The sequence below is a fragment of the [Clostridium] scindens genome, from assembly GCF_019597925.1.
Taxonomy (GTDB): domain Bacteria; phylum Bacillota; class Clostridia; order Lachnospirales; family Lachnospiraceae; genus Clostridium_AP.
Map to the genome: position 1 here is coordinate 684044 of NZ_CP080442.1, position 115343 is coordinate 799386.

At 47.8% G+C, this 115343-nt stretch carries 121 protein-coding genes, 1 tRNA gene and 9 pseudogenes (2 of these 131 running past the window's edge); 100 read left to right on the top strand and 31 right to left on the bottom strand.

Features of this window, described 5'->3' with window-relative positions; translation table 11 throughout:
* The 10 genes and pseudogenes from K0036_RS03085 to K0036_RS03125 form a co-directional block, all read left to right on the top strand.
* Positions 1-2285 carry the 3' portion of a GGDEF domain-containing protein gene (locus tag K0036_RS03085; protein WP_220430729.1) on the top strand. Its footprint begins 415 nt before the window's first position, so the window shows 2285 of its 2700 coding nt (coding positions 416-2700); its start codon lies off the left edge, out of view; its stop codon occupies positions 2283-2285.
* Positions 2286-2491: 206 nt separating this feature from the next.
* Positions 2492-3205: a hypothetical protein gene (locus tag K0036_RS03090; RefSeq protein ID WP_220430730.1), complete on the top strand. Its 714-nt coding sequence runs from the start codon at positions 2492-2494 to the stop codon at positions 3203-3205.
* Between the two features lie 32 nt (positions 3206-3237).
* Positions 3238-3993 carry an AAA family ATPase gene (locus tag K0036_RS03095; protein ID WP_220430731.1) on the top strand — a complete coding sequence of 252 codons (756 nt, stop codon included), beginning with the start codon at positions 3238-3240 and terminating at the stop codon, positions 3991-3993.
* Between the two features lie 17 nt (positions 3994-4010).
* A complete protein-coding gene (locus K0036_RS03100) occupies positions 4011-5198 on the top strand; it encodes a 2-hydroxyacyl-CoA dehydratase family protein (protein ID WP_220430732.1) in 1188 nt (395 codons plus the stop codon).
* The gene (locus tag K0036_RS03105; RefSeq protein ID WP_220430733.1) at positions 5199-6737 is read left to right on the top strand and encodes a 2-hydroxyacyl-CoA dehydratase family protein; all 1539 of its coding nucleotides are present in this window, start codon (positions 5199-5201) and stop codon (positions 6735-6737) included. It abuts the gene before it with no gap.
* A 17-nt stretch (positions 6738-6754) separates the two neighbouring features.
* On the top strand, positions 6755-7564 hold the full coding sequence (locus tag K0036_RS03110; protein ID WP_025645309.1) for an acyl-CoA dehydratase activase: 810 nt from the start codon (positions 6755-6757) through the stop codon (positions 7562-7564).
* 2 nt (positions 7565-7566) lie between these two features.
* Positions 7567-7737, top strand: coding sequence for a hypothetical protein (locus tag K0036_RS03115; RefSeq protein WP_173693600.1), 171 nt, complete (start codon positions 7567-7569; stop codon positions 7735-7737).
* An 854-nt stretch (positions 7738-8591) separates the two neighbouring features.
* A pseudogene (locus K0036_RS19635) lies at positions 8592-9062 on the top strand (4Fe-4S binding protein); the annotation flags it as partial.
* Positions 9051-10487, top strand: coding sequence for an FAD-dependent oxidoreductase (locus K0036_RS19640; protein ID WP_420341580.1), 1437 nt, complete (start codon positions 9051-9053; stop codon positions 10485-10487). The pseudogene K0036_RS19635 and the gene K0036_RS19640, both read left to right, overlap by 12 nt.
* Before the next feature lie 12 nt (positions 10488-10499).
* Positions 10500-10853 carry a hydrogenase maturation nickel metallochaperone HypA gene (locus tag K0036_RS03125; RefSeq protein ID WP_220430735.1) on the top strand — a complete coding sequence of 118 codons (354 nt, stop codon included), beginning with the start codon at positions 10500-10502 and terminating at the stop codon, positions 10851-10853.
* Between the two features lie 53 nt (positions 10854-10906).
* Here the strand turns inward: K0036_RS03125 and K0036_RS03130 are convergent, their stop codons facing one another.
* Entirely contained in the window at positions 10907-11461 is a 555-nt protein-coding gene (locus tag K0036_RS03130; RefSeq protein ID WP_025645303.1) for a TetR/AcrR family transcriptional regulator C-terminal domain-containing protein, read from the bottom strand.
* A gap of 148 nt (positions 11462-11609) precedes the next feature.
* Between K0036_RS03130 and K0036_RS03135 the strand changes: the two genes are divergently transcribed.
* The 13 genes and pseudogenes from K0036_RS03135 to K0036_RS03195 all read left to right on the top strand — a co-directional run bounded on the left by K0036_RS03135 (position 11610) and on the right by K0036_RS03195 (position 24821).
* Positions 11610-12092, top strand: a complete 483-nt coding sequence (locus K0036_RS03135) for an RNA polymerase sigma factor (RefSeq protein ID WP_025645301.1) — start codon at positions 11610-11612, stop codon at positions 12090-12092.
* Positions 12064-12768, top strand: coding sequence for a hypothetical protein (locus K0036_RS03140; RefSeq protein ID WP_025645298.1), 705 nt, complete (start codon positions 12064-12066; stop codon positions 12766-12768). Before K0036_RS03135 ends, K0036_RS03140 begins: the two co-directional genes overlap by 29 nt.
* Complete coding sequence (locus K0036_RS03145) at positions 12759-13466, top strand: ABC transporter ATP-binding protein (protein WP_004605369.1); 708 nt, start codon at positions 12759-12761, stop codon at positions 13464-13466. Before K0036_RS03140 ends, K0036_RS03145 begins: the two co-directional genes overlap by 10 nt.
* Positions 13459-14598 (top strand): ABC transporter permease, encoded by a 1140-nt coding sequence (locus tag K0036_RS03150; RefSeq protein ID WP_220430736.1) that lies wholly within the window; start codon positions 13459-13461, stop codon positions 14596-14598. Before K0036_RS03145 ends, K0036_RS03150 begins: the two co-directional genes overlap by 8 nt.
* A 249-nt stretch (positions 14599-14847) precedes the next feature.
* Complete coding sequence (locus tag K0036_RS03155; RefSeq protein ID WP_220430737.1) at positions 14848-15684, top strand: Rpn family recombination-promoting nuclease/putative transposase; 837 nt, start codon at positions 14848-14850, stop codon at positions 15682-15684.
* 89 nt (positions 15685-15773) lie between these two features.
* Complete coding sequence (locus tag K0036_RS03160; protein WP_009249865.1) at positions 15774-16877, top strand: DUF362 domain-containing protein; 1104 nt, start codon at positions 15774-15776, stop codon at positions 16875-16877.
* A 232-nt stretch (positions 16878-17109) separates the two neighbouring features.
* Positions 17110-17805, top strand: a complete 696-nt coding sequence (locus tag K0036_RS03165; RefSeq protein ID WP_004605373.1) for a response regulator transcription factor — start codon at positions 17110-17112, stop codon at positions 17803-17805.
* A 2-nt stretch (positions 17806-17807) separates the two neighbouring features.
* Complete coding sequence (locus tag K0036_RS03170) at positions 17808-18749, top strand: sensor histidine kinase (RefSeq protein WP_025645288.1); 942 nt, start codon at positions 17808-17810, stop codon at positions 18747-18749.
* 95 nt (positions 18750-18844) lie between these two features.
* Positions 18845-19753 (top strand): ABC transporter ATP-binding protein, encoded by a 909-nt coding sequence (locus K0036_RS03175; protein ID WP_025645286.1) that lies wholly within the window; start codon positions 18845-18847, stop codon positions 19751-19753.
* Positions 19754-19771: 18 nt separating this feature from the next.
* Positions 19772-20482 (top strand): ABC transporter permease, encoded by a 711-nt coding sequence (locus tag K0036_RS03180; RefSeq protein WP_025645284.1) that lies wholly within the window; start codon positions 19772-19774, stop codon positions 20480-20482.
* Positions 20483-20601: 119 nt separating this feature from the next.
* A pseudogene (locus K0036_RS03185) lies at positions 20602-21220 on the top strand (TetR/AcrR family transcriptional regulator).
* A 98-nt stretch (positions 21221-21318) separates the two neighbouring features.
* Entirely contained in the window at positions 21319-23094 is a 1776-nt protein-coding gene (locus K0036_RS03190) for an ABC transporter ATP-binding protein (protein ID WP_025645280.1), read from the top strand.
* Entirely contained in the window at positions 23091-24821 is a 1731-nt protein-coding gene (locus K0036_RS03195) for an ABC transporter ATP-binding protein (RefSeq protein WP_025645278.1), read from the top strand. Before K0036_RS03190 ends, K0036_RS03195 begins: the two co-directional genes overlap by 4 nt.
* On the opposite strand, the gene K0036_RS03200 is transcribed toward K0036_RS03195, so the two are convergent.
* On the bottom strand, positions 24818-25189 hold the full coding sequence (locus K0036_RS03200; RefSeq protein ID WP_025645277.1) for a metal-dependent transcriptional regulator: 372 nt from the start codon (positions 25187-25189) through the stop codon (positions 24818-24820). The genes K0036_RS03195 and K0036_RS03200 overlap by 4 nt on opposite strands.
* Positions 25190-25475: 286 nt before the next feature.
* On the opposite strand from K0036_RS03200, the gene K0036_RS18970 reads away from it, so the two are divergent.
* On the top strand, positions 25476-25691 hold the full coding sequence (locus K0036_RS18970; protein WP_259283378.1) for a hypothetical protein: 216 nt from the start codon (positions 25476-25478) through the stop codon (positions 25689-25691).
* 12 nt (positions 25692-25703) lie between these two features.
* Positions 25704-26018, top strand: a pseudogene (saoC, locus tag K0036_RS18975) (Cys-Cys-COOH (seleno)protein SaoC); the annotation flags it as partial.
* 54 nt (positions 26019-26072) lie between these two features.
* Here saoC and K0036_RS03210 read toward each other — a convergent pair.
* On the bottom strand, positions 26073-26768 hold the full coding sequence (locus K0036_RS03210) for a response regulator transcription factor (protein ID WP_025645273.1): 696 nt from the start codon (positions 26766-26768) through the stop codon (positions 26073-26075).
* A gap of 87 nt (positions 26769-26855) precedes the next feature.
* Between K0036_RS03210 and K0036_RS03215 the strand changes: the two genes are divergently transcribed.
* Complete coding sequence (locus tag K0036_RS03215; protein WP_025645271.1) at positions 26856-28505, top strand: sensor histidine kinase; 1650 nt, start codon at positions 26856-26858, stop codon at positions 28503-28505.
* Between the two features lie 40 nt (positions 28506-28545).
* Here K0036_RS03215 and saoX read toward each other — a convergent pair whose 3' ends face one another.
* Positions 28546-29826, bottom strand: a complete 1281-nt coding sequence (saoX, locus tag K0036_RS03220) for an ABC transporter substrate-binding subunit SaoX (RefSeq protein WP_173693615.1) — start codon at positions 29824-29826, stop codon at positions 28546-28548.
* A gap of 175 nt (positions 29827-30001) precedes the next feature.
* Positions 30002-31156, bottom strand: a complete 1155-nt coding sequence (locus K0036_RS03225) for a double-cubane-cluster-containing anaerobic reductase (RefSeq protein WP_220430738.1) — start codon at positions 31154-31156, stop codon at positions 30002-30004.
* 176 nt (positions 31157-31332) lie between these two features.
* Between K0036_RS03225 and K0036_RS03230 the strand changes: the two genes are divergently transcribed.
* The gene (locus tag K0036_RS03230; protein WP_025645266.1) at positions 31333-32235 is read left to right on the top strand and encodes a selenium metabolism-associated LysR family transcriptional regulator; all 903 of its coding nucleotides are present in this window, start codon (positions 31333-31335) and stop codon (positions 32233-32235) included.
* A gap of 109 nt (positions 32236-32344) precedes the next feature.
* Here the strand turns inward: K0036_RS03230 and saoP are convergent, their stop codons facing one another.
* Positions 32345-33142 (bottom strand): ABC transporter permease subunit SaoP, encoded by a 798-nt coding sequence (gene saoP / locus K0036_RS03240; protein WP_412193025.1) that lies wholly within the window; start codon positions 33140-33142, stop codon positions 32345-32347.
* A 225-nt stretch (positions 33143-33367) separates the two neighbouring features.
* Here saoP and saoT point away from each other — a divergent pair, with 225 nt between their 5' ends.
* The 6 genes from saoT to saoD are packed head-to-tail and all read left to right on the top strand — an operon-like array spanning position 33368 to position 37427.
* Positions 33368-33625 (top strand): thioredoxin-like (seleno)protein SaoT, encoded by a 258-nt coding sequence (gene saoT, locus K0036_RS03245; protein WP_259283379.1) that lies wholly within the window; start codon positions 33368-33370, stop codon positions 33623-33625.
* Positions 33619-34761 carry an efflux transporter SaoE gene (gene saoE / locus K0036_RS03250; protein ID WP_220430739.1) on the top strand — a complete coding sequence of 381 codons (1143 nt, stop codon included), beginning with the start codon at positions 33619-33621 and terminating at the stop codon, positions 34759-34761. The genes saoT and saoE overlap by 7 nt, the downstream gene beginning before the upstream one ends.
* 3 nt (positions 34762-34764) lie before the next feature.
* On the top strand, positions 34765-35556 hold the full coding sequence (saoB, locus tag K0036_RS03255; RefSeq protein ID WP_220430740.1) for an ABC transporter substrate-binding (seleno)protein SaoB: 792 nt from the start codon (positions 34765-34767) through the stop codon (positions 35554-35556).
* A 1-nt stretch (position 35557) separates the two neighbouring features.
* Positions 35558-36415 carry an ABC transporter ATP-binding protein SaoA gene (saoA, locus tag K0036_RS03260; protein WP_220430741.1) on the top strand — a complete coding sequence of 286 codons (858 nt, stop codon included), beginning with the start codon at positions 35558-35560 and terminating at the stop codon, positions 36413-36415.
* A gap of 31 nt (positions 36416-36446) precedes the next feature.
* Positions 36447-37067, top strand: a complete 621-nt coding sequence (saoL, locus tag K0036_RS03265) for a MerB-like organometallic lyase SaoL (RefSeq protein WP_252997715.1) — start codon at positions 36447-36449, stop codon at positions 37065-37067.
* Between the two features lie 27 nt (positions 37068-37094).
* Entirely contained in the window at positions 37095-37427 is a 333-nt protein-coding gene (saoD, locus tag K0036_RS03270; RefSeq protein WP_004608616.1) for a DsrE-related protein SaoD, read from the top strand.
* Here the strand turns inward: saoD and K0036_RS03275 are convergent.
* Complete coding sequence (locus K0036_RS03275) at positions 37417-37686, bottom strand: DUF3343 domain-containing protein (RefSeq protein ID WP_025645256.1); 270 nt, start codon at positions 37684-37686, stop codon at positions 37417-37419. The two genes, saoD and K0036_RS03275, sit on opposite strands and share 11 nt — an antisense overlap.
* Before the next feature lie 178 nt (positions 37687-37864).
* Here K0036_RS03275 and K0036_RS03280 point away from each other — a divergent pair, with 178 nt between their 5' ends.
* The 13 genes from K0036_RS03280 (at position 37865) to K0036_RS03340 (ending at position 45271) form a co-directional block, all read left to right on the top strand.
* Positions 37865-38512, top strand: a complete 648-nt coding sequence (locus tag K0036_RS03280) for an endonuclease III domain-containing protein (protein WP_173693620.1) — start codon at positions 37865-37867, stop codon at positions 38510-38512.
* Between the two features lie 84 nt (positions 38513-38596).
* On the top strand, positions 38597-39178 hold the full coding sequence (locus K0036_RS03285) for an SOS response-associated peptidase (RefSeq protein ID WP_220430742.1): 582 nt from the start codon (positions 38597-38599) through the stop codon (positions 39176-39178).
* Between the two features lie 12 nt (positions 39179-39190).
* Positions 39191-39664 (top strand): YaiI/YqxD family protein, encoded by a 474-nt coding sequence (locus tag K0036_RS03290; RefSeq protein WP_173693622.1) that lies wholly within the window; start codon positions 39191-39193, stop codon positions 39662-39664.
* 59 nt (positions 39665-39723) lie between these two features.
* On the top strand, positions 39724-40203 hold the full coding sequence (locus tag K0036_RS03295) for a helix-turn-helix transcriptional regulator (RefSeq protein ID WP_025645251.1): 480 nt from the start codon (positions 39724-39726) through the stop codon (positions 40201-40203).
* Positions 40204-40530, top strand: coding sequence for a hypothetical protein (locus tag K0036_RS03300; protein WP_220431351.1), 327 nt, complete (start codon positions 40204-40206; stop codon positions 40528-40530).
* A 146-nt stretch (positions 40531-40676) separates the two neighbouring features.
* Positions 40677-40880 carry a hypothetical protein gene (locus K0036_RS03305; protein WP_025645248.1) on the top strand — a complete coding sequence of 68 codons (204 nt, stop codon included), beginning with the start codon at positions 40677-40679 and terminating at the stop codon, positions 40878-40880.
* Positions 40865-41191, top strand: a complete 327-nt coding sequence (locus K0036_RS03310) for a PadR family transcriptional regulator (RefSeq protein WP_025645247.1) — start codon at positions 40865-40867, stop codon at positions 41189-41191. The genes K0036_RS03305 and K0036_RS03310 overlap by 16 nt, the downstream gene beginning before the upstream one ends.
* A gap of 1 nt (position 41192) precedes the next feature.
* Positions 41193-42092: a DUF2812 domain-containing protein gene (locus tag K0036_RS03315; protein ID WP_220430743.1), complete on the top strand. Its 900-nt coding sequence runs from the start codon at positions 41193-41195 to the stop codon at positions 42090-42092.
* Between the two features lie 141 nt (positions 42093-42233).
* Positions 42234-42821: a TlpA family protein disulfide reductase gene (locus tag K0036_RS03320; protein WP_173693625.1), complete on the top strand. Its 588-nt coding sequence runs from the start codon at positions 42234-42236 to the stop codon at positions 42819-42821.
* Positions 42818-42964, top strand: coding sequence for a CD1871A family CXXC motif-containing protein (locus tag K0036_RS03325; protein WP_173693626.1), 147 nt, complete (start codon positions 42818-42820; stop codon positions 42962-42964). Before K0036_RS03320 ends, K0036_RS03325 begins: the two co-directional genes overlap by 4 nt.
* Position 42965: 1 nt before the next feature.
* Complete coding sequence (locus K0036_RS03330) at positions 42966-43841, top strand: 4Fe-4S binding protein (RefSeq protein WP_044955601.1); 876 nt, start codon at positions 42966-42968, stop codon at positions 43839-43841.
* Positions 43842-44045: 204 nt separating this feature from the next.
* A complete protein-coding gene (locus tag K0036_RS03335; RefSeq protein WP_025645241.1) occupies positions 44046-44465 on the top strand; it encodes an RrF2 family transcriptional regulator in 420 nt (139 codons plus the stop codon).
* On the top strand, positions 44453-45271 hold the full coding sequence (locus K0036_RS03340; protein WP_025645239.1) for a DNA-3-methyladenine glycosylase family protein: 819 nt from the start codon (positions 44453-44455) through the stop codon (positions 45269-45271). Before K0036_RS03335 ends, K0036_RS03340 begins: the two co-directional genes overlap by 13 nt.
* Here the strand turns inward: K0036_RS03340 and K0036_RS03345 are convergent, their stop codons facing one another.
* On the bottom strand, positions 45272-45517 hold the full coding sequence (locus K0036_RS03345) for a hypothetical protein (protein WP_044955598.1): 246 nt from the start codon (positions 45515-45517) through the stop codon (positions 45272-45274).
* A gap of 80 nt (positions 45518-45597) precedes the next feature.
* Here K0036_RS03345 and K0036_RS03350 point away from each other — a divergent pair, with 80 nt between their 5' ends.
* The 4 genes from K0036_RS03350 to K0036_RS03365 all read left to right on the top strand — a co-directional run bounded on the left by K0036_RS03350 (position 45598) and on the right by K0036_RS03365 (position 50445).
* Entirely contained in the window at positions 45598-46404 is an 807-nt protein-coding gene (locus K0036_RS03350; RefSeq protein ID WP_220430744.1) for an alpha/beta hydrolase, read from the top strand.
* 377 nt (positions 46405-46781) lie between these two features.
* Positions 46782-47789: a hypothetical protein gene (locus K0036_RS03355; RefSeq protein ID WP_220430745.1), complete on the top strand. Its 1008-nt coding sequence runs from the start codon at positions 46782-46784 to the stop codon at positions 47787-47789.
* Positions 47782-49659 (top strand): DNA helicase RecQ, encoded by a 1878-nt coding sequence (gene recQ / locus K0036_RS03360; RefSeq protein WP_220430746.1) that lies wholly within the window; start codon positions 47782-47784, stop codon positions 49657-49659. The genes K0036_RS03355 and recQ overlap by 8 nt, the downstream gene beginning before the upstream one ends.
* Positions 49660-49662: 3 nt before the next feature.
* Positions 49663-50445, top strand: a complete 783-nt coding sequence (locus K0036_RS03365) for an HD domain-containing protein (RefSeq protein ID WP_025645230.1) — start codon at positions 49663-49665, stop codon at positions 50443-50445.
* 93 nt (positions 50446-50538) lie between these two features.
* Here the strand turns inward: K0036_RS03365 and K0036_RS03370 are convergent, their stop codons facing one another.
* Entirely contained in the window at positions 50539-51633 is a 1095-nt protein-coding gene (locus tag K0036_RS03370; protein WP_220430747.1) for a glycerol dehydrogenase, read from the bottom strand.
* A gap of 190 nt (positions 51634-51823) precedes the next feature.
* Here K0036_RS03370 and K0036_RS03375 point away from each other — a divergent pair, with 190 nt between their 5' ends.
* The 6 genes from K0036_RS03375 to K0036_RS03395 all read left to right on the top strand — a co-directional run bounded on the left by K0036_RS03375 (position 51824) and on the right by K0036_RS03395 (position 57431).
* Positions 51824-52414, top strand: a complete 591-nt coding sequence (locus K0036_RS03375; protein WP_220430748.1) for a helix-turn-helix domain-containing protein — start codon at positions 51824-51826, stop codon at positions 52412-52414.
* Positions 52415-52484: 70 nt separating this feature from the next.
* A complete protein-coding gene (locus tag K0036_RS03380) occupies positions 52485-54926 on the top strand; it encodes a cation-translocating P-type ATPase (protein ID WP_220430749.1) in 2442 nt (813 codons plus the stop codon).
* A gap of 32 nt (positions 54927-54958) precedes the next feature.
* Positions 54959-55780, top strand: coding sequence for an MBL fold metallo-hydrolase (locus K0036_RS03385; RefSeq protein WP_220430750.1), 822 nt, complete (start codon positions 54959-54961; stop codon positions 55778-55780).
* Positions 55777-56325, top strand: a complete 549-nt coding sequence (locus tag K0036_RS19250; protein WP_310593073.1) for a M20/M25/M40 family metallo-hydrolase — start codon at positions 55777-55779, stop codon at positions 56323-56325. Before K0036_RS03385 ends, K0036_RS19250 begins: the two co-directional genes overlap by 4 nt.
* Positions 56326-56931, top strand: a complete 606-nt coding sequence (locus K0036_RS19255; RefSeq protein ID WP_310593074.1) for a M20/M25/M40 family metallo-hydrolase — start codon at positions 56326-56328, stop codon at positions 56929-56931. It abuts the gene before it with no gap.
* A complete protein-coding gene (locus K0036_RS03395) occupies positions 56928-57431 on the top strand; it encodes an O-acetyl-ADP-ribose deacetylase (RefSeq protein ID WP_025645222.1) in 504 nt (167 codons plus the stop codon). Before K0036_RS19255 ends, K0036_RS03395 begins: the two co-directional genes overlap by 4 nt.
* On the opposite strand, the gene yfcE is transcribed toward K0036_RS03395, so the two are convergent.
* Positions 57420-57950 carry a phosphodiesterase gene (yfcE, locus tag K0036_RS03400; RefSeq protein WP_025645219.1) on the bottom strand — a complete coding sequence of 177 codons (531 nt, stop codon included), beginning with the start codon at positions 57948-57950 and terminating at the stop codon, positions 57420-57422. The genes K0036_RS03395 and yfcE overlap by 12 nt on opposite strands.
* 116 nt (positions 57951-58066) lie before the next feature.
* Between yfcE and K0036_RS03405 the strand changes: the two genes are divergently transcribed.
* Together K0036_RS03405 and K0036_RS03410 are read left to right on the top strand one after the other, a co-directional pair.
* Positions 58067-59686, top strand: coding sequence for a potassium/proton antiporter (locus K0036_RS03405; RefSeq protein ID WP_220430751.1), 1620 nt, complete (start codon positions 58067-58069; stop codon positions 59684-59686).
* Positions 59683-60201, top strand: coding sequence for a GNAT family N-acetyltransferase (locus K0036_RS03410; RefSeq protein ID WP_025645210.1), 519 nt, complete (start codon positions 59683-59685; stop codon positions 60199-60201). The genes K0036_RS03405 and K0036_RS03410 overlap by 4 nt, the downstream gene beginning before the upstream one ends.
* A gap of 11 nt (positions 60202-60212) precedes the next feature.
* Here K0036_RS03410 and K0036_RS03415 read toward each other — a convergent pair whose 3' ends face one another.
* Positions 60213-61022 carry a tyrosine-protein phosphatase gene (locus K0036_RS03415; protein ID WP_220430752.1) on the bottom strand — a complete coding sequence of 270 codons (810 nt, stop codon included), beginning with the start codon at positions 61020-61022 and terminating at the stop codon, positions 60213-60215.
* A 113-nt stretch (positions 61023-61135) separates the two neighbouring features.
* Here K0036_RS03415 and K0036_RS03420 point away from each other — a divergent pair, with 113 nt between their 5' ends.
* From K0036_RS03420 to K0036_RS03430, 3 genes are read left to right on the top strand one after another with little or no spacing between them, the layout of a single operon-like run.
* The gene (locus K0036_RS03420; RefSeq protein WP_259283380.1) at positions 61136-62071 is read left to right on the top strand and encodes an alpha/beta hydrolase; all 936 of its coding nucleotides are present in this window, start codon (positions 61136-61138) and stop codon (positions 62069-62071) included.
* Positions 62072-62123: 52 nt separating this feature from the next.
* Positions 62124-62285: a hypothetical protein gene (locus tag K0036_RS03425; RefSeq protein ID WP_004608590.1), complete on the top strand. Its 162-nt coding sequence runs from the start codon at positions 62124-62126 to the stop codon at positions 62283-62285.
* Positions 62286-62302: 17 nt separating this feature from the next.
* Positions 62303-62989 (top strand): HAD family hydrolase, encoded by a 687-nt coding sequence (locus K0036_RS03430; RefSeq protein ID WP_220430754.1) that lies wholly within the window; start codon positions 62303-62305, stop codon positions 62987-62989.
* Between the two features lie 45 nt (positions 62990-63034).
* Here K0036_RS03430 and rd read toward each other — a convergent pair whose 3' ends face one another.
* From rd to K0036_RS03445, 3 genes are all read right to left on the bottom strand, one after another.
* Complete coding sequence (gene rd / locus K0036_RS03435) at positions 63035-63196, bottom strand: rubredoxin (protein WP_025645204.1); 162 nt, start codon at positions 63194-63196, stop codon at positions 63035-63037.
* Between the two features lie 22 nt (positions 63197-63218).
* Positions 63219-63593 carry a desulfoferrodoxin family protein gene (locus K0036_RS03440; protein WP_173693641.1) on the bottom strand — a complete coding sequence of 125 codons (375 nt, stop codon included), beginning with the start codon at positions 63591-63593 and terminating at the stop codon, positions 63219-63221.
* A 114-nt stretch (positions 63594-63707) separates the two neighbouring features.
* On the bottom strand, positions 63708-64568 hold the full coding sequence (locus K0036_RS03445) for a class I SAM-dependent methyltransferase (RefSeq protein ID WP_025645201.1): 861 nt from the start codon (positions 64566-64568) through the stop codon (positions 63708-63710).
* Between the two features lie 197 nt (positions 64569-64765).
* Between K0036_RS03445 and K0036_RS03450 the strand changes: the two genes are divergently transcribed.
* The 7 genes and pseudogenes from K0036_RS03450 to K0036_RS03480 all read left to right on the top strand — a co-directional run bounded on the left by K0036_RS03450 (position 64766) and on the right by K0036_RS03480 (position 70857).
* On the top strand, positions 64766-65677 hold the full coding sequence (locus K0036_RS03450) for a substrate-binding domain-containing protein (protein WP_220430755.1): 912 nt from the start codon (positions 64766-64768) through the stop codon (positions 65675-65677).
* Position 65678: 1 nt separating this feature from the next.
* Complete coding sequence (gene pstC, locus K0036_RS03455; RefSeq protein ID WP_220430756.1) at positions 65679-66554, top strand: phosphate ABC transporter permease subunit PstC; 876 nt, start codon at positions 65679-65681, stop codon at positions 66552-66554.
* The gene (gene pstA, locus K0036_RS03460) at positions 66547-67410 is read left to right on the top strand and encodes a phosphate ABC transporter permease PstA (protein ID WP_220430757.1); all 864 of its coding nucleotides are present in this window, start codon (positions 66547-66549) and stop codon (positions 67408-67410) included. Before pstC ends, pstA begins: the two co-directional genes overlap by 8 nt.
* 12 nt (positions 67411-67422) lie before the next feature.
* A complete protein-coding gene (gene pstB / locus K0036_RS03465; RefSeq protein WP_173693644.1) occupies positions 67423-68172 on the top strand; it encodes a phosphate ABC transporter ATP-binding protein PstB in 750 nt (249 codons plus the stop codon).
* Between the two features lies 1 nt (position 68173).
* A pseudogene (gene phoU / locus K0036_RS03470) lies at positions 68174-68844 on the top strand (phosphate signaling complex protein PhoU).
* A gap of 1 nt (position 68845) precedes the next feature.
* The gene (locus K0036_RS03475; protein WP_220430758.1) at positions 68846-69520 is read left to right on the top strand and encodes a response regulator; all 675 of its coding nucleotides are present in this window, start codon (positions 68846-68848) and stop codon (positions 69518-69520) included.
* A gap of 26 nt (positions 69521-69546) precedes the next feature.
* On the top strand, positions 69547-70857 hold the full coding sequence (locus K0036_RS03480) for a sensor histidine kinase (RefSeq protein ID WP_220430759.1): 1311 nt from the start codon (positions 69547-69549) through the stop codon (positions 70855-70857).
* On the opposite strand, the gene K0036_RS03485 is transcribed toward K0036_RS03480, so the two are convergent.
* Positions 70847-71512: a TetR/AcrR family transcriptional regulator gene (locus K0036_RS03485; protein WP_220430760.1), complete on the bottom strand. Its 666-nt coding sequence runs from the start codon at positions 71510-71512 to the stop codon at positions 70847-70849. The two genes, K0036_RS03480 and K0036_RS03485, sit on opposite strands and share 11 nt — an antisense overlap.
* A 262-nt stretch (positions 71513-71774) precedes the next feature.
* Here K0036_RS03485 and K0036_RS03490 point away from each other — a divergent pair, with 262 nt between their 5' ends.
* The 8 genes from K0036_RS03490 (at position 71775) to K0036_RS03525 (ending at position 82041) form a co-directional block, all read left to right on the top strand.
* Entirely contained in the window at positions 71775-73100 is a 1326-nt protein-coding gene (locus tag K0036_RS03490; RefSeq protein ID WP_025645189.1) for a glycine/sarcosine/betaine reductase component B subunit, read from the top strand.
* Between the two features lie 14 nt (positions 73101-73114).
* On the top strand, positions 73115-74419 hold the full coding sequence (grdH, locus tag K0036_RS03495; protein WP_081702053.1) for a betaine reductase selenoprotein B: 1305 nt from the start codon (positions 73115-73117) through the stop codon (positions 74417-74419).
* 27 nt (positions 74420-74446) lie between these two features.
* Positions 74447-75937, top strand: coding sequence for a glycine betaine uptake BCCT transporter (locus tag K0036_RS03500; RefSeq protein ID WP_220430761.1), 1491 nt, complete (start codon positions 74447-74449; stop codon positions 75935-75937).
* A gap of 92 nt (positions 75938-76029) precedes the next feature.
* Positions 76030-76929: a hypothetical protein gene (locus K0036_RS03505; protein WP_220430762.1), complete on the top strand. Its 900-nt coding sequence runs from the start codon at positions 76030-76032 to the stop codon at positions 76927-76929.
* 94 nt (positions 76930-77023) lie between these two features.
* Positions 77024-77716: a response regulator transcription factor gene (locus K0036_RS03510; RefSeq protein ID WP_025645177.1), complete on the top strand. Its 693-nt coding sequence runs from the start codon at positions 77024-77026 to the stop codon at positions 77714-77716.
* On the top strand, positions 77689-78774 hold the full coding sequence (locus K0036_RS03515; protein WP_259283382.1) for a sensor histidine kinase: 1086 nt from the start codon (positions 77689-77691) through the stop codon (positions 78772-78774). Before K0036_RS03510 ends, K0036_RS03515 begins: the two co-directional genes overlap by 28 nt.
* A 104-nt stretch (positions 78775-78878) precedes the next feature.
* Positions 78879-79547, top strand: coding sequence for an ABC transporter ATP-binding protein (locus tag K0036_RS03520; RefSeq protein ID WP_220430763.1), 669 nt, complete (start codon positions 78879-78881; stop codon positions 79545-79547).
* 1 nt (position 79548) lies between these two features.
* Positions 79549-82041, top strand: a complete 2493-nt coding sequence (locus K0036_RS03525) for an ABC transporter permease (protein ID WP_220430764.1) — start codon at positions 79549-79551, stop codon at positions 82039-82041.
* A gap of 61 nt (positions 82042-82102) precedes the next feature.
* On the opposite strand, the gene K0036_RS03530 is transcribed toward K0036_RS03525, so the two are convergent.
* Positions 82103-82981, bottom strand: coding sequence for a LysR family transcriptional regulator (locus tag K0036_RS03530; protein WP_220430765.1), 879 nt, complete (start codon positions 82979-82981; stop codon positions 82103-82105).
* A 122-nt stretch (positions 82982-83103) separates the two neighbouring features.
* Here K0036_RS03530 and K0036_RS03535 point away from each other — a divergent pair, with 122 nt between their 5' ends.
* Positions 83104-83871 (top strand): SDR family NAD(P)-dependent oxidoreductase, encoded by a 768-nt coding sequence (locus K0036_RS03535; protein ID WP_220430766.1) that lies wholly within the window; start codon positions 83104-83106, stop codon positions 83869-83871.
* A gap of 101 nt (positions 83872-83972) precedes the next feature.
* Here K0036_RS03535 and K0036_RS03540 read toward each other — a convergent pair whose 3' ends face one another.
* Entirely contained in the window at positions 83973-84593 is a 621-nt protein-coding gene (locus K0036_RS03540; RefSeq protein ID WP_220430767.1) for a hypothetical protein, read from the bottom strand.
* A gap of 413 nt (positions 84594-85006) precedes the next feature.
* Between K0036_RS03540 and K0036_RS03545 the strand changes: the two genes are divergently transcribed.
* The 6 genes from K0036_RS03545 to K0036_RS18980 all read left to right on the top strand — a co-directional run bounded on the left by K0036_RS03545 (position 85007) and on the right by K0036_RS18980 (position 87504).
* Positions 85007-85153 carry a hypothetical protein gene (locus tag K0036_RS03545; RefSeq protein ID WP_173693653.1) on the top strand — a complete coding sequence of 49 codons (147 nt, stop codon included), beginning with the start codon at positions 85007-85009 and terminating at the stop codon, positions 85151-85153.
* A 68-nt stretch (positions 85154-85221) separates the two neighbouring features.
* On the top strand, positions 85222-85446 hold the full coding sequence (locus tag K0036_RS03550; RefSeq protein WP_025645166.1) for a hypothetical protein: 225 nt from the start codon (positions 85222-85224) through the stop codon (positions 85444-85446).
* 3 nt (positions 85447-85449) lie between these two features.
* Complete coding sequence (locus K0036_RS03555) at positions 85450-85743, top strand: phage holin family protein (RefSeq protein WP_025645164.1); 294 nt, start codon at positions 85450-85452, stop codon at positions 85741-85743.
* Between the two features lie 86 nt (positions 85744-85829).
* Positions 85830-86624 carry an N-acetylmuramoyl-L-alanine amidase gene (locus K0036_RS03560; protein WP_220430768.1) on the top strand — a complete coding sequence of 265 codons (795 nt, stop codon included), beginning with the start codon at positions 85830-85832 and terminating at the stop codon, positions 86622-86624.
* Positions 86625-87014: 390 nt separating this feature from the next.
* Positions 87015-87239: a helix-turn-helix domain-containing protein gene (locus K0036_RS03565; protein WP_220430769.1), complete on the top strand. Its 225-nt coding sequence runs from the start codon at positions 87015-87017 to the stop codon at positions 87237-87239.
* Between the two features lie 133 nt (positions 87240-87372).
* A complete protein-coding gene (locus K0036_RS18980) occupies positions 87373-87504 on the top strand; it encodes a hypothetical protein (protein ID WP_259283383.1) in 132 nt (43 codons plus the stop codon).
* 63 nt (positions 87505-87567) lie between these two features.
* Here K0036_RS18980 and K0036_RS03570 read toward each other — a convergent pair.
* A tRNA-Ala gene (locus tag K0036_RS03570) sits at positions 87568-87640 on the bottom strand.
* A gap of 715 nt (positions 87641-88355) precedes the next feature.
* Between K0036_RS03570 and K0036_RS03575 the strand changes: the two genes are divergently transcribed.
* From K0036_RS03575 to K0036_RS03585, 3 genes are all read left to right on the top strand, one after another.
* Positions 88356-88817, top strand: a complete 462-nt coding sequence (locus tag K0036_RS03575) for a MarR family winged helix-turn-helix transcriptional regulator (RefSeq protein ID WP_220430770.1) — start codon at positions 88356-88358, stop codon at positions 88815-88817.
* Entirely contained in the window at positions 88801-90150 is a 1350-nt protein-coding gene (locus tag K0036_RS03580; protein WP_220430771.1) for an MATE family efflux transporter, read from the top strand. Before K0036_RS03575 ends, K0036_RS03580 begins: the two co-directional genes overlap by 17 nt.
* A 368-nt stretch (positions 90151-90518) precedes the next feature.
* Positions 90519-92420 (top strand): endonuclease MutS2, encoded by a 1902-nt coding sequence (locus K0036_RS03585; RefSeq protein WP_220430772.1) that lies wholly within the window; start codon positions 90519-90521, stop codon positions 92418-92420.
* A gap of 23 nt (positions 92421-92443) precedes the next feature.
* Here K0036_RS03585 and K0036_RS03590 read toward each other — a convergent pair whose 3' ends face one another.
* Entirely contained in the window at positions 92444-92971 is a 528-nt protein-coding gene (locus K0036_RS03590) for a LysR family transcriptional regulator substrate-binding protein (protein ID WP_259283384.1), read from the bottom strand.
* Between the two features lie 153 nt (positions 92972-93124).
* Positions 93125-93979 carry a DMT family transporter gene (locus K0036_RS03595; protein WP_087224609.1) on the bottom strand — a complete coding sequence of 285 codons (855 nt, stop codon included), beginning with the start codon at positions 93977-93979 and terminating at the stop codon, positions 93125-93127.
* A 114-nt stretch (positions 93980-94093) separates the two neighbouring features.
* On the opposite strand from K0036_RS03595, the gene K0036_RS03600 reads away from it, so the two are divergent.
* The 7 genes from K0036_RS03600 to K0036_RS03630 all read left to right on the top strand — a co-directional run bounded on the left by K0036_RS03600 (position 94094) and on the right by K0036_RS03630 (position 99696).
* Positions 94094-94978: a LysR family transcriptional regulator gene (locus tag K0036_RS03600; protein WP_087224612.1), complete on the top strand. Its 885-nt coding sequence runs from the start codon at positions 94094-94096 to the stop codon at positions 94976-94978.
* Positions 94979-95544: 566 nt separating this feature from the next.
* The gene (locus tag K0036_RS03605) at positions 95545-95943 is read left to right on the top strand and encodes a plasmid mobilization protein (protein WP_220430773.1); all 399 of its coding nucleotides are present in this window, start codon (positions 95545-95547) and stop codon (positions 95941-95943) included.
* Positions 95915-97540 (top strand): relaxase/mobilization nuclease domain-containing protein, encoded by a 1626-nt coding sequence (locus K0036_RS03610; RefSeq protein WP_220431267.1) that lies wholly within the window; start codon positions 95915-95917, stop codon positions 97538-97540. Before K0036_RS03605 ends, K0036_RS03610 begins: the two co-directional genes overlap by 29 nt.
* 183 nt (positions 97541-97723) lie before the next feature.
* Complete coding sequence (locus K0036_RS03615; protein ID WP_220430774.1) at positions 97724-97924, top strand: hypothetical protein; 201 nt, start codon at positions 97724-97726, stop codon at positions 97922-97924.
* A 4-nt stretch (positions 97925-97928) separates the two neighbouring features.
* Positions 97929-98663 carry a replication initiator protein A gene (locus K0036_RS03620; RefSeq protein ID WP_420341581.1) on the top strand — a complete coding sequence of 245 codons (735 nt, stop codon included), beginning with the start codon at positions 97929-97931 and terminating at the stop codon, positions 98661-98663.
* Positions 98660-99457, top strand: a complete 798-nt coding sequence (locus K0036_RS03625) for an ATP-binding protein (protein ID WP_220430775.1) — start codon at positions 98660-98662, stop codon at positions 99455-99457. The genes K0036_RS03620 and K0036_RS03625 overlap by 4 nt, the downstream gene beginning before the upstream one ends.
* A 53-nt stretch (positions 99458-99510) precedes the next feature.
* Positions 99511-99696, top strand: a complete 186-nt coding sequence (locus tag K0036_RS03630; protein ID WP_117493714.1) for a transposon-encoded TnpW family protein — start codon at positions 99511-99513, stop codon at positions 99694-99696.
* 55 nt (positions 99697-99751) lie between these two features.
* Here the strand turns inward: K0036_RS03630 and K0036_RS03635 are convergent, their stop codons facing one another.
* Positions 99752-100711: an NAD-dependent epimerase/dehydratase family protein gene (locus K0036_RS03635; protein ID WP_220430776.1), complete on the bottom strand. Its 960-nt coding sequence runs from the start codon at positions 100709-100711 to the stop codon at positions 99752-99754.
* Positions 100712-100931: 220 nt separating this feature from the next.
* On the opposite strand from K0036_RS03635, the pseudogene K0036_RS03640 reads away from it, so the two are divergent.
* Positions 100932-101117, top strand: a pseudogene (locus tag K0036_RS03640) (recombinase family protein); the annotation flags it as partial.
* A 63-nt stretch (positions 101118-101180) separates the two neighbouring features.
* On the opposite strand, the pseudogene K0036_RS03645 reads toward K0036_RS03640, so the two are convergent.
* The 6 genes and pseudogenes from K0036_RS03645 to K0036_RS03670 form a co-directional block, all read right to left on the bottom strand.
* Positions 101181-102856 (bottom strand): annotated as a pseudogene (locus tag K0036_RS03645) (recombinase family protein).
* A gap of 100 nt (positions 102857-102956) precedes the next feature.
* Positions 102957-103184 (bottom strand): transposon-encoded TnpW family protein, encoded by a 228-nt coding sequence (locus tag K0036_RS03650; protein WP_004607973.1) that lies wholly within the window; start codon positions 103182-103184, stop codon positions 102957-102959.
* Between the two features lie 414 nt (positions 103185-103598).
* The gene (locus K0036_RS03655; protein WP_002590583.1) at positions 103599-103859 is read right to left on the bottom strand and encodes a helix-turn-helix domain-containing protein; all 261 of its coding nucleotides are present in this window, start codon (positions 103857-103859) and stop codon (positions 103599-103601) included.
* The gene (locus tag K0036_RS03660) at positions 103840-104271 is read right to left on the bottom strand and encodes an RNA polymerase sigma factor (RefSeq protein ID WP_009255547.1); all 432 of its coding nucleotides are present in this window, start codon (positions 104269-104271) and stop codon (positions 103840-103842) included. Before K0036_RS03660 ends, K0036_RS03655 begins: the two co-directional genes overlap by 20 nt.
* 536 nt (positions 104272-104807) lie before the next feature.
* Complete coding sequence (gene rlmN, locus K0036_RS03665; protein WP_004607971.1) at positions 104808-105797, bottom strand: 23S rRNA (adenine(2503)-C(2))-methyltransferase RlmN; 990 nt, start codon at positions 105795-105797, stop codon at positions 104808-104810.
* On the bottom strand, positions 105798-105983 hold the full coding sequence (locus K0036_RS03670) for a cysteine-rich KTR domain-containing protein (protein ID WP_004607970.1): 186 nt from the start codon (positions 105981-105983) through the stop codon (positions 105798-105800).
* Between the two features lie 381 nt (positions 105984-106364).
* On the opposite strand from K0036_RS03670, the gene K0036_RS03675 reads away from it, so the two are divergent.
* The 6 genes and pseudogenes from K0036_RS03675 to K0036_RS03700 all read left to right on the top strand — a co-directional run bounded on the left by K0036_RS03675 (position 106365) and on the right by K0036_RS03700 (position 111430).
* Positions 106365-106718, top strand: a complete 354-nt coding sequence (locus tag K0036_RS03675; RefSeq protein WP_004607969.1) for a helix-turn-helix transcriptional regulator — start codon at positions 106365-106367, stop codon at positions 106716-106718.
* Between the two features lie 261 nt (positions 106719-106979).
* A complete protein-coding gene (locus K0036_RS03680; RefSeq protein WP_002585086.1) occupies positions 106980-107309 on the top strand; it encodes a plasmid mobilization protein in 330 nt (109 codons plus the stop codon).
* Positions 107270-107596 (top strand): annotated as a pseudogene (locus tag K0036_RS03685) (relaxase/mobilization nuclease domain-containing protein); the annotation flags it as partial. The gene K0036_RS03680 and the pseudogene K0036_RS03685, both read left to right, overlap by 40 nt.
* A 577-nt stretch (positions 107597-108173) precedes the next feature.
* On the top strand, positions 108174-109976 hold the full coding sequence (locus K0036_RS03690) for a reverse transcriptase domain-containing protein (protein ID WP_002594337.1): 1803 nt from the start codon (positions 108174-108176) through the stop codon (positions 109974-109976).
* A 116-nt stretch (positions 109977-110092) separates the two neighbouring features.
* A pseudogene (locus K0036_RS03695) lies at positions 110093-111115 on the top strand (relaxase/mobilization nuclease domain-containing protein); the annotation flags it as partial.
* A gap of 63 nt (positions 111116-111178) precedes the next feature.
* Positions 111179-111430: a helix-turn-helix domain-containing protein gene (locus K0036_RS03700; protein WP_002585088.1), complete on the top strand. Its 252-nt coding sequence runs from the start codon at positions 111179-111181 to the stop codon at positions 111428-111430.
* A gap of 177 nt (positions 111431-111607) precedes the next feature.
* Here the strand turns inward: K0036_RS03700 and K0036_RS03705 are convergent, their stop codons facing one another.
* From K0036_RS03705 to K0036_RS03720, 4 genes and pseudogenes are all read right to left on the bottom strand, one after another.
* The gene (locus K0036_RS03705) at positions 111608-111973 is read right to left on the bottom strand and encodes a cysteine-rich VLP domain-containing protein (protein WP_002585089.1); all 366 of its coding nucleotides are present in this window, start codon (positions 111971-111973) and stop codon (positions 111608-111610) included.
* Entirely contained in the window at positions 111970-112176 is a 207-nt protein-coding gene (locus tag K0036_RS03710; RefSeq protein WP_002569181.1) for a transposon-transfer assisting family protein, read from the bottom strand. The genes K0036_RS03705 and K0036_RS03710 overlap by 4 nt, the downstream gene beginning before the upstream one ends.
* A 2-nt stretch (positions 112177-112178) precedes the next feature.
* Positions 112179-113132 (bottom strand): annotated as a pseudogene (locus K0036_RS03715) (hypothetical protein).
* Positions 113133-113135: 3 nt separating this feature from the next.
* Positions 113136-115343, bottom strand: partial view of an antirestriction protein ArdA gene (locus K0036_RS03720; RefSeq protein WP_004607962.1) — the 3' portion only. The gene runs 1119 nt beyond the window's last position; 2208 of the gene's 3327 nt are visible here — the last part of the coding sequence; the start codon falls outside the window, past its right edge; it ends in the stop codon at positions 113136-113138.

Here is a 115343-nt window from a genome sequence, read left to right on the forward strand (position 1 = left end):
AGTATTCCGAAAAAAGCGAGTTTATCGCAGAGAAAGGCCTGCTTATTCTAAACTGCGCGTTTGTCCTGATGATCATCTTTCTGTACATTTATAATAGCAAGCAGTTAAAAAGGCAGACTGCCCTTCGGGAAGCAGAGGAGGAAAACCAGAGAAAACAGGAAAAACTGTCCCGGATGCAGGAAGCACTTCGTTACCCTCTCAATGAAATCTCGGAACTTTTATACATTTCTGATCCAAACACCTATGAACTTCTGTTTCTGAATACTGCAGGCATGGAAACCTTCCATGTGGATTCTTTGGAAGGCAGGAAATGCTATGAGGTCCTGCAGGGAAAAGAAGCACCCTGCGAGTTCTGCACCACGCATCTCCTTAGAGAAGGGGAAAACTATACGTGGGAATTCACCAATCCGCTGACGAACCGGCACTACCTTCTGAAGGACCGCCTGATTGAATGGGAGGGACGCAATGCCAGAATGGAGATAGCCTTTGACACCACGGAGTCGGAAAAGGAGAAGATGCAGTTAAAGTATACGATGGAAGCGGATCAGATGGTAACAGACTGCGTACGTACCCTGTATCAGAGGAGCGACATCCGTATAGCGATCCCCCAGGTCCTGGAAAAACTAGTAAGCTTCTTATCCGCGGACCGGGCTTATATCATCCATATCAGGGAAGGGCTGATGTACAATGACTACGAGTGGTGTGCCAAGGGAATTGCTCCCCAAAAGCAGGCTTTGCAGGCAATGCCCGTAGGATTGATAGACCGGTGGATTCCTTTCTTTGAGAAAAAGGAGTGCGTAGTCATCGAGGACCTGGAGAAACTTAAGGATTCCGCGCCTGAAGAGTACCGTATCCTTAACGGACAGAAGATTAAGAGCATTGTGGTGGCGCCATTAGAGCAGGATAGGGAATTGATTGGCTATCTGGGAGTGGATAACCCGCCCCCGGAAAGAATTACAAATATCGGTCCTCTGCTTCAGACGCTAAGTTATTTCCTGATGCTGGCCAGGCAGCATTCAGAGAGCCAGCAGCAACTGACTCATCTCAGTTACTTTGATGTTTTGACCGGGTTCTATAATAGAAACCGGTATATAGAGGATACGCAGGAACTGAATCATATGGAGGCCTCATTGGGAATCGTATATCTGGATGTAAACGGACTCAAGGATATTAACGACAAGTATGGCCATGAATTCGGAGACAAGGTTTTAATCGAGTGTGCCAGACGAATGAAGGTGGTATTTAAGGATGCTAACTTCTATCGGATTGGAGGAGATGAGTTTGTCATTATCTGTCCGGGAATAGACCAAGAGGCCTTTCAGGCGCTTCTGCGGGAATTGAAGGCCCAATTTCGCAAGGATACGAATTATCAGGCTGCGATCGGCGCGCAATGGATGGAATCCATCGATAATATAGGCCATATTATTGCGGCTGCGGATGCCCATATGTATGAAGATAAGAGGGCCTTTTACCACAGGCATCCGGAATCAAACCGATATAGACATTACAATGATCAGATTCTCCGGCTGGCGGACGAGCAGGCGCTGAAAGAAGAGTTAGAAAAGGGCCGTTTCGCCGTTTATCTGCAGCCGAAGATATCGTCTGCAAATTGTAGGGCCGAGGGGGCAGAAGCCCTTATTAGATATTGCCCGGATAAAGATACCCGGGTGATGCCGGATAAGTTTCTGCCGCTTTTGGAGGAATTCGAGATAATCAGCCTGATCGACTTCTTTGTATTCCGGTCTGTCTGCGGCAGGCTAAAGGAATGGATGGAACAAGGAAAAGAAATATTTCCGGTATCCGTTAATTTTTCCGGCGCATCACTGCGGGAACCGTCTTTTGTAGAGCAGCTTACAGAAATCTGCCGCAGCAATGGAGTTTTGGAAAAGTATATGGAGATAGAAGTCACAGAAAGAGTACATGATGTGGATGGTCTGGATATGAAAGCGGTGATAAAGGAACTGCGAAGCGCGGGATTTACGGTTGCAATTGATGATTTTGGGACAGAATACGCCAACCTCTCGCTTCTGTCGGAAGTAGACTTCGATATACTGAAGCTTGATAAGAGCATGATTGACCATATAACTACGAACCCCAAGTCCAGAGCGGTTGTGGAGACCGTCTCCAAAGTCTGCCATAAACTGGGGATCTGCATGGTGGCTGAGGGGATTGAGGAGGAGGAACAGTTTGAGATTCTGCGTGACTTCGGCGTGGAACTAATACAAGGATATCTTTTTGGAAAGCCGGTTAGTATAGAAGAATTTGAGCAACGCTATATGGATTGATTAAAGAGCGAGGCTTTATTGGGCATTTATTATTTTATATTTGGGCTGGTCAGGCTCCCGGGATGGACGGAACGAATCGTTTAATTCGTGTCAATTTGAGACGGTTGAACGCTTTCGTTCCTTTTTTGTGCAATTATTCCGTGATAGCATGAAAATAGAAGATAAATTCGGTGAATATGCTTAAAACAAAGACAAAGGGGGATGGAATGGAACTATTTGACGCAATCATTCGAAGGACCAGAGAGTACTTGTCTGCGTACAGCCCTCGGCGATACCCATATGACGCAAAGAAGTGCTGGAAGGAGACGGCATCCGGAGAAATGATCCTGCTTCGGGACGCTGCTTACGAACTTGGCGGAGGGAACTGCGAATCGGTCAACTATACCTGCGCGACTTCAGACCAGGAATTACTTATGGAGAATGAGATCTTGCTGTTTGGAGAGGACCTTCCGGAGTTAAAGCAGGACACTTCCTTTGCGAGGATCGTATTCTTAAGGACGGACGCCGCGGATAACTTTGAGGGAGAGGATGAACTATATCGCTTTGTAAGGGAACTGGAATATGTCCGCTACCATATTTTCCCCAAGGGGTATATGGTGCGGACATCAGCCAAGAGCAGCCGGGAGCAGGCAAGGGTCAGCAAGGATGCCATAGGGGCAGGAATCAATTTTGAGAGGCTTGGAAGCGCCTATATCAGGAAATATCTGAAGAATCCCAGGGTAAGGAATGTGCAGGTTCTGTTCCTGACGGGGATGAAGGAACTAGAGCCCTTTCTAAAAGAGGCGCAGCAAACGGATGCGGTCACGGGGGCGCTGAACCATATTTTGCAGGGAATGCCGATGAATTGCAAGACCTGCGATCTGAAGACAATCTGCGATGAAGTGGATGGGATGCGCTCGCTGCACCAGAAGAACAGGTAACAGAATGCCAAGAAAAGAAAAAGGAGAGAGCAATGGAAGGAAATGCAAAGGTAATTGCCGTAACAGGAAAAGGAGGCGTAGGGAAGACCTCCCTTGCGGCGGGGATGGTACGCAGGCTTACGCAGAGATATCCAGACGCAAAGATCCTGGCGATTGACGCAGACCCCGCTGTAGGGCTTGCGACTGCGCTGGATGCCAAGGTTAAGGAGACGCTGGATGATATCCGGCTGGAGATTACGCAAGGAGTCTCGGAAAAGTTAAAAGATACGCAGGATATCCTCTCAGAGGCCAGATTCCGCCTGCTGGACATGATGGATGAGGAAAAAGGATTCGCGTTTGTGGCGATCGGGAGGCCGGAATCATCGGGATGCTACTGTGCGATCAACTCCTACTTAAGAGACGTGATCTCCATGCTGGCAGGCCAGTTTGACTATGTGGTGATAGACGGGGAGGCTGGCATCGAGCAGGTGAACCGGCGGGTGATGGAACAAGTCACTCATCTTCTGCTGGTGACGGATCAGAGCAGAAAAGGCCTGCAGGTGATCCAGACGATCAAGGACGTGGCAGACCGCCTGGTAATGTATGAGAGGCTGGGAGTAGCGGTAAACCGGATTACGCAGGATGTGATCCCTTTTGGAAACCCCTTCCCGGATGCGCCATTTGTAGAGATCCGAAATGATGAAGCCCAGATTGTAAATGACATTCAGGGGAAAAGCGTGTTTGAACTTCCGGAGGAATGCGAACTTTTAAAAGGAGCGGACGGAATACTGGATGCATTGGGAATTTGAAAGGAGGCGGTAAGTCCATGAAAGATTTGAAACATCTGTATGCTTTGGAACAGCAGTTGATGGAGTGTAACAATGATATGGTGAAAGAGGCCTGCGAAAACGGGAAGATTGCCGTGGGGGACGTCTGCAGCATGATCCCGGAAGTACTCTTGAACCTGCCCGGATGCTTTTCCGTGCGTCTGCGCGCGCCGCGAACAGGCTCCATAGAGATCGGCACATACTACATGACCAGCCTTCTGTGCGAGTATTGCCGAGCCCTGGTGGAGCGGGCAGTGGAAGGGGACTATAATTTTCTGGACTGCATCATTGCCCCGGATGCCTGCGCGGCTATGAACCGGTGCGTGGAGAATATAGATCTTCTGAAAACTTGCGAAAAAGAGAAGTTCTTCATTACGTATTCGGATGTTCCCATGAAGTCGGATGAGACGGCGCTTAAGCATTATGTGAAACAGATGCGCCTAAGAGTGCTGGAGCCTCTTCATAACGTATATGGGATAGATATCTCGCAGGAAGCGCTTCTTAGCGCGGTCAGGCAGCACAATAGGGTATGCAGCCTGATCAATCAGCTGGGAGAATTCCGGAAGGAAGAGAAGCCCCGCATTACGGGATATGAGTTCTATCTCCTATGCCTGGCAACCTATTGCTGCCCGAAGGATGCGCTGATACCTATCCTGGAAGAGACGCTTGAGGAAGTCAAGGAACGCGAGCCGGACGAGGAGAAGCCATACCGCATCCGCGTGGTACTGGCCGGGTCTGAGATTGACGACCTGGATTTTGTGAAACTGATTGAAGACAATGGGGCGATGGTGGTTGCAGACCGGCACTGCTTTGGCTCTTTCCCGGGAAGGGAAGAGATTAAAGTCCGGGAAGGGGAAGATCTGCTGACCCAGATCTGCCGCCACTATATGGTCACCGGGCAATGTCCGAGATTCATGAATACAGAAAAGATCGAAGAACGCAAGGACTATGTTGACAGGCTGGCAAAGGAATACAAGGCGGACGGGATCATCTACGAGCAGATGAAGTTCTGCGACTATTGGGGCTATGAGAGGATGGTGGCCAGCCATATCATGCACGAAGAATATGGATATCCGGTGCTTTCCATCGACCGTCCTTATGTAGTAGGGAGTTCCGGGCAGCTGCGGACAAGAGTGCAGGCCTTTGTGGAAAGCGTAGAGATTAAAAAGATACAAGGAGGGAGATAGATGGGCAGAAAGATCAACAGTGAGAAGCTGGGCAGGCTCTACTGCGGCAAGAAGACCAAGAAGCGCCGGGAGTGGAGAGGGGTCTCAGATACCTGGTATGACTATACGCGCTGGGTCAGGAACTGGGCGGTGATGGCGAAGTTCATGGCAAAGCCAGCCAATCTGAAGGGATTCTTCCGTTACAGATGGATGGGCAATTATCTGGCAGTGCCGGATTTTGTGGATCGGCACACGGAAGGACTGAGAGGGCCTCAGCTTAGGATTGCCCATCAGGAGTTTGACTTTATCGTGGAACACGTATGCGATACCATAGGAAATCTGTTCCGGGCTGATCCAAAATGTGGAAATGATCAGGAGTTTAACAAGAAGATTGTGGTGTTTGATGAAAATATGATGTCCCAGATCATGAACGGATTCCCAAACCTTCACATGGTATGCCGGGAGATCCCGATTGTCTACACGCCTTCGACTGTAGCCCAGGATGGCGTCCTGCACTACATTGATGTGGCAGAAGAATTCGGGCTGCCTTCGGATGTATGCCCGATGCCAGCGGCCGAGCTGGGCTGCGCCATTGATGACGACTATCCGCTGGTAGGCGTATGTGCTGTCAACTGTAATACTACCTGTGACGGAAGCCTGATGGGAAATGGCGTGGAGGCGAGAAGATTCGGCATTCCTACTTTCCAGCTGGCAGTGCCGATCCGTCACATGCAGCAGAGCGTGCAGGAATACGGAGCGGAGGAGATTGCCAACTGCATCCGATTCATCGAAGAGCAGACCGGCGAGACGTTCGACTGGGATCATTACTTTCAGTGTATGGAGACATTTAATGAAGAGACCAAATTATTCCGGGAGTGGCTGGATCTTTCCAAGACGAACCGTCCGCAGGTCATCGGCAACAACGTAGCGCTTTACCGGGATGCCTACTACCAGGTGGGAGGAGGAAGAGACGCCCGTTTTCTGGAAAATGACAGAAAGATTACGGAACTGGCATATGAAGGATATGAGAAAAAGGTCTCCTGCGTGTCGGAAGTACGTCACCGGGCGGTACTGTGGGGCGTCCAGGCGCAATATTATACGGCATTTCCGATCTGGCTTCAGAACTGCTGGGGCATCCTGCCGCTGATCGACATGCTGAGCCTGACCTCTACGGAATTATATAGCACCACTGATCGGCAGCAGGCGCTGTATGATATGGCAGACTTATATATGAAGATGAACATGAGAAACCGCTCCAACGGAGGCTATGAAGTAGGCGTGGATGACCTGTGGCGCTTCTGTGAGGAATTCCATGCGGACATGGTCATCATGTATGAGCATATCGGGTGCAAGGCAATGGCTGGATATCATGGGATCTTCGAAGAACAGGCAAGAGAGAGAGGCCTTCATCTGATCTGGGTTACCCATGGCCTGATGGATCCAAGGAAAGCAAGCCGCAAGGACATGCGGGACGAGGTGAGCCGGTATATGAGAACCGTGCTGCAGGAAGAGCCGCTGGATCCGTCTCTGGAAGATTTCCCGGATGAGAATAACTGGTAGGAAGGAGTAAGAGGGCTATGAAGAGATATTTTGGCGGATGTGATGTGGGGTCTACCTATACGAAATGCGTGATCCTTGATGAGGAAGGAAAGATGGCAGCCCATACCACGATAAAGAGCAAGATGAATTCAGAGAAAAGCGCCAGGACTGCTATGGAGGAGACGCTCAGACAGATTCCCGGACTTGATACCCCGGAGGATCTGGAGTATCTGATCGGTACCGGCTATGGAAGGAACAAGGTGCCGTTCGCGCAGGAAAATATAAGCGAGATCAGCTGCCATGCCATGGGCGTTCATGTGACGGATCCAAAAGTAAGATCCATCATTGATATTGGCGGGCAGGATATAAAGGGAATCGCGATCGATACAGATGGCACGGTGAAGAACTTTGCCATGAACGATAAGTGCGCAGCAGGAACCGGGCGCTTCTATGAGACCATGGCAGGCGCGTTTGAGATGTCGCTTCCGGAATTTTCCAAACTGTCCCTGACTGCTAAGAATGTCATTCCGATTACAGCGCAGTGCACGGTGTTTGCGGAGAGCGAAGTCATCACGCTGGTGGGCGAGGGCAAGCCCATGGATGAGATCGCGGCGGGAATCCAAAGATCGGTGGCTAAAAGGTGCTTTGTGATGGCGAAAAAAGCCGGCGCTACAGACAGTGTCACGCTGACCGGAGGGTGTGCCAAGAATGAAGGGCTTAAGAAGGCCATCCAGCAGGTGCTGAAGCTGAAGGTGGTGGATCTGGGCACAGACCCGCAGTTGATGGGGGCCTTAGGCGCGGCCGAGTATGCAAGGCAGAAAGGCCTGGCAAAACGAAAGGGGAGGTAAGGATGAAAGAACGTATTTGGAAGATCGCAAAGACGTTAACCATCGTTTCGGCTGTACTGTTCGTACTTAGCCTGATCGTGTATTTTTTTAATCTGGATATGAAGCTGGCGGCCCAGATGCAGAAGGCGATGGACATGGTATATGACAGACGCAAGAGGGACCGCAGGCTGTAGATGGCTGCCAGGATGGCATGCGGACAGGAAGGAGTGAAGATATGAGACCGCTGATAATGAAACTTGCGACGAAGATAAGCGTGGAGGCCAAATCCTATACGGGCATCACGGTCAATGACCCGGAATACCGGATTCTGGAACCGGTGGTGACCGACGAGATGGCAGAGGTGGCGCTTGCCGCGAAAGTCCGCAAGAATATGACTGCCCAGGAAATTGCGAAACGATGCAAAAAGCCGCTGGAGGAGACGAAGAAGCTTCTCTGGGATCTGGCTGTTGCAGGCGTCATGCGCGTACATAGTGAAAATGGCACGGACTACTATATGCTGCCAATCTGGGTGCCGGGCATCATGGAGATGATGGTGGCCAATAAAGAGCAGGCAGAGAAATATCCGGTGATGGCAGAGTGCTTCGAGGAGTATACTCGCAGGAGGACCCGGCTGCTTGGCCCCAATGTCCCTGTAGGAAAGGGGCTGATGCGCGTCATTCCGGTGGAAGAGGCGATTGACGGGGAGAATCATGCCGCCAGCTACGAGGAAGTATCTACCTATATCGAGAATGCGTGGAGGCTGTGCGTGTCCGACTGTACGTGCCGCCGTTCCCGCCGCCTTATGGGAGAGGGATGCGGGCATCTGGAAAAGGATATGTGCATCCAGCTGGATGAAGGCGCCGATTACTTCATCCGTACCGGCGTAGGACGGGAGATCACGAAGGAAGAGGCCTATGAAATCCTGAAGCGTGCGGAAGAAAACGGACTGGTGCATGAGATACAGAACCTGGATGGAGAAGGGAAGACGGTGGCGATCTGCAACTGCTGCAGTTGCTCCTGCTTCTCCCTCAGAGTCGGAAAGTATTACATGTCTCCGGACTTCAACCGTTCCAACTATGTCTCCAGCATAGACGCAGAAAAGTGCGTGGCATGCGGCCAGTGCGTGGAGAACTGTCAGGTAAATGCCTTGCACCTGGGAAGAAAACTGTGCGCAAAAACTCCGGTCCCGGAAAAGGAAAAAGATACGCCTCATGACCACGTATGGATGCTGGATAAGAAGCGGTGGAATCCCCAGTTCCGGTACAATCGGGATGAGATAGACGAGAATGGAACCGCGCCTTGCAAGACCAACTGTCCGGCACACATCGCGGTACAGGGATATATCAAACTTGCGGCCCAGGGAAAATACAGGGATGCCTTGGAATTGATCAAGAAGAACAATCCATTCCCGGCTGTCTGCGGACACATCTGTAACCGCCGGTGCGAGGATGCCTGTTCCCGTGCCGATGTGGATGAGCCGGTTGCCATTGATGAGATTAAGAAGTTCATCGCCGAGCAGGAACTAAGGGAAGAGAACCGCTATGTTCCTAAGATGCAGAATCCCCAAGGGGAAAAGTATGGCAGGAAGATTGCCGTCGTAGGCGGCGGCCCCGGCGGATTAAGCTGCGCGTTCTATCTGCAGCAGCGGGGGTATGACGTCACCGTCTTTGAGAAAAACGACAGGCCCGGAGGCATGCTGGTCTTTGGAATACCGGCATTTCGCCTGGAAAAGGACATAGTAGAAACTGAGATCGAGGTGCTTCGTCAGATGGGAGTAGAGTTCCGGACGAATACGGAAGTGGGGAAGGATATCACCATCCGTGAACTGCGAATGCAGGGATATGAGGCATTCTACCTGGCCATTGGGGCACAGGGAGGTAGAAGGCTTGGCGTGGAAGGCGAGGATGCATCCGGCGTATTATCAGGCGTAGAATTCTTACGGAAGATGAATCTTCATGAGGCTTTGAAACTGGAAGGCAGGACCGTCGTCGTAGGCGGAGGGAATGTAGCCATCGACGTGGCGCGCACCGCCGTCCGTGCTGGAAGCAGCGAGGTGGGGCTCTACTGCCTGGAAAGTGAAAAAGAGATGCCCGCGCAGGAAGAAGAGCAGCAAGAGGCAAAAGAAGAGGGAGTCTCCCTGAATCACGGATGGGGACCGAAGCGGATCCTGGCGGAAGACGGCAAGGTAAAGGGAATCGAATTCAAGAGGTGTACCCGCGTATTCGATGAAGAGCACCGATTTCATCCACAGTATGATGAAGCAGATACGGTCATCGTGGAATGCGACAATATACTGGTGTCTATCGGACAGTCCATCCAGTGGGGAACCATGCTGGACGGCACGCGGGTAAGAGTGAGGCGTAACCAGGCTGCGATGGCGGATGAGAAGACATACCAGACGGGAGAGCCAGACATATTTGTAGGAGGAGATGCCTATACAGGGCCGAAGTTTGCCATAGACGCCATAGCCGCAGGAAAAGAGGCGGCAGAATCTATCCATCGGTATGTACAGCCCGGACAGAGTCTGCTGATCGGCCGTCCGGCGGGCAAGTACCATGAACTGGATAAGGAAAATGTGGACTGGGATAGTTTTGACCATACGCCAAGACAGCAGCCGAAGAAGCCGGATCCGGCCAAGGCGAAGGAAACAATGCGGGATCTGCGGGGGACATTTACGGAAGAACAGGTAAAAAAGGAGACGGAACGATGTCTTGGATGCGGAGCAACCGTGGTGGACCAGAATATATGCGTGGGCTGCGGCATATGCACGACCAAATGCAAGTTTGACGCAGTGCATCTGGAACGCCGTTATGACGCCCATGAAGTTCCATATGAGAAACTGATTGTAAACCACATGGCGCCGACTTTGATGAAGCGGGGAGCAAAGATCGCGGCCAGGAAGGCCAAGGACATCACGCTTAGCAGAAAGAGAAGGCAGAATTGAAGGTAGAGGCATATGCATGAACTTGGAATCGTATTTAGCGTAGCGGATAAGGTGCTGGAAATCGCCAGGGACAATGACCTTACAGAGATTGTGGCCATTACCATGCAGATTGGGGAGATCAGTTCCGTGATTCCGGATTATCTTAAGAAATGCTTTCCGGCGGCTGTGGAGAGAAGCCCGCTTTTTGAGCATACAGAACTGAAGATCGAGATTCTTCCTGCCAGGTATCTGTGCCACAGCTGCGGAGAATCCTTCAGTCTGGCACAGTTCAAAGAAAGCGGCGGCTGTCCGGCCTGTAGGGAGCAGGATTTTCTGGAACTTCTGACCGGGCGGGAGTGTTTTATAAAGAATATAGAAGCATATTGATCAGATTTTAAGAGCGGCACGACATCTTAGGATGCCAGGCCGCTCTTTCTTAGCTAATTTTCTTCAACAATCCAGGTATTCCTCAGATATTCCGGCATGGCCTCGTAGAAAAGTCCGGCCAAATCCTCCGGCGTCATATCCTCCGGGGTATTGAGCCATTCCTGCAGAATGCCTACGCATCCGTGGCAGTATAGGCTTATGGTATAGCGGTCACGCACGCTAAGCGAAGTCTGGCCCGTGGAAGACAGGTAGCATTTCTCGACGATTCCAAAAGAATAGGAATATAGGAATCCGGAATGAGCATTCTGTCCGGATGAGCGGAAGGCACGCCGATAGTACCGGGAATCCTCGGCGATTCCCCTGCACATATGCAGCAGGAATTCCCTCCAGCTGCGGCAGACCCGCTGGCCGATCAGCCGTTCCGCCAATACCATGGAATTAAAGTTCAAGACATCATACTTGTCATGGAAATATCGGTAGAATGTGGACTTTGAAACACCGCTTTGATTGATGATCATTTCCACGGTGATTTTTTCAAAGGGCATATGGTTTAGTAATTCATTAAAGGCATCGAAAATGCGTTGCCTTGTATAGGAACTGTGGGTCATGGCAAACCTCCCGTCAATCATTCTACGGCAGTAATCTTAAGTAATATTATAAATGATAGGAGTCGGAACTGCAAATAATTATGTGCACAGCCGCACATTTCTGTGCTATGATTCGTTAAATAAAGTGAAAGGAGGGCTTCATACATCCATGGATATAGAAGAACAGTATGATAAAGTGTACCGATACTGCTACCTGCGGATCCGGCATCAGCAGACGGCAGAAGATATTACGCAGGAAGCCTTCCTACGTTTTTTGGAGGTCCATTCTTACCGGGAGATAGGGAAATGTCTTGCCTATCTATACACGATAGCCCGCAACCTGTGCACGGATTATTATCGGAAGAAAAAGGAAATGCCGCTTCCGCAGGACTATGAATTGGCGGGGGAGGATGAGCAGGATGGCCTGATACAGACGATGGAACTTAGAAAGGCCGTAAAACAGCTTAAGGAAGAGGAACAGGAACTAATCCTGCTTCGGTACGTCAATGACGTGCCAATCAATGATATCGGAAGAATCATGGGCATTTCCCGGTTCGCGGTTTACCGCAGATTAAGGATATGCCTGAAGCAGTTAAAAGAAGAGTTGGGAAAGGAGGGGGATTATGAAGAAAGAGATAAAAGCAGGACTTAAGGAAATATATGAAGCGCCTCCGTCGCTTAAAAAAGATGAATTCCTTCAGAGGATCGGCGAGCCGGAACTGACCCATCTCGAATTCCTCAGGATGCAGGTACATTATATCCGCAAAGGGAACTGGCTGATATCAGTAGTCTTTTTTCTGTCAGCGCTGTTTGCGCTTAGGCAGGCAGAACTTGAAGTGCTGTGGCCCATATCTGCATTTGTCCCGTTTCTGGCGTTGTCTGTGGTAGCGGAGAACAGTCGTTCTTTGAGATATGGGATGGAGGAATTGGAACTGTCATCAAGATTTTCTCTAAAGGCTATCGTAATGGCAAGAATGGGCGTGATCGGTTTGGGCAATCTTATGCTGCTTTTGATTCTGGCAGCCTTTGTTTGGAGGAGGTCTTCGCTTTTGACAGCCGGGGTCTATCTTCTGCTTCCATATCTTTTGGCCACATTTTTGAATCTCATGCTGGTGAGGAAGGTAAGCGGCAAGGAGAGCATCTACTCTTGCCTTGGAATTACGATTCTGGCGAGCGCTGCCTCTGTATTGCCAGGGGTGATGAACATTTCTATCATGGGGCTAATGCGCTCCGGCTACTGGGCTGCGCTTCTTGCGGGCGCTGCCATACTTGCGGGGCGTGAAATTAAAAAATTATTACAACAGTCGGAGGAACTGGTATGGAATTAATCATTGACCGATTATCGAAACAATATAAGAACAAGATTGCCGTTGACCGGATATCCCTGACGCTTCATCAGGGCGTATATGGACTTCTGGGAGCAAACGGGGCAGGAAAGACTACGCTGATGCGTATGCTGTGCGGAATTTTACGGCCTACAAGCGGCACGGTCATGTTTGAGAATATGGATGTATCAACGGAAGACTACCGCAAGGAACTGGGGTATCTTCCCCAGGATTTTGGATATTATCCTAATTTTACGGGGAGAGATTTCCTGATGTACATGGCGGTGCTGAAGGGAATGACGAAAAGCCGCGCCCAAAAGCGATGCGCAAAGCTGCTGGATGAGGTGGGATTAAAAGAAATGGGAGATAAGAAGATTAAGACTTATTCCGGGGGCATGAAGCAGAGACTGGGAATTGCCCAGGCTCTTCTAAGCCACCCAAGGATATTGATCTTAGACGAGCCCACCGCCGGGCTGGACCCAAAAGAGAGGGTGCGCTTCCGGGATATGATCGCAGCGTTGGGAAAAGAAAGCATCGTGATTCTCTCCACCCACATTGTATCTGATATTGAACATATCGCTGACCGGATATTGCTGATGAAGGACGGACAGATTATTTTCAATGGAACACAGGAGGAGATCGGAGAAGATTTAGAAGAGTTCTATTTGAAGCAGTTTGAGGAGGTGGGAGAACATGCGTAGTTTCTGGTTGCTGACTGGTTTTGAGTATAAGAAATTATTTCAGCGTAAGATCGTATGGATAACACTTGCAGTTATGATTGCAGCCTGCATCCTTCTGTCCTGCATTTCCTACATGGCTACCGGTTATACCATTGATGGGGAACCTGTTAATGGATATGATCTGAAGAAAAAACATGTCGCCCAGGACAAGGAAGCCAGTGGAACCAGGCTTGATGGGAAGACGCTCAAAAATATGGAGGAGTCCCCGTCAGATATTCCCGGCGGGCTATTCAACATGGTGTACTATATCACTGGCGGATGGGAAGTTGATGGCCTAAAGGAACAAGAACTATACCAGATCCGTGAGAACAATATAGAGGCAAATTGGGAGAGCGCCAGGCTTTCCAAGGGAGAAAAAAAGTATATGGCAGAGCAGGAAGAGAAGATTGAAAAGCCTCTGACATATGAATATTCAGACGGATACCAGGAGGCAGGCACGCAGATGGTATTTGTCGGGCTGCTGCAGACGCTTCTGATTGCCATCTGCATTCCATCCATATTCGCGGAGGAACATATAAGAAAGACGGATCAGTTGAACTTATGCACGAATATGGGGAAGAAGACGCTGTATCTGGCCAAGATTGCGGTAGGCATTTCCTTTTCGCTGGCGGCCACGGTGATTCTGGCTCTGGCAATAACAATCTCTACATTTTTGATAAATGGATTGGAAGGATTTGATGCTCCGATTCAGTCTTTTGCCCCGCTGGAGTCATGGGCGATGACAGCTGGAGTACGATTGCTGATCATGATGGCGATGGGGCTTCTGGCAGCGATCCTGCATAGCGCGGCCGGAATGCTGATGTCTGAGAAAGCAAGGGGCAATGTAGCGCCGATGGCGGTGATGGTAGGATTTATGCTGGTATCCCTCTTTGTAACCGTACCGGATCAGTACCGAGCGCTTGCGCAGGCCTGGGATTTGGTTCCGGGCAATGTCCTCTCCGCGACAGGCCCATTCGGCGTGAGGCTGTTCCAGATATTCGGAAGATATCTGGCTGCCTGGCAGGTGGTGCCGTTTGTCTATCTTGCGGTCGCGGCAGCATGCATCGTACTGGGTGGCCGCTTATATAAAAACTACCAGGTGAGCGGCAGATAAGTATATTTGCTCATATGATTCGGGGATTCTGCATCTTGCAGAATCCCCGTTTGGTATTGAAGAACCAAAGAAATTATGGTAGCATAAAAACCAAATCAGACATTCTTTTTTATTCTATGGCAGATCGCCGATTAATCCAATGTTATGATTTCAATCCAATGATGTCAGGAGGGATGCGCTTGCGTGTGATTTTTTGACTTTTTATCTGTTAAGAGACTTTTGCTTGTGATAAGATGAAAGGAGAAACCTATGGACAAAAAACAAAACTTAATACCATTGCAAGAGTTGAACCTTACCAGCCGCTTCCTGTTCGACGAGGTGCTGGAGGATCCCCAGATCCATCAGGACGTCCTGGGCATTATATTCCAGAGGGACATCCCGCTGCTTGAGAAGAATGAGACGGAGAAGGAACTCCGGGTATCGCCGCTTCTGCGCTCCATCCGGATGGACGTATTCTCCATGGATGAGGAGAAGGCCGTCTATAACACGGAGATGCAGCAGAAGAGAAGGGCGGATCTGGCGAAGCGCAGCAGATATTACCAGTCCCTGGTGGATGCCGGGCTTCTGGAGCCAGGCGTGCCAGATTACAATCGGCTGAACACGTCGTATATTATAATGATCATGCCTTTTGACCTGTTCGGGTATAAGAAGTATGTATATACGTTTCGAGCCAGATGCGAGGAGGAGCCGGAGTGCCTGCTGGAGGATGGTGCGACGCGGATCTTCCTGAATACCCGGGGAGAAAACGATGACGAGGTGCCCCGGGAACTGGCAGAGTTCCTGCATTATCTGGAGGAAACCACGGATGAGAGGGCGGCAAGCACGGACAGCCAGCGGATCAAGCGGATCCATAGGCGGGTGCGTAAGGTTAGGCTCAGCGAGGAAGTCGGGGTGAAGTATATGCAGGCTTGGGAAGAGAGATATTATGAAAGGGAAGAAGGAAAGGAAGAAGGAGCGCATAATAAATTAAGGGAACTGGCGGCAAAGAAATATCGCAAGGGGATGTCTGTGAAGGAGATTGCAGAATTGCTTGAAGAGAGTGAAACGACGGTTCAAGAACTGCTTAAGGAGTCAGAGATGAGATGATCTAATTTCAAGAATGTCATATTGTGGTAGAGAACTGGGGCAGTATGAGTTATAATGGACTCAACAGTAGTTTTCAGGAGGGAAAGTCAATGGAAAAATCAAAAGTATATTATACGAATATGAAGGCAACGTTCCAGGAGAATCTTCCGCAGAAGTTAAAGCGCCTGATCAAGACAGCAGGAATTGGGGAGATTGACTTTGAAAATAAGTACACCGCAATCAAGATGCACTTTGGGGAGCCTGGCAACCTGGCATTCTTACGGCCGAACTATGCGGCCGTAGTAGTGAATACTGTGAAGGAACTAGGTGGCAGGCCATTTCTTACAGACTGTAATACGCTGTATGTCGGTGGCAGGAAGAATGCGCTGGATCATCTGGATTCCGCGTATCAGAATGGATTCTCGCCATTCTCTACCGGATGCCACGTCCTGATCGCGGATGGATTGAAGGGAACCGATGAAGTAGAGGTGCCGATAGAAGGAGAATATGTAAGAAATGCCAAGATCGGACGTGCTGTTATGGATGCCGACATATTCATTACGCTGAGCCATTTTAAAGGACATGAGTCTACCGGATTTGGAGGCGCGCTTAAGAATATTGGCATGGGATGCGGATCCCGGGCGGGAAAGATGGAAATGCACAGCGCAGGCAAGCCTTACGTTGAGGTCGAGAATTGTATCGGGTGCGGCAACTGTATCCGGGTGTGTGCCCATGATGCGCCGAAGATTACAGATAGGAAAGCCTTTATTGACCATGACAAATGTGTAGGCTGCGGCAGATGCATCGGCGTCTGTCCGAAGGACGCAGTCTGTCCTCCGAACGACGAGTCCAACGATATTCTGAATAAGAAGATTGCCGAATACAGCCTTGCAGTTGTGAAGGGAAGGCCTCATTTCCATATCAGCCTAGTGATCGACGTATCACCGAACTGTGACTGCCATTCAGAAAACGATATCCCAATCGTTCCAGATGTGGGAATGTTTGCGTCCTTTGATCCGGTGGCGCTGGATCGGGCTTGTGCGGATGCGGTCAACAGGCAGCCTGTGATGGCTGGAAGCCAGCTGGATGACATGCCGCATACACATCATGACCATTTCATCAATTCTGCCCCGGAAACTAACTGGAAGGTGTGCCTGGAGCATGCCGAAAAGATCGGGCTGGGGACACAGGAATATGAATTAGTGGAAATCTAATTGGGAATTCATATCTCGTTATATTTTACATACCGCTATAATAGAAGCCGGGCCTATCAGGCACGAAATCCTTCGGGATTTTGCACCTGATAGGCCCGGCTTCTACATTGGGCGCTGTCTTCAGCAGCAAAGAGGTCCAGAATAACTTAAGATAAATGAAAGATTTTTTGTGGGAGGAGTATGGTATTATGGAGAGGATAGAGAATTTGACTTATGTTAGGGGCGTGGAAAGATGAGGATATTATTGGTGGAAGATGACAGGGAGATCAGCGAGATGCTGGAGGAATTTCTGATACAGGAGGCATTTGAAGTGGTCCCGGCTTTTGATGGGCTGGAGGCATGTGAGAAGTTTGAAGACGGGGAATTCGACCTGGTTCTTCTGGATCTGATGATTCCGAAGATGAGCGGGATGGATGTGATGAAGACAATCCGGGAGAAGAGCGTGGTGCCGATCCTTATCGTATCAGCGAAGGACAGCCTTCTGGATAAGTCCCTGGGGCTGGAACTGGGGGCGGATGACTATATAACCAAGCCATTTGTGATGGCTGAGGTGCTGGCGAGGATCAAGGCAAATCTTCGAAGGACGAACCAGTATGCGGCGGGCAGCAGTCGGAAGCAGGAAGAGCCGGCGACCTTGTCTTGCGGGGACATCCAGCTGAATCCAGCTGATTTCACGGTGCGAAAAAGGGGAAAAAAGATTGACCTGACCGCAAAGGAGTTTGAGATATTGAGACTGCTGATGCAAAATCCCAAGAAAGTGTATACCAAGGAGCAGATTTATTCGCTGGTTTGGGAAGATGCTTATCTTGGCGATGAAAATGCGGTGAATGTACATATCAGCAGGCTGCGCAATAAGATTGAGGATGATGCCCGCAACCCGGAATATATCATTACGGTGTGGGGATTCGGGTATCGGATTGGAGGGTAAGGATGAATGGAATGATCATAGGGATTCTGGCTGCCATCTGTATTCTATTGGCAGCGGTATCTGTCAGGGAAAACAGGAAATATAAGGCTTTAGAAGATAATGTAAAGAAAGTGGCAAGCCAGATGGAACGGATCCTGGATGAGGATACGGATGAAAAGGTGATGGAATTTACCGGGAGCCGGGAAGTGGCAGGACTGATCATGCAGGCAAACCGAATGCTTAACGACCGGCAGAGGATGAAGGCAGAGTATAAAAGGGCGGGCATAGAAGCAAAGAGGATGCTATCTAATATTTCCCATGATATCAAGACTCCGCTTACCGTAATCCTTGGCTATCTTGAGATATTGATCATGAATGGGGCAGGCGAGACGGCGACGCTTTTAAAGATACAGAAGAAGGCCAGCCAGCTGATGGAACTGGTTGAAGAATTCTTTACGCTATCTAAGATAGAGGCTGGCGATATGGATCTTGGACTGTCCAAGATATCGCTGAGCGAGATCTGCCGGCAGAGTATTGCCGATTTCTACAGCATATTGACCGAGCGGGGCACGCAGGTGGAGATTGAGATTCCAGAGAGAGACATCTATGTATATGGAAATGAGGATGCCATCCGTAGAATCCTGTTTAATCTGATTACCAATGCCATCCGCTATGGGTTAGACGGGAAATATCTTGGCATTTTCCTGATCCCGGGAGAAGAAGAGGTGGAAATACGCGTCAGGGACAAAGGAAAGGGGATTGATAAAGAAAACGCCGCGCATGTGTTTGACCGCCTGTATACGATGGAGGACTCCAGAAATAAGGAAATGCACGGGAATGGCCTGGGACTTTCCATAGCCAGGACGCTGGCGGGAAGAATGGGAGGGGATATTACCCTTGATAGCGTTCCGGGACAGGAGACGGTATTTACATTGAAAATGAAAAGACATCATTATCTCCAGTAAGACCTGCCGAAAGAATTTCGTAAGAATTGGTCAAGAGTTTTGAAAAAAGAATCCGGTATGATAGACCTATAAAGAAAACGAAAGGAAGAAGAGACATGACATACGCATTAGAAACACATAATCTGACAAAGAACCTCTCAGGCAGGGATATCGTATCGGATGTAAATATCAGAGTGAAAAAGGGGGAGATCTATGGATTCCTTGGCCCTAATGGAGCGGGGAAGACGTCGATCATGAAGATGATCACGAATCTGTGGAAGCCGACATCCGGGTATATTACCGTGATGGGGAAGCCGCTGAATGACAATTCTTATGACATCCTTAAGAGGATGGGAAGCATGATCGAGTATCCCACATTCTACGACGGGCTGACCGGGAAGGAAAATCTCAAGCTGCACTGCGAATATATGGGCTATTACAGCCCTAACTGTATTGCCGATACATTGAATATGCTGGGCCTGGCCGGAGCGGAAGACAAGAAGGTGCGCAATTACTCCCTGGGCATGAAGCAGAGACTGGGAATCGCAAGGGCCGTCCTGGCAAAGCCGGAACTTCTGATCCTGGATGAGCCAACCAATGGCCTGGATCCACTGGGAATGAAACAGATCAGGGATCTGCTTCGGATGCTGTGCGAAGAATATGGCATTACGATTCTTATATCCAGCCATCTACTGTCAGAGATTGAGAATGTCGCCCATACGATCGGGATCATGAATCACGGCAAACTGCTTCAGGAAATCTCCATGGATGCCATTACGGACCAGAACTTTGCCTATATCGAACTTTTGGTTTCTGATGTGAAAAAGGCTGCCTATGTGTTGGATGAAAAGCTTGGCATCAATAACTTTAAGATTATTGATATCAATGTAATCAGAATCTATGACGTCAGCATATCCGTGGAAAGAGTCTCAAAGGTACTGGCGGAGAACAACGTAGGAATCGAAGGCGTAACCAAGAAGCAGGACACCTTGGAAGATTATTTCCTGAAGCTTACAAGGGAATAGGGATTAGGAGGAATCAAAATGGGAAAATTAATCAAGCTTGAGTGGGAAAAATATGAGATAGGAAAATATATACGCAATGCGGCAATTCTGATCGTGCTTCTGGTGATCTTTAACTATGCCATGACATTTCTGGGGATCGCCAATGACCCGGATACAGGAGTGCCGGATATGGCAATCTCCAATATGGGGGTATCTACCAACGTAGAACTGCTTACAGACATAACGTTCCTGATATTTGCGGCAGCCATGCACGCCACATTTATCATCGGGGCATATAAGAATAAGACCATGAACCTGATGTTTCTTTATCCGTTAAACAGGAAGAAGATTATGGCGGCGAAGATGCTGGCAGTCTGCATTTTCTGCTTCGCAGGCATCGTGATAGCAAAATTAGCCTGCTATGGAGTCAGCAATCTGGGCTTCATGATGGGTCAGAAGGCATCCTTTCCGATGGATTACAATATGCTAAGCGTCTCCTTCTATATCCAGCTGCTTATAAGGTCTGCTGCCACCATCAGCATCAGCCTGCTGGCGCTTTTGAGCGGAATGATAGCAAAATCATCCAAGGTCACAGTCATATCATCCTTCTTATTGATCATCCTGATGCAGGGAAACGTTGGCGGCGCCACGTTAAAAGACAATTTGGCGGTGCCGATCGTACTTCTGGCGATATCCGTGCTGGCTGCCATACTGATGGTACAGAGGGTGGAGAAGAAAGACGTGATGTGATTTATCAAGAAATAGTGATTCGTCATGTATGAGAAAAATGGTCTTGACAGAGCAAAGCAAAATTAGTATTATATAACAGTGATATATAACGGTGTTATAGATAGAAGGAGAAGGCAAAAGTGAGCGAAGCAGACCAGACCACGTTGGAATTGATCCATGGAGCAGGAATGCGAGAATTTCTTGAAAAAGGCTATAAATCCGCATCTTTAAGAAATATCGTGAAAACAGCCGGAGTTACTACAGGTGCGTTTTATGGATATTACGACAGCAAAGAGGAACTGTTCGAGGCATTAGTAAAAGATCAGTATGATTGGTTTTTAGACTGCTTTCGCAATGCACAGCAGGAGTTTGCCGATTTGCCGCGGCAGAGACAGCCGGAAAACTTAAGTACCGTTTCGGGTGAATGCATGCACGAAATGTTGCTGTATGCTTATGACCATTTGGATGAATTTCACCTGATCCTCTGTCAGTCGGAGGGAACCCGCTTTTCAAAACTGATCGATGAGATGACAGAAATAGAGACAAAAGCAACTCATGACTATCTGCAGGTGCTTGCGGACCTTGGCAGGCAAGTGCCGGAAATTGATGAGCATTTGGAGCATATTCTGATTACTGGCATGTTTAATACCTTTTTTTGAAATGATCATTCATAGGATGCCGCTAAAGAAAGCGAAACATTATCTAAAAGAGATGCGGGCTTTCTATACTGCGGGATGGATGAAAATTATGGGGCAGTAAGCCCTATAATTTTTAAACGTTAGTTAGCGTATGCTAACTAAAGAGGGGTATCTGAGAAAAGTTTTTTCTTTATATCATAAAATTTAAGGAGGTTTTATATGAAGAAACAATCAAATTTATCAAGATTGATGGGTTATGCGGGGAAGCACAAAATCCTGACTTATCTTTCCTGGATTTTGTCGGCAGCAAGCGCCTTGATCGCCCTTGTGCCATTTTACTACATTTGGCGTATTGTTCATGACATTCTGGAGACAGAGCCAGGCAGTTTGCAGGCGCAGAAACTTACCGGCTACGGCTGGCAGGCAGTAGGCTTCGCTGTGCTGTCGGTCATTATTTACATTGGAGCTCTGATGTGTTCCCACTTAAGCGCATTCCGTATTGCTTCCAATATCCGAAAGGAATTGATGCGGCATATTACGGCGCTGCCCCTGGGGGTTGCAGAAAGGTACGGAAGCGGTAAACTTCGGCGGATTGTCAATGATTCAAGCGCGGCAACAGAGACTTATCTGGCCCACCGGCTTCCGGATAAGGCGGGAGCGATTGCGACGCCTGTCGGCCTGTTGGTCCTGCTGTTCGCCTTTGACTGGCGCCTGGGGGTTTTAAGCCTGATTCCTGTCCTGCTGGGATTTTTGATCATGATGAGAATGACCGGCAAAAACATGGAAGAAAAAATGACGGAGTATCAGAATTCCCTTTCTGACATGTCTAATGAAGCGGTGGAATATGTAAGGGGAATTCCGATTGTAAAGACGTTTGGGCAGACCGTGTTTTCTTTTAAACGTTTTAAAGCGTCTATCGACAATTATGAAAAATGGGTGATCGCATATACAAAACAGCTCCGTCTGCCTATGATGTTTTATATCACGGCAATCAACGGCGTATTTGCCTTTCTGATCGCTGGAGGAGTATTAGCCACCAGGAATGGCGTGACGAATGAATTTCTACTCAATCTGATTTTTTATATCGTTGTTACTCCGGTAATCGGCACGACGCTGACAAAGATCATGTTTATGAGCGAGGACTCTATGATCGTGGAGGATGCCATTAAACGAATCGACAGTCTGCTTTGCGAAACCGTGCTTCCATATGAGGCTGTCCCCAAGATGCCATCCGGGCACTCGGTCGCGCTGGAACACGTCAGTTACAGTTATGATGGCGTAAAAGATGCCCTAACGGATGTTTCTTTATCCATAGCGCAAGGACAGACGGTCGCCCTGGTAGGAGAATCAGGAGGAGGAAAGACTACGCTTGCGAATCTTGTAGCACGGTTTTTTGATCCTCAAAATGGGCGCGTTTTGATTGGAAACACGGATATTCGCAGTATTCCGAAAGAAATTTTGATGGATCAGGTATCTTTTGTTTTCCAAAATAGCCATTTGATCAAAGCATCCATTCTCGAGAATGTACGTATGGCAAGACCGGAAGCGACAAGGGAAGATGTGCTGGAGGCGCTCAAAGCGGCACAGTGCATGGATATTATTGGGAAACTTCCGAAGGGAATCGACACTGTGGTGGGAACGAAAGAAACCTACTTATCCGGCGGCGAGCAGCAGCGTGTCGCCATTGCGAGGGCCATTTTGAAAAACGCGCCAATCCTTATTCTGGATGAGGCCACTGCATTTGCCGATCCTGATAATGAAGTACGCGTCCAGAAAGCGCTATCCACGCTATCGCAAGGCAAGACAGTGATTATGATAGCGCACAGGCTTTCTTCTATCGTAGACGCAGACTGCATCTATGTACTGCAAAATGGAGAGATCGCTGAATGCGGCACCCATACGCAGCTGGTAAAGAAAAAAGGTATTTTTGCCCGTATGTGGGAAAATTATTCCCAAGCGGCAAAATGGAAGATTGAAAAGGAGGTACGTGTATGATCGGATTGTTACAGAGGCGTTTTGCTTTATCAAGGCAGGGTGCGATTGACTTAATCAAAGGCTGCCTTGCCTGCGTGGCTCAGGATATTTCTTTTATGCTGCCGGTGGGCCTGCTATATCAATTCGTGGTAGATCTGATGGGGGGTAGGCTTAGTGGAGAAAAGCTTGTTTTTTATGGGGCAGGATGCCTTGCTTGCCTAGCGCTTATCTTTGCCGCGACTTATTTTCAATACAATGCCACGTATCTGGCTACTTATGTTGAAAGCGGTGTGCGGCGTATCTCTTTGGCAGAAAAACTTCGGAAAATACCACTTTCATTCTTCGGCAAGAAAGACCTTGCGGATCTGACAAGTTCGATCATGGGAGACTGTGCCACGCTGGAAACGGCGTTTTCGCATTATGTGCCGGCACTGGCGGGTTCCATGATTTCCACCACCCTGATTGCGATTGGCTTGTTTTCCTATGACTGGCGGATGGCGCTTGCCGCGGTCTGGGTACTACCTGTAGCCTTTACAATTACTTTTTTTTCTGCGCGCATACAGGAGTATTTTAACAATAAGTCGGTAGCTGCAAATGTAGAAGTAGAAAATGGCGTGCAGGAATGTATCGAAACCCTGCAAGATTTGAAAGCGAACAATGCGGAAATAAATTATTTAAAGGGACTTGAGAAAAAAATTGATTACGCGGAAAAGCGTCACATTTTTACGGAACTGGGAACAGCGCTGTTTGTCGTATCCTCAACTCTGATATTGAAGTTTGGAATCTCTACGGTCGCGCTTGCAGGCTCTGCACTGCTCATCCGGGGAGAGATTGACATCCCGATGTTCTTTCTATTCCTGCTTGTGGCCTCAAGGCTTTATGCTCCTCTTGAAGGCGCCTTGCAGAATCTTGCAGCGATTATTGCTACCAAGACCAACATAAACCGTATGAACGAAATCCTAGATCATCCGGTTCAGACAGGAAATGCCGTTTTGACCAACCAGGGATGCGACATTGTATTCGACCATGTAGGATTTGCATATCGTAGCGGCGAGACGGTTCTAAAGGAGGTGTCCTTTACGGCAAGGCAGGGAGAAGTTACCGCCCTGGTGGGACCATCCGGCGGCGGAAAAACGACGGTATCCCGTTTGGCAGCAAGATTTTGGGATATTGATAAAGGGAAGATTACAGTTGGTGGCATGGATGTCACGCAGATAGAGCCGGAATCATTGCTGTCTCTATATTCTATAGTGTTTCAGGATGTGACGCTATTCAATAATACGATCATGGAAAATATCAGGATTGGCAGAAAAGACGCAACGGATGAAGAAGTGATTGCAGCGGCGAGACTTGCGAATTGTGAAGAATTTGCCTCGCAACTTCCGGATGGCTATCAGAGCATGATTGGTGAAAATGGCTGTGAACTCTCCGGCGGAGAAAGACAGCGGATCTCGATTGCACGTGCGTTTCTGAAAGACGCGCCGATCATTTTGCTGGATGAAGCCACGGCAAGCCTTGATGTGGAAAATGAAACGCTGATCCAGGCAGCATTGTCACGGCTGATTCAGCACAAAACTGTTCTTGTCATCGCCCACCGTATGCGTACTGTAAGCGGAGCAGATAAAGTCGTCGTGCTAGCGGATGGCGTGGTGGCAGAACAGGGAAGCCCATCGGAACTGATGGATACAGGAAAAATCTATTCCCATATGGTAGAATTACAGGCCATGAGTCAGGAATGGGGGATTTAGGGGAGGGTTTCCCTTGCATATTTCTTGATTGCAGCAAAAGATTTATCGCTGATGTCATGTTCAATTTTACAGGCATCGTCTGCCGCTGTCTTTTCATCTACGCCCAAACGCACTAGGAGTTCGGCCAGCAGGGTATGACGCTCGTAAATCTTTGCCGCAATTTCCGTCCCAAGCTTGGTTAAATGAAGATGTCCCTCCTGATCAACAGTGATATATCCTCCCTGCTTTAGAAGCCTCACTGCACGGCTAACACTAGGCTTGGAGAAATTCATATATTCGGCAACATCTAATGATCGGACGGCACTGGTTTTCTGAGAGAGAATGTAAATAGTTTCCAGATACATTTCGCCAGATTCTTGTAAATTCATAGTTTAGGCTCCTTTTATATATAAATATAGGATATCAAAAAGATATCCTAAAATCAACTAATGAAAACGGCAAGAATACTGTTATTGTAGCCGGCAAATCTCAGAAGGCGGTCTTTGGCGTAGAAATCAGAAATGGGGCAAGAGACAAGGGCCGCCATAATAGTCGAACAGAGAGTGGAGAGAAAGATGAAATATGATTTATCAAGAATTTCAATATTAATTGCCAAGATTCATTGGATGTTATAATATATCTGTATGCGAATTTGAGAACATAAGAGGAAAATATATGGATATATTAAAAAAGTTTTGGAGAAGCGTCAAGGGTAAATGCCTGATAGCCGTCCTGGTCTTACTGGCAGCCTTTGCAGTGCATAATGCATTGGAGGGAAAGGAAGGCGAGAAGCAGATTACGCAGACAGAGGCAAGAAAAACTAAAAGAGAAGTCGAGTATGCTAAGCCAGTGGATGATAGCAATCAGATACTTGGGAAGTTCAAGGAATAATTTCCGGAAGCTTCCGTAGTGCTAGCCTGCGAGGAAGATGTAACGGACGATGGATGTAAGGATCTGATCGTGATCTATACTGAGAAGGAACTTACAAGGACGGTGGCTGTGATAGACAGCGGAGACGGAGTAAATTATAATTTTACCACGCCGATACCGGGGCCGATTGAAAACCAGAAAATACAGTTTAAGAATATTGATAAAGAAGGAGAGATCGAGATAATCGTAACAGGAGAGAAAAAGGGAGCGGTAGGCTATGCCATCTACCGTATGATTGATGGAGAAATGGTCGATCTGTTTGGGGAAGGCATGGAAGACTGCTGCTAGAGTGCAAAAAGGGGATGTTATCGCATCCCCCTTTTCATTCTTTGCTATTTCATCTTACAGGAAGAACTGATATCCCTTTCCCCATACCGTACGTATATGGAATGGCTGGGAAGGGTCGTCCTCGATCTTGCCGCGTAGTTTTTTGATATATACCAGAATCGTATTGTTGTCGGAACCATCATTTTTCCAAACTTCCTGAAATAGTTCCTGTTTCGAGAATGTATGTCCGGGATGATCCATAAACAGGCAGAGAAGGGCGAATTCCTTGGAAGTAAGCGCAATCTCTTTCCCATGCTTAAATATGGTCTGAGAATTCATATGCAAGGTAAAAGGCCCCTTTTGTATAGGCGACTGTATGCTCTCTGCAGTTGTGACGTATTGGCGTGTGCGGCGCACGATTGCCTGGATTTTGGAGACAAGCACAGTCTTGCTGAAGGGCTTGGTGATATAATCATCTGCGCCAAGTCCCAGGCCCTCCACCTGGGCTGCGTCTTCCGTTTTGCCGCTGAGAAGGATGACAGGCGTATAGATCCTGCGCCTGCGCAGTTCTGCCAGCAGGTCAAAGCCGCCCTGCTCCGGCATGATAACATCCAGGAGAATGATATCAAAGGTATTTTCCTTGAGGATATCCAGGGCAAGCTGTCCGCTGCCCGCACAGGATACGTCCATTTGCTCGCGCTTTAAGACTGCGCTGACAGCCTTCTGAACGGCAGTCTCATCATCAATGATCAGGACTGATATATTTGACATATTGTTACACCCGTCTTTCTGCTATAATAGCCATAGGTAGATTATATCTGCCTGGAATTTTAAAGTCAACCGTCGAAGGAGCATAAGATGAAGAATGGAAAGAAGACCAGACGAATACGGATATGGATTACAGCGGCAGTCACGGCGCTGATTCTATTGATTGCATTCTTCTGCTACCAGACCGTCAAGAAGACGATTGTCAATAACGAGAAAGAAAGCATGGCAGGCATTGCAAGAGTAAGCGCCCATAGTCTTGAGACGAGCCTTAAGGCAAAGAGCAATCTGGTATATGCGGCGTTATCCGGAGATATGGACAATGAAGAAGATATCCAGCAGAATATGCTAAAGACAGGCGAGAAAAGCAGATATATCCCGGAAGATAAGATGGAGGCTTTAAAAAAATGGGAGGAAGAGGCATGCAAGGAAGCCGGGACAAGGCCCGGAGAGGTAATTGCAGGGCCGGTCTGCCATCAGGAGGAAGGCTACTACGCTTTATATTTGACGAAAGCCGTGTACATAGACAGAAGTCTTGCAGGATATGTGCAGGTAGAATTAAACCTGGATGATATCTATGAAGAAGAGCAGGCATTGTCCAACCTGAAACTTGGAAATCAGGGATACTGCGTGGTAAAAGAGGCTGACGGGACTACGGTCATGTCAGGAGGGCATGGGGAGGCAGAAGAATTTTCCCTGGCAGGGGATGAAGGCGATGGATGCCGAATCGTCTGGTCCTATCAGGTTCGGCAGGGGACTCCCGAACGCACGCGCAAGCTGGTTGCCTATGACTCGGCAGAATTCGCGGGCGAGAAATTTATTTTATGCATTATAGAAAACTATGACAGTATTGTGGAGCCCATAGACAGGATCGCCCTTTATCTTTCCGTGCTGGGTCTGGCTCTGCTGGTATGGCTTGGCATCTTCTTATGCCGCATGGCAGAGCAGCACAGGGAAGAGGAAAAACTGAAGATGGAATTACAGCATGAAAAGGAACTGAATGAAGCAAATAAGGCACTTGAGAACCAGGAGAATCTTATGCAGAAGTATAATCATTCGAAAACAATGACGGTGCTATCAGGGGCCATTGCGCATGAATTCAATAATCTTATGACGCCGATCGTACTGTACAGCGAATTGCTCTGTGAAAATGAGGAGGTACAAAAGGAACTGGCCCAGGAGGCAAATGAAATGTCGGATGCGGTCAGCCGCTGCGAGGTGCTTGCGCGCCAGCTTTTGGAATATAGCAGGCAGGGGAGGGCAAAGAAGGTAATGACCGTCTATAATGCAACTTTCGCAGTCGAAAGCAGCGTAAGAATGGTAGAGCGCCTGATTCCCGCTAATATAAAGTTTGAGACATCTATATGCAGGACCAAATACTATATCAAGGGACAGATAGGAGCCCTCAACCAGATTATACTGAATCTGGTAACCAATGGAATGAACGCGATTGGGGAGAAATGTGGAAAGATAAAGATACAGTTCGGACTGAGCACGCAGGATGAGCGCATGGTCAGGCTTGTGGTAGAAGACGATGGAGGAGGAATACCGGAAGAGATCCAACAGCGAATTTTTGAGCCATTCTTTACAACAAAGGAGGAAAAGGAGGGCAATGGGATAGGCCTTACCGTCGTCAGACGGCTGACGGAAGAGCATGGCGGAGTCATCCGCGTAAAAAGCCGGACGGGAAAGGGAACTACATTCATTCTGGATTTCCCCTGGATAGAAAACAGCCAAGAATAAAAGAAATCCGGCCATCTTGATTAAGAGGCCGGATTTTGTTTTATTCATAGGTTTCTCTGTCTTTTAGATCTTTATTCAGATAAGAGGTGGCTGTATCGGCGATATCCACTGCTTCCTTCTCTGAGATATTGTCTATTTCTTTTGCTTTATTATACCAGTCTTCAAAGGTCATGCCGATCGGCATCACCGGATCAATGCTTTCCTTTATAAATGACTCGAAATCATCGACGCCTGCATCCTCGGATATCTCGGTTGACATAAATTTGCTGACGTCATTTACTTTAGGAATTTCTTCTTCCGGTATCTGAGGATACTGTGTGAAATAATGTTCATAATTCTCAATATTCTGTTCCGTAAAATGCCAGGTGATGGTACGGCCTTCCGCTACCGTCTTCATGTAAATCGTGCGCAGGGCAACGTATGGATCAACGTCAAATCCGTCTGCAAACATCATGGCGGCATTGTAAGGATGCTCGTACATATATTTGATTGCCAGCTGGTGGGCGTATACAAGCCGTCTTGCAAGTTCCGGGTGATTGTCTTTGAACTCGTTGGACATAGCATAGATGCAGCAAAGTCCCCATGTGTCGGCGGTTGATTCGGCATCCACGTCAGCGGCGCCCCAGCCAATTCCCATGATCTTTCCAAATCCTTCAAATTCAGCGATGGACGCATAAGGATCGCAGCAGGTAAATGCATCGATCTGGCCCGCTTTTAAGGCAAAGCAGGCATCCTGCTGCCCCATATCCACGATGTTATAACTGCCGGCATCTGCCGGGATTCCAAGTTTCTCGGACCATGTAAGGAATTCCGGGTCAATTTCTGGGGTGGCGGTCATTGAGCCAATAGTCTTTCCAACCAGATCCTCCGGCTTTTCGATATCATTGCTTACGACCAGGTAGCGGGAGCCTCCCATGTGGTTCGCGGCGGCCATGCAGAACGGAGCCCCCTTATTGACTGCCAGGATCGCGCCTTCGATACCGGTGTAGCCGACATCCATTGCGCCGCTTGTAAGAGCCTTTAAGGTTTCGGCGGATTTGGTCACATTTACATTAAGCCCCATGGCCTTGTAGATGCCAGCCTTTTCGCCGATAATTCCGGCAACCATATGATCGCAGTTGAAATAGCCCATTTCTACGGTATAGTTCTTCTCCTCTTCTGACAGATCGCCGAAATCGAAATCCTTAACCGCTTCTTTGGGATCATATCCCGTGGCCTTTACATCCTTGGTAGCGGTCTGTGTGCTGCTGTCGTGGCAGGCGGTGATCACCGGTACCAGAAGCGTAACAACAAGAAGAGCCGCTAGAAATCTTCTCTTCATAATTCTTCCTCCTTGAAAATATTAATTTTTGTTAATATTTGGTAATATGATAATACCAGAAGGCACGCCGAATATAAAGTTGACAGTCTCAATATCGCAATTTCAAATAAATAAGCAGATAAATATAGGAAATGCAAATAAAAGAAGACAGTCCGCAAACCGTCTTCTATAAATGCTACTGTAATAATTCAATAAAGGCACCCAGACGGGTATTGATCTGTGCCTGGTCGGATGGAGAATAGTCGGTATTGATGGCAATATAAGGAATGTGTTTTTCCTTTGTGACGAAGGTCTTGACCGCATCAGACTCTATGGCAAATGTATGGCAGGCCTGCAGAAGCACCTCCACGACTCCATCCACCTGATATTCATCGATCTGAACATCAAGCGCTTCCAGCCTTCCGGGATTCGGACTCATGACAGAGCAGTTTACCCGGAGATATTTTTCGGCAATCGCAGTGATCGGATCTTTCGTTTCGTCGATGGGATCCTTTTTCTCGCGGGGACCGCAGCAGTTCTCGAATCCCACAACGTCCGCCCCCAGTTCCTCGATACGCCGTATGATTTTGTCCATTACGCCGGTAGTCGGGCATCCGGTAATCAGAATCCTGGGCCTGGATGGCTTGCCTTTATATTCGCGTTCGTACAGGTCCTTTAATTCAGCGGTACGCTTTTCAAGGAAAGCGATCTTTTCTTCCAGGTCAGGGGAAAACTCATTGGAGGAGATAACGGTACTGATTTCGTAGCCGGTGATTGGGGAAGGCTTGAGCCTTGCAACCTCGAAAAAGTCAAGGACGGCCTTGCGTTCCCTGTTTCTTAAGCGAATGGCGCTTCGAAGCTTGTCATCCGTTATCTCTATGCCATAGAACTGTTCCAGATCTTCCTTCACGCTGATGACTTCCTGCTTCCAGAATTCCAAGGCTCCGCTGCCGGTCTTTCCAGGCGGAAGCTGCATGATATGGCAATGCTTTAACTCCCTCATCAATTCATACATTTTCTTCTTTCCGTCACAGGTCGTCTCCGCAAGGACCATATCGGAAAAATAGAAGAATGGACAGCGATCCGTAACGGCCGCGCCATAACTTGCCTTGATCAGCGGACATAGGTTTTTGGGAAGCCTGATCTCGGCAGCCGGAATATTGTCATCTCCGATGCCGCATAGCACCACGGCTACCGCATCGGCCGCGTTGATCAGTTCCCAGGGAGTATAAGTACAGAAGACCCCCACGATGCGCCGGCCTTGCTCTTTTAGTTCTTTCATGGTAAGAAATGCTTTTTTCCTGGCCTCAGGGTAGGTCTCGAAATTATCCGGCAGAACGAATTCAGGCATATAAAATACCTCCTTTGTATTTAGTAAGATTCATTACTAGATATTATAGAGGAGATTGTCATGAATTTGAAATCGAAATAGTCAATAACTATATAAATACAATCTATTAGACATAACTTAAAAGGACTTTTAAAATAAAGGAAAGGACTTACATTTTTGGAGAAAAGAGGAAGCATATGCGCCTGGAGTACATAAGAAGTTTTATCAGTGTCGTGAATTGCAAGAGTTTTTCTGTGGCTGCAAAACAGATTTTCTTATCGCAGCCTACGATCAGCACGCATATCAAGCAGCTGGAATCGGAACTGGGAGTCCAGCTGCTGGTGCGTTCAACCAAGGATGTGATTCTGTCCGATGCAGGCGTTATCTTCTATCCCTTCGCAATGCGGCTTCTTGAAACGGAGAGCGAGGCGCTTGCACAGATACACAAGAATGAAATGGAAATAAAAGGAACCGTGTCAATCGCTACGTCTTCGGTTCCCGGCAATTATATCCTTCCGCAGTTTTTTGCGTATTCAAGGAAGGCATACCCGGATATCAATTACAGGATATCCGAAGGGGACAGCGCCGAGGTACTGCAGTCAATCTTGCATTTTGAGACAGATATAGGAATTGGGAGCATCAGAAGCAATAATGACAAATGCATGTGCCAGCCATTGGCAAAAGACAGGATTGTACTTGCGACGCCAAATACGGAGGAATACCAGAATATGAAGGGGAAGTTTCCTATCGACAGGCTGAGGCAGGAGACGTATGTGCTGAGGGAGTCAGGAAGCGGAACCAGGCTTGCCTCAGAGAGTATCGAGCGGGCGCTGAATCTGGATACCAGGCCTTTAAAAGTGGCGTTGCAGGCTGAAACCAGCGAGATGGTAAAAAGAGGAGTGGAGCAGGGAATTGGAGTTGCATTCATCAGCAGCCTTGCAGTTAAAGATTCGGTCGCTCAAGGGAAGATATTGAAATTCGAGTTTCCGGAGATAGATACAAACAGGCAGTTATATCTGCTGTACCACAAGGATAGGATGATGACGCTTCCAGTGACGAGCGTTATCAAGATCTTGAGACAGTTCTGCCAGAATATATAGATTGTTTGGACGTAAAAAGACAGATCTCTTAGAGTGCAGATCTGTCTTTTTTGTTTCCTGTATTTTCTGCGATAGCAGGCAATCTGGTGGCCATGCCTCTTTATGCTATCTATTGAGCCCTCCATTTCAGCAGGACCTTTTCTGCCAGGACCATCAATGTGTCAATTAAGAAGCCGATCAGTCCGGCAATTACCATATAGGCAATTACTTTTTCTGTCTGCATCTTTGCCTGGGCTTCCACCATGCAGTAGCCGAATCCGGCACTGGTCGCGATGAACTCCGCTCATATGACGGACATCCAGCCCAGTCCTACGGCAAGCCTGAGTCCGGTCAGTACTCCGGGAAGGGAGCCGGGAAGGACGACATCTTTGATGACGCCGAAAGTATTCGCTCCCATGGACCTTGCAGCATGATAATAATCTTTGCTGATGTCCTGCACTCCGGATATGGTGTTCAGAATGATAGTGAAGATGCCGCTGAATGCAATCAGGAAAATGGTTGGTCCATCTCCGATGCCGAACCATACGATTGCAAGAGGAACCCATGCCATAATCGGAACCTGCCTTAACGAATTCATAAAAGGAGACAAGGCCTTTAGAATCTGGGGGGAGTATCCCATCAGCATCCCCAGAGGGAATCCAATGATGAACGCATAGAGCGATCCCGTTAGTACTCTTCTCATGGTTATTCCAAGATTGCGTAGCACGTACAGATCCGTAAGAGAGAATCCCACCTCCTTGAACACATCTTCCAGATACGGAAACAAGAAAGGCTTATCTACAATGTGTGCAGCGGCAAACCAGATGATACAGATGACTGCCAGACCGATAAGCGCCGCGACATTTCGGTTCTTGCCCCCGAATTTGCGCCATCTGCCCCGGTCGCCGGCATTCGTGGCGGCTCGCATCCGATCTACCTGCTGGTCATGATTTTCTTCCAATATATTTCCTCCTTTCTTCCAAAATCAGTAAGAAAATCATAACAAAATCAATAAGCGGAAAGTAGGATTATTAAGGAATAAAATATTAATATTTGTTAATATTAGGATTTTTAATAAAGAAACAAAAAAAGCAGATCAACAGATATAATGAGGTTGCTTGTACAAATATTTAATTTAGAAAAGGGTGGGAAAATGGAGAAACCATGTATTGAATATATCAGCGCATGTGCATGATGCGAGGTGTTTGGGGACTTGGTTCAAGTTCTGGAGAAGGAATATGAAGGCAAGGTGCATGTAAAGATATACCGTGCAGGAAAAGACTTTGACTATATTCCAAAATATGGGGCGGTTACGAAGAGCATGCTGGTGATCAATGAAAAGAAAGCCGTCACGAAACTTACAAAGCCGGCAGTGCGCGAAGCTTTTAAGGAGGCGCTGAAGTCATGCTAGTGGATTTTGGAAATTTTATACTCAGGATTCTGAATTCTTCATGGAATATGCTGAATAGTTCATCGGGGTGGATGATATTTAGTTTTATCGTTGCAGGAGTGCTGCATGAATTTTTGAAGCCTGAGAAGGTACAGAAAACGGCAATTGGATCATCGAGGGTGAGCGGCGTCTTTTGGACCACGATATCAGGAATGTTTATACCGATCTGCAGCTGTGGTACGATTCCGCTTGGAATCAGCATGTATTATAGCGGCGCGTATCTGGGACCTACGCTTGCATTTATGACGAGCACGCCGATGATCAATCCGATTGCCCTTCTGCTTGCGTTTGGCCTTTTGGGCAAGGAAGTGGCTATCATATATCTGATTACCGGATTTGTAGCGCCGATGATTATCGGAATTGTAGCAAATAGATTTGCCAAAGATGAACTACATATAGGAATGAAAAGGCAGAAAGATGAGGCGGCGATTCAGATCGATACCGATGAGGAGGATGGAGGCGAGCCCATGATACAGCTGGAATTCGAGGAGCCGGGGTTCTGGGAGAAGATAAAATCAGGGCTTCGCTGGTCTTTGACGGAACTCAGCGTGACGATCAGCAAGTATACCGTAACGGGTATGCTGATCGCAGGCGTGCTGTTTAATATCGTGCCGCAGTCTTTTATTCAAGATTATCTGGGGAATCCAGGGTTCGTATCTTTATTTGGGATTACGGTGGTCGCGGCGCTGATGTATGTGTGCGCGGTCGGGCATATTCCGTTTATTGCCGCATTGGTGGCAAGCGGCGCGGCGCCAGGAGTGGCCATCACATTTCTGATGGCTGGAGCCGGGACGAACATTCCGGAACTTCTTACCATAAGCAAGACGATCGGGAAGAGAGCTATGTTTATGTATTTTGGAATGGTGGTGGTTATTTCTAACATTGTCGGCTATATTACAAACAGGCTTCTGATGCCAGGATTTACGCCGGTGCTGAATTATGATCAGACACAGCATACTATATCCTATGCGAATAAAATGATCGTAGTCATGCCAGGCTGGATACAGAATTTATGCAGCGGAATACTTGTATGCTATGCGCTGTATTCTCTTTTCAAAATTATCAAAGGCAAGGCCGGAAAGCAGTGTGTGGCATAAGTCATGAAGATTCAGAGAGCAATCGTTATAATGCTGATCGTCTTTTTGGCAGCCGGGCTTGGAGCAGTATTGTTCCTTCCAAAAGAAAAGCGGTGGAACAAGGAGGCTGAGATAAAGATAGGCGCCGGCGATGATATATCAGGAGTTTTAATGGATGAAACGGTTGAGGCATTAAAGGACTATAAAGTTTCCAGAACGCTTCAGAGTTCTTCTTTTCAGGATTGCTGTAGCAATACGGCGCAGTGGGCAATGAATGCCAAGGAGATTAATGTGGGATTTTACTGTACCCATATTGCCAGGCATACGGTGATGCAGAATCAGGATGTAGAGATATATGGTCCAGTGATTATGAACGGCGAGACTATCGTATATAAGGAACACTGGGAGAATGTAGAGAACCTTGCGGTGACGCAGGGCAGAGAAAAATCCAAGGTGCTGGCTCAGGAAACGTATCCACAGATCCAGGGATTCAATGAGATTACCCAGAAAGGAATCCTGTACGCATTGGAGGATGAGCAGGTAGACGCAGCGATCCTGGACATTACGAAGGCGGCTAAAGTGACGGATTATCAGAATATGCCGCTGTCAGATACGGATTATATATCCTATGTACTGGTGGTAGATAAGGAATTCGAAAAGACAGAGGCATTCCAGGATTTTATCCACAGTTATAACCGGGCGGTATCGCGTTTGAGCAATAGCGGCTATCTGGCCCGGGTGATGGGCGTAAAAGAAGAATGGCTGGAAAATAAGAATATAAAGTTTTTAACATTAGAAGAGACAGGAGTAGATTAGAATGTCAATTTCAGTGCAGGGAATTTCAAAAAGTTTTAAAGGAAGAAGAAAAGGCGAGCCAGAAAATGAAGTATTAAAAGATGTGAACTTTGAAGTGGAAGAAGGGCAGTTCGTATCCTTGCTCGGACCTTCGGGATGCGGGAAGACGACTACGCTTACCATCATTGCGGGGTTCCAGAAGGCGACGGACGGAGTCATAAAGGTCAATGGCGCCAAAGTGGAAAAACCGGGGCCGGACAGGGCGTTTATGTTCCAGAATTATGCCTTGTTTCCATGGCTTAAGGTGGGAGAGAATATTGAATATCCTATGCGGAAGATGAAGATAGCGAAGAGCCAGAGAAAAGAGCGGCTCAAAGAACTGCTGGAAATGGCGCAGCTGACGGAGTATGAGCATTATTATATCCACGAGATATCAGGAGGCATGAAGCAAAGAGTGGCTCTGCTGCGGGCGCTGGCCTGCGACCCCAAGGTGCTTCTGATGGACGAGCCTTTAGGGGCTGTGGATTTCCAGATGCGCCAGCTTCTTCAGGTAGAGTTAGAAAACATCCTGGGACAAAAGAAGACGACATCTCTTATGGTTACCCATGATGTAGATGAATCCATATATCTAAGCGACCGGGTGATCGTCATGTCCAGGAATCACGGAAAGATACTGGAAGACGTAAAGATTGACCTTCCAAGGCCAAGAGACCGCACGACGCCAGAATACCATGCATATGTAGACCATCTGACCGAGATACTGAAGTCTGCATTGGATGGAGGCGTATTTACCCAGGAGGACAAGGATATTATGGAATTTATCCAAGGCGTGGAGAGTGGAAAGGAACCGCTTAGGGAGGCGATGGGCACATCCGCATAATTGAGAGAAAGGATAATGGAGACTTAGGAAAATGGATCAGAATATACATAAAAAATTTACCGAAAGGCAGAATGAACTGAGATTATATATCATTCAGTTTATTGTGGATCATCAAAGGCCATACCATCTGGATCAGGATATGACGCAGACGTTAAAAGCGCTTGGGATGGATCAAAAAGAATATGAGGAGATTATAGAATGCCTGCTAAAAAAGGATGGAATGGTAATCGATGAAGAGAGGAATGTAAACTTTATTTATCCGGTATCCGCACTGCAGACCAGCCACCATGTGACCCTTCAGGATGGAAGGGAGTTTACGGCTATGTGCGCGATAGATGCCATAGGCGCTGCATTTACGTTCCATCAGGACACGGAGATACATTCTGCGTGCGCTTCCTGCAATGAGCCGGTACATATAAGGATCGTGGACGGAAAAGTCGCGGAGTATTCGCCAAAGAATCTGCATGCGTTGACGTTCCCGCTGGGGGAACTTTCCAACTGGGCAGGATCCTGCTGAAATGTCATGAATTTTTTCTGCAGCAGTGCAGAATTCGACCAATACGTTACGGATATGGAGCTGGATGCTGCTTCCGTGATTAAGGCAGACATGGATAGAGCAGTGGAAGAGGCGAAAGCGACATTTGAAGTATAAATAGAAAAAACAGGAGGTACAAAAAGAATGAAAGTAGCTTACTTATTGGAATCAGAACATGCAAGGGAAATTCTTGAAACGATGATTATCCCGCAGTTAGAGGAAGACCGCCATGGCGCAGAGGTGGCAGGCATGATGTTTTTCTTTGACAATGCCTATATGCTGGTAGAGGGCTGTGATATTGCCGCCAGGCTGCAGGCAATAAGCGAGAAGACAGGCATGCTGCTTATGGCCTGCGACCGCTGCTGCTATCAGAGGGATATTGCGGATAAGCTTGTCGCGCCGGCAGGAATCGGCTGTTTCCCTAATGTATACGCAGCGCTTGCGCCAGCCGGCGTTGATCAGGTGATCACATTATAAGGAAGACAGGGTGATGTCCATCTACCTTTTGGGTAAACAGTTTATATAGATGGCCATTGACGGGGGCATCCTTGCAGAAGGCAAGGATGCTTTCTTCATCTTCGTCCATAAATCTTAGCGCCAGCCCGCAGCCGCTGCTGATGGCGCCCGGAATAGGCATGATGGCCGCTTTTATCCGTTCCTTTGCATGCTTTTCCGCCTGTATGGCATCGGTCGTGGTATCGAATGCCATGATATAATAATAATCTGGTCTTTCCATATCATAAATCTCTCTTTCTGCTATGCTTGAACTTAAGATTTATTATATCATAATTGCCAGGGAAGCGTAATAGCAGAAGCAGATGGAAGGCTATGTCTGGACAAGGCGGATCAGGCATGCTATTATCGAAAAAGACGGTGTTATGATTCATATTTACCAGAAAGATAAGGAGTAAGGTATGACGAAAGAACAATTAGCAATAGAAGTGATAGAGCGTCTGAAAAAGGAATATCCGGATGCCGGATGTACCCTGGACTATGACCAGGCATGGAAACTTCTGGTCAGCGTCCGTCTGGCGGCCCAGTGTACGGATGCCAGGGTAAATGTCGTGGTGGAAGATCTGTATGCCAGATACCCGGATGTGGAGGCGCTGGCCGCGGCAGATGTAGAAGACATTGAAAGGATAGTAAGGCCCTGCGGGCTTGGAAAGAGCAAGGCCAGGGATATCAGCGCCTGTATGAAGATATTAAAAGAAGAGTATGACGGCAAGATTCCGAGAGATTTTAACGCGCTGCTAAAACTTCCGGGAGTCGGAAGAAAAAGCGCTAACTTGATCATGGGGGATGTCTTTGGCGAGCCTGCCATCGTGACGGATACCCACTGCATCCGCCTGACCAACCGTATCGGCCTTGTGGATGGAATCAAGGATCCAAAGAAAGTGGAAATGGCACTGTGGAAGATCATTCCACCGGAGGAAGGGAGCGATTTCTGCCACAGGCTGGTATATCACGGAAGAGATATCTGCACGGCCAGGACAAAGCCATTCTGTGATAGATGCTGCCTGGAGGATATCTGTGCGAAAGCCGGGGTTGAAAGTTCAATATAATGGATATAATCATAAGACAGGAGTAGCATCGTATTCATGATGTTACTCTTTTTAGCAAGAACCTGAGAATGGAGGGACAAAGACATGTGCGGCAGATATTATATAGGAGACTATGTTTCTGAAAAACTAGAAGACATTACATCCGGAAGGGGAATCAGCCAGATCAAGACTGGGGATGTATATCCTTCCCAGGAGGCCGCCGTATTAGTAAGAGGCGAAGATGGAGCGCAGACGAGAATGATGTGCTGGGGATTTCCGCAGAGCCGTGGCAAGGGACTTTTGATTAATGCCAGGGCGGAGACGGCAATGGAACGTCCCCTGTTTCGGGACAGCATCCGCAATCGGCGCTGCGTGGTTCCAGCCAGCCATTTTTATGAATGGGATCAGTCCAAGAATAAGGTGACCTTTTGCAGAGAGGATTCGCCGGTACTGTATATGGCAGGCTTCTATCAGCTTTTTGAGGACAAGGAGCATTTTATTATCGTGACTACGAAAGCCAATGATTCCGTGTCCGGCGTTCACGACAGGATGCCGCTGATACTGGAGCAGGAGGAACTAGAAAACTGGCTGCATGACGATGACTGCCTGGAATTCCTGCTTGGCAGGATCCCGGCAGCGCTTAAGAAGGAGCAGGAATATGAGCAGCAGGCGCTGCCATTTATATAGGAGGGATCAGTTATGGCGAGGATACTGGTAGATGCGGATGCCTGCCCGGTGGTGGCGGGAGTTGAGGAAATGGCAGAAAAATACGATCTTCCCTGTAAATTATTCTGTGATACGAATCATGTGCTGAAGTCCTCCTACAGCCAGGTAGAAGTCGTAGGAGCAGGGGCGGATGCAGTGGACTTCGCCCTGATCAGCCAGTTAAAGGAGGGCGACGTCGTGGTGACCCAGGATTATGGAGTGGCGGCCATGGCGCTGGGAAAGGGCGCATATGGAATCCATCAGAGTGGAAAATGGTACACAGACGAGAATATCGATCTGCTTCTGATGGAGCGTCATATGGCTAAGAAAGCACGTAGGGAAAAGAGCAGGCATCATCTGAAGGGGCCGGCGAAAAGAACCAAAGAAGATGATGAAAGATTCAAGATTTCCTTAGAAAAACTTATTTTGCAAAAGATCTTTTGCAAAGATTCCAAAGATAATTGCTAGCCAAAAACACAGGCATATATTACAATATGAGCAAAGTTTGAAAGTAATGGGGTATACATATGCTTGAAGAAAAATTAATAAAACTAAGAAAGAAACAAGGCTACAGCCAGCAGGAAGTAGCGGACTTGCTGTCCGTGACCAGACAGACCATATCCAACTGGGAATGCGGCCAGGCAACGCCGGCTCTTGATAAGGCGGCAGAACTGGCAAGACTCTACCATGTCAGTATGGATGATCTGGTGGGAAATGACGTGGAGATCGTATTGAAAGAAGAGAAAGATGAGAGTACTAATAGGAGAAAAGACCATCATCTGCTCCAGATGCTGATAGGCAAGCGGTGCGTTATAGACTGCGATGATATGTCTCTGGTGCTGGATCTGGAAGGATATACCAAGCCAAGAGTCCTCGATGTGAACGAGGAATGGATCCGCGTTGAGTATGAGCGGAGAAAAGAAAATACCTTAAGGCAGAGGGAAACGGTGGTCAAACTGATTGAAATGTCGGCAGTCAAGGGATTTCAGATCATGGAGGACGAGTAGATGGCAGGATTTATCGCTTGCGTGGCGCTCATATTTAGCATATTGTGCTTCTATGAAATACACACGCTAAAAAAAGATAAGGCTAAGGAGGACGGGGGCAAGTCCCGGGAAACTTTTGCGGAACTTTTAAGGGGGCTTCATGGCAGGCAGTGCGAGTTTGTCGTAGATGGAGCCTTGCTATATCTGGATATTGCATACAGTGTAAGAGGCATTGTGGCAGATTCTGATGATGACTGGGTGCTGATCACTTCTAAGAAGGGGAAGAAGGTGCTGCAGAGGATGTTCCGGATATCCTTGATCAAGGATGTAAAAGAGATTATTCAGTAAAAAAGCAGTTTAAAACAGTTGCATTGTGCAGCTGTTTTCTTTTTTTAATAAAACTATGTTGACAGACGACATATGTCGTGGTACGATATAGAAAAATAAGTCGTCAGACGACATAGCGTCTGGCGATATATGAGGAGGAATTAGATATGAGAAAAGAATTATATATAGGTATCCTGTTGTTTTCCCTGACACTTTGCGCAAAATCCGTAGGGCCGATCCCGGAATTCGCCTCAGGAGCGCTGCTGGGGCTTTCTATCTGCCTGGAATTCATCGGGATACTGCCCCAAGAAAAATATATGAAGTTAAAGAACTTTAAGAAAAGGAGTCTGGACAGATGGGTAAGAAAGTAGAGCCTTTAACGGAAAGTTATTTCTACATTCTGCTTTGCCTGGCAAATGGACCGAATCATGGATATGGAATCATGCAGCGGACAAAAGAATTGTCTGCAGGGGAAGTAAAGATCGGATCAGGCACGATGTATGGGGCAACCGGAAATATGACAAAGAAGGGCTGGATCGTAGAAAGCAAGGGCAGCACAGAGGATTCTGACCGGCGCAGGATGTATGAACTGACGGAAGAAGGAAGAGAGATCCTGGATATGGAGATTAGGAGATTAAGACGGCTGCTGGCAGGCGCAGAAGAAGTTTTGGAGGAAAAGTGATATGGGCAAGCGGAAAATAAGCCATGCTGCATATGCTGCATGGGATTACAAGAAAGAGATTGAAGACTTGAACAAGAAGTCGCAGGAAGGCTGGCAGCTGGTAAAGGGAGGATGCTTCAAAAGCATATATGAGCAGAATGATCAAGCATGCTACCGCTATCAGCTGGATTATAATACCGATATAGAGAATAAGGTGCTTTACTTGGAGATGTTTGAGGATCAGGGATGGGAGTATATTAATTCTACTTTTAATGGCTGGCATTTTTTCCGGAAGCCTTATGATCCGGAATTACCGGAAGAAGAGTATGAGATTTACACGGACTCTTCGGCAATTCCGGATATGGAGCGCAGGTGGGTACGGCTCGCCTATAGTTTTATGGCCGTGATTTCTGCTTTTCTGGTTTTCATGATAATAAGAATGATACAGTATCCGGAATGGACCAGAGTTCCAATGATACTTTTTGAAATCGACTTTATTGTGTTTCTCGGATTGGGAATCTACCGCATCCGGAAAAAGGAGCGGCATGTGAAGAAGATATTTTCTCTATCTACGATGATGGCTATAGCAGTCGTATGCTGGCTTGCGGGGATTGTATTGGGAGCCTTAAAGCCTGATTGCAGCAATACATTGGAAGGAGATACCAATGGGGGGACTTATTATAAGGATTTTACCGTGCATTATCCAGATAATTTTTATCTGGATCTTGAGATGGATAATGACAGTCCAGTGACGTTTCGTATTGACGATGCAAGCGGTAAAGCCGTATATACTAACAGCGATAAGAAAACAAGAGTAGAAAACAGGCGTATCTGGCTGAAAAAAGGAGATTATAGGATCGCCATTGCCAGTGAAACGGGCGAAAAAGCCAGTAAAATGAAGATTTCCTACGAACTTGACTAAAATGATGATAGAGGAGTATGGCGTACGGCATTAAAAAATGGTGCCGCGCGCCTTTTTTATATTGACAAAAACAACTGTAACAAGTATAATTACATATACAACAACTGGAACAAAAGTAATTACAGATAAGAGGAGGCAACTATGAGAACTAAGAAAGCGAAGTCTATTAGTGTTTTAATACTTAGCCTTGTCCTTGTGCTTACGGCATGCGGGTCAAAGCCAGCGGGAAGCAGCACGGAAAACAAGGCGGAAGAGACAACAGAAGAAGATGGCGGCAGCCAGGCATCAAAAACAGTTTTTGGCACGTTCGAATCCAAGACTCTTGACGGAGAAGACGTATCTCAGGACATATTCTCCAAGGCAGATCTTACCATGGTGAACATCTGGGGAACCTTCTGCGGACCGTGCATCAAAGAGATGCCGGAACTGGGAGAGTTGAGCCGCCAGTATGCGGACAAGGGCGTTCAGATCGTGGGGCTTATAAGCGATGTATCCGATCCGGGAGATGAGACGGCAGAAGATATTATTTCTACTGCAAAGGCGGATTATACGCATATAGTAGCCTCTAATGATCTTCAGAATGGAATCTTAAAAGAAGTATATGCTGTTCCTACCACATATTTCGTAGATAAAGACGGAAACCAGGTAGGCAAGGCTTATCCGGGCGCAAGGGATATGGATAGCTGGGCCAAGATTATTGATGAGATGCTTGCCGAGGTACAGTCATGAGCAGGCGCAAGATAATCGGAATCCGCATTGCGCTATTTGCCGCTGCGGCAGCATTCCTCTTCGTAGGCGCTGCTCGCGGCGAAGCGGGTACTGTGTTTACGAAAGCCGTAAATATTTGTCTGGAGTGTGTAGGAATTGGCTAAGATGATAAAAGCAATAAAGAACCGTATGAGGCTGTGGGTACAGATCGTCTTTACAGCCGTAACAAATGGATATCTGCTTGGTTTTCTTACAGGCCGGATATATACTGGCCCAACTAAGGCGGCCTGCGTGCCTGGCCTGAACTGCTATTCCTGCCCGGGAGCGCTTGGATCATGCCCCATAGGCTCTCTTCAGGCAGTGCTGGGAAGCCGGGATTATAAATTTTCCTTTTATGTAGTAGGATTTCTTCTGTTTTTTGGCTCCATATTTGGAAGGTTTGTCTGCGGATGGCTGTGTCCCTTTGGGCTGGTGCAGGATTTGCTGTATAAGATACCATTATTTAAAAAGAGGAAGAATCTTCCGGGCCATAAGGTGCTGATTTGGGCAAAATATGTTATACTTGTATTATTCGTAATCCTGCTGCCGCTTCTGGTGGTAGATTTCACTGGCCAGGGAGACCCCTGGTTCTGCAAGTATATTTGTCCCAGCGGTACGCTTGCAGCAGGAATTCCCCTGGTTCTTCTCAATGAGAATCTGAAACTTGCGGTAGGAAATCTGTTTTTTTGGAAGGTAGCAATCCTGATCGTACTGATCATACTGGCTCTATGGGTTTACCGGCCCTTCTGCAAGTATCTGTGTCCTTTGGGCGCTATCTACAGTTTCTTTAATCCGGTGGCGCTGTACAGATATCAGATCGATGAGAGCGCATGTACCAAATGTGGAAAATGCAAGAAGGCCTGCAAGATGGATATCAAGGTATGGGAGAAGCCGAACAGCCTGGAATGTATTCGCTGCGGAGACTGCGTGAAGGCGTGTCCTACGCAGGCAATCAGCAGAAGAAAAGGAGGTTGCCATGAAAAAAATCGTGAAGCGGGTTAGTTTTGCCCTGGCAGGCGCAGCATTAGGATTTGCGTACTATTCATTTATCAGCTGCAGCAGCGGGGGATGAGCGATCACATCCAGTCCGGTATGGACGGTGGCTGTAGGAACAATATTGGGCCTGCTCGTGTCCTATTGTTTTGAAGACAGTAAGGATACGAAGGAATAAAAAGGTTATGGACGAATAGAAAAGGAATGAGAGAGATGACGAGTGAATTTGCAATTGCAGTGCATGCGCTGGTGTATCTGCATCATAAGAATGCCGTGCTCTCCAGCGAAGAGTTGGCGGAAAACATCTGTACCAATTCGGCACGGGTAAGAAAGGTCATGGCGAAACTTAAGAAAAAGGATTTGATAGGTACAAAAGAAGGCATAAAGGGAGGCTATCATATGTCCCTGGATGCCTCCGAGATTACTCTTGGGGATATCTGTGAAGCGCTGCAGGTGGATATTGTAAAGGCCGCGTGGCGTTCGGGAAGTATGGACATGGACTGCATGATCGCATCCGGAATGGCGGGGGTCATGGATGGGATTTATGCGGAACTGGACGAAATATGCAAGAAGCGCCTGGAAGGGATTACGATCCAGGATGTGGAAAAGAAAGTAGCCGGATGCAAGAAGTAAGAAGGCAGCTGGATTATTTTGATATTTCGCAGATCTGCGACTCGGGCCAATGCTTCCGCATGTCGCGGCTGGAAGATGACAGTTACGCCATAATCGCAAAAGACAGATATCTGAGACTTGTACAGAACGATAAAGAGTGCTTGTTTTACTGCGGCGAGGAAGAATTTGATACTTTTTGGAAGCAGTATTTTGACCTGGATACGGATTATAGTGCCTTTATAGGGCAGATCAGTCCAAGGGACAAATACTTGAGCCAGGCGGCAGCAGAAGGAAGCGGAATCCGTATTCTGCGCCAGGATCTGTGGGAGATGATCGTATCATTTCTGATCTCTCAGCAGAATCATATTGTCCGCATTCGCAGATGCATAGAGAACCTATGCATAAAATATGGGGAAGAACAGCAGAACTTCGATGGCAGCCGGTATTATACATTCCCGGCGCCGGAAGCGCTAGCCTTTCTCGACGAAGAGGCGCTTAAGGAATGCAACCTGGGCTATCGTAGCAAATATGTGGTGCGAACGGCGAAAAGTATTGCAGAAGGGCAGGTCTCCTTAGAAGATATAAAGAGCCTGCCTTACAGGAAGGCCAGAGGCGAACTCCTAAAATTATATGGCATTGGAGAAAAGGTGGCAGACTGTATCTGCCTCTTCGCTCTGCATAATCTGGAAGCATTTCCTGTGGATACTCATATCCGCCAGGCGCTGGAGGCACATTATCCAAAAGGATTTCCAAAACGCCGTTATAAAGGATTTCAAGGTATCATGCAGCAATACATATTTTATCATGAGTTAATGGGCAATCGCTGATCAGCGATTGCCCAATGTTTTTAAGCAGTCTACAAGTTCCAGGTCGTCGCTGTTCAATTTGATATTAGAGCAGTAATTCTTTCCATCCGGCGCGGTGACGGTTATCTCGATGATGGATCCTTCCACAAGCGCCTCCTGGGAAACGGCCTTTAAAAACAGGGGAAACTTCGGATGGCCTGCGCGAAAACGATCCAGGCATCCCTTAAGTTTCTGAAGCATCGCGATCTGGTTAAAATCCATATTCATTGTTCTATCAACTCCTTTGACTATTTCTCTATGAGGCATTATACTTGAGTTAGTAAAAATAGTCAAAGGAGGTACTATTTATGGACGGAATGATGATTCCTTCTTTTGATGGAACAAAACTGTTCCTGAAGAAAGAGGTAGCGGCAGATGCCAGTGCTGTATGCGTGATCGTGCATGGGCTTTGCGAGCATCAAGGAAGATATGATTATCTGGCGGATATGTTTCATGGGGCAGGAATCGGGACATACCGCTTTGACCACAGAGGACATGGAAGGTCAGAAGGAGAGGAGTCCTATTATGGCGATTACAATGAGATGCTGGATGATGTAAACGTAATCGTGGATATGGCAATTGAAGAGAATCCAGGAATTCCAGTATTCCTTCTGGGTCACAGCATGGGAGGATTTGCCGTATCTTTGTATGGCGCAAAATATCCGGATAAAGCGTTAAAAGGCATTGTAACCAGCGGAGCGCTGACATTCGATAACGGAGGACTGATCACAGGGGTGCCCAAGGGACTTGACCCACATCAGAAACTGCCGAATGAACTGGGCGGAGGCGTGTGCTCAGTTGCGGAAATCGTGGACTGGTATGGCAAAGATCCATACAATAAGAAGACCTTTACTACCGGACTGTGTTATGCGATCTGCGATGGACTGGAGTGGTTCCAGGAGGCAGGCAAGGAATTTGCCTATCCTGTACTGATGATGCACGGGGAGGCAGATGGCCTGGTGGCGGTTCAGGACACTTACGATTTCTTTCAGATGGCAGCCTCCAAAGACCGCCAGATGAAGATATATGGCGGCCTGTTCCATGAGATCCTTAATGAGTATTGCAGGGACGAAGTTATCAGGGATGCTATCAGCTGGATTAGAAACCGTATATGAGTATAGAAAGCATAACGATTGTATAAGCGAGAGATTCCCGGGGAGAGTCGCATCTTTCCGGGAGTTTTATTGACGTTCCAGATATTTTATGTTAAGTTAATAATCAACAATTCATCCGGCATTCCGCCGATGAGTAGTTTTCATATCTTTTATGTTCTTGCGGATTCCGCATTAAATTTCAGACACAATTTTGCAAATGAATCAAAAGAAAAGTGGTGATGCATCTATGAAGAGCCTATGATGTTTTTGTTAATGAGATAAAACCTGCCGGCGTGCGGCAGAAAATCGGTGGACTAGCCATCAGCGGGTATCGGACATGGGATACCCCAGGGCTATATTTTACTAGGAAATTATGCTAAGATAGAGGAGAAGATTTTATGAAAAACAGAATCATTGGTTCGGTAGTTCAAAAAGCCAGAAATTATCGAGTGAACCGGAAATATAAGGATCGACTGTTCCGTCTTGTATTTCAGGATAAAGAGGACTTGCTGTCGCTTTATAATGCAGTCAATGGCACGGAGCATACGAATGCGGAAGATTTGACTATTAAAACGCTGGAGGATGCAGTTTATTTGGGATTTAAGAATGACCTGTCATTTCTGATCAGCAATACGCTGAATCTTTATGAACACCAAAGCAGCATTAATCCCAATATGCCTTTGAGGGGATTGATTTATTTTACGGAAATGCTGAAGGCTTATGTGGAAGAGCAGGGATATAATATCTATGGAACAAAACGAGTACTCTTGCCAACGCCGAAGTACATCGTATTCTATAATGGATTACAGGAGCAGCCTGATCGAATGGAACTTCACCTTTCAGAGGCCTTTCTGGAAAATAAGGGAAAAGACGAGCCCTCCTTGGAATGCAGAGCGATTATGTTGAATATTAATCAGGGGCATAACCAGGAATTGATGGAAAAATGCCAAAGACTGGAGGGGTACTCCTATTTCGTGGCGGCGGTCTTTACATATATGAGCCGGGGATATGAACTGGAAGATGCCATTAATCTTGCGATTGATGAGTGTGTCAAAAAAGGGAAGATTGCCGATATTCTGGCCAAAAACAGAGCGGAGGTAAAGAATATGCTGTTAACAGATTTTGATGAGAAGAAATATAGGAAGATGCTGCGCGAGGAAGCGCGGCAAGAGGGGTGGGAACAAGGAAAAGAAGAAGGGAGAAAAGAAGGGAGAAAAGAAGGAAGAGAAGAAGGAAGAGAAGAAGGAAGAGAAGAAGGAAAAGAAGAAGGAATAGAGGCGGCGACAAAAAGGATTAACCGATTGAATAAATGCCTGATTCAGGACGAAAGATTTGACGATTTAAGGCGGTCAGCGGAAGATGTTGATTACCAGAAGAGATTAATCGAGGAATATAACATTGAGTAAAAAAACTGCGGAAAAGTTTCTGAAACAATATTTTGGCTATGATGGATTCCGGGAAGGGCAGGAACAGTTGATCGAGGCTGTCCTTTCCGGCAAGGATGTTCTGGGTATTATGCCTACCGGCGCTGGAAAATCTATGTGCTTCCAGATACCGGCGCTGATGATGGAAGGAATTACCTTGGTGATTTCTCCATTGATCTCTTTGATGAAGGATCAGGTTGGAGCCCTAAATCAGGCGGGTATCCATGCTGCTTTTTTAAATAGTTCTCTTAGCGTGGGGCAGTATGCAAAGGCCTTGGCGTACGCCAGGGAAGGGCGGTACAAGATTATCTATGTGGCGCCGGAGAGACTGGAGACGCAAGGGTTTCTGGATTTTGCGATGTCGGAAGGCATTAAGATTTCTTTTCTTGCGGTGGATGAGGCTCACTGCGTCTCCCAATGGGGACAGGATTTCAGGCCTAGTTACCTGAAGATTCTGGATTTTTTAAAGAAACTGCCTTACCGTCCGGTGATAGGCGCGTATACGGCAACGGCAACCACGGACGTGCGGGATGATATTATGGACATTCTGCAGTTGCAGGACCCCTTTGTGATTACGACCGGGTTTGACAGAGAGAATCTCTACTTTGCCGTCAGGAAGCCGGTAGATAAGTATAAAGAACTGGTCGGCTATATTCGAAGGAAAGAAAAAGAGATGCCTGGAAGCAGCGGAATCGTCTATTGCCTGACCAGGAAGAACGTGGAGGATGTCTGTTACAATCTGAGAAAAGAAGGATTTTCAGTTACGAGATATCATGCGGGCCTAAGCGATATGGAACGCAAGGAAAATCAGGACGATTTTATTTATGACCGCCGACAGATCATGGTAGCGACCAATGCGTTCGGAATGGGGATTGACAAGTCGGATGTCCGATTCGTCGTCCACTATAACATGCCAAAGAATATGGAGAGTTATTATCAGGAAGCCGGGCGTGCGGGGAGAGATGGAGAGCCGTCAGACTGTATTTTGTATTACGAGCCTATGGATGTGCGTACGAACCGATTCTTTATCGAAAATAATGAGGACAATGAAGCGCTGGATGAGATAACGCGACGGCTTGTAAAAGAACGGGATGAAGAACGGCTTCGCCAGATGACATTCTATTGCTTTACGACTGGCTGCCTGCGCAATTATATCCTGGATTATTTTGGAGAGGCAAGTCCTGGATATTGTGGAAACTGCTCAAATTGCATGACCCAGTTTGAGGATGTGGATATTGCCAGAGAGGCCGCGGCCATTCTCAGATGCATAAAGGCAAATCATATAAACTATGGAGTTACGGTTATCATAGATATCGTGCGGGGAGCAGGCAATCAGAAGATACTTTCAAGGGGCCTTGACAGGAATCCGGAGTATGGAAGCCTGAAGGAAGTTACAGTGCCGAGGCTTCGCCAGATAATCCAGGAATTATTGTTCCGGGGGTATTTGGAATTATCAAATGACAATTACCCGGTGCTCAAAGCAGCAGACGCAGCAGACGCAGCCGAGCAATTGCTGCAGGAACAAGTGCCTCTTTTCATGAAACTGGCGAAAGAAAGAGAGCCGGAAAGATCCGCCGGGAGAGGGAAAGTAAGACGCAAGAAGGCCGGGGCGGCTGCATCCCTCGAGGAAAAGGATTTGGAACTTTTCGAGACTCTGCGCGCATTGCGAAAGGAGATTGCGGCGGAGGAGAAGGTACCTCCTTACATGGTGTTTTCCGATAAAACGCTGGCGCTTATGAGTGCCGCCAAGCCAGAGAATTCGAGCGAGATTCTTATGATCAGCGGCGTGGGCGAATATAAGATGGAGAAGTATGGGGCGAGATTTTTAGAAGCCATAGCCCGGAGGATATAAGTGATGGATTTACAATATGCAAGAGAAGCGTTTGAACGCTATCTGGAACAATATGACCAAAGTGATGATAAAGTAAGGCTCAAGATCGTACATACTTATGGAGTGGCAGAGGCCAGCCGCCAGATTACGGAGCGGATGGGACTTAGCCCGGAGGATATAGACTTAGCCCAGCTGATCGGCCTGCTTCATGATATCGGCAGATTCGAGCAGATAAAAAGATTTGACAGTTTCGAGCCCAGTACTATGAACCATGCGAAGTTTGGCGTTCGAATCCTGTTTGAAGAAGGGCTGATCCGGAGGTTTATAAGAGAAGACAGGTGGGATGACATTATACGAACTGCGATTATAAAACACAGTGATTTTAAACTGGAAGGAATCGAGGACAGCCGTAAGCTGTTACACGCAAGAATTATCCGGGACGCGGACAAGCTGGATAACTGCCGTGTAAAATTGGAGGATGCAATAGAGACCATGCTGCAGGTGACCGCCGATGAGGTAGGAAATAGCAAGATCAGCCCCGAGGTTATGGAGCAGTTTCGGAGGAAAGAGTCCATACGCTCACTGACGAGAAAGACGAAGATGGATTATTGGGTATCCTATCTGGCATATTTTTTTGACATTAACTATCAGGTTTCTTTTGATATAATTGAGGAAAACAATTATATAGAGCGATTGATTGCAAGGATTCCTTATTCGAATCTGGAGACTGCTGAGCAGATGTTGGAGATAAAAGAAGGATTAAAGCAATATGTAAGCGCTGCCAGATGCAGCAAATATTTTAACTAAGATAAATAGGCCTCTTATCTGGCAGATTCAAGAAACCGCCATGCTTTTTCGTTTAGAAAAAGGCATGGCGGTTTTGGCTATGAGATTATGGCCTTATGCATCCATCTGCTGTCCTAAAAGGTCAGCTGCCAGCAATGCATCGTAAAGTTGCTCAGGAGTTATATCACCTGGCATGTTATGAATCGTTTCTCCGGGAGCGCATGCTTTGCGCGCAGCAATCAGCACCCTTGCGTTATCCGAAACGCCAACCTCTTTAAGCGTAATAGGAAGGCCTACGCTTTTACAGAATTTCATTACGGTGTCCAATTCATCTTTAGGGGCCCCTTCCAGGATTAATTGGGCGATGGTTCCAAAGGCAACCAGACTGCCATGCATCGTTTTTTCACATTCTTCAAGGGCGGTGAACCCGTTGTAGACAGAGTGCGCAACTGCAAGTCCGCCGTTATCTGCGCCTACGCCGCTTAAGTATGTATTGGCTTCTATGATGGCTTCTAAGGCAGGCGTTACCAGATTCTGCTCGCATGCGGCTTTCGCTTGAACGCCATATTCCAGAAGGGTTTCATAGCATAGTCTGCAAAGGGCCATGGCAGAGCGGGTAATGCCGCCATTTTCAAGGCTGGGAGCATCCATTTTCTGACATACCCGCGCTTCAAAATAAGTGCCTAGGGCATCTCCCATTCCGGCTACCAGGAATTTGGCCGGGGATGCGGCAAGTACTGCGGTGTCAACAAGGACGGCCTCCGGATTTCTGGGATAGAAGAGATAGCTGTCAAAGGTGCCGTCATCCTGATAAATAACGGAAAGGCCGGTACATGGAGCATCCGTGGCGCAGACAGTTGGGACGATTACGACAGGCAGATGTTCGTAGTAAGCAGTTGCCTTAGCAGTATCTATGGCAGAACCGCCTCCAATTCCTACTACGACTTGTATGTTCTTTTCCTGTACGATCTTGCGCATTTTTTCAATTTCCCCTACAGAACTGATGCCTCCAAAGATTTCGTACTGCCTGTAGCAGTCGGAATCAGCAAAACTGTTCTCGATCTTGGCATGACAAGCCTTGTGTCCGCTGCGGGAGCAGACGAATAAATAGTTCTTTCCTAATTCGCTGGTATCTCCGTAGAAATGGAGCAGGCAGTCTTTTCCCTGCACGTATTTCAAAGGAGCACGCATTAATTTTGTTCTACCCATAATAAGACCTCCTAAAATATTAAGTATGACTTAACATTACAATATTGTTATTTTTTTGTCAATATAAAATTGGAAAATAGACAGAGAAAATGTTAAACTATATATACTTAGTCATGCATAGCGCGCCTGTCACGATGAAGTATGCAATCCGGGGCAGGCATGGGCATCATGAAAAGGGAGGAAAATCATTATGGCAGAAGATATAGCCTTGCCCGGAGAAAAGTTGAAAACATTTCGGAAAGAAGCAGGACTCACATTAAAAGCAGTAGCAGATGAATTAAAAGTATCGATTCCATTTCTCAGCATGGTGGAGAATGGAAAGAGCGGAATCAGTTTTGAAAATCTACACAGGATGCTTAGATTATATGGAAAGAATCTGGGAGACTTGACCGAGCAGGAGGAAAAAGCAAGGGGAGTCATTAATATGCAGGAATCCAAAAGGATAGCGGCAGAACCTGGAATCGATATCTATGGGCTCGCAAGTATCAATGACCCTATGCAGGGCTATATGGCGGGCTTCATCCTGGATATCGCTCCAGGGGCTTCGAATGACTATGACTCGCATACGGGACTGGAGTACGTATTTGTATTAAAAGGCTGCATTCGCCTGACGCTGAATGGGCCTGATGGCACGCGGTCAATAGAGATGCAGGCGGGAGATTCCAAGGGCCACCTTGCAGGAGACAGGCATATTTATGAAAATATAGGAGGAGAGCAGGCACAGATCCTGGTGGTGGAAAGTACGCCTGGTAGAGATCACGAAAGTCTAAGACATTTTTAAGAAAGTGTTTATAGAATTCCAAGATTTCCCGGCGTATAATAACTACCATACACATGAGGAGGTTTTTTGTATGTGGCGGAAGTCAAGAAATGCAGTACAGGCAGAGGAAGAAGTATACGATCATGAATATGAGACAACCAGGAGGCAGACTACCCGTTATCAGCCGGATTACAGAGAGGGTCTTACCAGCCAGCAGGTGAGGGAGCATACACAGGATGGATGGACGAATGTGGCGGTAGATCCTCCGGCCCAGACGACCAGGGAGATCATTCATGAAAATGTATTTACTTATTTCAACCTGATTTTTACAGTGCTGGCAGTACTTCTGTGTCTGGTGGGGTCATTTAGGAACCTTACTTTTCTGCCGGTTATCATTATCAATACGCTGATCGGGATCATTCAGGAGATTCGGGCTAAAAATACTTTGGAGAAGCTGAGCATGCTGAATGCGCCCCACGCCAATGTCGTGCGGGATGGCAAGACGTTAAACGTGGATTCGGAGGAACTGGTTTTGGATGATATCGTCCTGTTTAAAGCGGGGAATCAGATCTGTGCGGATGCCATCGTAGTAGACGGTGAGGTCCAGGTCAATGAATCCCTGCTAACCGGAGAGTCGGACGAGATTACTAAGAAGCCGGGCGATCATCTGATGTCCGGCAGTTTCGTAGTAGCAGGCCAGTGCTTCTCCAGGCTGGAAGCCGTGGGAGAGGATTCCTATATTTCCAAACTGACGCTGGAAGCCAAGGCAATGCAGAAAGGCGAGCAGTCAGAGATGATCCGTTCGCTGGACAAGCTGGTCAAGTTCGTTGGCATTGCTCTAATCCCGATCGGCATCGTGCTTTTCGTGCAAGGATTCTTTTTTAATGGCGAAGGATTCCGCAATAGCGTCACATCCATGGTTGCGGCAGTCATCGGCATGATTCCAGAGGGACTCTATCTGCTGGCCAGCGTAGCCCTGGCAGTAAGCGCAATGCGGCTTGCGCATAAAAAGGTGCTCCTCCATGATATGAAGAGTATTGAGACCCTTGCCAGGGTGGATGTACTGTGCGTAGACAAGACGGGCACCATCACAGAGAATTCTATGAGCGTAAACAAACTGGTGCCTACAGAAGAATATGACAAGGAAAATATGCCGGAACTATCCAAACTGGTAGGCGACTTTGTAAAGGCCATGAGCAGCGACAACAGCACCATGGAGGCCATGAAGGAATATTTCAAGGAAAGCACTGGCGCAGCGCCGGTCAAGGTGACGCCATTTACATCCGCTACGAAGTATAGCGGGGTTGCCTTTGAAGAGAAGGCATACGTTCTTGGCGCGCCGGAGTTCGTACTGCGGGAGGATTATGATACCTATCGTACGGAGATTCTTACCTATGCCAAGAGAGGCTACCGGGTGCTGGTATTTGGCAGTTATGCCGGCGCTTTGGATGGAAAGAAATTGACAGAGAAGGTTACGCCTCTTGGCTATGTGCTTCTTTCCAATCCAATCCGCAAGGAGGCCCCGGAGACCTTCCAGTATTTTGCCGAGCAAGGCGTGGAGGTAAAGGTTATTTCCGGTGACAACCCGCTAACCGTATCTGAAGTGGCCAAAGACGCGGGGATCAAGAATGCAGAAGAGTATGTGGATGCGGCGACTCTTGAGACGGAAGAGGATGTAAAGAATGCGATCGCAAAATATACGGTGTTCGGCCGTGTCACCCCGGGACAGAAGCGGCAGTTCGTGCAGGCTTTAAAAGAGCAGGGAAAGACGGTTGCCATGACCGGAGACGGGGTGAACGACGTATTAGCCCTGAAGGATGCGGACTGCAGCGTGGCCATGGCATCGGGAAGCGATGCGGCCGTCCAGGCGTCCCAGGTAGTGCTTCTGGAGTCGGATTTTGCATGTATGCCATCCGTGGTGCTGGAGGGAAGAAGGGTAGTCAACAATATCCAGCGTTCTGCCAGCCTGTTCCTGGTGAAGAATATTTTTTCCTTCCTGCTGTCCTTGTTCTCGGTGGCCTTTATGATCACTTATCCGCTGGAGCCTTCGCAGATATCGCTGATCAGCATGTTTACGATCGGCATACCGGCGTTCTTCCTGGCGCTGCAGCCGAATAAGGAAGTCATCAAAGGGCATTTTCTTACCAATGTATTTTTAAAAGCGCTGCCTGCAGGGCTAACGGATGTACTGGCGGTGGGGGCGCTGGTCGTATTCGGACAGACCTTCGGGGTGGGCGCCAAGGATATTTCCACGGCAGCTACCATGCTTCTTGCCATCGTGGGATTCATGATTTTGTACAAAATATGCCAGCCGCTGAATACGATCCGTGTTATAGTATGGGTAGGCTCTATCATTGGCCTTCTGGCATGCAGTATATTTCTACCGGATTTGTTTGCGATTACAGGGATGTCCAGCAAGTGCATCATGCTGTTCATTGTATTCTCGATCGCAACGGAACCGGTTCTCAGATATCTGACGCTGCTGGTTGGCGGCTTGAAAGGTTTATATAAGAAGTTCTTTCACAAAGCGTGATAGAAGGCGGGTATGTCGCAAGGAGGATGAATATGAAAATAGTAAGTCTGATGGAGGATACGCCAGGTGGGAATGGCTGTCTCTTCGAGCACGGCTTCAGTCTCTACGTGGAGACCAAAAGCCATAGAATTCTGGCGGATACAGGAGCGTCCTGCAGATTTCTCGAGAATGCCAAGCGTCTTGGGATTGACCTTGCCAAGGTGGATACGGTTATTTTAAGCCATGGGCATTATGACCATAGCGGCGGCATTCTGGCGTTTGCCGGAAAGAATCCCAATGCCCGCATTTATATTCGGGAAAATGCATTCGAGGATTTCTACCACGTCAAAGATCATGGGCGCAGGTACATCGGAATTGATAAAGAAATTAAGAAACTGGAGCAAGTGGTGATCGCAGGGAGCGATCTCAGGATAGATGAAGAGTTATTCCTTTTTACGAATGTTACAGGAAGAAGAATGTGGCCTGAGGGCAACCGGGAATTAAAAGTGGTGAAAAATGGAGAACTGCTTCAGGATGACTTTAGTCATGAGCAGTACCTGATTATCCAAAGCGAAGGGAAGGAAATCCTGATATCCGGATGCGCCCACAATGGTATCCTGAACATCCTGGAGCGATACTGGAATCTAAGAGGCCGTATGCCGGATGCGCTCATTAGCGGATTACATATGGCAAAAAAGTCAGCGTATACCATGGAGGAAGAGGAACTTATCCGCAAGACGGCCTTAGAACTTAAGGCTTACCCAATCCAATACTATACCGGCCACTGTACTGGAGAAGCGGCATATCAGTTAATGCAAGGGATTCTGGGAAGCCAGATAGAATATATAAGATGTGGCGGGAGCATAGAGTTATGATGAACGCAGTGGAATTAACCCGGGAACTGATAGCGGTTGAAAGCACAAATCCAGGTATGGGCGAAAGTGATATGGAACGGTTCATACTAAGATATCTGTATGGAACAGGAGCCGCGCTGGCCTCCGAAGAAGTATTTCCAGGGCGCAATAATGTGATGGCAACTTTGACAGGAGAAGAAGCCGCCCCTTCGCTGGTATTCGTCTGCCACATGGATACCGTAGTGGAAGGCCCGGGCTGGACGCGCGATCCATTCGCGGCAGAAGAAGAGGATGGAAGGATCTACGGGCGCGGAGCATGTGATATGAAAGCAGGACTTGCCTGTGCCCTTGTGGTCTTTCGGGAAATAGCGGAAAATGTGAAGCATGGGAAGATGAGGCTTAAATATCCGCTTAAGCTTCTGTGCACGGTTGACGAAGAAGGAACTATGCGGGGCGCTGAGAGGGCAGTCCTATCCGGCCGGGTGTCAAAAGATGACTGGGTTCTGGACATGGAGCCTACCGGGGGACAAATTCAGATGGCTCACAAAGGGAGGCTGTGGCTTTAAGTGGATGCCCAGGGCGTGACGGCCCATGCGAGCAGGACGGAAGACGGCGCGGATGCAATCGCGGCCATGGGAGAATTGATCAGTTGCGTAAGAGGGGAATTTGCCCGGATGCCGGAGCATAAAGAACTGGGCAGGCCAACCGTGACTTTTGGACAGATTGCAGGCGGTTACCAGCCCTACGTGGTTCCGGACAGATGCAGGCTGTGGATGGATCTTAGGCTAGTGCCTCCTCTTGACGATAAGAAGGCGCTGCTGATCGTAGAAGAAGGAATGAAGAAGGCAGAGGAAGCAGTGCCAGGAGTAGAATTCCAATATAAAATAACAGGAAACCGGCCATGTATAGAGAAAAATGATGCGTCTTCATTGCTGGCAGGATTAAGGAAAGCATGCAAAAAGTCTCTTGGAGAGGAACCTGAGGTAGGTCCATTTCCTGGCTATACGGATACGGCGGTCATTGCCGGAATGCTGGGAAACGGTAATTGCATGTCTTATGGGCCGGGGGATTTGAAGATGGCCCACAAACCAGATGAGTATGTAAAGATTGAAGATATAGACCGGTGTGTTCTGGTATTAATGTCATTGGTGGAGGAGATGAACAGCCTATGAAATTCAAAGTCATATTAGGGGATATTACGAAAGTTACCTGTGATGCCATTGCAAATGCGGCGAATACTACATTGCTTGGCGGGGGAGGCGTAGACGGAGCCATCCACCGGGCGGCAGGACCGGAACTTCTGAGCGAGTGCAGGACGCTTGGCGGCTGCCGGACGGGAGAGGCAAAGATTACCAACGGATACAGGCTGCCGGTAAAATATGTGATTCATACGCCAGGTCCAGTATGGAGAGGCGGAAGCCATCAGGAAGAGCAGCTGCTTAAGAATTGCTATGAAAACTGCCTGAAGCTTGCGGCAGAGCATGGGTGCAAGAGTATCGCGTTCCCATCCATCAGTACCGGAATCTACGGGTTCCCGCTGGAAAAGGCAGCGCCTATCGCTGTCCATACCATCCGTTCTTTCTTAAAGGAGCATCCGGAGATAGAAAAAGTCCAGATGGTATGTTTTGATGAGATTACAAAAAAATATTATGAAAACGCGCTAGATGGATAAGAGGTTTCCATCCAGATCTTTCCACAGGAATCCTCCGTCAAAGGTCATATAGCCGCAGACAGAGTTTTCTTTTGGAATGGAGACAGAGCCGGGATTCATATAAGTATAAGTTCCCATATTCCGATTGGCCGGTACGTGGGTATGGCCATTGAGCAGAATGTCTCCTTCCTTCAGCATCGGAGGACTTTGGGGATTAAAGTGGTGGCCGTGGGACGCAAAAATGCTGCATCCGTTAAGTTCCAGAAAGCAATAGTCTGCAAGGATAGGAAACTCCAGGACCATCTGGTCAACTTCCGTATCGCAGTTTCCTCTGACGCATAGGATTTCCTGCTTCTTGGGATTCAAAAGGCTAATCACTTCCTTGGGATTATATTCCTTTGGCAAATCGTTCCTGGGGCCATGGTAGAGGATGTCGCCGAGCAGAAGCAGACGGTCAGCCTGCTCGCGTTCATAGGCTTTTAGCATTTTCCGGCAATAATAGGCAGAACCGTGAATATCAGATGCAATCATTAATTTCATTTATATATACCTCGCTTTATACGGATTATGAAGGAATTGTAGCATAAAATTGGTGCAGAGTAAAATTCATTTTTCATACGTTCAGGGTTATGTTATACTGGTAACGGAGGTGAACTATGCTGATTTCCCTTACCATAATAGCAATCGTGATCGTGGCATGCGTGCTATGTAACAAGTTGACGAATAAGATTGGTGTTCCAATGCTGCTGGCATTCATCCTGCTGGGAGTGATATTTGGTTCGGATGGAATTTTTAAGATACCGTTTGACGACTTTGAGTTCGTGGAGCAGGTATGTACAGTTGCCTTGATATTTATCATGTTTTATGGCGGATTCGGAACGAATTGGAAGGAAGCAAAGCCTGTCGCGCCGAAAGCGCTTCTTCTATCATCGGTGGGAGTAATTGCTACCTCTTTCCTGGTAGGGATCTTCTGTTACTATATTCTTCATTTTGAATGGCTGGAAAGCCTTCTGATAGGTGCGGTTCTGGGCTCGACGGATGCCGCATCCGTATTCTCGGTACTGCGTTCCAAACAATTAAATCTAAGATATAAGACTGCTTCTTTGCTGGAACTGGAGAGTGGCAGCAATGACCCATGGGCATACATGATGACCGTGATTATTCTTTCTATCATGCGGGGAGAAAACAGCACGCCCCTTCAGATCGCCGGAACAGTACTCTGGCAGGTACTGGTAGCGGCGGCAGCCGGCGCAGCAATCGCGGGGATAAGCGTATGGGCGATCAGGCATATTGAGTTTGAAACATCCGGTTTTGGGACGATATTCGTGGTTGCCATCGCGTTAATGGCATATACATTTCCTGCGCTTCTGGGCGGAAATGGCTATCTTAGCACGTATATCGTAGGAATTGTCCTTGGAAACTGTACGCTGCCTGGTAAGAAAGAGATGGTTCATTTTTTCGATGGTGCTACAGGATTGATGCAGATGCTGGTATTCTTTTTGATGGGACTGCTTTCCTTTCCTTCCCAAATGGCAGGCATCCTGCTGCCAGCGATAGCGATATTTCTGTTTCTTACATTTATCGCCAGGCCTGTCGTAGTCTGCCCTATATTGACTGCCTTCAAATCCAGTAAGTCCCAGCAGGCGGTTGTATCCCTGGCAGGGCTTAGAGGAGCGGCATCCATCGTATTTGCTATAATTGTGACGGTAGATGATGCGTATACAAAGAATGACATCTTCCATATTGTGTTCTGCGTAGTCCTTTTGTCCATTGGCCTTCAGGGAACGCTGCTTCCGATCCTATCCAAGAAGCTGGATATGATTGACAATAGCCAGGATGTAATGAAAACATTTAATGATTATGCGCAGGAATCATCTCTGCAGTTCGTAACCTTGACGCTGATGGAGGGTCATGCATGGGTAGGAAGAGAAATCCAGGAACTCCTGATGCCGCCCCAGATGCGTATCGCCTTGATAAGACGAGGGGATAGTCAGGTGATTCCGAAAGGAAGTACGATATTGGAAAGTGCGGATGAATTGATTTTAAGCGCTATAGAATATCAGGGGATAAGGCCAATTGGCATGAAGGAAACCTATATTGACAAAAAGCATCGATGGAATGGCCGAAGGCTGCATGAACTGGCATTTCCACATGCCACCGTCGCCATCATAAAACGTGGCGGCCAGGCATTTGTACCGGTGGGAGATACCAGGATACTGGAGGGAGATATGCTTCTAACCATTGAAGATATACCGCGAAAGGAGAGGGGAAGATGAACCAGAAGATCGAAATCTGTTATGCAAAAGAAGAAGATGTCCCGGATATTATGTCTGTAATGGATATCTCCTGTCAATTAGCCAGGGATGCGTCCTGGTATTGCGCGGATGATGAAAACTATGTCAGAAAGCATCTTCATGAAAACGGATTTATATTAAAGGCAGAGGCAGAGGGCCGCCTGGCTGGATTCCTTATCGTCCGCTTTCCCAAAAACGCAAATGATAACTTGGGCAGTTACGTACGCCTAACAAAAGAGGAGATGCAGTATGTGGCACATATGGAATCCGCGGCAGTAAGCCCGGACTACCGGGGATATAAGCTGCAGAGATGCCTGATGGACGAAGGAGAAAAGATTCTTAAGGATACGCAGTACAAGTATCTAATGGGAACCGCGCACCCGGAAAATATTTATAGCGTGAATAATTTTCTCCAGCTGGACTATGAGATAGTAGCCGAAGATAATAAGTACGGCGGCTTGCCCAGATATGTGTTCTACAAGAAGATCGAAAAATAAGAAAAGCGCTGTTACTCAAGGTACAGCGCTTTTAATGTATCAGCCATGGATTCGGAAAGTCCGATCTTATCTTTTAGAAATTGCCGGATGCTGCCGGAAGTTTCTTCCATGATCTGAAAGACTCTCTTGATGTAATTTTCCTTGACGCCCATACAGATTCGAAGACTTTCAATCTGGCCGGGGTCGGTAATCGCTGCGGACAGTCTTTTAAGTATCAGTTCTACCTCATCTTTTAGAAAGGCGGCGGTCATCATATAATCTTCAATAATGGTATCCATATCTACATCCAAGGTATACAAAAGCATGGCAGTCCCCATGCCCACCCGGTCTTTTCCAGCGCTGCAGTGCCACAGCGTGGCTCCTTCTTCCTGCCTGGCCAGAATACGGAAGAACTGAGCATACTGCTTCAGGGAATAATCGCTGGTGATGATATCTTCATATAATTTCTGCATATAGAATGTCGGGTCTACGCCATGCTCCTTCATAGCCAGCGTGGCTTCCTCCAAAGTCATTTTTTCGGAAGTCTCATCGTGGGTTATGCCGGCAGTCATAGTCTGAAGAATGGGATTGCTGATGTGGGTAGCGCCTTCTATATGAGGATCTGGCTTCTCAGCCTGTTCATCCAAAGTCCGAAAGTCTACGATGGATTTTAAGCCATATTCATCGGAGAGCACCTTTTTGTCGTTCTCTGTCATGTGGTAGAGCTGGCCGCTGCGGATCAGCCGCCGTGGACGGACGCGGTATCCGTCCATGGTCTCTATGCCTCCCAGGTCCCTGGTATTAAAAAGGCCCTCAAGTGGGATTCGTTGTATAGGATTCATAATAAACCTGCCTTTCCAAATAATATTTCTAATTATTACGTTACTTTTCATTATAGCATATTTCATGCTATAATGAACAAATGAAAATCCTGGGAGGCGAAAGAGAAGAAGTTATGGGGAAATATATTCGTAAAATCATGGTTGCGCTGCTGTATGTAGCCACCTTTGGCCTAAGCGTGGCAATCTTTGTCAGCAATTATCTGTGCAAATTCATGCTGGGAACAAGAAAGCATTTGAAAAAGGCGAAAGAAAAGGATCTCCTGACCCAGAAACAGGAACAGAACCGGCTCTTTATGAGCGCCAACGGAAAAGACGCGTACATAACCAGCTGGGATGGCCTGGAACTTCACGGTCTGGAGATTCCGGCAAAGGAAGAGAGCCATAAGTATGTCATTATCTGCCATGGCTACAAGAGCAATGCGCTTAATATGGGAGGCGACGCGATCCGATTCCGGGAGGCGGGCTACCATATCCTGGCGCCGGATGCCAGGGGGCTGGGCGAGAGCGAAGGAAACTATATCGGAATGGGCTGGCCCGAACGCCGGGACGTAGTGGACTGGGCAAGACGGATTATTCAGGAAGACGGACAGGCGAGGATTCTGCTATACGGCCTTTCCATGGGGGCGGCAACTGTCATGATGGCAGCTGGAGAGGAAGACCTTCCGACTCAGGTTAAGGCAGTCATAGAAGACTGTGGCTATACTTCCGTATGGGAAGAATTCCAGGTGCAGATCCGTAAGATGTGCCATCTTCCGGCATTTCCATTCCTCTATATAGCATCGGCGATCATGAAGAGAAGGGCCGGTTATGATTTTAAGGAGGCCAGCGCCCTTGCGCAGGTGGCAAGATCACAGATTCCGATCCTGTTCATTCACGGAAGCGAGGATCTGTTTGTTCCATATGAGATGCACGGGCGACTATTTGAGGCTGCAAGGTGCGAGAAGGAAAGGTTTGTCGTTGGCGGCGCCGCCCATGGGGAGGCCAGTATTATCGACGAAGACAGATATTGGGAGCGCGTGATAAGTTTTGCGGACAAATATACGTCATAGATGGGAGAATATGTTATACTGGATATATAAAAATAATTAAGGGGGTATTCTTATGACAGAAGAATTGATTAGAGAAGTTAAGCATATCCAAAAATGCCTTGTAAACAAGGAAATGACGGGTGAGGAATGGGAAGAGAAGATGGCGGCTGTCAATAAGCTGGAAGAAGTATCGGACTATCTGAAGGATGCCCTTGGACGGGGAATTGAGTTTTAAAAAGGAATTTGAACAGGATGATTGATGGAAGTGTAATTGAAGGAATTGTATTTGATATGGATGGACTGCTGTTTGATTCAGAGCGTATCGTGCAGCGGTCCTGGGAGGATGCCGGGAACGAGCTTGGCATCCGGCATATGGGAAGCCATATCTACCATACGCTGGGGATGAATGTGGTAGGAAGGAATGAATACTTCCTGCGGGTAATCGGGCCTGATTTTCCCAAGGAAGAGTTTGCAGCGAGGACGAGAGTCCGATTCCGGGAGATTGTAGAGGAAGAAGGCCTTCCGGTTAAGCCGGGCGTAATGGAACTTCTGGAATATGGGAAGAGCAGAGGCTATAAGATGGCTGTGGCTACGTCATCCAGAAGCGGCTACGCTATCCATAATCTGGAAGAGGCAGGGATATATGGGTATTTTGACGGGGCCATATTCGGAGATATGGTACACCGGGCAAAACCCGACCCAGAGATCTACTTAAAGGCATGCGAGGCCATTAAGATAAGGCCAAAGTGCAGCATCGCCCTTGAGGATGCTCCGGCGGGAATCCGCTCTGCGTATGCGGCCGGCATGATTCCTGTTATGATTCCGGATCTGGTGGAGCCGGATGAAGAGATCAAAGCATTGGTCCACAGGCAGTTTAAAACTTTGCATGAGGTGATTGGACTTCTGGAACAGATGGACATTGGAAAACAGAAGGAATGACAGGCATTTTGCCTGTCATTCCTTCTATTTTATAAATCTGGCTTTTTATTCTTCTACAATGAATACTTCTTTTCCCATTCCGCAGATCGGGCATACCCAGTCGTCCGGAATATCTTCGAATGCAGTACCCGGGGCGATTCCGCCGTCAGGATCTCCGATTTCAGGATCATATACATAGCCACATGGTTCGCATAAATATTTCTGCATGACTTCTTACCTCCAATTATTTTTAGTTATCGTCTTTTTTCCATAATCCGTGTAGATTACAGTATTCATATGCCGCAACAAACTCGTCCCCTTCGGGAAGAATGAATACAGCCTTGGGATCCATGCCCGGCGCAAGCCTTCTGTACTGCGCGCCAAGTTTAGTCTCGATATAGATGCCTGTAATGTAATGCTCATCCAGCATAGGGTGAGTCACGGAGCCGACTGATACCTCCACTACGTTATCTTTTATGGTAACGACAGGAACGTGTTTTTCCTGTGCGGCATCTGTTGTGTTCGCCTTGATTTCCTCAAGTGACGGAACAGAAGCGCTCTCGCTAAGGGAGATCAGTTCCTGGAATATATTATGTGAGTTCTGGTCTTTATAGAATCTGCCCATAAAAAAGCCTCCTTCATGTTTTCCATTAGTTTTTGCTGTTTCTGTTAATAGAATACATGAAGAAGGAGTTTATTTCTGTGACTTGGTTACAAAACTATACGTTTTTTTAAAATTTTAACGGGATTCCCATCTGCCGGAGGCTCCGCATGGAAGTACCAGTTTGGAGCGCGTCACTGGAAGTCCGATCTCCTGCGAATCCACATTCCCATCAAATCTCTCTAGTTCCGTGGCCAGCATGTAGGTGAGCACGGCTGGGGCAAGGCCTGTAGTATAGGAGTTGACCAGAAAGAACAGAGGCTGGTCGGACAGGATCTGCGTGCAAAGCTTGATCAGAGGGTGGATGGCATCCTCAATCTTCCAGATCTCGCCTTTGGGTCCTCTTCCGTAGGAAGGGGGATCCATGATGATGGCATCGTAATGGTTCCCTCTTCTGATTTCCCGCTCCACAAATTTGACGCAGTCATCCACCAGCCACCGGATCGGCTTGTCGGACAGGCCGGAAGAAGCCGCATTTTCTTTGGCCCAGCTTACCATGCCTTTGGATGCGTCTACATGGGTGACGCTGGCGCCGGCGGCCGCAGCGGCCAATGTAGCGCCTCCGGTATAAGCAAAGAGATTTAAGACCTTTATCGGGCGTCCCGCGTTTCGGATCTTTTCTGAAAACCAGTCCCAGTTTGTAGCCTGTTCCGGGAAAAGTCCTGTGTGCTTGAAACTAAAAGGCTTCAGATTAAAAGTCAAGTCTTTATAATGTATCTGCCATTGTTCCGGGAGGCTTATGAATTCCCATTCTCCGCCGCCCTTTTTGCTGCGGTGATAGTGTCCGTTCTTATGCTTCCAGCCACGGTCGTTCTTAGGAGTGTCCCAGATGACCTGGGGATCCGGGCGAACCAGGATGTATTCCCCCCATCGCTCCAGTTTCTCTCCTTTGCTGCAATCTATCACTTCATAATCTTTCCATTGATCTGCAATCCACATGATTATCTATCCTCTCCTGTTTCTGACATTATAATCCACAATCACTTAGGATTATAGCATGAAGGAATGAAAAAGAAAAGAAGAGGGTTTTGGGACTTTACATAGATTTAACATTGGGCGGATTTCAGATTTTACATTCATCCTTTATGATAGCAAATGTGAAGAAGAGATTCGATTGATAAAGGAGAGAAATGATTATGAGATTGAAAAAGTTTATCGCAGTATTGGCAATTGTTGGAATGGCAGCAGGACTCGCCGCGGGATGCGGAAAATCAGATGCTGGCGATGGAAATGATAAGAAGGCAGAGGCATCTGAATGGGATTCTTCTATGGATGTCACTATCGTATCCAGAGAAGACGGATCAGGAACAAGAGGGGCATTTATCGAATTGTTCGGGATTGAAGATGAGATAGACGGCGAGAAAGTGGATATGACTACGCAGGAGGCCCAGATTACCAATAGTACTTCCGTAATGATGACAACCGTCGCAGGAGATGACTATGCGATCGGATATGTATCCCTTGGCTCGCTTAATGATAGCGTGAAGGCCGTGAAGATTGATGGGGCAGAGGCAACCGCCGAGAATATTAAGAGCGGTACGTATAAAGTGTCCAGGCCATTCAATATCGCAACCAAGGAAGGGGCCAATAATGCGGTGGCCAAGGACTTCATCAACTTCATCCTAAGCGAGGAAGGACAGAAAGTAGTGGCGGACAATGGATACATTTCCTTAGATGAAGCAAAGCCATACGAAGGAAGCGCGCCAGAGGGAAAAGCGGTTGTTGGAGGCTCGTCTTCGGTTGCGCCCGTGATGGAGAAGCTGATCGAGGCGTATAAGACGGTGAACGATAAGGCAGAAATCGAACTTCAGTCTACCGATTCTACCACCGGCATGACATCCGCTATCGACGGAAGCTATGACATTGGCATGGCATCCAGAGAATTGAAGGATACAGAGACGTCCGAAGGGCTGGTTCCCCAGGTCATTGCGACGGATGGAATTGCGGTCATCGTAAATAAGAACAACACGACAGATGAGTTGAGCAGCGATCAGGTGAAATCCATTTATACCGGAGAAGCGCTTACATGGGATGAGGTAGTAAAATAAAATGAAATCAAAAGCATGGACTGAAAAATTCATGCGGGGAGTGTTCTTCATTGCCGCCTGTGCTTCGGTACTGGCGGTAGCTCTCATTTGCATATTCCTTTTTGCGAATGGCATCCCCGCAATGAAAGAAATTGGATTTGGCAAATTTCTGACCGGCCAGATGTGGAGGCCCAAGAACCAGATATTTGGAATCTTTCCAATGATTATAGGAAGCCTGTATGTCACGGCGGGAGCCATACTCTTCGGAGTGCCGGTGGGAATCCTGACCTCCGTATTCATGGCGCATTATTGTCCAAAGAAGATCTACAGGCCGCTGAAAGCGGCAACGGAACTGCTGGCAGGCATCCCATCGGTTGTATATGGGTTCTTCGGCCTGGTCGTGCTGGTGCCATGGATCAGGGAGATGGGACGGGAGCTTGGCTTCGGAGGAAACGGAAGCAGCATCCTTACGGCATCTCTTCTGCTTGGCATGATGATCCTTCCGACGATCATCGGCGTGACAGAGTCGGCAATCCGCGCGGTGCCTGCCCAGTACTATGAAGGAGCCGTGGCTTTAGGCGCCACCCACGAGAGGGCGATCTTCCGGGTGATCCTGCCGGCGGCTAAATCCGGCGTAGTAGCAGGGATCGTGCTTGGCATTGGCCGGGCGATCGGCGAGACGATGGCAGTCATTATGGTGGCGGGAAACCAGGCCAGGATGCCGGCAGGAATCTTCCGCGGCATCCGGACCCTGACAGCCAATATTGTGATAGAAATGGGATATGCCACAGACCTGCACAGGGAAGCGCTGATTGCAACCGGCGTTGTTCTCTTTGTGTTCATTCTGCTGATCAACTTCAGCGTAGCACTTCTAAACAGGAGGGGAAGCCATGAGTAGTAGCCAGGAAAGATTCAAGCAGAGGCTTAAGTCATACGCGAGGACGCCGGGATCATTCATTGTAATGCTTCTGGTCGTACTGTCTGCGGTTCTGACTTTTACCGTACTGATATTTCTGATTGCCTATATTTTGATTCACGGAATTCCGTACATCAAGCCATCTTTATTTTCTCTGACCTATACGTCAGAAAACGCGTCACTGATGCCGGCGCTGATCAATACCATTGTCATGACGTTTTTATCTCTGGTGATTGCAGTGCCTTTTGGCATATTTTCTGCTATTTTCCTGGTGGAATATGCCGGACGGGGCAATAAATTTGTCGAAATCATCCGTCTGACTACAGAGACCTTGTCAGGCATCCCGTCCATCGTCTATGGGTTGTTCGGCATGCTGTTCTTTGTGACTGCATGTGGATGGGGATTCTCGCTGCTGGCTGGCGCATTTACCCTGTCTATCATGATCCTGCCGTTAATTATGCGGACCACGGAGGAGGCCCTTAAGTCGGTGCCGGATTCTTTCCGGGAAGGAAGTTTTGGCCTGGGCGCAGGAAAACTTCGGACGGTGTTTCGAATTGTTCTTCCATCCGCCGTGCCAGGCATTCTCGCCGGGATAATCCTGGCGGTAGGAAGGATTGTGGGTGAGACGGCAGCCTTGATCTACACGGCGGGAACGGTGGCCGATGTGCCAAACAGCGTTATGGGATCGGGCCGGACTTTGGCCGTGCATATGTATAATCTGGCAAGCGAAGGACTGTATATGGATCAGGCGTATGCCACAGCAGTCATACTGCTGCTTCTGGTCGTGGGGATCAACACTCTGTCAGGCGCTGTGGCCAGAAGATTAACGAAAGCGTAGAGAGGAAGAATCATGGGAAAAATTAGTATTAAGAATCTGGATTTATATTATGACGACTTCAAGGCGTTAAAAGATGTGAATCTGGAAATAGAAACGAATAAAATCACAGCGTTTATCGGGCCTTCAGGATGTGGAAAGTCTACCCTTTTAAAGTCCATCAACCGCATGAATGACCTGGTGGAAGGATGCAGGATAGAAGGGGATATTCTTTTGGACGGGCAGGATATATTTAAGGAAATTGATGTAAACCTGCTAAGGAAGCGGGTGGGCATGGTATTTCAGAAGCCCAATCCATTTCCGATGAGCATCTATGACAATATCGCTTATGGGCCAAGGACCCATGGAATCCGTTCCAAGTCCCGGCTGGATGATATTGTGGAGAAATCCTTAAGAGATGCGGCAATCTGGGAAGAATGTAAGGACCGGCTTAAGAAAAGCGCCCTTGGAATGTCAGGAGGACAGCAGCAGAGGCTGTGCATCGCCAGGGCTCTGGCCGTGCAGCCGGAAGTCCTTTTGATGGATGAGCCCACGTCTGCGCTGGATCCCATATCTACATCGAAGATTGAAGACCTTGCGATGGAATTGAAAAAAGATTATACTATTGTAATGGTAACGCATAATATGCAGCAGGCGGTCCGCGTGTCCGACAATACGGCTTTCTTTTTGCTTGGCGAGGTCGTTGAGTACAATGATACGGAGAAACTTTTCTCCATACCATCAGATAAGCGTACAGAAGACTATATTACAGGGAGGTTCGGTTAGGATGCGGAATAAGTTTGATATGCAGTTAGAGCGCCTCAATGAGCAGTTGACTCATATGGGAAAATTGTGCGAGATTGCCATTAATAAGGCGACTATGGCGCTTCAAAATGGAGACATGGAGCAGGCAAAGGCGGTTCGGGAGGCGGATGATGAGATTGACCAGATGGAAAAGGACATTGAACGTCTGTGCCTGAAACTGCTGCTTCAGCAGCAGCCGGTGGCAAGAGATCTGCGGCAGATATCCGCGGCACTTAAGATGATCACGGATATGGAGCGAATCGGGGACCAGGCATCTGATATCGCTGAGATCATCATCTCTGCCAGGATGACGGAGGCGATGGACATCTCGAGAATCGGGCAGATGTCGGAGGCAGCGGCAAAGATGGTGCGTGACAGCGTCACAGCCTATGTAAAGAAGGATCTGGAATTATCCAGAGAAGTGATGGCTTCCGATGACATTGTGGATGAGATGTTTGAAGAAAATAAGAGAGAACTTGTCAGTTTTATTGCAGAAAAAAAGGTGGATATGGGGAGCGGGCGATCGATCTGATCATGGTTGCCAAATATCTGGAAAGAATCGCTGATCATGCCACCAATATTGCTGAGTGGGTGGAATTCTCCATCACTGGAATACACAAGGGAATGGAAACAATGAAGCCAAAGGAGAATTAGCATGATATTTTGCGTGGAAGATGACAGCAACATACGCGAACTGGTCGTATATACACTGGAAAGCACCGGGCTTAAGGCTCGGGGATTTGAGGAGGGAAGTTCCTTTCTGGAAGCGCTGGCGCTGGAAACGCCGGATCTTGTCCTGCTCGACATCATGCTTCCGGGAGAAGACGGCATGGAACTGCTGAAAAAACTGAAGGCCTCGCCTAAGACGAGGGATATTCCGGTCATCATGGTTACCGCCAAAGGCGCGGAATATGATAAGGTCATGGGACTTGACACCGGGGCGGACGACTATGTGACCAAGCCATTCGGAATGATGGAACTGGTATCCAGAATCAAGGCCGTCCTAAGGCGAAGCGCCCGAGAAGGAGGCCAGAAGGAAGACTCTATCGTGATTGGAAAGATAGAGATGAATCTGAAGAAGCATGAGGTGACGGCAGCAGGGGAAGTCGTAAGCCTGACGCTTAAGGAGTATGAACTTCTGAAGCGTCTTATGAAGAATTCCAACATTGTGCTGACCAGAGACCAGCTGCTGGAAGATATCTGGGGCTATGACTTTGACGGAGAGACCAGAACCGTGGATGTGCATGTCAGGACTCTGCGCCAGAAGCTAGGGAGCGCGGGGGAGCGCATTGAGACGGTCCGCGGCGTTGGATATCGGATGAGCGAATAACTTGCGTGAAGGGACAGGAATCAGTAATGAGAAGAAAGATACAGCGAAGCATGATACTGGTAATCACCACCACCTTGCTGATTACCTATGCGATCACCACCTTTGTGGTGTATCGCCAGACGATCAGCCTTATGGAAGATGAGATCCGCCAGGAGGCTGACTATATCTGCGCGGCCGTTGGAATCTCCGGCGAGGCATACCTCAAGGAGATGGACGCGGTGCGAAAGAACACCAGGGTTACCATGATAGACGGCCAAGGCAGGGTGACCTATGATTCCAAAGAAGACGAAGTGACCTTGGAAAACCATAAAAGCAGGCCGGAGGTGAAAGAAGCGCTCAGTAGTGGAAGCGGCCAGGATATCCGCAAGTCTGATACCCTGGGGCAGGAGATGTTCTACTATGCCCAGAGGCTTCCTGACGGCAATGTCTTAAGGGTCTCCAAGACGGTTGATACGGCATTCTTTACGGCAATAAGAATCCTGCCGGCGATGGGCGTGATTGCCGTGGTGATGCTTTTGATCGCATGGATTCTGGCAAGATGGCAGGTAGCAAGACTAATCCGTCCGATTAATGAACTGGATCTTGATAACCCGATGGAAAATGATGTGTATGAAGAATTGACGCCGCTGCTTATGAGTATAGACAGACAGAACAAGGAAAAAGACGCGATCGCAAATATGAGAAAGGAATTCTCGGCCAACGTCTCTCACGAATTAAAGACTCCGCTGACCTCCATATCAGGCTATGCGGAGATTATGAAGGACGGCCTGGTAAAGCCGGAGGATATGATGAAGTTCTCCGAGCGCATATATAATGAAGCCAGCAGGCTGATTACCCTGGTAGAGGATATCATCAAGCTGTCCCGGTTGGATGAAGGGAAGGTAGAACTGGAGAAAGAGGAAGTGGATCTCTATCAGCTTGCAAGGGAAGTGTGCAGCCGGCTGGCACCCCAGGCGAATGCAAGAGACATCCGTATAGAGGTTACCGGGGAAACCGTGACTTACAAGGGAATCCGTCAGATCTTGGATGAGATGGTATATAATATCTGCGAGAATGCAATCAAGTACAATAAGGAAGGCGGTACCTTAAGCGTCTGGGTAGGCAGCACGCTGAAAGGCAAGAAGATTATCGTGACAGACACCGGCATTGGGATTCCAGCGGATCAGCAGGAGAGAATCTTTGAGCGGTTCTACCGGGTGGACAAGAGCCACTCCAAAGAAAGCGGGGGAACCGGCCTTGGCCTGTCTATCGTAAAGCACGGGGCGATGATCCATGACGCGGATATCCGGGTGGAAAGCGAATTGGGAAAAGGCACCAGAATGGAACTTACATTCTGATGCCTGCAATAAATGCAATGGCTTTTATGATGTCCTCCTTCAACTGCCGATCATCCAGCTGTGGATCGTTACATTTCTGCTCTAGCTTGTACTTGCAGTAACTGACGATCAATTCGTTCTGCATCGTCAGCGTCTCTTTGGTTATAAGATTATCTTCCCGGAGCATAGGCATAAGAAGCTTAAGGCTCCGGTCATTAATATTTTTCCCAAAATACATGGACTCGATCTCTTCGGAGAACTGGTCCCGTTCTTCCGGGAAGATCTCATAGTACCGGTTCATGATCTCAGGAAGATTGTCACTGCGTTTTCCATAAAAGAAATTGTAGAATATATGAGGCTTCTTAAGCATGGTATCCACAAAAAGTTCCCATATAGACAGAAAATTTTCAGTAGGAGACAGGTTCTTTTGGCTTTGTAACTCAAGGGAATGACTATATTCCCTGAAATATTTCAGGGAGGCGAACATAGCCAGCTGATCCAGGTCTTCAAAATAGAGATAAATGGTGGAGTTATGAAATCCAGCCTTCTGCGCGATCTTGCGGACCGATATATTCTCAAGGCCTTCAGATTCTATCATTTCCTGGGCGGCATTAATAAATGTTCTGGCGTTCTGCCTTTTTTGCTCTTCTTTATCTATCAGTTCAGATTCTTTCATTGTTCATAAATCCTCTCTTAATCACAGTGGTCTTCTGTGTAAATGTACCATATTTTGCCTTCAAAAAAAAGCATAGTTCACAAAAAAACTTGCGAATGACAAATAATTGTCAGGTTTGGATTGACAATAAGCGCGCTTATTGCTATTATCATTGTAAGAAATAATAAATAAGCGCGCTTATTGAAATAACAAATAGGGCAAATTATACAAAGAGTGCACACTTTGGACTTGCCGGCAAGAAGATGAATGAAGGAGGATTATCATGAGACTGGAGATTGGAAATTTCTATGTACAGGATATCGCATTCGGAGAGACCCTGGCATATTGCGACGGAGTCCTGTCAATTAATAAGCAGGAGGCTTTGGACTATATCAAAGAAGATGACAGGATCACCGAGGCTGACCTTTACATAGCAAAGCCGGGAGATAAGATCCGCATGTGCCCGGTAAAAGAAGCAATCGAGCCACGCATAAGACCGGATGGGAGGAGCGTGTTTCCTGGGTATACAGGAGAACTTAAGCCTGCCGGGGATGGCGTGACATATGCACTTAAGAACACAAGCGTCCTGGTTGTGGGAAAGCATTGGGGAGGCTTCCAGGATGGCGTGATCGACATGAGTGGAGAGGGACAGAAGTACACCCTGTTCGGAGAACTGAATAATATCGTACTGGTAGCGGATACGAATGAGACGTTTGAGCATAGAGAGCAGCAGAAGAAGAACGACGCCTTAAGACGGGCCGGACACAGGCTGGCGGAGTATATTGCCTCCTGCGTCAAAGAACTGGAGCCAGATGAAATGGAAGTGTTTGAACTGGAGCCTATGATCAAGAGGGACGCGGAAACGGAGAAACTTCCTTCCGTCGTGTACGTGATGCAGCCCCAGTCCCAAATGGAAGAGATGGGATATAACGACCTGGCTTACGGGTGGGATATGAACCATGTTGTCCCTACGGTTATGCACCCCAACGAGATTCTGGATGGCGCAATGGTTTCCGGAAGCTTCATGCCGGTATCTTCCAAATGGTCGACCTATGATTTCCAAAATTGTCCGAATATCAAGGCGCTGTACAGAGAACATGGGAAAACTATCAACTTCCTGGGTGTCATTATGTCCAATCTGAATGTAGCGCTGGAGCAGAAGGAGCGCTCTGCCTTGTTCGTGGCCCAGATCGCGAAGAGCCTGGGAGCGGACGGCGCCGTAGTAGCAGAAGAAGGCTATGGCAATCCGGACGCAGACTTTATCGGCTGCTATGTGGCGTTGGAAGACGCAGGAATCAAGACGGTAGGTATCACCAATGAATGTACCGGACGTGACGGACAGTCCCAGCCACTGGTGACATTAGATGAGAAATGCGACGCGATCGTCTCCTGCGGCAATGTATCAGAACTGATTGAACTGCCTCCGATGGAGACGGTGCTGGGCGAACTGGAAGCCCTGGGAAGAGACGGCTTATCTGGAGGATGGGCCAATGACGAGATATTAGGGCCATCGGTGAGGCCGGACGGCTCGATTATTATGGAAAATAACTCGATGTTCTGCGGAGACCGGGTGTGCGGCTGGTCGCCAAAGACGATGAAAGAATTCTAGAGGAGGGTGGAAGGATGAAGAAAGCAATCTTATATATCAATCAGTTTTTCGGACAGATCGGCGGCGAAGACAAGGCTGATTTCGAGCCGCAGATCAGAGAGGGAAAGGTAGGCCCTGCGCTGGAATATGCCAAGACGCTGGATGCCCAGATCACCCATACGATCATCTGCGGAGACAACTATATGGGGAGCCATACGCAAGACGCGGTGGATGCTATCCTAAAGATGCTGGAAGACAAAGAGATGGATATCTTCCTGGCAGGCCCCGCGTTCCAGGCCGGCCGCTATGGAGTCGCCTGCGGTACCATCTGCAAGGCGGTAAAGGAAAGGTATCATGTGCCAGTGGTTACCTCCATCAATGTAGAGAACCCAGGCGTCCAGATGTTCAAGAAAGATATGTATATCTTGAAGGGAGGAAACATTGCCTCCAGGATGAGAAAAGACGTTGCGGCGGTAACGAGGCTTGCCAATAAGATTCTGAACGGCGAAGAGATCGGCTGCGCGCAGGAAGAAGGATACTTTGAAAGAGGAATCCGCCGTCAGACATGGATTCAGGAAGGAACCCCGGCTTCAGAACGAATGATCGACATGCTGCTTAAGAAACTATCGGGCCAGCCCTTTGAGACAGAACTGCCGATCCCGAAGATGGACCGCGTGCCTATCGCGCCGCCGGTTAAGGATCTCAAGACGGCAAGGATTGCACTTGTGACCACCGGAGGAATCGTCCCGGTAGATAATCCGGACCGTATCCAGTCAGCTTCCGCTACACGCTGGGGCAGATACAATATTGAGAAGGAAGACGATTTGAAAGCAGGAGAGTATAAGACGATCCATGCAGGATTCGATCCGGCAGCAGCAGATGGGGATCCGGATGTCATCACGCCCATCGATGCCCTGAAGGTTCTGGAAAAGGAAGGCGTATATGGCAGCCTTCACCCTTACTTCTATTCTACGGTAGGAACGGGAACGACCCAGGCGGAAGCGCAGCGCATGGCCAATGAGATGATCCCTTACTTTAAAGAGGACCACGTGGACGGCGTGATTCTGGTATCCACATGAGGTACCTGCACTCGTTGCGGCGCAACGATGGTCAAAGAGATTGAGAAGGCAGGATTCCCGATCGTGCAGATGTGCAACCTGATTCCGGTGGCTAAGACGGTAGGAGCAAACCGGATCGTTCCAACAATATCCATCCCGTATCCGCTGGGAGACCCCGGGACACCTAAGGAAGAGCAGTGGAAGCTGCGTTATCACAGGACAAAGGTGGCACTTGAAAGCCTGGCATCAGATATCAGCGAACAGACCGTATTCCCTGTCTGATCCTATTATGGATGAAAGGGGAATACTATGAAGAAAGAAAAGAATCAAGTGTTTTATGTTTCTCTGCTGCTGACAGGCGGCATTGCTATATGGGCTGTGGCATTTAATGGCAGTTTTACTTGCGTATCCAACGCGATCTACTCCTTCCTTACGACAGAATTCGGATGGCTGTACTTGCTTGCCATGCTGGCATTTGTCATCTTCATCATTGGCATTGCCTGCAGTAAATATGGGAAACTTCGATTGGGGCCGGATGATTCAAAGCCGGAATATAAGACAGCCTCCTGGTTTGCCATGCTATTCGGGGCAGGCATGGGGGTAGGCCTGGTGTTCTGGGGAATCTCAGAGCCGGTATCCCATTATATGAATCCGCCAGGAATGGAAGGAGGCACTGCCGAGGCGGCGGATTTTGCCATAAAGTCTTCATTCATGCACTGGGGAATCCATCCTTGGGCCAACTATGCCATCATTGGGCTGGCGCTTGCGTACTTCCAGTTCCGCAAGAAGAAGCCTGCGCTGGTAAGTTCTATTTTCGAGCCGCTGATCGGGGAGAAGAAAACAAACGGCGCTTTGGGAAAGACTATAGACATACTGGCAGTATTTGCGACGGTGGCGGGAGTTACCACTTCGCTGGGACTGGGCGTATTACAGATTAACAGTGGCCTGGACTATCTGTTTGGAATCCCGTCTACGCTTCTGGTGCAGATTGCGATTATTGCAGTGATTACCGTAGTATACATATGGTCGGCGGTATCCGGGATCGAGAAGGGAATCAAGCTGATATCCGATGCCAACCTCTATATCGCATTTGGCCTTATGATACTGGCAGTCCTGGTTGGGCCGAAGGTAGAAATCATGAATAATTTTGCCAACGGCCTGGGGCAGTATCTGGGCAATCTGATTCCTGACAGCCTTGCCATCAAAACCTATGGGGATAACAGCTGGATAATGAGCTGGAGGATCTTCTACTGGGCATGGTGGATTGCATGGGCGCCTTTCGTAGGCGTGTTCATCGCAAGAATATCAAAAGGCAGGACAATACGCGAATTCATTGTAGGCGTAGTACTGGCGCCTTCGTTAGGCTCTCTTGTATGGTTCGCGATATTTGGCACTTTGGGCATTCATCTGGGAGAAAATAAGATACTGTCTACGGAGACGCTTCAAAAAGTAGCGGCAACTCCGGAGATAGGACTCTTTACCGTCCTGGAAAAGTACCCGATCGGTATAGTGCTGTCCGTGATTGCTTTGATATTGCTATGTACGTTCTTCATAACTTCGGCGAATTCGGGAACATTTGTCTTATCTATGCTTACCTCCAAAGGAGATCTGAATCCTCCTAATAGTAAGAAGGTGCTGTGGGGAATCGTGCAGTCCCTGATGGCAGTGGGGCTTTTGATTGCAGGAGGCCTCAAGCCGCTGCAGATTATCTCCATAGCGGCCGCGTTCCCATTTATATTCATTATGCTCTTTGCCTGCGTATCGCTGGTGAAGGCTCTGAAGACCGAGAATGTATCATAAGAAATAGTCTGGAAAGTGGCGTCTTGACGTGTCAAGATGCCACTTTCATTTATGCTCTGTTCGCCTTATAATTTAAGCAGCGAGGTGTGAGCATGGAAGGAATCTTGAATTGTACGATACCCGGAATCAAAATATGCATATTGTGGAGGCAGATTGCAGGAAGCGCTCTGCTTGCAGCGGTATTGGCATGCCTGTATATCTTTGCATGGTTCCAGAGCACGGCATATGACAGCCTGCCGCAAGGACGGTCTGCCAGTCCCGTGATGAACGCACAGACGGGTAGAGTCGTAAGCGGGATGTTTCCGGAAATTGCATTGGGAATTACAAAACCAACGGTAGTGCTGTCTCTTGATGAGAGGAGAGAAGAGGCGGGAATATTCCCGGAAGTGAATCAGAAAAAGAAAGAGGACCTGAATGTTCAGGTTATGACATCTTCGGACTCCCATCCGGCGGAGGCGCCGTTGATAGTTGTCTGCCTATATGGAAACGGAGGAATGCCAGAGAAGACCATATATTCCTGCGAAAGCCCCAATATAGAAGTAGATGCTTTTCAAAGACCCAGAAGGCTTGGCAAAGAATTTACCGGCTGGTATCTGGACCCTGCATGTACCATGCCCTTTACAGGTGTGGAAGGAACCCCGGTGAATTTGGCGTTATACGCAGGATGGAAGGAATTCGACGGCTTTGTGTCCGATGAGAACGGACGGATCATTGGATGTACAAGCCCATCGGTTGCCACTGACGGCATCCTGACATTTCCAAGAAGCATGGATTGTACAGGAATTGAAAGGAATTCCCTGGGAGGGCTGGAAGAAGAAGTGATTGAGGTCTACATTCCTTCCAACATCACCTATATTGCGCCGGGAGCCTTTGATCACCTCCATCTCCTGATGTTCATCGAGGTGGCTAAGGATAATCCGGCTTATTACAGCGAGGATGGAATTCTGTATGCGGCAGATGGAGAGATCATTGCATATCCTGGCGGAAGATAGGCTTTTGCCTGTTGCAAAGAATCCTGGGAAATATTATAATCTAGGAAAATGACATTTTTGTATGATGATGCATAAGTATAAATGGAGTGTGGACATGGGGAAGATATTATTGCTGGAAGATGATGAAAGCCTGAATCGGGGAATAAGCCTGAAACTTAAAAAAGAAGGGTACGAAGTTTTAAGCGCCACCGGAGTGCCGGAGGCGAAGGAGATGTTTCGGGAAAATGAGGTAGACCTGATCATCAGCGATATTTCTATGGAAGATGGGAATGGGCTGGAATTTGGACAAAGCGTGCGCAAGGTCAGCGATGTATACCTGATCTTCCTTACGGCGCTGGATCAGGAAGTCGATATTGTAAATGGATATGATGCGGGGGCAGATGACTACATTACCAAGCCTTTCAGCCTGATGGTGCTGATATCCAAGGTCAATGCGCTGATGCGCAGGATTGAAAGTACGCACGAAGAAGGAAATGTGCTGACATCTGGAAACATCCAGGTCTGGTGCAAGGAGATGAAAGTATTTCAGGAGGAGCAGGAGGTATCTCTTAGCAAGAAGGAGATCCAGTTGCTGCTTTATTTTCTGGAGCATCCGAAGCAGATTATCTCGAAGGAGCAGATATTAGAATCAGTATGGGATATGGACGGGCAGTTTGTAGATGACAATACGGTGCCGGTAACCATCAGCAGGCTGAAAAAGAAACTTGCGACAGAAGAAGATTATGAATACATCAAGAATGTAAGGGGGATTGGCTACCTGTGGACGACAGAAGTATTGAAAAAATGATAAAGAGCCGGGAACAGGGATATATCTGGCTGGAGCGGGAGTTAAAGATGAAACTTGGCGTAAGTACTGCATTCATTGCAGTATTTTTCTTTGTAATGCGCTGCCTTGAACCGAATTTCCGTTATTGGCTGCCCTTTCTTATAGCCGCGCTTGTAATGAACGGCATATGGAATTATTTTTCGTATAAGCGGGAATACGGCAATTACCTGTCCATCAGCCGATATCTGGATGCGTTTGAAGAAGGGGACTATGATTTTCATACAGAAGAAGATTATATGAAAAGTGGAATCCATTCCCAGATCACAGAGCATCTGGAACGGCTCGGAAGTGCATTTGGAACACTTCGGAACCGTCTGGTGGAGGAGAAGGAAAATACAAAGGCGCTGATCACAGATATTTCGCATCAGTTAAAGACGCCGATTGCCGCCCTTGGCTTGAGTTTTGAACTGGTAAAGGATGAAGATATCACAGCGGCGGAAAAGATGGAATTCCTGGAGCGTGCAGAGCAGGAAGTGGGAAAATTAAACTATCTTCTGGGGACGCTTTTGAACCTGTCAAGGCTGGAGGCAGACATGATAAGACTTGAGCCTAAAGAGGCCAGCCTTAAGGAAACGCTGGTCCGGGCAGTCAATGGCATCTTTATCAAAGCAAATGAAAAAAATATAGAGATAGAAATGGAAAGTTTTAAGGATGTGAGCCTACAGCATGATCCAAGATGGACAGCGGAAGCATTTGCCAATGTCCTGGATAACGCTGTCAAGTATTCACCGGAAAAATCTAGAATACAGATACGTGTTGAACGTGAGGTATCCTACGTACTGATTGAGATCGAGGATGAAGGGATCGGAATACCGAAGGAAGAATATTCCAATATATTCAAGCGATTCTACCGTGGCAAGACTCCGCAAGTGGAGGCCATGGAGGGGGCAGGCGTCGGCCTGTATCTGGTACGCGAGATCCTGGAAGCGCAGGGAGGCAGCGTGCGCGCCCTCCCTTCCCACAGGGGAGGAACCATATTCCAGATGATGCTGCCAAAAAAGAAGTATTCTCTAGAATAACAAAACTGTTATTTTATCTGATATGTTCCTGTAAGACTCCTTTGGTAGGATAGATACAGACAAAGAAAGAATGCCCGGTCGGGTGTTAGGAAAGGGGTTCAATTATGAGAGCAATATTAGAGACTGTAGATCTGGTAAAATATTATGGAGATGGAGACAACATGGTTAAGGCCATCGACCATACAGATATATCCGTGGAGCGTGGAGAATTCGTCGCGGTGGTGGGCCGCTCGGGCTCAGGCAAGAGCACGCTGCTTCATATGCTGGGAGGACTTGACCGTCCCGACAGCGGCAAGGTATTCATCGAAGGAAGGGATATATTCGGGCTGAAGGATGAGCGGCTGGCCATATTCAGGAGAAGAAAGATCGGATTCATCTTTCAGGATTATAATCTGATGCCAGCATTGAATGTATGGGAAAACATTGTGCTTCCGATCGGATTGGACGGAAAAAGAGTGAATAAGGATTATGTGATGAGCATTGTAAAGAGCATTGGCATGGAGGACCGCCTGACTGCCACTCCAAGCATGCTGTCAGGCGGGCAGAACCAGCGCGTAGCGATCGCAAGGGCAATCGCCTCAAGGCCGGCGATTATTCTCGCGGATGAGCCCACTGGCAATCTGGACTCCAAGACAGAGATGGAAGTCATCTCAATCCTCAAGAACTGCGTTTCCAAGTATGGGCAGACCCTGGTCATGATTACCCACGACGAGACCATCGCCCAGATGGCAGACCGCATTATCATTATTGAAGATGGTAAGGTGGTGAAATAAAATGAATATTATTACGAAGACCGCAACATCGAACCTGAAAAGAAATAAAAGCAGGAATATTCTGATTGGAATCGCGATCCTTCTGACTACGCTGCTTCTTACCATCGTGCCGACGGTTCTTTTAGATACCATCGATATTGAATTTGTAGCGGTAAATAAGGCTTATCCTACCTTTCACGCGATGTTTCGGAATGTAGACGAAAAGTCTGCCGAAGAAATGCAAAAGGATGAAAGAATTACGAAAGTAGGCCTAAGGGAGGATCCTGCCTACATGGTGTGTAGCAATCCGGATGTAAATATCAGCATGGTATATTGTGATGCCAAAGCTGCCAAGTTAAACCGGCTGAAGCTTAAGGAAGGAGATTTACCGGAAAAGGCAGATGAAATCGTCGTGTCTAAGCACCTCCTCAAGGCTATGGGGCTGGAAGGAGAGATTGGCGATAGAATTACGGTGCCGTTTCAGGCAGTAGAAGACGGCGGGCTTGGGATGGAACAGGTCAAGGAATTTACCATTACCGGCTTTAGCAGGGATTCTAAAGCGGCGATTGAAAAAGGGGTATATTCCGCCATGGTTTCTAAGACATTTACAGAAGAAATCATTCCCGAGGGAGCCCACAAGTACCGAGTATATTTCCGGATCGCCGGGCCAGAGCGCATGACAACGGATGCGATAGAAGAGCAGATTAAAGAGATTGGAGCGGAATATAAGCTGAATGCCACTGACATCGTAGATAATGGAGAGTATCTCAACGCCAATTATGTGGATCCCGCTTTATACAGCGGGATGGCAGGGCTGATGGTCATAATCGTCCTGGCGGGCATCATTACGATCTACAGCATCTATTACGTGTCCATGATGAACAAGGTACAGGAATATGGAAAATTAAGAGCGATCGGCGCGACAAAACGCCAGATACGGAAACTGGTTTTCCGGGAAGGCTTCGCCGTGGCTCTGATTGCAATCCCTATCGGCCTGGCGCTTGGATCGCTGGCCAGCACATTTATCGTCCATGGAATGCTTGATACCAGCACGGGCGTGAGCAATTCCCTGGCGAAGTATATGAGGGAAGCCGTGGAGTCATCAGAAGTAACGCTGGTCAAGCCGTGGATACTTCTTCTGGCAGCCGTGGTATCTCTGGCAGCCGTATATCTGTCTCTGGTGCGTCCGATGCAGGTGGCGAGCAAAATATCAGCAATTGAGGCAATCCGCTATCAGGGCCAGGGAAGCAAGAAGAAAAAGGCCAAAGAAAGAAAAGGCTATCAGGAACTGAATACCAGGAAGTTAACGATGTCCAATCTGGGCAGGAACAAGAAACGTACCGTGGTTACCATAGTGACCCTTGGCATTACCGGCATCTTCTTTATGGTGGTCGCGACCGTGCTAAGCTGTATGACTCCCGAATCCATGACCACCCAGGACATCCGTGGTGATGTGTCCATTTCTCTGGACTTCGAGAGTGGAAACCAGATGCATCCGGAAAGAGAATTATATAAGATACAGCAGAATAATCCGCTGTCAGAGGAGTTAAGAGAACAGATTCTGGCAATCTACGGAGTAAAAGAGATCGAAGTGCAGACAATGGTTCAGGCGGTAATCCAGGAAGTGCTGGAAGAAGGAAAGCCAATGGAGACCTTCCCGAGAGGCATCGAGGATGGCGCGCTTGAGGAACTGAAGAAGTATGTGGCAGAGGGAAGCCTTGACGATGCGAAATTAAAGGATGGAAAAGGAATTATCCTTAATTCAGAAGGCTTTCTGTTATCCCAGAGCGGAAAAGGCTTTCATATCGGAGACAAGGTACACCTGGATATCAAGGATGGAGAAGACTCCGTCAGCAGAGAATTCGAGATTGTCGCGATTACCAAGCACGCGCCATATCCATTGGCGGGCTACGATATATGCATGCCAAGTTCGGTACTTCAGGAGTTCAGTAAGAACAATCTGACGGACAGATATAATATCACGGCAGAAAAAGGAAAAGCAGCCGAGGTCACCAAAGCAGTAAAAGCGCTGGTAGAAAATCAGGAATTTTTGGATATTGAAACTTATCAAGAATTATATAAGCAGGCAGAGATGCAGATTGGCTTCATGATGTATGGATGTTACGGACTGCTGCTCGTATTCGGCTTAATTGGAATCCTGAACCTTGTAAATACCATGATCAACAGCGTCTATGTCAGGCGGAGAGAACTTGGCATGCTGCAGGCCATCGGCCTGTCCGGGAAACAGACTGTGAACATGCTGCAGCTGGAAGGCTTGTTCTATACGGCGGGCACGCTTATACTGTCCCTTGGCCTGGGAAGCCTACTGGGATATCTGGCCTTCCTTTGGGCAAGGGAAGAAGGACTGATGTCTATCCGCATTTATCATTATCCGGCAGGGCCGGCACTGATGCTGGTAGCGGTGGTACTGCTTGTACAGCTGCTGATCACCTATCTGGTAAATCTCAACTTTAAGAAATCAAGCTTGATTGAGAGAATCAGGTTTGCAGAATAAAGGATAGAAAGGAAAGGGATGAATCCTCTTGGAGGGCTTCATCCCTTTCCTTATTTACAATTTAGGGTAATCGTAAAAGATTAAGAATGGTATCACGTACCTGCCGCACCTGGGGCGAGAGGCTATGATCCTTTGCGGATATCAGCGCCAGTTCCCAGTGCACCTCTTCTGCTGGAAGCGGGACGATCCTGTAATTGTCTGGCTGACGGTCCTCAATAAAAGAATCAATGGCGATGCCGATCACTTCCAGGTCCGGACAGACTCGTATCATATTTTCTACCATAACCGCCGTATCGTAGATCATCGGCTCAAAGCCGTGGAGGCGGCAGCGTTCGCAGAAATAATGGAAGATTCGGAACTGGCGGCTTATCAGCATCAGGGGATAGGGGCGCAGGTCATCAAGCCTTATGAGCGGCTTGCCGTATAATGGATGGCCGTCAGGAACCAGCGCGCATACTGCGGAAGTATGCAAAATATCCGAGTTGAATTTGACGGCATCCACAGGCCCTGAAGTCAAGACAAGATCATAGATATGATCGTACACATTTTCCTCGCACTGTAAATCCCACGATTCGATATAACTGATGGAGAAGTCCGGATATTTTTCCTGGAGAATTTTAAGCAAAGGGAGATTGAGTACCTGGTAGACGCCCAGTGTAGTGCCTAGGATAACTTCCTTTTTGTTAAGTTCGGAGAGGTCTTTTCTTAGCAAGGCATACTCTTCAGTGATTATCTGCGCATGCTTTTTCAGGATTTCTCCGGACGCAGTCAGGATCAGCCCTTCGGGAGTACGGACAAAAAGCGCGCACTGAAGTTCATCCTCCAGTTTTTTGATGGCTTTGCTGACTCCCTGGGGAGAGATGTATAAAAGTTCCGCGGCTTTTGAAAAACTGCAAGTTTTGCAGACAGTCAGAAAATATAAAAATGATGTAGGATTCATAGACGTCCCCCCATGCGCATGAACTAATAGTTGAAGGGTTGAAACTTTTGGATGTTTTACATTCTGTCAAATCCAGTATACCATGAAATCAGGGAGAAATCCAAAAGGAAGGGGATGATAGGATGAAGAATTTATTTGATCTGACAGGGAAGGTGGCGCTGATCACCGGCGCTTCTTCTGGACTTGGAGTACAGATGGCCCAAGGACTCGCGGGGCAGGGCGCCAAACTGGCGATTGTGGCCAGGAGGATGGATCGCCTGGAAAAGCTGGCGAAGGAATTCGAGGATAACGGTACTGAGTGTCTGCCTGTGAAGTGTGATATTACGAAGGAAGAAGAGATCATTGAAATGGTAGATAAGGTGATATCCCACTATGGGAAGATAGACATTCTGGTGAATAATGCAGGAATGGCATCTGGAACTGCATCGGAGGATATGACGCTGGAGGAATGGGATAAGATTATACGGCTGAATCTGACCGGATCGTTTCTTGTATCCCGGGAAGTAGGGAAGCATATGATTGCCCGTCGATATGGAAAGATAATTAATACCTGCTCCATCCAGGGAATCCGATGTACCATGGGGATGCCGGGAACTCCTTACAATTCGTCAAAAGGCGGAGATATCATGATGGTAAGGTCTCTGGCAGCGGAATGGGCGCAGTACGGGATTACGGTAAATGGAATCGGACCAGGATATTTTCCAACGGATATCGACAAAGAATATCTGGCGACGGATTATTTTAAAGGACAGCTGGCCATGCATTGCCCGATGGGCAGGATTGGACGGGACGGCGAATTGAATGGAGTCTTGATCTATTTTGCATCGGATGCATCCAGTTATACGACCGGACAGATCATGTATGTAGATGGCGGCTGGACGCTTGTTTAGACAATTCCCCCATAAAGCGATATAGGTATAGAAGGACGGGCACGCGATTGCATGCCCGTCCTTCTATGTGATACTTAAAAGTCAATCCGCTTTCTATCAGCTTATTCCGAGAGAGCAGAGTCATCCATTGCTGTGGAATCGCCGCTTTCAATCACTTCTCCGGTATCCTTGTTTTTGAAGTTTACAATCGTTTTTAACTGGTCTTCTGGCACCGCGTTCAAAGACTGGTACATATTGCCCTCGACATACAGCGCGATTACGACAAAACTTTCCAGCCCGCCGTATACGGAAGCATCTACATTAACATCGAACTCGGTTACTTCATCATTGTAGGTAATAGAGTCAAAAGAAGGATAGTTTTCTTTATCCTGCAGAATCTCCTGGATGCTCTCGTCAATTCCAGTCTTAATCTCATTTAATAGATTCTGATGTGCCTCTTCTGTCATTTTGAGAGTTACGGACCCATCCTCATTCTTGGCTACCTCTGTTACGCCGGCGGCTTTTGCCTCCTCATCCAAAGTGGCTTCGGAATCTCCGACCAATGATGCCGGCAGGGTGATTTCTACTGTCTTCTGTTCCTTTTTAGGCGCTGCCTTTTTATCAGAAGAATCTTCAGTCTTTTCTTTCTTTGAAGTATCTTTGGAATCGTCCTTGCCCTGACAGGCAGCCAAAGACAGCGTCAGTACCGCAATCATCAGTACTGCGATCAATTTCTTTTTCATAGATATTTTTCCTCTCTTTCCTTATATGTCGGTCTTACAGTTTGTTCCGGTAATGCAAAAATAGTTTACATTTTCTATGTCGGCTGCTTTTTATAGAGAGCAGGTAATGACCGGTATAAACCTTGCTATTAACCGCTGGCATTTTCCAAGACCATATTAATTATATATGGTAAATTGATGAAAGTAAACGGGGGCATTTGTAATGCCATATAATTCCATAAAATTACAGTTTGAAATTCGGTATTCCGAATTTGATGGTTGACATAATACTTTATAAAGAATATAATTCCGATAAGAAGTTCGAACTTCAGAATCAATAGCAGCACCTTGAAAATAGAACAATAAGACAAAGCGGAGCATCTACCAGTACATAAAAAGCATTTATTCTGGCATACTAATTCCGGGGTGATAGTATGGATAAAAAGCAGCAGGAGAAACAGAACCGGCAGAAGAATCTGGATCAATACAACAGTGTGACCGAGAAGGTAAAGCCGGAGAATCAAAACCAGGAGCATAACGCAAGAAAAGAAGCAGTAGACGTGAAATTGAGACAGGTATAAGACTGGAACAAAGCAAAGAAAGGCATCCGCAATGGGTGCCTTTTTTGCGGGCAAAAAGGAGGAGGGGAATGGAAAATGAAATAGCAGTGGCCATCTGCTCTCTTGTCGGAACGTTGGTTGGAAGCCTGGCCGGAATCATGACGGCAAACCGGCTGACTAACTATAGGATTGAGCAGCTGGAAGAAAAAGTGAAGAAACATAACAATCTGGTGGAACGTATGATAATAGTGGAACAGTCCACAAAATCAGCGCATCACAGGATTGACGGATTAATAGCAGAAAGAGAGGAATAGGATATGGAACAGCTTATGGATTATGTGAAACCAGAACTGATCGTCGTGTCGGTAGCGCTTTACTTTATCGGCATGTGGCTTAAACAGGCAGCATTTATCAAGAATAAATATATTCCGCTGGTACTGGGAATCGTCGGAATCTTCATATGCGGTATCTGGGTAATCGGGACAGAAGCCACTACTACGAGGCAGGGAATTGCAATGGCAGTATTCACCGCGATTGTGCAAGGCGTATTGGTGGCAGGCCTGAGTACATATGTGAATCAGTTTATCAAGCAATTGGGAAAAGACGAGTGAAATATAATAAATATGGCGCAAAAACCGGAGGAAATTTTACATCCTCCGGTTTTGATGTCTTAAAGGAGTAGAAAGGAGCAAAAATTATGAATATAAAAAAGCACGGATTAAGGTTTCATGGCAGTTTTACCTACAGGAACAGGACGGATGAGATCATCTGGCATCACGCCGAGGCGAACTGCACGGTCGAGGATATTCATTCCTGGCACTTGAACAATGGCTGGATCGGATGTGGGTACAACCTGATCATCTACAAGGATGGGACGGTGCACGAGGGAAGGCCGCTGAACGCTGTCGGAGCCCACGCGTCAGGCCACAACAGCCGCAGCGTAGGCGTCTGCTGCATCGGACGTTATGATATTGAGACGATGCCGCTGGCGCAATTAAATGCGGCAAAACAGGTGCAGGCCTATTTAAAGGGTCTGTATCCAGGGGCGGTAACGAAGAAGCATAAGGATGTAAATGCCACCTCCTGCCCGGGCAAGAATTTTCCGTTTTCAGAGATTGCGGGAACCGCAGGGGATGCGTCCACCGAGGCATCCACAGCAGGCCAGGGGACAAGCCCTTCTGGCAACTGGTACGCGCGCCTGCAGGCAGAATGTAATGCGCAGGGATTCAGTACCCAGAAGGTGGATGGCCTTCCCGGGCCGAATACTCTGGCAGGATGCCCGCAATTGGGAAGAAATTCAAGAGGCCGCATCACGTCCCTGATGCAGGAGAGGCTGATCTCGCTTGGCTATTCCTGCGGGCCTTGCGGGGCGGATGGCATCAATGGCGCGGGAACCCAGGCGGCGATCAAGGCATTCCAGAGAGACTATAGATTGGTAACGGATGGAATCGTCGGACAGAAAACCTGGAGCAAGCTGCTGGGTTTATCATAATCGCATTATCAAGGCCACGGGGCGTTAAGAACTCCGTGGCCTATTATATCTTAATCTTATAGTTGATCCCATAGCAGTATTATTTTAGCCGCTATTCTTCTCTTTTAGCACTGGAAAATGATTTGCAATTCTTCAATATTGTAGTTGCGTCAGAGTCTATTACGCTAAATGCTTCATCTGATGCTACATCGATACAGTAAAATTTTTTATCTCCTACCGTTATTGATCATTCGGTTGGGGTTCCATTTTCATCGTAACATTTATTGATATTATTCCATTTGTTTTTCATATGATAGTCATTTTTGACCTCGTGACCTCCAAGGCTGACGATTTATTTGTTTTCAAAATATAAAATATAATGTATTATACAAAGAAAGGAGGCGAAATGGAATGCATACAGATGTAAGAGAGTATATTAATCTATGCCGTGTTAAAAGAAACAATATGACGGAGGCTGAATTGGCAAGAAGGACAGGCCAATCACCACAGAATATGAATAATAAGTATAAGAGAAATACATTCAAGGTTGCAGAACTTCAAAAGGTTGCGGAGGCTATGAATGCGGATCTGAAAATATCATTCATTGATAGGAATTCCGGGGAACCTATAATATAATATATTTGATATTTAATAAATGAAAAATCGAATGGGCATAATAAATAGTTGGTTTAACAAATGAAAACTTGTATAAAACAATTAGGTCTAGAGATTAGCGCAGTAGTCGAGTAAGCGGAGAAAGGAGGAACACATGGAAGAGATGACCAAAGAAGAGATGCAGAGATTTCTTATAAAGGAAGCGCAGCGAGGAACGACAGAGATAGAAGCATACAGAAATCTTATGGAGATACTCGGCATCGAGTATCCCAAATTTGTTCTATAACTTAAAACTCCGCAATCACTTGAAAATATTGGACTTGCGGAGTTATGTAAGAAAATAAAAAGATGGAGTATACGGGATTCGAACCCGTGACCTCAACAATGCGAATGTTGCGCGCTCCCAACTGCGCTAATACCCCATGGAATTAGTATAACACGTACAAGCCAAAAGTAAAGAGTTGCATTAAAAAATATTTGAATTTGTGCCGCATGTAAAGACAACTCTTGAGTTAAAAGGCAAGAGATGCTATATTGTAGTCATAAAAGGAGCAGTCACCCACAAGGTGGGTTGACCAAATACAAACTAGAAAACCACCCTATTACCGTGTACCGACCTCCAATCGTTAGATTTTTAGGTCTAACTTTTGGGGGTCGGTACAAAGTACAAGGATGGTTTTTCTTTGCAAAGTCAGTGACAAATCAAATAAATGAATGTCAGCAACGCTAAAACAAACATTCCGAAAGCCATCAGATCACGGAAATCAAATTGTTTCATAGACATCATCTCCATTCTATGTAAAATTAAGGCCAACGTCACCCTGCAACACGATTGCTTCTTATATTAAAAATATCACATGATGAATGCATAGTCAATAATATTTTATTTACAACATTACTAAAGATTATTGACCGATATAAAAAATTGTGCTATATTATAACTGTCAGACTATGTCTGAGGATTGAAATAGTAATGTTGTTAATAAAGAAGAGGTTATTTTCTGGAAATATCCGGAACCCCTCTTCTTTATTATTTTGTTCAAAATTAAAGATTGCAAAATAGAAAACTTGACAAATCATTTTTATATCCATATACTTACTAATGGTAATTATCTGTAGTAAATAAATGGAGGGACTATGCGTACAGAAGTTTTAAAGCAGTTATTAGATGCCTGTCACCTGGCAAAGAAAAGTATAGAGACTATGCCGAAACTGCCAAAGGGCATGAAGCCAAGGCATGTCCATGTAATGGATGTAATCGGTGAAATGGAGGATTCCAAAGGGGTCTGCCGCGTGGGGGATGTCAGTGCGAAAATGGGAATTACGATGCCAAGTATCACGAAACTGATTCAGGAACTGGAACTATTAGGAATGGTAGAGAAGTATCATAAGGAAGAGGATAAAAGGGCTGCTTACCTTCATCTTACTACGAATGGATGGCAATGTGTAAGGCAGTATGTGACCGAACTTCATGGGAAATGGGCGGCTGCACTTGAAGATGTGACAGACCAGCAGGTACAGGATGCTGTTTTTACAATCCAAAGATTATACGAGACGATATCCAGAGAAAGCGGGGGCGGCTATGGCAGAGAAGAATAAAAAGGAAGTATCATTTACGCAAGGTCCTATCTTTGGTTCAATTGTAAGATTTGCCCTGCCAGTGCTGGGGGCCCTTGTGCTGCAGGCAGCCTATGGGGCCGTAGACTTACTGGTGGTCGGCCAGTTCGGGGATGCTGCCAGTATATCGGCGGTGGGAACAGGAAGCGCATTCATGCAGATGGTGACCTTCATCCTTACCAGTCTTGCCATGGGCTCGACAATAATTATCGCCCAGCATATCGGGGAGAAGAGACCTAAGGCTGCCGGAGACGCGGTAGGGACGACGATCGTACTGTTTCTCATCATTGGCATTGCGCTTACCGTGATTTTAGAAATCTTTGCGGGAAATATCGCCGAGATCATGCAGGTGCCTGCCCAGGCATATACAAAAACGGTTACCTATATCCGAATCTGTTCCGGTGGAATTCTGGTGATTATTGCATACAATGTGATCAGCGGCATCCTAAGAGGCGTAGGAAACGCTAATCTGCCTTTTTTGTTTGTAGGAATTGCCTGTGTGGTAAATATAGCGGGAGACTTGCTTTTGGTGGGCGTCTTTAAGATGGACGTTGCCGGAGCGGCGATCGCGACCATAGCGGCACAGGCAGTGTCGGTAGTTATATCAGTACTTGTACTTAAAAAGCAGGAGCTGCCAATCGCATTTTCCAAAGAGCAGTGCCGCATATCTTCAATCGAGTGTGGGAAGATATTGAAGGTAGGAGTGCCAATTGCTCTTCAGGAAACGACGGTTCAGATATCCTTCCTTGTCATCAATTCGATCATCAACCATATGGGCCTGATGCAGTCAGCAGGATATGGCGTGGCGCAAAAGATCGTGTCATTCATCATGCTGGTTCCTTCCTCCGTTATGCAGAGCGTTTCAGCCTTCGTGGCGCAGAATGTAGGAGCAGGAAATCTGGAGAGGGCCAGAAAAGGATTCCTAACTGCGATGGCATCTGGATGCGCGGTGGGAATCTTGATCTTTCTGGCTGGCTTTTTTGGCGGAGAATATCTGTCAGCGCCTTTTACCTCAGATGGAGAGGTTATTATGCAAAGCGCCAGTTACCTGAAAGGATTTTCAGTGGACTGCATCCTGACCTGTATATTATTCAGCAGCATCGGATATTTTAATGGCCAGGGCAATAGCATTCCGGTCATGCTCCAGGGAATAACTTCTGCATTCTGCATCAGGATACCGGTATCTGTCCTCATGTCTAAACTTCCAGGAGCATCCTTGATGATGGTCGGCATGGCAACGCCGATCACCACGGTATATGGCATCCTATTCTTCCTGATCTGCTTTCGAATATATGGGAAGAAGAAAACAGCCTGAAAAGACGTATTGACATGAGGTGTTCTATAGTTTATAATTGAGACAAATTTTTAGACAGAGGTAGTTTATGTTAATTGTAGGGAGAGTCTTATAGACAACGAATTGAAGAGTTGAGAAGAGGTAACTATAGGTTAGAGATATAGTTATGTTCTTTTTGTCTGCCTTACAAGATGCTAACATACACTTCTGACAGAGAACGTTAAATGGAATGATAAAGCATGGCTGTATGGTCATGCTTTTTTTGTCCTATTTTATAGAGTTCTATTTAAGATTACTCTGTCCGATAACGCCACAGAAGCGGTATGCCCATACAAAGGCAGAAGTTTTTGTGGCGTTTATAAATATATGATTCGAATGGAGAGATTGAAATGACAGATACAGAAAAGATATTAGAATTTGACCGGATAAAGGAAAAACTGGCAGAACTGGCATGTACAGATAAAGCCAGACAGCAGATACAGGAACTGAAGCCCAGTTTAAGCGAGCTGGAGGTAAAGGCCTCTCAGAGAGAGACTACGGAAGCCAGGAAAATGATAGAGATCTGCGGAAATCCGCCGGTCACAGCACTACAGGGAGTTGACGAATGGATAGAATTTGCATCCAAAGGCGGCAGTCTGACTCCCCAGCAGCTGGAACAGATATCCATGGTACTGGCGGCGGTAAGGCGGCTGAAGGATTATTTGCGCAGGGGAAAGGAGCATGAGATAGGCCTGGCTTATTATGAGGAAAATCTGGACGGACTCGATGACATCCGGGAGGAATTGGGCAGCAAGATCAGGAACGAAAGGGTAGACGATTATGCGTCCAAAACGCTTAAGTCGCTGCGGGAAGCGATTGATCGGGCGGAGACAAAGATGCATGAAAAGGCAGACGCTATCCTGAAGGCAAATAAGCAGTATATGGCAGATAATTTCAGCACGTTAAGAAATGGGCGCATCTGCGTACCAGTGAAAAAGGAATACAAATTCAAGATCCAAGGCTCCGTCATAGATAAATCGTCAACAGGGAGCACGCTGTTTATTGAGCCTTTGCAGGTTGCCAGACTTTACGATGAAGTGCAGGAATTGAAGATTGATGAAGAGAATGAGGAAATCCGTATTCTGTACACGCTGTCTTCCATGCTGTCGGATAAGGAAGAGATAATCCGATCAAACAGCCGGGCCGTAGAAAAACTGGACTTTATCTTTGCAAAGGGCAAGCTAAGTCTGGAACAGGAGGGGATTCAGCCAGAGATAAATACGGACAGACATATCCGGATCAAGAATGGAAGACATCCTCTGATGGATAAGGCAGTGAACGTACCATTGAACTTCGAGATCGGAAATGGGATCAATGGGGTGATCATTACCGGTCCTAACACAGGCGGCAAGACGGTGGCGATTAAGACCGTGGCCCTCAATTGCATGATGGCCCAGTGCGGCCTTCATGTACCCTGCGAGGAAGCGGAGATCTGCATGAATAATGCGATTCTGTGCGACATAGGGGATGGGCAGAACCTCTCTGAAAATCTGTCCACATTCTCGGCTCACATTACGAATGTCCTGGACATTCTCAAAAAGGCAGGAAGGGATAGCCTGGTTGTTATGGACGAACTGGGATCAGGGACGGATCCGGCAGAAGGGATGGGGATTGCCATAGCCATCCTGGAAGAATTAAAGAAGAGTAATGCATTATTCCTGGCTACCACGCATTATCCGGAGGTAAAAGAGTATGCCCGCAGAACAGAAGGAATCATCAATGCCAGAATGACCTTTGATAAGGAAAGTCTGAAACCTCTTTATCAGTTGGTCATCGGAGAGGCTGGGGAGAGCTGCGCCTTTTATATTGCCGGGAAACTGGGAATGCCGGGATATATGTTGAGCAGGGCGGCAAAGGCGGCCTATGGAAGCGATGGAGAAACTAAAATAGAAGGAATGGCAGGAAATGAAGAATTGAAGAAATCTTCCCATCCGAAGATACAGAAAATAAAGAAGGCTGTCACGCAGAAAGAGGCCAAGAAGTACCAGATTGGCGACAGCGTGATGGTATATCCGGAGAAGAAGATTGGGATCATATGCAGGATGGCGGATGAAAAGGGAATGCTTCAGGTACAGATGAAAAAGGAAAAGAGGTGGGTCAGCCATAAGCGGATAAAACTGCATGTGCCGGCAGAACAACTTTATCCGGAAGACTATGATTTTTCTATTATATTTGACAGCGTCGAGAAACGAAAGGCGCAGCATGACATGAAGCGCAAATATGTGGACACCGAATTGACATATGAAGAATAAAGTAGATCTGCCGCCTTGGAGGCCTAGGAGAAGGGATATTGGATGACAAAGTCAGTGAAGGATCGTATGGCCGGATAATCCAGCAGTTCCTTAAGCGTGACGTAGTAAATGGTACGAAGGAGTACATCTTCCAATGGAACAATCCTGCAGTCCTCCGTTTTCAGGGCCTGCGCGATAGAGTTTGAGGCAAATCCTATAGCCAGGTTCTGGCTGGCCAGCTGCATGACGATATCAGACTGGCTTGTCTCGCAAAGGATGCGGGGCGCAATATAATGCTGATCAAAGACCTGCTCTAATTCCTTGCGAAATGCAGACTCTTTTGCAGGCATAATGATATTTTCCGACTGCAAATCCTGCATGGAAATAGATGGCTGGCCGGATAGCGGATTCTGCCGGGAAACAATGGCCACATAACGGTCATCCATAATCCGGTGGAAAAATAAATCTTCCTTATGCTGCAGGGCTGCCTCGGAACTGATTACAAACGCCGCGTTGATGCTAATGTTACATAAAGAAGCAGAGATAAATAATTCAAGAACAGACCGCCCCACTATTCCGTTTTTAACAGTAAGTTAAATTTTTTAGCTGAAATAAATGATATTTAGTGCTAACAAAAAGACAAATTGCGGGTTTACAAAGAGAAAATGGGCATTAGTATATGGATTTGCTGTCAAAGATTGTCCTTATATATAATACCCATTTCGTTATTTCTGAGGTTTATAACAAATATTTGCACACATGACACCGAGTAGAATCAGTAATGCACCAATGTAGCCCATCAGATTCAGTCGCTCACCCAGAAAAGCAAATGCAAATACCGCAGTAAAGACAGGTTCTAAAGAAAACATAAATCCCGTTGTTTCAGCGCTGACAAATTTCTGCACATAAGCCTGCATGACAAAACCGTAAGCAGAGCAAATCAAGGTTAAACCAAGTAAACTCGCCCACTGGATTCCCGTTTGAGGAAGAACTGGCGTTTCAAAAATGAAGGCTGCTATGGTGGCATAGATACAAGCAAAAAGCATTTGCCAGATGCCCAAGGAAATGCTGTCTACTCGTTCCACAAAGGATTTGCTGACCACAATATGAACAGCATACACAAAAGCAGAAAACAGCATGATACCGCTTCCGATAGAAAACTGTCCAACACCGCCACTGAGCAGGAGGAGACCAGCTGTAACAGCAATAACACCAATCACGATTTTAGTTTCCGGCATACGCTTGCGGAGAACGGCCATGATAATAGGCACAATAATGACTGTCGTGCTTTGCAGAAAACCTGTTTCTGAGGCAGATGTATATTGTACACCCAACAAAAGACACAGGAAAACCGTTGCCAGTAATCCTCCGCATATTGCACTTGCTTTTAAGGTTTGACGATCCGGGCGGCACACTCTGCGGAAAAAGAGAGCAAACATGACCAGAAAGGCGATTCCTGTGCGGAGGGCAACAATGGTAACCGGCGGAATCCCATCCATTAGATAAGCCATAAAAATATAGGAAGTACCCCATGCAAGCGGTACAGTGAACGCTAAAAATGTTGCCTTTTGTTTATTCATCGTTAGACTCCTTGTTTGTTTTTCTTTTATTATAGCTGCGCCCTTGCTATTTGTAAAATTAATAGATATAATATGTGTATTAGAAAACACGATACAAGGAGGGCGGTTGCAACAATGATCCAAACATCAAAATACACGGTGTTTTGTCGTGTTGTTGAATTAGGCAGTTTCAGTTTAGCGGCGGAGGAATTAGGATATACGCAAAGTTCAGTTAGCCAAAAAGTTTTATCTCTTGAGGAGGAATTAGGGGTAACATTGCTCCTGCGACAGAAAAACCGTCTGGAATTGACGTCAGATGGCGAAAATCTCTATCCCTTTATTCAAGCCATTTATGCGGCGGAAAAAAACCTTTCCGGGAAGAAAAAAGAAATCGAAGGTCTTGAAAGTAGTGTTGTATCCATTGCAGCTTGGTCGAGTGTAAGCAGGTTATATCTCCCCATCTTGATGAAAACTTTTCAAGAGAAATACCCTTCTGTAGAGTTCAAACTGCTACAGGGTGGATATGAGGTAAATGCAGCGGCAGTCAGAGCAAGAGAAGCTGATTTGGGATTTATCAGTACAGATACCGCAGAGGATTTGGAATATGATATTTTGTATGAGGATGAATTGCTTGCGGTATTGCCATCTAATCATCCTTTGGCAGAAAAAGATATTGTTTCTGTGAAAGACCTTGCTAAGGAACCTTTTATCCTTATGGATGAGTTGGGGTATTCATATCCACTGGCGGCATTCAAAGATGCAGGTGTGCAACCTCGGAATTTGAAACTGACAGTTTATGACGACTATGCAGTTATGGAAATGGTTCGTCAGGACTTGGGGGTGTCTATGCTATATGAGCGCATCCTGAGAGGCTTTGATGACGGTTTAATTATACGTCCGATAAAAGAAAGACCGAAGCGTAATGTTGCAATCTGTTGGAAAGACAGAAAAACACTGTCTCTGGCGGCAAGAAAATTTCTTGAACATGTCGAAGATTCAAATATATTTGTATTCAACTGATATGAAATAACTTTGAGAGATTTTTGGGAAGATGTAAATTCCAGTTTTCACTTTAATCTCCCATTGAAAAATTAAATACCCATCGCCCACCACAGCGGCACACAAGCAGTAAGTCTGAAAAGATTTGCTACTTTTTTTTGCGCCCATTTTTGGAAGAACGGCACAGGCAGACCGTAGTAGTGATGAAAAAAGAAAAGTTTCATTTGGCATTTTCTGCTTCCGTCCGTAGAGGAAAGCAAACCCGCAGCGGGCAGAATGAGCCGCCTTGTTCGCTTTGTTTATGAAAAAATTTGCGGCACCCCCGAACAAATCCCGCCAAAATGAAATGGCATATAGAGAGATTTTTTCGGACGCGCCGCAAAACAGGGGGTAAAACCGCCCGAAAATCCGCGATAGGTAGAGAGTGTTTCTCGCAGAGCAAGTTTCTACCACAGTACCAAAATTCGCTTGCCGCTCATTTTGCCCCTGCGGGAAACTTGTTGGGGAGTGCCTTCCCCAAACCCTGCTTTTGCGGCTTGCGCCGCTTATCCCGCCGCGCTCATGCGGCAAGAAAGGAGGTCACGACCATGCGAAAGAAATACAACACGCCCCACCGCAGCCGCGTTGTGAAAACCCGGCTGTCCGAGGAAGAATACGCCGACTTCACAGAGCGGCTTGCCCCTTACGGTATCAGCCAGTCCGAATTTCTCCGGCAGGCCATACGACGCACTACCATACACCCCGTTGTCCATGTGTCGGCGGTCAATGATGAACTGCTGGCCGCCGTCGGGAGGTTAGCCGCCGAATACGGGCGGATCGGCGGCAACCTCAACCAGATAGCCCGGTATCTCAACGAGTACGGCGCACCCTACAACGCCCTGTCCGGCGAGGTACGCGCCGCCGTTTCCGACCTTGCCGCCCTCAAATACGAGGTATTACAGAAAGTAGGTGACGCTGTTGGCAACTCTCAAACATATCAACTCTAAGAACGCCGACTATGAAGCCGCCGAGCGTTACCTCATGTTCGAGCATGACGAGTTTATCATGAAACCCGTCCTTGATGAAAACGGGCGGCTCATTCCCCGCGAGGACTACCGGCTGTCTACACTGAACTGCGGCGGGGAGGATTTTGCCATTGCCTGTATGCGTTCCAATCTCCGCTATGGGAAGAACCAGCGGCGGGAGGACGTAAAGAGCCACCACTACATCATCAGTTTTGACCCCCGCGACGGCCCGGACAACGGCTTGACCGTAGACCGGGCGCAGGAATTAGGCGAACAGTTTTGCCGGGAGCATTTTCCCGGCCATCAAGCCCTTGTATGCACCCACCCGGACGGGCATAACCACAGCGGCAACATTCATGTGCATATCGTCATTAACAGCCTGCGGATAGAGGAAGTCCCGTTCCTGCCCTACATGGACAGACCGGCGGACACAAAGGACGGCTGTAAGCACCGCTGTACCGACGCTGCCATGCGCTACTTCAAAGCCGAGGTTATGGAGATGTGCCACCGGGAGGGGCTTTACCAGATAGACCTCTTGAACGGCAGCAAGAACCGCGTTACCGACCGGGAATACTGGGCGCGGAAGAAAGGGCAGGCCGCGCTGGATAAGAAGAACGCCCCCATGATTGCGGACGGTATCACGCCCCGGCAGACCAAGTTTGAAACCGATAAGGACAAGCTGCGGCAGACCATACGCGCCGCGCTGTCTGCGGCGACCTCATTCGAGGAATTTTCCGCGCTGCTTTTACGGGAGGGCGTGACCGTCAAGGAGAGCCGGGGGCGGCTGTCCTATCTTACGCCAGACAGGACAAAGCCCATTACCGCCCGGAAGTTAGGGGACGATTTTGACCGCGTCGCCGTCCTTTCCGTTTTGGAACAGAACGCCGCCAGAGCCGCCGAACAGCCCGCAGCCATAGCGGAATCCCCCCGCGCCGGGAAAAGCCGTCCACAGCCCACAAAAGCCGCCAAAACCGCCCCGGAACAGGACTGCTTGCAGCGGCTTATCGACATTCAAAAGAAACTGTCCGAGGGCAAGGGACGCGGCTATGAGAAGTGGGCGACCATGCACAACCTCAAACAAATGGCGGCGACGCTCAACGCCTACCAAGAGTACGGCTTTACTTCCCCGGAAGAACTGGAAGAAACCCTTGCCGCCGCCCATGCAGAACTGCGGGACATTTCCGGGGAACTGAAAAAGCTGGAAACCCGGCTGGCCGGGAAAAAGGAGTTGCAGCGCCAAGTGCTGTCTTTTGCCAAGACCAAGCCTGTCCGGGACGGGCTGAAAGCCCAGAAGTCCGAGAAAGCCCGCGCAGCTTACCGGCAGGCACACGAAAGCGAATTTATCATAGCCGATGCAGCCGCCCGCTATTTCCGGGAGCATGGCATTTCCAAGTTGCCCGCCCGGAAAGCGTTGCAGGCCGAGAGTGAGGGGCTTATCGTCCAGAAAGACGGGCTGTATCACGACTACCGGGAGCAGAAAGAGCGCGTCCGCCACCTTCAGACCGTCAAGGGCAATATTGACCAGATGTTACGCCGGAATGAGCCGCAGCGCGGCAGGCGGCAGGATTTAGACCGCTAAAACACACCCCGGACTGATACCGAGAACCTACAAAACCGACTGCCGGTACTTCCCCTATCCGCAATACCACCCGGCTTTTTCAAGGGGCGTACAGGGCAGAAAAACCTTGAAAATGACACCGAAACGATACACAAAACGCCGCCTATCCCATTACCCCGATAGGAACGGCAGAAAGGAGCCGCTATGCCGAGAATGAGTAAGAAACGCAAGCAGGAATGGGCGTTTTTCCTCAATGAGCGCAACCGTATCACATACAATCCCCTTTGCCTCAAGTGCCGCCGCACCTGTAAGCAGAGTTTCCGGGCGACCATTATCGACTGTCCGCCCTTTGTTTCCAAGAGGGCAAAGCCGCCCGCCGGGAAAGGGGGCGACCCTTATCGCTGAATATATCACAGCCGAAACAAAGCTGCCGCCCTACCTGCCTTATCCCCGTTTCCTGCTGAAAATGGACATCTCCCAGACCGCCAAGCTGCTGTATGCGCTGCTGTTAGACCGTTCCACCCTGTCGCAGAAGAACGGCTGGCAGGACGACGAGGGCAGGATTTATGTGTTCTATCCCGTAGCAGAGATAGCGGAAATGCTGGACAAGGGCTGTACCGCTGTCAAAGGGGCATTGAACGAACTGGACGCTGCGGGGCTTTTAGAACGGGAACGGAGGGGATTTTCCGCGCCCAACCGGATTTATGTAAAAGTGCCGCCTATCCCAGTAGTACAGTTTTCCGACCCTATGACGGTCGGAAAAGCGACCCTCATAAGTACGGAAAAGCGACCTTATGACGGTCGGAAACCCGACCCTATGATGGTCGGAAATCCGACCCCTAACAAAACTAATATAAACAACCTTACAGAGAGCCAAACAATGGGAGTGAGTGGGGAGCCGCCCGCCCCCGCCTATGGCCGCTATGGAAATATCTATCTGTCAGAAACCGAGTACGCCGAGTTGCAGGCAGACTTCCCGGACAGGCTGGAACGGCTTATCGAGGAAATGAGCCGCTACCTTGCCGCCAATGGGAAAACCTACCAGAACTACGCCGCCGCCCTGCGGATATGGGTGGACAATGACAAAAAGGGAGCCGGAACCGGCCTGCCGGACTACTCATGCGAGGAAGGAGAGAGCCTATGAACGCCACATATCCAGAAATGATTGAAACCATGACCGCCGCCCCGGAGCCGGAGGACTACACCGGCGAGGACGGCTTACTGTACTGCGGCAAGTGCCGCAAGCCCAAAGAATCCTATTTCCCGGAGGGAAAGACGCTGTTCGGGCGTGACCGCCACCCGGCAGAGTGCGACTGCCAGCGGAAAATCCGGGAGGAACGGCAGGCCGCCGAGGAACGCCGCCGCCACCTTGACGCCGTAGAGGAATTAAAACGCCGGGGCTTTCCCGACCAGACCATGCGGGGCTGGACATTCGAGAATGACAACGGCCAGAACCCGCAGACAGCCACCGCCCGCCGCTATGTGGAGGAATGGGAACGGGAGTACGTGGAAAATCTGGGCTGTCTGTTCTGGGGGAGCGTCGGCACCGGCAAAAGCTACCTTGCGGGCTGTATCGCCAACGCCCTCATGGAGAAAGAAATCCCTGTCTACATGACGAACTTTGCCGCTATCTTAAATGACCTTGCCGCCAGCTTTGAGGGCAGGAACGAATATATAGCCCGCCTTTGCCGCTATCCCCTGCTTATCCTTGACGATTTTGGCATGGAGCGCGGGACGGAATACGGCTTAGAGCAGGTTTACAACGTCATTGACAGCCGCTACCGCAGCGGCAAGCCCTTAATCGTTACCACCAATTTGACCTTGCAGGAATTACAGCACCCAAAAGACACCGCCCACGCCCGGATTTATGACCGGCTGATTGAGATGTGTCCGCCCGTCCGCTTTACCGGCGGGAACTTCCGCAAGGGGAAAGCGTAAAGCAAGCTGGAACGATTGAAAACGCTGTTAGCCGGAGGAAAGGAGAACTGCCTATGACAGAACGAAAAGCAGACCGCGCCGCCCGCCGCCCGGACTGCGTGACGGAAATCCGCATGGGGAACACCGTCCTTGTTGTGTCCGGCTTTTTCAAGGAGAGCAGCACCGAAACCGCCGCCGACAAAATGGAAAAAGTGCTGAAAGCCGAAACCGCTACACAACAAACGAACTATCCGGCGTGAGCCGGAACATGGAAAAGCGACCACGCTGGGGAGCGTGGCCGCTGGAAAGTGAAAACTATTTTTTTACGTTTATTAACCCACGGTCAATATAGCTTTGCACAGCTAAATCAATCGTTTCAAGGTTTGTAAATTTAGGCTGGTATTCCAATAGGCGTTTTTCTTTTTCAATGCTGAAAGTGCCGCTGCGGGCAATATGGTAGTAAGTATGGTCGCATTCCTCTGGATTGCCCTCATATTCACACCATTCTTTCCAGCCAAGGAATTTGATTTTTGGTTCATGACCGAAAAAGGCGTAGAGGTGTTTTGCATACCCATATAACGTAATGGACTGTTCCGCTTCTGCGTCGAAAGATTCTCCAAGAGATACATTCCTATGTGTGATTGCCTTGAAGAAAACTTGTGCCACATCATAACCGTGGACATGGTGAATAATTTCCATGCCAAAGTTTGGCAGACAGATTTCTTTACCGTCGGCAATATCTTGAAACACACGCATGGAAGTATTGCCCCACGGATTGATGATTGTCCACCCCGGCCCGGAAATCTGTCCCGGCATAATGATAGTAGCCGGAAATCCATTGATACGGTACTGCTCTTTTAAATACTGTTCGCTGGAAAATTTATCTTTTCCGTAATCGTCCAACGGGGATTTATCTAAATCGTCCGCATTAAACGGGAGAACCTCTGCCATGCCATGCGCCCAGCAGGAAGAACAGTATAGATAATGGCTTAAATTCGTATTCTGAAATGCTGCCACTATCTTTTTGGTGTCCTCAATGTTGAAATTTACCAGGTCAACAATAATATCCGGCTCCATAGCTTTTAATGTGGCGATAAAGTCAGTATCTTTGGAACGGTCAAGCAGAACACGCTCTGCCTTTTCCCATGCGTAATCTTTTTCGTAAGGTTCAGACATGGTTCTGGTAATAGCAACCGTTTCATATCCGGCTTTTATGAGCATAGGAACAAGATATGAGCCAATATGACCGGCAGCCCCTATAACAACTGCTTTCATTTATTACACTCCTTTGCGGTTTGATTTTAAACACAGTATATCACACGATTGTGAACTTTTCCACCAGTAATGAATACAAGAGATTGCTACACAACAACCGTCAATTTGACAAATCATAAAGAATCAACTTTGACGATTTTACCGCTATACAGACAGCCCTGTTCCGTGGTACAATCAAGCTACGGAATAGTGGGGCTGGCTGTCGGAAACGGAGGATTTTATGTTAAGACGAGCCACCCAAAACCTCATTACCGCCCTTTATCCGAGATTGTCCCATGAGGACGAGTTGCAAGGCGAGAGCAATTCCATATCCAACCAAAAGCGGATTTTGGAAACCTACGCCAAGCAGAACGGCTTTACCAACCTGCGCTGGTACACCGACGACGGCTTTTCCGGCGCGAACTTTGTTGAGGTAAGATAACGATACCTTTTTTGCAGAGGGTGTTATCTTACCTCTTTTTGATGTATGTTAGATAGCATAACTCTTTACGTCGGCTCCTATCTGTCTGAAATAGGAGATACTTTCAGTAGGCTTGTCGCCTGTATCAACTCTGCCGACAAAGCTATAAAAGATTTCGATTTTGCGGGTGTTCGTTTCCTTATCCAGTTCGTGAATAAGAATACGGTCAATAAATTCATGGACGTTTTCGTAGGTCAGTTCTTCAATCGCTGTGTATCTGCGTACCAGTGCGACAAACCTTTTTACGTCCGCGCTGCGCTCGGTGGCGTTGTCGATTTCCTGTGACAGCTCCGCAATCCTCCGGGTCAGCGTCTTTTTTCTTCATCATAGCCGGAAGTCAGAAAAGCAAATTGTTCATCTGAAAGTTTCCCTAAAGCGTTGTCCTCGTAGAGCTTGCGGAATAAGATGTTCAGCTCGTTAATACGGTTCTGCGCCTTGTCAAGTTCTTTCCGCTGCTGTGTCAGCGTCTTTTGTACTGCCTTTGCGCTGCACTCGTTGGCGGTTTCGATAAACTCCTGTTCATGCTCTTTCACATAAGACGTTACTCGCTGCAAGTCTGCAAGGACAAGTTCTTTCAATACGCTTTTGCGGATATAATGCGTAGTGCAGAGCATATCATTTCTTGCCCGGTTGCGGTAGTTGCCGCAAGTGTAGGCGTGTTTCCGTTCAAGCGTCCCGGCTCCGCGTACTGCATACATTTTGTAGCCGCAGTCCCCACAAAAGAGCAGCCCGGAAAACAGGTCAATTTCATCAACCTTTGTCGGGCGTTGCCGGGTGGCAATCCGCTTCTGTGCAAGTTCAAAGGTTTCTTCATCAATCAAAGGTTCGTGAGTGTTGGGGAAGAAATACCTTTTTTCCTCCGGGTTCTTTTTCGTCTTTTTCGACTTATAAGATACCTTGTAGGTTTTCCCGGTTATGGTATGCCCTAAATACTCTTTCCTTGTCAGAATGTCGTACAGTGTCTTATCCGGCCAGTTGTACCATGCGTTGAGCTGTGGGCGGGGGTGGCGTTTGCTCCCTGTCCTGCGGTAGCGCAGTTCCCCGACGGTCAATATCTCATTGTCCCGCAGCCAGTTCTGGATTTCACACATACGGTCGCCCCGTACATACATTGCAAAAATCTGTTTTACGACGTGTGCCGTTTCCGGGTCGGGTATCAGATGATTGCGGTTATCCGGGTCGATAAGGTAGCCGTAAGGAGCTTCGCCGTTGACGCGCTCGCCTTTCTGTGCCTTTGCCTGTTTGACAGCCCGGATTTTCTTTGAGGTGTCGCGGGCGTAAAACTCGTTGAACCAGTTCCGCAGAGGGGTAAACTCGTTATCTTCCCTCGCTGTGTCTACACCGTCGTTAATGGCAATGTAGCGCACTTCGTATTCGGGGAAAACAATCTCTATCAGTTCGCCGGTTTTCAGATAATTACGTCCCAGACGGGAAAGGTCTTTTGTTATGACGGTCGCCACGTTCCCGGCTTCAACCTCATGCAGCATGGCTTGAAGCCCCTCACGCTCAAAGCTCACGCCGGAAAATCCGTCGTCTACAAAAAAGCGTGTGTTGAAAAAGTGGTGTTCGTCAGCATACTTTTGTAAAATCAGTTTTTGGTTCTGTATGCTTTCGCTTTCCCCGGCTTGCATATCTTCCTGGCTCAATCTGCAATATAAAGCGGTAATCTTGTCTGTCTGTAACATTTTGTCCTCCTTTCCGACGACAGACAAGCATGGTATTTGTACTGTCTATATTATACCACATACCGCTGCCTGTGTCATGTATAAAATGTGAAGAAACGCCCTATTTCCGGGCGTTTGCGGGGTTCAGCTCCATGTCCTTGCGAATGAGCTTCTTTATCTTTTTATCCAGTGTGTCCGTTGCGCGTTCACTTGCGGACGAACATACAAGGTAAGTAACTTTTCCGATTTTATGCTCCGTTGTGGTAACGGGCGTCTGGTTTTGCGTCAAAGAAAATCCCCCTTTCTTTCGCAAACATATAATACAGTCTATGAATAGCAGCAAGTCCACTATTCAAGAAAACAAAGGCTTTAATCGGACGGTTATTAGCATAACCTCATGGGAATTTCACCCCGGCATGGTTCTCATGCAGCCCTACCCATTGCCTGCGACGCTCTTAACGCTCGGACTGTGGCTGTAAGGAAGTATCATTGTATATTTTGCGTGTCGTCGCCCGCAAGCCGCTACACTTGCTTTCCGGCGCGGTGTTGGTCGCTCGGCTGTCCGGGCGGGGATAACCTCACCCGGATAGCGTCATGGCGCACCCACCGTATGGCTCGGCGCAAAAGGAACGTATCCGATTTGCCCTATGCTGCGCCGCCGTTATCTTGCGCCGCTTTCTTTGTCAAGGTTCAGAATGGCTTTGCTGCCGCGTCAGCAGCGGAACGGAAAAGGGGGAGAGAGAAAGCGTCCCGCCGCTGCGGTTTATTCCTCTGCCTTAAAGGTGAGGACAGCCATCATCAGTTTTGCTTGCAGCCGTTCCCGAATGTCGTGGTCTACGCCAAAATAGACGTTCCCGCGCTCGTCGTACAGCTTCCGCATGGAGAGGCGGGCTATGTAGCCGCTGAAATGCTGCAAGACAATCTTCATAGCGTCCGGGTCGCCCTTTGTCGCTGCCAAAATGACAGGATAGGGAACAAGGGCTTTTTCCGGGTAGCCGGGTTCGTTACCATTCGTCCCATTCATCAGCATTTTCCTCCAGATATTTTTTTAGCAGCTCAAAAGAGCTTGTCCGCCTGTACTGTATCGTGCTTCTCGACGTATCGAACAGCTCCGCAATCTCGGTGTCGTTCATTCCCTCGAAATAGTACAGGAGTACGGCTTTGCGCTTTTCTTCCGGCAAAGTACGGATTGCTTCAAGAAGCAGCTTCGGCGTGATTTTCTTCCCGGCTCTTTCAAAGGCGATTTCCCCTTTGAAATATTCATCAAAGGTATGAAGCTGCCGCGCTTCTTCTAAGGTCAAGTCGGAAAAGGTAATCTCCCTTGCCTTATGCCTGTGCAGCTCTTTGTGAGCGTCACACGCTTCATTGTGCAGTACCGTATTACAAAACTTCTGGAAAGCGCACTGTTTTATAAACTCCCTGCGATTAGGTTCCACATTCTCACCCCCTTTCTCGTTGGAAAGTTGGTGGTGCTTCCCCCTTTTCGCGGGGCAATACTGCCTTTTGAAAAAAACGCCGAAGATTTTCGGATTTTTTTCAAAAAATTTTTTGAGCAGCAAAATACGCCTGTCCGAAAAGCCCGGACAGACGTATAGGTATTGTAAGCGGTATTCAGATGATTAGACAGTTCATATTGATAGACGTAGTTTTCCCCGGCGGTGGTCGGGCTTTTTTTGATGTGTCAATGACCGTCGGATTTTGTCGATATGGTATGTGCTTCATGGCGGCTACCTCCTTTTAGCCGCCGCTTTTAACAGTGATACCGCGTCATTTCATTAGAAGATAAAAAGAAACGGCGGCTTTGGTTTTTCAAAGCTGCTGCGGAAATCAAAGAACGACAAGCAACAGTTCTGATTTTGCTCCAATATGGTTATTGGGGGCACAAATTAAATCAAAAAAGAGCCGATAACAGCAGTATTTCAAACTGCATATTATCGGCTCTGCGTCTGTGCGTCTGGCTCTTTTAATTAAATTATTTTTGTTGTTTTTTGGCTTTATTATATGTATTAGCTAACTGTCCACAAGCTGCTTTAATCTCTCTACCATGAGAAACTCTCATGGTAACTTCAAGTCCTGTTTGCTCTAATTGATGTTTGAACGCAACCATTTCTTGTTTTTGTGGTGCTCTAATTTTTGAATTACTCGTCGGGTTGTATTGCAGCACGTTAATCATAACATTTTTGCCCTTAAACCATTTTGCAAGTTGCCTTATATCTGAGGAACGGTCATTTATACCTGGTAAAAGCAAATACGCAAATACCACTTTTCGATTATGCCTTTGTGAATAGGACAATGCTTGCTTAACAACATCTTCAATAGCGTACATGTGCATATGAGGAATGATGCAGTTTCTCGCAGCCTGTGTTGCTGCATGTAAAGATATTGTCAACTGAATTTTTAGATGTTCTTCGCGCAATTTTTTTAATTGATTAACTGGACCAACTGTTGATACGGTAATGCCGTCGGTTGGAAAGTTAAGTCCATTTCTATCTCGAAGAATATGGATTGCTGCAATCAAGTTGTCGTAATTGAATAAAGGTTCTCCCATTCCCATAAAAACGATACGATTTACTTTTTGACGTATCAATATGACCTGTTGCACAATTTCAGATGGTGTTAGATTACGAACGAAACCATTGCGTCCGGACTCACAAAAAATACAGCCAACAGAACAACCAACTTGCGTACTTACGCAAACAGTCCCACCATCTCGCCGTTTAATAAAAACCGTTTCGATATACCTGTTGTCTTTCAATTCATAAACATACTTTTCAGTATCGCTACTTTTATAGACTTTTTTTGTTGATATTGATAGATTTTTTTTGTGAAATGGCTGTTTATACAATTCCGCATATAAGGCTCTTGCTTTATCCTCTCCAATTACTTCCGACATTTCTTTGTAAGTAAATCCGTATGGGTCATTCAATATTTCCGTAAGTGTACTTTTAGGTAAGTGTTTCATTTAATATCCTTCCTTTTGTTTTTCAGAGTTTTTGATTATGATTTCTAATTTTTCAACATCAATGATATGTGTTAATTTACATTTAGGGCAGAAAAGAGGAAAATTTCTTAATACCGTATTATAAAATACTTGAACCCTCGTCTTTCCGTTACAAATTGGACATTTTATCCAATATTTTTCAAGCATAATATTTCTCCTTTTGTGCAAAAAAATACAGGTCAATTCTCAACATGAGCATTGACCTGCATTTATACATATAACACTACAACAAAATTAAGGCATAGTTTTTATACTATGTCTATACATCGTTAGTTTTGTTGTATAGCATACGCAAAATAAGCATGACAAAAAAGCCCATATTGAAAATGGGAAAAATCTTTTTTGGTTTCAATGCTTATCGAATACGCATGCTATGTAACATAAACATTTCCCCCTTTTAATAATACTATACAAAAAAAGCGGCTAATTGTCAACATATACATATGAATTATTTTGGCTAACTGATTGAATTGTGTAGACATATCCAAGAAGAAAGGGGAACAGTAAAATGTAACAGGGTGAATAACTATGGCAAAAAGACCAGTACCGAAATACGATTTCAAGGCTTTTGGGGCAGCGATAAAGGCGGCGCGGACAGGGCGCAAGGAGAGCCGCAAGAAAGTGAGCGACGAAATGTTTATCTCGCCGCGCTACCTTGCGAACATTGAGAACAAGGGGCAGCACCCAAGTTTACAGATTTTCTTTGAGCTTATGCTCCGCTACAATATATCCGTAGACCAGTTTCTTTTGGAAACGCCGCCAGAGAAGAACACGCAGCGGCGGCAGCTTGACGCGCTTCTTGACGGTATGAGCGATACAGGCATACGGATTGTGAGCGCAACGGCAAAGGAGATAGCGGAAGTCGAAACAGAGGGCAGATAAGAAGTGTCCGTCAGAATTGAATAAGGTTTAGAGAGCGTTGTAATCTTTTTTTGAGGATTGCAGCGTTTTTCTTTTGCGGAAGTTTGGCAAAACCGGGCATAGCTCCGTAGTAAGGCATAAGGGATAAAAACATTCGTAGCAAGCATAGGAAGCGGGTACCCACTTCCGTATTTTCCCCTCCCGCGCTGCGGCGCGTCGGTTGAAAATTGCTTGTTGGGAAGTGTCCCAAACCCTCGGAACGGAAAGGAAAGGAGCGAATACATGAACGGACGCAAAAGAACGGTGCAAATCAAATTCAGAGTGACGGAAGCGGAACGGGATTTAATACTGGAAAAAATGAAGCTCGTACCCACCCGGAACATGGCGGCATATCTGCGGAAGATTGCCATTGACGGGTATATCATTCAGATAGACCATGCCGATATAAAGGCAATGACCGCAGAGATACAGAAAATCGGTGTCAACGTCAACCAGATAGCACGCCGCGTAAACGCGACGGGGAACGCATACCAAGAGGACATAGAGGAAATAAAGGGGGTGCTTGCGGAGATATGGCGGTTACAAAGATTAAGCCTATTAAAAGCACTCTAAGCAAAGCCCTTGACTATATCGAAAACCCGGACAAGACGGACGGAAAAATGCTTGTGTCCTCTTTCGGCTGCTCCTATGAAACGGCAGATATTGAATTTGAATATACCTTGTCCCAAGCACTCCAAAAGGGGAACAATTTAGCCTTTCATCTGATACAGTCCTTTGAGCCGGGGGAAGTCGATTATCAGAAAGCCCATGAAATCGGAAAGCAGCTTGCCGACGCGGTAACAAAGGGGCAGCATGAATATGTACTCACGACGCACATTGACAAAGGACACGTCCACAATGTACGCCCGGATAGGGCAATGAGAAAAGCAGTATGAGGTACTGCCCCGTAAGATAACGCGGGAAACAACCAGCCTAACCGAAAGGCGAAAGCTGACACGGGAACACAGTACGGCTGGAAAGCGGTAAGTCACCTAAAGGCAATCGGGTGCGACTGAACCGCAATGTTAATCGGATATAAGGTATAAGTTGGATTTACTGAACGTGAGCTTCCAGTTTCTGTTATGTGCCGATAGAGGAAAATTGCCTGAAACCTCTGGTACGGAAAAGGCAAGTTATGGTTGTGGGCTTGTCGGTTATCAATCATTCCGTACAACCTGTAGGGGAACCTATGGTAACGAAGCGAAAGCGATACCGAGAATCCGAATTTACCAAGTCTCATTGCTAACCGGGGATGCCCTAACCAGGAGTGCCGCACGAAAGGGGGAATGAAAAAGCGGCTATGGCTTTGGAGCCTGAAAATCCTGCATGGGTACGGAGTGCTCGTAGTAGTCCGAGAGGGGTAATGACCCTTACATGGCGAAGGGGCACAGTTATTGCGCACTAAAATTAGAAGTTGATTAGGGAGGAAAACCTCACATGAAGCCAACAACGGAAATTTTAGCAAGAATCAGTCAAAACTCACTTGCAAATAAAGAAGAAGTATTTACAAAACTGTATCGCTATCTGTTGCGTCCTGACATTTACTTTGTGGCATACAAAAACCTGTATGCCAACAACGGTGCGGCAACAAAAGGAGTAAACGAGGATACGGCGGACGGTTTCAGTGAAGCCAAAATAGATAGTATTATCAAAGCATTGGCGGACGAAACCTATCAGCCCATGCCGGTGAGGCGAACCTATATCCAGAAGAAGAATAACCGCAAAAAGCTGCGTCCCTTAGGTATACCAACCTTTACTGACAAATTGGTGCAGGAAGTGTTGCGGATGATACTGGAAGCGGTATATGAACCTATCTTTCTGGATGTCTCCCACGGTTTTAGGCCAAAAAGAAGTTGTCATACGGCCTTAAAACAGTTGAGACGGGAGTTCAACGGTACGCGTTGGTTTGTTGAAGGCGACATCAAAGGTTGCTTTGACAACATCAACCACGCTGTTCTTGTAGGCTTGCTGAACAATAAAATCAAGGACGCTCGGATAACCAAGCTGATTTACAAATTCCTAAAAGCAGGATATTTAGAGAATTGGCAGTACCATAAGACGTACAGCGGTACACCGCAAGGCGGTATCATTTCTCCGCTACTCGCCAACATCTACCTGCATGAATTGGACAAGTTTGTAATGAAGTTGAAATCCGAATTTGACACGCCCGGAGTGGGACAAATCACACCTGAATACCGAGAGCTGCACAATGAAATCAAACGGCTATCCCACCGCTTGACGAAAGTAACAGGTGAGGAAAGGGAAATGGTGCTGGCAGAGTATAAGCCCAAACGTCAGAAACTGATGACCATTCCCTGCACTGCGCAGACCGACAAAAAACTGAAATATGTTCGGTATGCGGATGATTTTCTAATAGCAGTCAAGGGAAACCGTGAGGACTGTCAATGGATTAAGAGCAAACTGGCCGAGTTTATCGGAGATACACTGAAAATGGAACTCAGTGAAGATAAAACGCTCATAACCCATAGCAGTAAATGTGCAAGGTTCTTAGGCTATGATGTGCGTGTGCGCAGAAGCGGAAAAATAAAGCGGGGTGGCCCCGGTCATGTAAAAATGCGTACCCTCAATGGGGGTGTAGAACTGTTGGTGCCACTTAACGATAAAATCCGTCAATTCGTTTTCACTAAAGGTGTGGCGATACAGAAGAAAGATGGTTCCATGTTTCCAGTTCATCGGAAATATCTGGTTGGGCTCACAGACTTAGAAATCGTTTCAGTATACAATGCGGAGTTAAGAGGAATATGCAACTATTATGGTATGGCAAGCAACTTTTGCAAGCTGCACTATCTTGCCTACCTTATGGAATACAGTTGCTTAAAAACCCTTGCTTCAAAGCATAAAACCAGCCTATCCAAAACCATTGACAAGTTTAATGATGGCACAGGAAAATGGGGTATACCCTATGAAACGAAGCAGGGAAACAAAAGGCGTTACTTCGCAAATTACGCCGACTGCAAAGGCAAGGGCCCTGCTACGGATTACATCAGCAATGCTGCCGTTGTCTACGGATACGCAGTCAATACCCTTGAAAACCGGCTGAAAGCAAAGGTCTGTGAGTTATGCGGAACGACAGAGAGCGACCATTACGAGGTTCACCACATTAACAAACTCAAAAATCTCAAAGGCAAGGAACGGTGGGAAATCGCAATGATTGCCAAACACAGAAAAACGCTTGTGGTGTGCAGGGATTGCCACCGCAGTATTATCCACAAAAAGTGAGTTTTGTCTGAACGAGCAGTAACAGAGCCGTATACTCCGAGAGGGGTACGTACGGTTCCCGGAGAGGGTGGCGCAAACCTATCACAGCAATGTGACAAGGCGGTGCTTCCCTACTCCACCACATTATTTTCTGCGCCGTAAATTTCGTAGACCACCGCAAATATAATTCCAACAAAAGGAGCTATTACGGCATACGGAACATGAGCGACAAGCTGTGTCGGGAAAATGGCTTGTCCGTCGTCGTTCCCGGCAAGGGCAGCAAGGGAAAGAGCTATGCGGAGTACCAGGCAGAAAAGACGGGTACAAGTTGGAAAGGCAAGCTAAAGATTGCCGTTGACGCGCTTATCCCCCAAGTTTCCAGTTTTGAGGAATTGTTGCAGCGGTTACAGGCGGCGGGCTATGAGATAAAGCCGGGGAAATATGTGTCATGCCGCGCCCCCGGACAGGAACGCTTCACCCGTCTTAAAACCCTCGGCGCGGATTATACAGAGGAAGCCATAAGGGAACGGATAGCGGGCAGACGGGCAAAGGCGGCGAAAGCCCCCAGAGAGCAGCGCGGCGTTTCGCTGCTTATCGACATTGAGAACAGTATCAAGGCGGCGCAGAGTAAGGGCTATGAACAGTGGGCGAAAATCCACAATCTGAAACAGGCAGCAAAGACCATGAATTTCTTGACGGAACATAAGATTGAACAGTACGCGGATTTAGTCAGCCGGATTGAAGAAATGGCAGCGGAAAGCGGACAGGCGGCAGACGCATTGAAGGACGCGGAAAAGCGGCTTGCGGACATGGCGGTGCTTATCAAGAATGTTTCCACCTACCAAAAGACAAAGCCCGTCTATGACGCATACCGCAAGGCAAGGAACAGGGAGAAGTACCGCGCCGGACAGGAACAGGCGATTATCCTACATGAAGCCGCCGCAAGGTCGCTGAAAGCGGCGGGCATTGCAAAGCTCCCGAACCTTGCCGCGCTGCAATCGGAATATGAAGCCCTCCAAGCGCAGAAAGAAGCCCTTTATGCCGACTATGGGAAGCTGAAAAAGAAAGTCCGGGAATACGATATTATCAAGCAGAACATTGACAGCATTTTACAGGCAGACAGGCAGCCGGAACGGGAAAAGGGAACAGAGCGCGGATAAGGATAGCAAAATCCCCGCCGCTGTGCTATGATAGGGCTATCAAAAAGCAGAGGAGCGTTGAGCATGGAAAACCAGAAAATGCCGGAATATGAAACCATACGCGCCGCCGTTGCCGGGGAAAAATGGGCGGTGGAGAAAGTCGTGGAGTGCTACAAGGACGAAATCGACAGGCTATCGACGGTAGCGGTCAGACAGCCGGACGGAAGCACGAAACAGGAAATCAACGAAGATATGCGCCAGTCCATCACAAAGAAGCTGATAGAAGCCCTCCCGCAGTTCCCGCTTGAAGAAATGGAAAAGGGAAATGTCAGATAGGCAAAAAAAGAACAGGGCGCGGAAGCCAGTATATGACTTCCGCGCCCTGTCTTTTTATGGGTGCTGTTTTCGTGAATGTTACGCAGTAGAACGCCATTTTTGGGGGTAAAGGTATAAAGTATCGCCTATCCGATTTTCACGCCCGGAAAGCCCTGTAAATCAAGGGATTTTCCGCGCCTACTGCGTAACAGGGGCGCGTCTTTTCCTCATGCGCTCGGCGGCTTGTCTGCGGGTGATACGTTTCCGGCAGACGGGGCAGTATTTGACACTGTTAGAGGTTGACGCAAAGAACGCGCCGCACTCGGTACATTTCTTCTTATCCCCTGTCTGGTAAAGCTCCGCATAAAGCAGCCTGTCGGCGGGAAGCACCGCAACCCGGAACCACTTGCAGAGAAGCGAATAGGAAATGAGCTGCGGACATACGCACTCGTCCCCGTCGTCCAGTAAGATACAGTTCCCGTTATCATAATTGCAGCACGTCCGGCGCACAAGGGCGTTGACTTTCCGGCTCTGGGGCGGCGTCAGCCGCTTAACCCCGTTCATACTTCATCAGCGGCGTAAATGGGAAGCTCTGCAAATTCCGCTTCGGTCAAAGCGTCCACTTTGGAAAGGGTGCGCTTTGCAAGCTCCCGCATATCCGCGTCCATGTAGGGCAGCGCGGCGTTGACATTCTCAATCAAAGCCCGCTTGCCGCCCTCGTTGTAAATGCTCAAAAGGTTTGTTTCTTCAACAGTCAGTCTAATCATGCTCATACCTCCATATCGTGATTTTTTGTTTTTGCCGCCGCCTTTTTCGGGGCGGTCTTTGCCTTGTCTGCTTTAAGCTGCGCCCGGATAGAGGGGCGGGGCTTCCTTATCTCCCTGTCCCGGTTCTCCCCCTTGTCAATCAGCGCATACGTCCCATGTCTGCCCTCGATTTTGGAAAAGGAAAGGGTCTTGTAGGGCAGCATGGAGAAAAGGCGGTCAGTGTCCTTTGTGGCTGCAAGCCGCATGAACGCCGGGGAAAGCTCTGCCATGAAATGGGTCTTGTTCGGGCTGTTCGGCTCGTAATGCCGCTTCATTTCCCGCACAATGCGCCGCGCTTCCGTTTAAATCAGCCCGTCCCGCAAAGCTGCGATATGCATTTTGAAATCCCCCGGCGAAAGCTGCTCCCGGCTGCGCCGTTCTTCCTGTAAGAGCGATTGCAGCGCGTCCGGGTCGTTGGGTACGGCTTCAAAGCGTTCAAATTTCCCAAGCTGCGGGTCTGGGGTTCCGTCAAAATATCTCCCGGCTTCCTGTACCCTTTCCCCATGCTCATAAATCAGCTTCACCGTATCGGCGGGCAGCTCCTTTTCCTTGACGCGCTCATAATGTTTAGAGTAGTCCAGTTCGTACAGATTGCCCTTGATTTTCCCGCGCTCCTTTCCCGTCAGCTCGATTGCATAGGCAAGAACGCGGTCGCTTGTCTGCTCCATGTAGAAACGCCATGTGTTGTGGGGCGCGGTGTCTTTGAGGAAAACGTCGCGCTCCCGGAAACAGTGCGTCCCGGACGGGCGGCAGAACCACAAAAGTGTTTTGTCCTCCCTGTGGGGGCTTGCCGCCGCCTTTGCGATAATCTCTTTGTCAATGTCTAAGTCGCTCTGGTAAAAGCCTGTGTTCTGCTTCATAATCGCTTCAAGGGAAGCAAACAAATCCATGTTTTCAAATTTGCTCTGTTCCGGCATGGGTCAGCTCCTTTCCAAGTCCTGTGACTTCTGCTTTGCGTTTTTCTTCTGTGCCTTTTCCTTGTCGGCTCTAAGCTGCGCCCGGATAGAGGGTTTCTTTTCCGGCTTCGCTCCCTTGCCGCGCTCCTTGTCGGCTTTGACAGCGTTAGCCAGGTCAACAAGGGAAATCTGCTCGCCCGCCTTTACCTTTGCTTCCAGTTCGTCAACGGTGGGGGTGTTGTTGATGATACCGTCAATCATGTTCCCGTTCTGCTCTGTGGTCTGCTCGGCGGTTTTCAAGGGATTGTCCCGCTGCGCCTGTTCTGCGGCAACGGCAAACGCCCGCGTCCCATTCCCCATAATCAGATACTTTCCGTCGTCCGACTGGTGGTGAAAGCCATATCCGGCGGCTTCTATCTGCTCCCGGCTCATGGCGGTCACATGGAAAGTCCCCCTCGGTGTCTTGACAGTTTCGCCCGTTTCCAAGTCGTCCGGGGTAAGCTGCTTTTGCTCCTGTAAAAACTCCGGCACTTCCCGAAAACCTACACTGTCAACGAAATGCGCCGCGTCCTGTCCGTCCTGATGAAGCACTACCACGTCGGAAACGGAAAGGCTGTGTCCCTTAAAATCTTTGGGGTGGTCGATATTGAAACAGGTGTAAATATCTTCAAGGGAAGTTTCCGGCGCAAGGGGCGCGGAATAGACAAGCTCATAGTTCGCCCTGTCAACCACATTCCCCGCCGCCTGCAGGCGGTCGTAAGGCTCAAAGCGGAAATCCCTTGTTTCGTCCCCGCCCTTTATCTGGTAAATGGAAAAGGTGTCTTTGTCCTGTCCGGCGGTCTGCGCCGTTTCCTGTGCCTTTGCGTAAAGCTGCTTCACGTCGCCCTCGGTCAGCTCGCCGCTTTTGAGCTGCCCCATAAGCTCGCGGCATTTCTCCGGCGTTCCCGTATAAAGCACGTCGCCCATTTTCGCCCGCCCGTTCTCCTGTGTCACATAGGCTTGCAAGAGGTAGCTGTTTTCCCGGCTGTCGCTGTAAGGGTTCCGGCGCACTCTGTAAATCGTTTCCGGGGTAAAGGCTTCTTTCGGGGCTGCGCCCGCTTTTTCCTGTGCGCCGGATTTTCCCGGTGCGGCTGCTTCCGGCTCCGGCTTCTCCGGCGCGGCTTCCTGTCCCTCTCTGGTGGGCTGCTCCTGTCCGGCGGTCTGCTCCTTGTCCTGTGCCTTTTGCAGCTCCGCTAAGTTCTCGTCTATGGAATTGATAATCTCGGCGGCTGCGCTGCGTATCGTTTCAAGGGAGCTTTTCAGCTCGGACAGCTCCCGCCCGCTGCTCCACCCGGCGACATAGCCGAAAGAGTAGTCCGACGTGTCAAGCCCGTAATGTTGGCAGACAGTATAGGCGACGCTTTCCGCTTCGACTTCGCGGGTGCGGCGGTCAACGTGGGGCTGCTGCTCGTCCTTTGGCGCGTTGAGGTCAATGTCGTGCAGCTTCGCATGGGCGATTTCGTGAATAGCGGTCTTTAAGGTCTGTAATTCGCTCATGCCCTCGTTGATAGCAATGCGCTTGTCCTCCAAGTGGTAGTAGCCATGAGAGCCGCCCTCGATATTCTCAAAGGCGATAGGAACGGGGGAAGTCTTTTCAAGGGCTGCGAAAAAATCCTTGTAGCGGTCAACGTCGCCTGTCAGCTCGTCAACCGCAATGTCCGGCAGCTCCTTTCCCTCGGTCTGGGAAACGTCAAAGACGGATACCACCTTGTAGGCGGGTATGGTGACTTCCTTTTCCTCGGTGACGGGCTTCCCGTCCTTGCCGATAACGGGCTTCTGCGTGTGCGGGTCGATTTTCTGCATTTCCTGTTTGATTTTATAGGGTGACGGAGCAATGATTTTAATTCCCTTTTGCCCTTTCATCACGTTTCGTTCAAAGTTGTTCTTCCAAGCGGAAAAGCCCGCCACAAGGGAAGCGTCCGGCTTCTGCATGGCGATAAGGACGGTGTTTCGGAAGCTGTAATTATGGAATTTTGACATGACTTTCAGATATTCCCGGTAACGCTCGCTGTCAAAGAGTTCCGCAATACCCTGTTCCAGACGGTCGGTAATCTCTTTGAGCTTTTCGGCGGGCTTCTCGCTCGTCAGCACGATAGGGATAACCGGGCGCGGCTCCTGTGGCTGCTCTGCGGTCTGCGCCGTTCTCTGCCCCGGCGCGGCTGCGTCCATTTCTACCTTTGACGGGTCGGGTCT

Coding starts and splice junctions, on each gene's coding strand:
- K0036_RS03090 (WP_220430730.1), top strand. CDS start 2,492: ATGGAACTATTTGACGCAATCATTCGAAGGACCAGAGAGTACTTGTCT.
- K0036_RS03095 (WP_220430731.1), top strand. CDS start 3,238: ATGGAAGGAAATGCAAAGGTAATTGCCGTAACAGGAAAAGGAGGCGTA.
- K0036_RS03100 (WP_220430732.1), top strand. CDS start 4,011: ATGAAAGATTTGAAACATCTGTATGCTTTGGAACAGCAGTTGATGGAG.
- K0036_RS03105 (WP_220430733.1), top strand. CDS start 5,199: ATGGGCAGAAAGATCAACAGTGAGAAGCTGGGCAGGCTCTACTGCGGC.
- K0036_RS03110 (WP_025645309.1), top strand. CDS start 6,755: ATGAAGAGATATTTTGGCGGATGTGATGTGGGGTCTACCTATACGAAA.
- K0036_RS03115 (WP_173693600.1), top strand. CDS start 7,567: ATGAAAGAACGTATTTGGAAGATCGCAAAGACGTTAACCATCGTTTCG.
- K0036_RS03125 (WP_220430735.1), top strand. CDS start 10,500: ATGCATGAACTTGGAATCGTATTTAGCGTAGCGGATAAGGTGCTGGAA.
- K0036_RS03130 (WP_025645303.1), bottom strand. CDS start 11,461: ATGACCCACAGTTCCTATACAAGGCAACGCATTTTCGATGCCTTTAAT.
- K0036_RS03135 (WP_025645301.1), top strand. CDS start 11,610: ATGGATATAGAAGAACAGTATGATAAAGTGTACCGATACTGCTACCTG.
- K0036_RS03140 (WP_025645298.1), top strand. CDS start 12,064: ATGAAGAAAGAGATAAAAGCAGGACTTAAGGAAATATATGAAGCGCCT.
- K0036_RS03145 (WP_004605369.1), top strand. CDS start 12,759: ATGGAATTAATCATTGACCGATTATCGAAACAATATAAGAACAAGATT.
- K0036_RS03150 (WP_220430736.1), top strand. CDS start 13,459: ATGCGTAGTTTCTGGTTGCTGACTGGTTTTGAGTATAAGAAATTATTT.
- K0036_RS03155 (WP_220430737.1), top strand. CDS start 14,848: ATGGACAAAAAACAAAACTTAATACCATTGCAAGAGTTGAACCTTACC.
- K0036_RS03160 (WP_009249865.1), top strand. CDS start 15,774: ATGGAAAAATCAAAAGTATATTATACGAATATGAAGGCAACGTTCCAG.
- K0036_RS03165 (WP_004605373.1), top strand. CDS start 17,110: ATGAGGATATTATTGGTGGAAGATGACAGGGAGATCAGCGAGATGCTG.
- K0036_RS03170 (WP_025645288.1), top strand. CDS start 17,808: ATGAATGGAATGATCATAGGGATTCTGGCTGCCATCTGTATTCTATTG.
- K0036_RS03175 (WP_025645286.1), top strand. CDS start 18,845: ATGACATACGCATTAGAAACACATAATCTGACAAAGAACCTCTCAGGC.
- K0036_RS03180 (WP_025645284.1), top strand. CDS start 19,772: ATGGGAAAATTAATCAAGCTTGAGTGGGAAAAATATGAGATAGGAAAA.
- K0036_RS03190 (WP_025645280.1), top strand. CDS start 21,319: ATGAAGAAACAATCAAATTTATCAAGATTGATGGGTTATGCGGGGAAG.
- K0036_RS03195 (WP_025645278.1), top strand. CDS start 23,091: ATGATCGGATTGTTACAGAGGCGTTTTGCTTTATCAAGGCAGGGTGCG.
- K0036_RS03200 (WP_025645277.1), bottom strand. CDS start 25,189: ATGAATTTACAAGAATCTGGCGAAATGTATCTGGAAACTATTTACATT.
- K0036_RS18970 (WP_259283378.1), top strand. CDS start 25,476: ATGGATATATTAAAAAAGTTTTGGAGAAGCGTCAAGGGTAAATGCCTG.
- K0036_RS03210 (WP_025645273.1), bottom strand. CDS start 26,768: ATGTCAAATATATCAGTCCTGATCATTGATGATGAGACTGCCGTTCAG.
- K0036_RS03215 (WP_025645271.1), top strand. CDS start 26,856: ATGAAGAATGGAAAGAAGACCAGACGAATACGGATATGGATTACAGCG.
- saoX (WP_173693615.1), bottom strand. CDS start 29,826: ATGAAGAGAAGATTTCTAGCGGCTCTTCTTGTTGTTACGCTTCTGGTA.
- K0036_RS03225 (WP_220430738.1), bottom strand. CDS start 31,156: ATGCCTGAATTCGTTCTGCCGGATAATTTCGAGACCTACCCTGAGGCC.
- K0036_RS03230 (WP_025645266.1), top strand. CDS start 31,333: ATGCGCCTGGAGTACATAAGAAGTTTTATCAGTGTCGTGAATTGCAAG.
- saoE (WP_220430739.1), top strand. CDS start 33,619: ATGCTAGTGGATTTTGGAAATTTTATACTCAGGATTCTGAATTCTTCA.
- saoB (WP_220430740.1), top strand. CDS start 34,765: ATGAAGATTCAGAGAGCAATCGTTATAATGCTGATCGTCTTTTTGGCA.
- saoA (WP_220430741.1), top strand. CDS start 35,558: ATGTCAATTTCAGTGCAGGGAATTTCAAAAAGTTTTAAAGGAAGAAGA.
- saoD (WP_004608616.1), top strand. CDS start 37,095: ATGAAAGTAGCTTACTTATTGGAATCAGAACATGCAAGGGAAATTCTT.
- K0036_RS03275 (WP_025645256.1), bottom strand. CDS start 37,686: ATGGAAAGACCAGATTATTATTATATCATGGCATTCGATACCACGACC.
- K0036_RS03280 (WP_173693620.1), top strand. CDS start 37,865: ATGACGAAAGAACAATTAGCAATAGAAGTGATAGAGCGTCTGAAAAAG.
- K0036_RS03285 (WP_220430742.1), top strand. CDS start 38,597: ATGTGCGGCAGATATTATATAGGAGACTATGTTTCTGAAAAACTAGAA.
- K0036_RS03290 (WP_173693622.1), top strand. CDS start 39,191: ATGGCGAGGATACTGGTAGATGCGGATGCCTGCCCGGTGGTGGCGGGA.
- K0036_RS03295 (WP_025645251.1), top strand. CDS start 39,724: ATGCTTGAAGAAAAATTAATAAAACTAAGAAAGAAACAAGGCTACAGC.
- K0036_RS03300 (WP_220431351.1), top strand. CDS start 40,204: ATGGCAGGATTTATCGCTTGCGTGGCGCTCATATTTAGCATATTGTGC.
- K0036_RS03305 (WP_025645248.1), top strand. CDS start 40,677: ATGAGAAAAGAATTATATATAGGTATCCTGTTGTTTTCCCTGACACTT.
- K0036_RS03310 (WP_025645247.1), top strand. CDS start 40,865: ATGGGTAAGAAAGTAGAGCCTTTAACGGAAAGTTATTTCTACATTCTG.
- K0036_RS03315 (WP_220430743.1), top strand. CDS start 41,193: ATGGGCAAGCGGAAAATAAGCCATGCTGCATATGCTGCATGGGATTAC.
- K0036_RS03320 (WP_173693625.1), top strand. CDS start 42,234: ATGAGAACTAAGAAAGCGAAGTCTATTAGTGTTTTAATACTTAGCCTT.
- K0036_RS03325 (WP_173693626.1), top strand. CDS start 42,818: ATGAGCAGGCGCAAGATAATCGGAATCCGCATTGCGCTATTTGCCGCT.
- K0036_RS03330 (WP_044955601.1), top strand. CDS start 42,966: ATGATAAAAGCAATAAAGAACCGTATGAGGCTGTGGGTACAGATCGTC.
- K0036_RS03335 (WP_025645241.1), top strand. CDS start 44,046: ATGACGAGTGAATTTGCAATTGCAGTGCATGCGCTGGTGTATCTGCAT.
- K0036_RS03340 (WP_025645239.1), top strand. CDS start 44,453: ATGCAAGAAGTAAGAAGGCAGCTGGATTATTTTGATATTTCGCAGATC.
- K0036_RS03345 (WP_044955598.1), bottom strand. CDS start 45,517: ATGAATATGGATTTTAACCAGATCGCGATGCTTCAGAAACTTAAGGGA.
- K0036_RS03350 (WP_220430744.1), top strand. CDS start 45,598: ATGGACGGAATGATGATTCCTTCTTTTGATGGAACAAAACTGTTCCTG.
- K0036_RS03355 (WP_220430745.1), top strand. CDS start 46,782: ATGAAAAACAGAATCATTGGTTCGGTAGTTCAAAAAGCCAGAAATTAT.
- K0036_RS03365 (WP_025645230.1), top strand. CDS start 49,663: ATGGATTTACAATATGCAAGAGAAGCGTTTGAACGCTATCTGGAACAA.
- K0036_RS03370 (WP_220430747.1), bottom strand. CDS start 51,633: ATGGGTAGAACAAAATTAATGCGTGCTCCTTTGAAATACGTGCAGGGA.
- K0036_RS03375 (WP_220430748.1), top strand. CDS start 51,824: ATGGCAGAAGATATAGCCTTGCCCGGAGAAAAGTTGAAAACATTTCGG.
- K0036_RS03380 (WP_220430749.1), top strand. CDS start 52,485: ATGTGGCGGAAGTCAAGAAATGCAGTACAGGCAGAGGAAGAAGTATAC.
- K0036_RS03385 (WP_220430750.1), top strand. CDS start 54,959: ATGAAAATAGTAAGTCTGATGGAGGATACGCCAGGTGGGAATGGCTGT.
- K0036_RS19250 (WP_310593073.1), top strand. CDS start 55,777: ATGATGAACGCAGTGGAATTAACCCGGGAACTGATAGCGGTTGAAAGC.
- K0036_RS03395 (WP_025645222.1), top strand. CDS start 56,928: ATGAAATTCAAAGTCATATTAGGGGATATTACGAAAGTTACCTGTGAT.
- yfcE (WP_025645219.1), bottom strand. CDS start 57,950: ATGAAATTAATGATTGCATCTGATATTCACGGTTCTGCCTATTATTGC.
- K0036_RS03405 (WP_220430751.1), top strand. CDS start 58,067: ATGCTGATTTCCCTTACCATAATAGCAATCGTGATCGTGGCATGCGTG.
- K0036_RS03410 (WP_025645210.1), top strand. CDS start 59,683: ATGAACCAGAAGATCGAAATCTGTTATGCAAAAGAAGAAGATGTCCCG.
- K0036_RS03415 (WP_220430752.1), bottom strand. CDS start 61,022: ATGAATCCTATACAACGAATCCCACTTGAGGGCCTTTTTAATACCAGG.
- K0036_RS03420 (WP_259283380.1), top strand. CDS start 61,136: ATGGGGAAATATATTCGTAAAATCATGGTTGCGCTGCTGTATGTAGCC.
- K0036_RS03425 (WP_004608590.1), top strand. CDS start 62,124: ATGACAGAAGAATTGATTAGAGAAGTTAAGCATATCCAAAAATGCCTT.
- K0036_RS03430 (WP_220430754.1), top strand. CDS start 62,303: ATGATTGATGGAAGTGTAATTGAAGGAATTGTATTTGATATGGATGGA.
- rd (WP_025645204.1), bottom strand. CDS start 63,196: ATGCAGAAATATTTATGCGAACCATGTGGCTATGTATATGATCCTGAA.
- K0036_RS03440 (WP_173693641.1), bottom strand. CDS start 63,593: ATGGGCAGATTCTATAAAGACCAGAACTCACATAATATATTCCAGGAA.
- K0036_RS03445 (WP_025645201.1), bottom strand. CDS start 64,568: ATGTGGATTGCAGATCAATGGAAAGATTATGAAGTGATAGATTGCAGC.
- K0036_RS03450 (WP_220430755.1), top strand. CDS start 64,766: ATGAGATTGAAAAAGTTTATCGCAGTATTGGCAATTGTTGGAATGGCA.
- pstC (WP_220430756.1), top strand. CDS start 65,679: ATGAAATCAAAAGCATGGACTGAAAAATTCATGCGGGGAGTGTTCTTC.
- pstA (WP_220430757.1), top strand. CDS start 66,547: ATGAGTAGTAGCCAGGAAAGATTCAAGCAGAGGCTTAAGTCATACGCG.
- pstB (WP_173693644.1), top strand. CDS start 67,423: ATGGGAAAAATTAGTATTAAGAATCTGGATTTATATTATGACGACTTC.
- K0036_RS03475 (WP_220430758.1), top strand. CDS start 68,846: ATGATATTTTGCGTGGAAGATGACAGCAACATACGCGAACTGGTCGTA.
- K0036_RS03480 (WP_220430759.1), top strand. CDS start 69,547: ATGAGAAGAAAGATACAGCGAAGCATGATACTGGTAATCACCACCACC.
- K0036_RS03485 (WP_220430760.1), bottom strand. CDS start 71,512: ATGAAAGAATCTGAACTGATAGATAAAGAAGAGCAAAAAAGGCAGAAC.
- K0036_RS03490 (WP_025645189.1), top strand. CDS start 71,775: ATGAGACTGGAGATTGGAAATTTCTATGTACAGGATATCGCATTCGGA.
- K0036_RS03500 (WP_220430761.1), top strand. CDS start 74,447: ATGAAGAAAGAAAAGAATCAAGTGTTTTATGTTTCTCTGCTGCTGACA.
- K0036_RS03505 (WP_220430762.1), top strand. CDS start 76,030: ATGGAAGGAATCTTGAATTGTACGATACCCGGAATCAAAATATGCATA.
- K0036_RS03510 (WP_025645177.1), top strand. CDS start 77,024: ATGGGGAAGATATTATTGCTGGAAGATGATGAAAGCCTGAATCGGGGA.
- K0036_RS03520 (WP_220430763.1), top strand. CDS start 78,879: ATGAGAGCAATATTAGAGACTGTAGATCTGGTAAAATATTATGGAGAT.
- K0036_RS03525 (WP_220430764.1), top strand. CDS start 79,549: ATGAATATTATTACGAAGACCGCAACATCGAACCTGAAAAGAAATAAA.
- K0036_RS03530 (WP_220430765.1), bottom strand. CDS start 82,981: ATGAATCCTACATCATTTTTATATTTTCTGACTGTCTGCAAAACTTGC.
- K0036_RS03535 (WP_220430766.1), top strand. CDS start 83,104: ATGAAGAATTTATTTGATCTGACAGGGAAGGTGGCGCTGATCACCGGC.
- K0036_RS03540 (WP_220430767.1), bottom strand. CDS start 84,593: ATGAAAAAGAAATTGATCGCAGTACTGATGATTGCGGTACTGACGCTG.
- K0036_RS03545 (WP_173693653.1), top strand. CDS start 85,007: ATGGATAAAAAGCAGCAGGAGAAACAGAACCGGCAGAAGAATCTGGAT.
- K0036_RS03550 (WP_025645166.1), top strand. CDS start 85,222: ATGGAAAATGAAATAGCAGTGGCCATCTGCTCTCTTGTCGGAACGTTG.
- K0036_RS03555 (WP_025645164.1), top strand. CDS start 85,450: ATGGAACAGCTTATGGATTATGTGAAACCAGAACTGATCGTCGTGTCG.
- K0036_RS03560 (WP_220430768.1), top strand. CDS start 85,830: ATGAATATAAAAAAGCACGGATTAAGGTTTCATGGCAGTTTTACCTAC.
- K0036_RS03565 (WP_220430769.1), top strand. CDS start 87,015: ATGCATACAGATGTAAGAGAGTATATTAATCTATGCCGTGTTAAAAGA.
- K0036_RS18980 (WP_259283383.1), top strand. CDS start 87,373: ATGGAAGAGATGACCAAAGAAGAGATGCAGAGATTTCTTATAAAGGAA.
- K0036_RS03575 (WP_220430770.1), top strand. CDS start 88,356: ATGCGTACAGAAGTTTTAAAGCAGTTATTAGATGCCTGTCACCTGGCA.
- K0036_RS03580 (WP_220430771.1), top strand. CDS start 88,801: ATGGCAGAGAAGAATAAAAAGGAAGTATCATTTACGCAAGGTCCTATC.
- K0036_RS03585 (WP_220430772.1), top strand. CDS start 90,519: ATGACAGATACAGAAAAGATATTAGAATTTGACCGGATAAAGGAAAAA.
- K0036_RS03595 (WP_087224609.1), bottom strand. CDS start 93,979: ATGAATAAACAAAAGGCAACATTTTTAGCGTTCACTGTACCGCTTGCA.
- K0036_RS03600 (WP_087224612.1), top strand. CDS start 94,094: ATGATCCAAACATCAAAATACACGGTGTTTTGTCGTGTTGTTGAATTA.
- K0036_RS03605 (WP_220430773.1), top strand. CDS start 95,545: ATGCGAAAGAAATACAACACGCCCCACCGCAGCCGCGTTGTGAAAACC.
- K0036_RS03615 (WP_220430774.1), top strand. CDS start 97,724: ATGCCGAGAATGAGTAAGAAACGCAAGCAGGAATGGGCGTTTTTCCTC.
- K0036_RS03625 (WP_220430775.1), top strand. CDS start 98,660: ATGAACGCCACATATCCAGAAATGATTGAAACCATGACCGCCGCCCCG.
- K0036_RS03630 (WP_117493714.1), top strand. CDS start 99,511: ATGACAGAACGAAAAGCAGACCGCGCCGCCCGCCGCCCGGACTGCGTG.
- K0036_RS03635 (WP_220430776.1), bottom strand. CDS start 100,711: ATGAAAGCAGTTGTTATAGGGGCTGCCGGTCATATTGGCTCATATCTT.
- K0036_RS03655 (WP_002590583.1), bottom strand. CDS start 103,859: ATGAATGGGACGAATGGTAACGAACCCGGCTACCCGGAAAAAGCCCTT.
- rlmN (WP_004607971.1), bottom strand. CDS start 105,797: ATGAAACACTTACCTAAAAGTACACTTACGGAAATATTGAATGACCCA.
- K0036_RS03670 (WP_004607970.1), bottom strand. CDS start 105,983: ATGCTTGAAAAATATTGGATAAAATGTCCAATTTGTAACGGAAAGACG.
- K0036_RS03675 (WP_004607969.1), top strand. CDS start 106,365: ATGGCAAAAAGACCAGTACCGAAATACGATTTCAAGGCTTTTGGGGCA.
- K0036_RS03680 (WP_002585086.1), top strand. CDS start 106,980: ATGAACGGACGCAAAAGAACGGTGCAAATCAAATTCAGAGTGACGGAA.
- K0036_RS03690 (WP_002594337.1), top strand. CDS start 108,174: ATGAAGCCAACAACGGAAATTTTAGCAAGAATCAGTCAAAACTCACTT.
- K0036_RS03700 (WP_002585088.1), top strand. CDS start 111,179: ATGGAAAACCAGAAAATGCCGGAATATGAAACCATACGCGCCGCCGTT.
- K0036_RS03705 (WP_002585089.1), bottom strand. CDS start 111,973: ATGAACGGGGTTAAGCGGCTGACGCCGCCCCAGAGCCGGAAAGTCAAC.
- K0036_RS03710 (WP_002569181.1), bottom strand. CDS start 112,176: ATGATTAGACTGACTGTTGAAGAAACAAACCTTTTGAGCATTTACAAC.